The organism is Escherichia sp. KTE114, from assembly GCF_000407765.1.
Classification (GTDB): domain Bacteria; phylum Pseudomonadota; class Gammaproteobacteria; order Enterobacterales; family Enterobacteriaceae; genus Escherichia; species Escherichia ruysiae.
On sequence record NZ_KE136626.1, the window covers coordinates 168,812 to 284,154 of the forward strand.

93 protein-coding genes, 2 tRNA genes, 1 other RNA gene and 3 pseudogenes (1 of these 99 cut by a window edge) are annotated in these 115,343 nt (G+C 50.1%); 43 read left to right on the forward strand and 56 right to left on the reverse strand.

Translation table 11 applies throughout. The annotated features are described in order from the left end of the window. Positions 1 to 16: 16 nt before the first annotated feature. Positions 17 to 93, forward strand: a tRNA-Met gene (locus WC5_RS19545). A gap of 78 nt (positions 94 to 171) precedes the next feature. On the opposite strand, the gene WC5_RS19540 is transcribed toward WC5_RS19545, so the two are convergent. The 6 genes from WC5_RS19540 to amiC form a co-directional block, all read right to left on the reverse strand. After that, positions 172 to 1,119, reverse strand: coding sequence for a phosphoglycerate dehydrogenase (locus WC5_RS19540; protein ID WP_016159634.1), 948 nt, complete (start codon positions 1,117 to 1,119; stop codon positions 172 to 174). 71 nt (positions 1,120 to 1,190) lie between these two features. After that, positions 1,191 to 1,787 (reverse strand): KpsF/GutQ family sugar-phosphate isomerase, encoded by a 597-nt coding sequence (locus tag WC5_RS19535; protein ID WP_001066239.1) that lies wholly within the window; start codon positions 1,785 to 1,787, stop codon positions 1,191 to 1,193. Continuing rightward, the gene (locus WC5_RS19530) at positions 1,774 to 2,964 is read right to left on the reverse strand and encodes a MalY/PatB family protein (RefSeq protein ID WP_000350908.1); all 1,191 of its coding nucleotides are present in this window, start codon (positions 2,962 to 2,964) and stop codon (positions 1,774 to 1,776) included. The genes WC5_RS19535 and WC5_RS19530 overlap by 14 nt, the downstream gene beginning before the upstream one ends. Next, positions 2,964 to 4,544, reverse strand: coding sequence for a PTS transporter subunit EIIC (locus WC5_RS19525; RefSeq protein WP_000810564.1), 1,581 nt, complete (start codon positions 4,542 to 4,544; stop codon positions 2,964 to 2,966). The genes WC5_RS19530 and WC5_RS19525 overlap by 1 nt, the downstream gene beginning before the upstream one ends. 31 nt (positions 4,545 to 4,575) lie before the next feature. Continuing rightward, a complete protein-coding gene (locus WC5_RS19520) occupies positions 4,576 to 5,400 on the reverse strand; it encodes a PRD domain-containing protein (protein ID WP_016231407.1) in 825 nt (274 codons plus the stop codon). 261 nt (positions 5,401 to 5,661) lie between these two features. Further along, positions 5,662 to 6,915 (reverse strand): N-acetylmuramoyl-L-alanine amidase AmiC, encoded by a 1,254-nt coding sequence (amiC, locus tag WC5_RS19515; protein ID WP_000016908.1) that lies wholly within the window; start codon positions 6,913 to 6,915, stop codon positions 5,662 to 5,664. A 229-nt stretch (positions 6,916 to 7,144) separates the two neighbouring features. Here amiC and argA point away from each other — a divergent pair, with 229 nt between their 5' ends. After that, positions 7,145 to 8,476 carry an amino-acid N-acetyltransferase gene (gene argA, locus WC5_RS19510; protein WP_000237966.1) on the forward strand — a complete coding sequence of 444 codons (1,332 nt, stop codon included), beginning with the start codon at positions 7,145 to 7,147 and terminating at the stop codon, positions 8,474 to 8,476. Positions 8,477 to 8,557: 81 nt separating this feature from the next. Here the strand turns inward: argA and recD are convergent, their stop codons facing one another. The 13 genes from recD to WC5_RS25790 form a co-directional block, all read right to left on the reverse strand. After that, complete coding sequence (recD, locus tag WC5_RS19505; protein ID WP_000775922.1) at positions 8,558 to 10,384, reverse strand: exodeoxyribonuclease V subunit alpha; 1,827 nt, start codon at positions 10,382 to 10,384, stop codon at positions 8,558 to 8,560. After that, positions 10,384 to 13,926 carry an exodeoxyribonuclease V subunit beta gene (gene recB / locus WC5_RS19500; protein WP_016231408.1) on the reverse strand — a complete coding sequence of 1,181 codons (3,543 nt, stop codon included), beginning with the start codon at positions 13,924 to 13,926 and terminating at the stop codon, positions 10,384 to 10,386. The genes recD and recB overlap by 1 nt, the downstream gene beginning before the upstream one ends. Next, on the reverse strand, positions 13,919 to 16,807 hold the full coding sequence (gene ptrA / locus WC5_RS19495; protein WP_001138144.1) for a pitrilysin: 2,889 nt from the start codon (positions 16,805 to 16,807) through the stop codon (positions 13,919 to 13,921). The genes recB and ptrA overlap by 8 nt, the downstream gene beginning before the upstream one ends. A 175-nt stretch (positions 16,808 to 16,982) precedes the next feature. Beyond that, positions 16,983 to 20,351, reverse strand: a complete 3,369-nt coding sequence (gene recC, locus WC5_RS19490) for an exodeoxyribonuclease V subunit gamma (protein ID WP_000946863.1) — start codon at positions 20,349 to 20,351, stop codon at positions 16,983 to 16,985. A gap of 12 nt (positions 20,352 to 20,363) precedes the next feature. Further along, positions 20,364 to 20,687: a prepilin-type N-terminal cleavage/methylation domain-containing protein gene (locus WC5_RS19485; protein ID WP_001276468.1), complete on the reverse strand. Its 324-nt coding sequence runs from the start codon at positions 20,685 to 20,687 to the stop codon at positions 20,364 to 20,366. Continuing rightward, the gene (locus WC5_RS19480; RefSeq protein WP_001078546.1) at positions 20,672 to 21,079 is read right to left on the reverse strand and encodes a DUF2509 family protein; all 408 of its coding nucleotides are present in this window, start codon (positions 21,077 to 21,079) and stop codon (positions 20,672 to 20,674) included. Before WC5_RS19480 ends, WC5_RS19485 begins: the two co-directional genes overlap by 16 nt. Beyond that, positions 21,076 to 21,639: a prepilin peptidase-dependent protein gene (locus WC5_RS19475; protein ID WP_001144337.1), complete on the reverse strand. Its 564-nt coding sequence runs from the start codon at positions 21,637 to 21,639 to the stop codon at positions 21,076 to 21,078. Before WC5_RS19475 ends, WC5_RS19480 begins: the two co-directional genes overlap by 4 nt. Next, complete coding sequence (locus tag WC5_RS19470; RefSeq protein WP_000857048.1) at positions 21,630 to 22,100, reverse strand: prepilin peptidase-dependent protein; 471 nt, start codon at positions 22,098 to 22,100, stop codon at positions 21,630 to 21,632. The genes WC5_RS19475 and WC5_RS19470 overlap by 10 nt, the downstream gene beginning before the upstream one ends. Before the next feature lie 185 nt (positions 22,101 to 22,285). After that, a complete protein-coding gene (gene thyA / locus WC5_RS19465) occupies positions 22,286 to 23,080 on the reverse strand; it encodes a thymidylate synthase (protein ID WP_000816226.1) in 795 nt (264 codons plus the stop codon). A gap of 6 nt (positions 23,081 to 23,086) precedes the next feature. Beyond that, positions 23,087 to 23,962, reverse strand: coding sequence for a prolipoprotein diacylglyceryl transferase (gene lgt, locus WC5_RS19460; RefSeq protein WP_000204651.1), 876 nt, complete (start codon positions 23,960 to 23,962; stop codon positions 23,087 to 23,089). A gap of 150 nt (positions 23,963 to 24,112) precedes the next feature. After that, positions 24,113 to 26,359, reverse strand: coding sequence for a phosphoenolpyruvate--protein phosphotransferase (gene ptsP / locus WC5_RS19455; protein ID WP_000957933.1), 2,247 nt, complete (start codon positions 26,357 to 26,359; stop codon positions 24,113 to 24,115). A gap of 12 nt (positions 26,360 to 26,371) precedes the next feature. Further along, the gene (gene rppH, locus WC5_RS19450) at positions 26,372 to 26,902 is read right to left on the reverse strand and encodes an RNA pyrophosphohydrolase (RefSeq protein WP_000564488.1); all 531 of its coding nucleotides are present in this window, start codon (positions 26,900 to 26,902) and stop codon (positions 26,372 to 26,374) included. A 334-nt stretch (positions 26,903 to 27,236) separates the two neighbouring features. Next, positions 27,237 to 27,401 (reverse strand): hypothetical protein, encoded by a 165-nt coding sequence (locus WC5_RS25790; protein WP_016231410.1) that lies wholly within the window; start codon positions 27,399 to 27,401, stop codon positions 27,237 to 27,239. A gap of 185 nt (positions 27,402 to 27,586) precedes the next feature. Here WC5_RS25790 and mutH point away from each other — a divergent pair, with 185 nt between their 5' ends. From mutH to WC5_RS19430, 4 genes are all read left to right on the forward strand, one after another. Continuing rightward, on the forward strand, positions 27,587 to 28,276 hold the full coding sequence (mutH, locus tag WC5_RS19445; protein ID WP_000082202.1) for a DNA mismatch repair endonuclease MutH: 690 nt from the start codon (positions 27,587 to 27,589) through the stop codon (positions 28,274 to 28,276). Positions 28,277 to 28,344: 68 nt separating this feature from the next. Next, entirely contained in the window at positions 28,345 to 29,058 is a 714-nt protein-coding gene (locus WC5_RS19440; protein WP_000895630.1) for a TerC family protein, read from the forward strand. A 137-nt stretch (positions 29,059 to 29,195) separates the two neighbouring features. Continuing rightward, positions 29,196 to 29,414, forward strand: a complete 219-nt coding sequence (gene ygdR / locus WC5_RS19435; protein WP_000758660.1) for a lipoprotein YgdR — start codon at positions 29,196 to 29,198, stop codon at positions 29,412 to 29,414. A 107-nt stretch (positions 29,415 to 29,521) separates the two neighbouring features. After that, positions 29,522 to 30,562 carry an NADP(H)-dependent aldo-keto reductase gene (locus tag WC5_RS19430; RefSeq protein WP_001199282.1) on the forward strand — a complete coding sequence of 347 codons (1,041 nt, stop codon included), beginning with the start codon at positions 29,522 to 29,524 and terminating at the stop codon, positions 30,560 to 30,562. Between the two features lie 32 nt (positions 30,563 to 30,594). Here the strand turns inward: WC5_RS19430 and lplT are convergent, their stop codons facing one another. Then, a complete protein-coding gene (lplT, locus tag WC5_RS19425) occupies positions 30,595 to 31,788 on the reverse strand; it encodes a lysophospholipid transporter LplT (RefSeq protein WP_000004643.1) in 1,194 nt (397 codons plus the stop codon). Then, complete coding sequence (gene aas, locus WC5_RS19420; RefSeq protein WP_000899033.1) at positions 31,781 to 33,940, reverse strand: bifunctional acyl-ACP--phospholipid O-acyltransferase/long-chain-fatty-acid--ACP ligase; 2,160 nt, start codon at positions 33,938 to 33,940, stop codon at positions 31,781 to 31,783. Before aas ends, lplT begins: the two co-directional genes overlap by 8 nt. 586 nt (positions 33,941 to 34,526) lie before the next feature. Between aas and galR the strand changes: the two genes are divergently transcribed. Continuing rightward, positions 34,527 to 35,558, forward strand: coding sequence for an HTH-type transcriptional regulator GalR (galR, locus tag WC5_RS19415; RefSeq protein WP_000201036.1), 1,032 nt, complete (start codon positions 34,527 to 34,529; stop codon positions 35,556 to 35,558). A gap of 6 nt (positions 35,559 to 35,564) precedes the next feature. Here galR and lysA read toward each other — a convergent pair whose 3' ends face one another. Next, positions 35,565 to 36,827, reverse strand: coding sequence for a diaminopimelate decarboxylase (gene lysA, locus WC5_RS19410; protein WP_001120727.1), 1,263 nt, complete (start codon positions 36,825 to 36,827; stop codon positions 35,565 to 35,567). 254 nt (positions 36,828 to 37,081) lie between these two features. On the opposite strand from lysA, the gene lysR reads away from it, so the two are divergent. Beyond that, positions 37,082 to 37,999 carry a DNA-binding transcriptional regulator LysR gene (lysR, locus tag WC5_RS19405; protein ID WP_016231411.1) on the forward strand — a complete coding sequence of 306 codons (918 nt, stop codon included), beginning with the start codon at positions 37,082 to 37,084 and terminating at the stop codon, positions 37,997 to 37,999. A 4-nt stretch (positions 38,000 to 38,003) separates the two neighbouring features. Here the strand turns inward: lysR and ygeA are convergent, their stop codons facing one another. The 5 genes from ygeA to WC5_RS19380 all read right to left on the reverse strand — a co-directional run bounded on the left by ygeA (position 38,004) and on the right by WC5_RS19380 (position 43,652). Further along, entirely contained in the window at positions 38,004 to 38,696 is a 693-nt protein-coding gene (ygeA, locus tag WC5_RS19400; protein WP_000848676.1) for an amino acid racemase, read from the reverse strand. Positions 38,697 to 38,824: 128 nt separating this feature from the next. Continuing rightward, positions 38,825 to 40,243, reverse strand: coding sequence for an arabinose-proton symporter AraE (araE, locus tag WC5_RS19395; protein ID WP_000256428.1), 1,419 nt, complete (start codon positions 40,241 to 40,243; stop codon positions 38,825 to 38,827). Positions 40,244 to 40,558: 315 nt separating this feature from the next. After that, complete coding sequence (kduD, locus tag WC5_RS19390) at positions 40,559 to 41,320, reverse strand: 2-dehydro-3-deoxy-D-gluconate 5-dehydrogenase KduD (RefSeq protein ID WP_000602499.1); 762 nt, start codon at positions 41,318 to 41,320, stop codon at positions 40,559 to 40,561. 29 nt (positions 41,321 to 41,349) lie between these two features. Then, complete coding sequence (gene kduI / locus WC5_RS19385) at positions 41,350 to 42,186, reverse strand: 5-dehydro-4-deoxy-D-glucuronate isomerase (RefSeq protein ID WP_000383242.1); 837 nt, start codon at positions 42,184 to 42,186, stop codon at positions 41,350 to 41,352. A gap of 284 nt (positions 42,187 to 42,470) precedes the next feature. Continuing rightward, positions 42,471 to 43,652 (reverse strand): acetyl-CoA C-acetyltransferase, encoded by a 1,182-nt coding sequence (locus WC5_RS19380; RefSeq protein ID WP_000656049.1) that lies wholly within the window; start codon positions 43,650 to 43,652, stop codon positions 42,471 to 42,473. A 256-nt stretch (positions 43,653 to 43,908) separates the two neighbouring features. On the opposite strand from WC5_RS19380, the gene WC5_RS19375 reads away from it, so the two are divergent. The 5 genes and pseudogenes from WC5_RS19375 (at position 43,909) to WC5_RS0121750 (ending at position 49,896) form a co-directional block, all read left to right on the forward strand. Beyond that, on the forward strand, positions 43,909 to 45,138 hold the full coding sequence (locus tag WC5_RS19375; protein WP_000036850.1) for an amino acid permease: 1,230 nt from the start codon (positions 43,909 to 43,911) through the stop codon (positions 45,136 to 45,138). A 458-nt stretch (positions 45,139 to 45,596) separates the two neighbouring features. After that, complete coding sequence (locus WC5_RS19370) at positions 45,597 to 46,229, forward strand: helix-turn-helix transcriptional regulator (protein WP_010354900.1); 633 nt, start codon at positions 45,597 to 45,599, stop codon at positions 46,227 to 46,229. Positions 46,230 to 46,563: 334 nt separating this feature from the next. After that, positions 46,564 to 47,379: a winged helix-turn-helix domain-containing protein gene (locus tag WC5_RS19365; RefSeq protein ID WP_016231412.1), complete on the forward strand. Its 816-nt coding sequence runs from the start codon at positions 46,564 to 46,566 to the stop codon at positions 47,377 to 47,379. Further along, positions 47,366 to 47,848 carry a YqeJ family protein gene (locus WC5_RS19360; protein WP_000199214.1) on the forward strand — a complete coding sequence of 161 codons (483 nt, stop codon included), beginning with the start codon at positions 47,366 to 47,368 and terminating at the stop codon, positions 47,846 to 47,848. The genes WC5_RS19365 and WC5_RS19360 overlap by 14 nt, the downstream gene beginning before the upstream one ends. 642 nt (positions 47,849 to 48,490) lie before the next feature. Further along, positions 48,491 to 49,896, forward strand: a pseudogene (locus tag WC5_RS0121750) (winged helix-turn-helix domain-containing protein). 182 nt (positions 49,897 to 50,078) lie between these two features. Here WC5_RS0121750 and WC5_RS19355 read toward each other — a convergent pair. After that, positions 50,079 to 50,152 (reverse strand) — tRNA-Gly (locus WC5_RS19355). A 78-nt stretch (positions 50,153 to 50,230) separates the two neighbouring features. After that, complete coding sequence (gene actS, locus WC5_RS19350; RefSeq protein ID WP_010349361.1) at positions 50,231 to 50,986, reverse strand: amidase activator ActS; 756 nt, start codon at positions 50,984 to 50,986, stop codon at positions 50,231 to 50,233. 389 nt (positions 50,987 to 51,375) lie between these two features. Between actS and xdhA the strand changes: the two genes are divergently transcribed. The 3 genes from xdhA to xdhC are packed head-to-tail and all read left to right on the forward strand — an operon-like array spanning position 51,376 to position 55,038. Continuing rightward, positions 51,376 to 53,673: a xanthine dehydrogenase molybdenum-binding subunit XdhA gene (gene xdhA / locus WC5_RS19345; protein ID WP_000388091.1), complete on the forward strand. Its 2,298-nt coding sequence runs from the start codon at positions 51,376 to 51,378 to the stop codon at positions 53,671 to 53,673. A gap of 10 nt (positions 53,674 to 53,683) precedes the next feature. After that, positions 53,684 to 54,562 carry a xanthine dehydrogenase FAD-binding subunit XdhB gene (gene xdhB / locus WC5_RS19340; RefSeq protein WP_000459213.1) on the forward strand — a complete coding sequence of 293 codons (879 nt, stop codon included), beginning with the start codon at positions 53,684 to 53,686 and terminating at the stop codon, positions 54,560 to 54,562. Continuing rightward, positions 54,559 to 55,038 carry a xanthine dehydrogenase iron sulfur-binding subunit XdhC gene (gene xdhC, locus WC5_RS19335; protein WP_001016616.1) on the forward strand — a complete coding sequence of 160 codons (480 nt, stop codon included), beginning with the start codon at positions 54,559 to 54,561 and terminating at the stop codon, positions 55,036 to 55,038. Before xdhB ends, xdhC begins: the two co-directional genes overlap by 4 nt. Positions 55,039 to 55,077: 39 nt before the next feature. Here xdhC and WC5_RS19330 read toward each other — a convergent pair whose 3' ends face one another. Continuing rightward, positions 55,078 to 56,856 carry a sigma-54 interaction domain-containing protein gene (locus WC5_RS19330; protein WP_000424616.1) on the reverse strand — a complete coding sequence of 593 codons (1,779 nt, stop codon included), beginning with the start codon at positions 56,854 to 56,856 and terminating at the stop codon, positions 55,078 to 55,080. 479 nt (positions 56,857 to 57,335) lie between these two features. Between WC5_RS19330 and ygeW the strand changes: the two genes are divergently transcribed. Genes ygeW through arcC form a run of 5 tightly spaced genes read left to right on the forward strand, consistent with a single transcriptional unit; the run spans position 57,336 to position 63,464 of the window. Continuing rightward, a complete protein-coding gene (gene ygeW, locus WC5_RS19325) occupies positions 57,336 to 58,523 on the forward strand; it encodes a knotted carbamoyltransferase YgeW (protein WP_001360948.1) in 1,188 nt (395 codons plus the stop codon). Positions 58,524 to 58,580: 57 nt separating this feature from the next. Then, positions 58,581 to 59,777 carry a diaminopropionate ammonia-lyase gene (dpaL, locus tag WC5_RS19320; RefSeq protein ID WP_000110483.1) on the forward strand — a complete coding sequence of 399 codons (1,197 nt, stop codon included), beginning with the start codon at positions 58,581 to 58,583 and terminating at the stop codon, positions 59,775 to 59,777. Between the two features lie 57 nt (positions 59,778 to 59,834). Continuing rightward, entirely contained in the window at positions 59,835 to 61,046 is a 1,212-nt protein-coding gene (locus WC5_RS19315; protein WP_001107125.1) for a YgeY family selenium metabolism-linked hydrolase, read from the forward strand. A gap of 52 nt (positions 61,047 to 61,098) precedes the next feature. Beyond that, on the forward strand, positions 61,099 to 62,484 hold the full coding sequence (gene hyuA / locus WC5_RS19310) for a D-phenylhydantoinase (RefSeq protein ID WP_010349350.1): 1,386 nt from the start codon (positions 61,099 to 61,101) through the stop codon (positions 62,482 to 62,484). Positions 62,485 to 62,531: 47 nt separating this feature from the next. Next, on the forward strand, positions 62,532 to 63,464 hold the full coding sequence (arcC, locus tag WC5_RS19305) for a carbamate kinase (protein ID WP_000037980.1): 933 nt from the start codon (positions 62,532 to 62,534) through the stop codon (positions 63,462 to 63,464). Between the two features lie 40 nt (positions 63,465 to 63,504). On the opposite strand, the gene yqeB is transcribed toward arcC, so the two are convergent. Together yqeB and yqeC are read right to left on the reverse strand one after the other, a co-directional pair. After that, positions 63,505 to 65,130 (reverse strand): selenium-dependent molybdenum cofactor biosynthesis protein YqeB, encoded by a 1,626-nt coding sequence (yqeB, locus tag WC5_RS19300; protein WP_001020363.1) that lies wholly within the window; start codon positions 65,128 to 65,130, stop codon positions 63,505 to 63,507. Between the two features lie 47 nt (positions 65,131 to 65,177). Next, positions 65,178 to 65,948 carry a selenium cofactor biosynthesis protein YqeC gene (gene yqeC / locus WC5_RS19295; RefSeq protein ID WP_000835700.1) on the reverse strand — a complete coding sequence of 257 codons (771 nt, stop codon included), beginning with the start codon at positions 65,946 to 65,948 and terminating at the stop codon, positions 65,178 to 65,180. Between the two features lie 104 nt (positions 65,949 to 66,052). On the opposite strand from yqeC, the gene mocA reads away from it, so the two are divergent. The 8 genes from mocA to ghxQ all read left to right on the forward strand — a co-directional run bounded on the left by mocA (position 66,053) and on the right by ghxQ (position 79,540). Beyond that, positions 66,053 to 66,631: a molybdenum cofactor cytidylyltransferase gene (mocA, locus tag WC5_RS19290; RefSeq protein ID WP_001272832.1), complete on the forward strand. Its 579-nt coding sequence runs from the start codon at positions 66,053 to 66,055 to the stop codon at positions 66,629 to 66,631. A gap of 322 nt (positions 66,632 to 66,953) precedes the next feature. After that, positions 66,954 to 70,052, forward strand: a complete 3,099-nt coding sequence (gene ygfK / locus WC5_RS19285) for a putative selenate reductase subunit YgfK (RefSeq protein ID WP_000502355.1) — start codon at positions 66,954 to 66,956, stop codon at positions 70,050 to 70,052. Positions 70,053 to 70,054: 2 nt separating this feature from the next. Next, entirely contained in the window at positions 70,055 to 71,383 is a 1,329-nt protein-coding gene (gene ssnA / locus WC5_RS19280; protein ID WP_000906288.1) for a putative aminohydrolase SsnA, read from the forward strand. 50 nt (positions 71,384 to 71,433) lie between these two features. Continuing rightward, positions 71,434 to 72,213, forward strand: a complete 780-nt coding sequence (gene ygfM / locus WC5_RS19275) for a molybdopterin-dependent oxidoreductase FAD-binding subunit (protein ID WP_000572435.1) — start codon at positions 71,434 to 71,436, stop codon at positions 72,211 to 72,213. Continuing rightward, the gene (locus WC5_RS19270; protein WP_000583584.1) at positions 72,210 to 75,080 is read left to right on the forward strand and encodes a molybdopterin-dependent oxidoreductase Mo/Fe-S-binding subunit; all 2,871 of its coding nucleotides are present in this window, start codon (positions 72,210 to 72,212) and stop codon (positions 75,078 to 75,080) included. Before ygfM ends, WC5_RS19270 begins: the two co-directional genes overlap by 4 nt. 332 nt (positions 75,081 to 75,412) lie before the next feature. Then, positions 75,413 to 76,813, forward strand: coding sequence for a xanthine/proton symporter XanQ (gene xanQ / locus WC5_RS19265; protein WP_016231414.1), 1,401 nt, complete (start codon positions 75,413 to 75,415; stop codon positions 76,811 to 76,813). Between the two features lie 17 nt (positions 76,814 to 76,830). Beyond that, positions 76,831 to 78,147, forward strand: coding sequence for a guanine deaminase (guaD, locus tag WC5_RS19260; protein ID WP_010349348.1), 1,317 nt, complete (start codon positions 76,831 to 76,833; stop codon positions 78,145 to 78,147). Positions 78,148 to 78,172: 25 nt separating this feature from the next. Beyond that, positions 78,173 to 79,540, forward strand: a complete 1,368-nt coding sequence (gene ghxQ / locus WC5_RS19255; protein WP_000012142.1) for a guanine/hypoxanthine transporter GhxQ — start codon at positions 78,173 to 78,175, stop codon at positions 79,538 to 79,540. 35 nt (positions 79,541 to 79,575) lie between these two features. On the opposite strand, the gene WC5_RS19250 is transcribed toward ghxQ, so the two are convergent. Further along, the gene (locus WC5_RS19250; RefSeq protein ID WP_000838403.1) at positions 79,576 to 80,064 is read right to left on the reverse strand and encodes a 4Fe-4S dicluster domain-containing protein; all 489 of its coding nucleotides are present in this window, start codon (positions 80,062 to 80,064) and stop codon (positions 79,576 to 79,578) included. Beyond that, a pseudogene (gene ygfT, locus WC5_RS0121755) lies at positions 80,061 to 81,982 on the reverse strand (formate-dependent uric acid utilization protein YgfT). Before ygfT ends, WC5_RS19250 begins: the two are co-directional and overlap by 4 nt. A gap of 434 nt (positions 81,983 to 82,416) precedes the next feature. Here ygfT and uacT point away from each other — a divergent pair. Together uacT and yqfG are read left to right on the forward strand one after the other, a co-directional pair. Continuing rightward, positions 82,417 to 83,865 carry a urate/proton symporter UacT gene (uacT, locus tag WC5_RS19245; protein WP_010347966.1) on the forward strand — a complete coding sequence of 483 codons (1,449 nt, stop codon included), beginning with the start codon at positions 82,417 to 82,419 and terminating at the stop codon, positions 83,863 to 83,865. 1 nt (position 83,866) lies between these two features. Then, positions 83,867 to 83,992: a protein YqfG gene (gene yqfG / locus WC5_RS19240; protein WP_016159664.1), complete on the forward strand. Its 126-nt coding sequence runs from the start codon at positions 83,867 to 83,869 to the stop codon at positions 83,990 to 83,992. Here yqfG and WC5_RS25180 read toward each other — a convergent pair. Beyond that, positions 83,989 to 84,060, reverse strand: coding sequence for a hypothetical protein (locus WC5_RS25180; RefSeq protein ID WP_123056740.1), 72 nt, complete (start codon positions 84,058 to 84,060; stop codon positions 83,989 to 83,991). The genes yqfG and WC5_RS25180 overlap by 4 nt on opposite strands. Before the next feature lie 54 nt (positions 84,061 to 84,114). Here WC5_RS25180 and idi point away from each other — a divergent pair, with 54 nt between their 5' ends. Then, positions 84,115 to 84,663 carry an isopentenyl-diphosphate Delta-isomerase gene (idi, locus tag WC5_RS19235; RefSeq protein ID WP_001192778.1) on the forward strand — a complete coding sequence of 183 codons (549 nt, stop codon included), beginning with the start codon at positions 84,115 to 84,117 and terminating at the stop codon, positions 84,661 to 84,663. Between the two features lie 43 nt (positions 84,664 to 84,706). Here idi and lysS read toward each other — a convergent pair whose 3' ends face one another. From lysS to xerD, 5 genes are all read right to left on the reverse strand, one after another. Beyond that, positions 84,707 to 86,224: a lysine--tRNA ligase gene (gene lysS / locus WC5_RS19230; protein WP_000003093.1), complete on the reverse strand. Its 1,518-nt coding sequence runs from the start codon at positions 86,222 to 86,224 to the stop codon at positions 84,707 to 84,709. Positions 86,225 to 86,233: 9 nt separating this feature from the next. Continuing rightward, positions 86,234 to 87,332, reverse strand: a protein-coding gene (prfB, locus tag WC5_RS19225) for a peptide chain release factor 2 (RefSeq protein WP_001701073.1) whose coding sequence is annotated in 2 segments (ribosomal slippage) — positions 86,234 to 87,256 and positions 87,258 to 87,332 — 1,098 coding nt in all. Because the reading frame shifts where the segments join, the coding sequence is not laid out codon by codon here. A gap of 90 nt (positions 87,333 to 87,422) precedes the next feature. Further along, a complete protein-coding gene (gene recJ, locus WC5_RS19220; RefSeq protein ID WP_000813172.1) occupies positions 87,423 to 89,156 on the reverse strand; it encodes a single-stranded-DNA-specific exonuclease RecJ in 1,734 nt (577 codons plus the stop codon). Between the two features lie 5 nt (positions 89,157 to 89,161). Further along, positions 89,162 to 89,872, reverse strand: coding sequence for a bifunctional protein-disulfide isomerase/oxidoreductase DsbC (gene dsbC, locus WC5_RS19215; protein ID WP_000715234.1), 711 nt, complete (start codon positions 89,870 to 89,872; stop codon positions 89,162 to 89,164). A gap of 24 nt (positions 89,873 to 89,896) precedes the next feature. Beyond that, entirely contained in the window at positions 89,897 to 90,793 is an 897-nt protein-coding gene (gene xerD, locus WC5_RS19210; protein WP_000806649.1) for a site-specific tyrosine recombinase XerD, read from the reverse strand. A gap of 111 nt (positions 90,794 to 90,904) precedes the next feature. Between xerD and fldB the strand changes: the two genes are divergently transcribed. Then, the gene (fldB, locus tag WC5_RS19205) at positions 90,905 to 91,426 is read left to right on the forward strand and encodes a flavodoxin FldB (protein WP_001055874.1); all 522 of its coding nucleotides are present in this window, start codon (positions 90,905 to 90,907) and stop codon (positions 91,424 to 91,426) included. Positions 91,427 to 91,465: 39 nt separating this feature from the next. Here fldB and WC5_RS19200 read toward each other — a convergent pair whose 3' ends face one another. Genes WC5_RS19200 through WC5_RS25185 form a run of 3 tightly spaced genes read right to left on the reverse strand, consistent with a single transcriptional unit; the run spans position 91,466 to position 92,340 of the window. Next, positions 91,466 to 91,873: a protein YgfX gene (locus tag WC5_RS19200; protein WP_000244787.1), complete on the reverse strand. Its 408-nt coding sequence runs from the start codon at positions 91,871 to 91,873 to the stop codon at positions 91,466 to 91,468. After that, complete coding sequence (gene sdhE, locus WC5_RS19195; RefSeq protein WP_000354046.1) at positions 91,854 to 92,120, reverse strand: FAD assembly factor SdhE; 267 nt, start codon at positions 92,118 to 92,120, stop codon at positions 91,854 to 91,856. The genes WC5_RS19200 and sdhE overlap by 20 nt, the downstream gene beginning before the upstream one ends. Beyond that, positions 92,110 to 92,340, reverse strand: a complete 231-nt coding sequence (locus WC5_RS25185) for a hypothetical protein (RefSeq protein ID WP_000181266.1) — start codon at positions 92,338 to 92,340, stop codon at positions 92,110 to 92,112. Before WC5_RS25185 ends, sdhE begins: the two co-directional genes overlap by 11 nt. A gap of 32 nt (positions 92,341 to 92,372) precedes the next feature. On the opposite strand from WC5_RS25185, the gene ygfZ reads away from it, so the two are divergent. Next, positions 92,373 to 93,353 carry a tRNA-modifying protein YgfZ gene (ygfZ, locus tag WC5_RS19190; RefSeq protein ID WP_000886068.1) on the forward strand — a complete coding sequence of 327 codons (981 nt, stop codon included), beginning with the start codon at positions 92,373 to 92,375 and terminating at the stop codon, positions 93,351 to 93,353. Between the two features lie 195 nt (positions 93,354 to 93,548). Here ygfZ and trhA read toward each other — a convergent pair whose 3' ends face one another. Then, positions 93,549 to 94,208: a PAQR family membrane homeostasis protein TrhA gene (trhA, locus tag WC5_RS19185; protein ID WP_000250265.1), complete on the reverse strand. Its 660-nt coding sequence runs from the start codon at positions 94,206 to 94,208 to the stop codon at positions 93,549 to 93,551. A gap of 163 nt (positions 94,209 to 94,371) precedes the next feature. After that, positions 94,372 to 94,683, reverse strand: a complete 312-nt coding sequence (gene yqfB / locus WC5_RS19180; protein ID WP_016231417.1) for a N(4)-acetylcytidine aminohydrolase — start codon at positions 94,681 to 94,683, stop codon at positions 94,372 to 94,374. A 44-nt stretch (positions 94,684 to 94,727) separates the two neighbouring features. Here yqfB and bglA point away from each other — a divergent pair, with 44 nt between their 5' ends. Continuing rightward, entirely contained in the window at positions 94,728 to 96,161 is a 1,434-nt protein-coding gene (bglA, locus tag WC5_RS19175) for a 6-phospho-beta-glucosidase BglA (RefSeq protein WP_016231418.1), read from the forward strand. 61 nt (positions 96,162 to 96,222) lie between these two features. Here the strand turns inward: bglA and WC5_RS19170 are convergent, their stop codons facing one another. The 4 genes from WC5_RS19170 to gcvT all read right to left on the reverse strand — a co-directional run bounded on the left by WC5_RS19170 (position 96,223) and on the right by gcvT (position 101,632). Beyond that, entirely contained in the window at positions 96,223 to 96,966 is a 744-nt protein-coding gene (locus tag WC5_RS19170) for an SDR family oxidoreductase (RefSeq protein WP_000951952.1), read from the reverse strand. 167 nt (positions 96,967 to 97,133) lie between these two features. Further along, positions 97,134 to 100,007 carry an aminomethyl-transferring glycine dehydrogenase gene (gene gcvP / locus WC5_RS19165; RefSeq protein WP_000195000.1) on the reverse strand — a complete coding sequence of 958 codons (2,874 nt, stop codon included), beginning with the start codon at positions 100,005 to 100,007 and terminating at the stop codon, positions 97,134 to 97,136. A gap of 117 nt (positions 100,008 to 100,124) precedes the next feature. Beyond that, on the reverse strand, positions 100,125 to 100,514 hold the full coding sequence (gcvH, locus tag WC5_RS19160; protein WP_001295377.1) for a glycine cleavage system protein GcvH: 390 nt from the start codon (positions 100,512 to 100,514) through the stop codon (positions 100,125 to 100,127). A 23-nt stretch (positions 100,515 to 100,537) separates the two neighbouring features. Then, positions 100,538 to 101,632, reverse strand: coding sequence for a glycine cleavage system aminomethyltransferase GcvT (gene gcvT / locus WC5_RS19155; protein ID WP_000068706.1), 1,095 nt, complete (start codon positions 101,630 to 101,632; stop codon positions 100,538 to 100,540). Between the two features lie 313 nt (positions 101,633 to 101,945). Here gcvT and WC5_RS26100 point away from each other — a divergent pair. Next, positions 101,946 to 102,005: pseudogene (locus WC5_RS26100) on the forward strand (hypothetical protein); the annotation flags it as partial. Positions 102,006 to 102,078: 73 nt separating this feature from the next. On the opposite strand, the gene ubiI reads toward WC5_RS26100, so the two are convergent. Genes ubiI through ygfB form a run of 4 tightly spaced genes read right to left on the reverse strand, consistent with a single transcriptional unit; the run spans position 102,079 to position 106,408 of the window. After that, positions 102,079 to 103,281, reverse strand: coding sequence for an FAD-dependent 2-octaprenylphenol hydroxylase (gene ubiI / locus WC5_RS19150; protein ID WP_001192203.1), 1,203 nt, complete (start codon positions 103,279 to 103,281; stop codon positions 102,079 to 102,081). A gap of 22 nt (positions 103,282 to 103,303) precedes the next feature. After that, positions 103,304 to 104,482, reverse strand: coding sequence for a 2-octaprenyl-6-methoxyphenyl hydroxylase (ubiH, locus tag WC5_RS19145; RefSeq protein WP_000111178.1), 1,179 nt, complete (start codon positions 104,480 to 104,482; stop codon positions 103,304 to 103,306). Further along, positions 104,479 to 105,804, reverse strand: a complete 1,326-nt coding sequence (gene pepP / locus WC5_RS19140) for a Xaa-Pro aminopeptidase (RefSeq protein WP_001280372.1) — start codon at positions 105,802 to 105,804, stop codon at positions 104,479 to 104,481. Before pepP ends, ubiH begins: the two co-directional genes overlap by 4 nt. Positions 105,805 to 105,829: 25 nt before the next feature. Further along, a complete protein-coding gene (gene ygfB / locus WC5_RS19135; protein ID WP_001295378.1) occupies positions 105,830 to 106,408 on the reverse strand; it encodes a UPF0149 family protein YgfB in 579 nt (192 codons plus the stop codon). 166 nt (positions 106,409 to 106,574) lie between these two features. Between ygfB and zapA the strand changes: the two genes are divergently transcribed. The 3 genes from zapA (at position 106,575) to WC5_RS19125 (ending at position 107,752) form a co-directional block, all read left to right on the forward strand. Further along, positions 106,575 to 106,904, forward strand: coding sequence for a cell division protein ZapA (gene zapA, locus WC5_RS19130; protein WP_001276008.1), 330 nt, complete (start codon positions 106,575 to 106,577; stop codon positions 106,902 to 106,904). A gap of 41 nt (positions 106,905 to 106,945) precedes the next feature. Beyond that, positions 106,946 to 107,129: non-coding RNA, 6S RNA (gene ssrS / locus WC5_RS23410), on the forward strand. Between the two features lie 20 nt (positions 107,130 to 107,149). Next, positions 107,150 to 107,752, forward strand: coding sequence for a 5-formyltetrahydrofolate cyclo-ligase (locus WC5_RS19125; RefSeq protein ID WP_016231419.1), 603 nt, complete (start codon positions 107,150 to 107,152; stop codon positions 107,750 to 107,752). Between the two features lie 100 nt (positions 107,753 to 107,852). On the opposite strand, the gene ibsC is transcribed toward WC5_RS19125, so the two are convergent. From ibsC to rpiA, 3 genes are all read right to left on the reverse strand, one after another. Beyond that, positions 107,853 to 107,912: a type I toxin-antitoxin system toxin IbsC gene (gene ibsC, locus WC5_RS23415; protein ID WP_071525914.1), complete on the reverse strand. Its 60-nt coding sequence runs from the start codon at positions 107,910 to 107,912 to the stop codon at positions 107,853 to 107,855. Between the two features lie 238 nt (positions 107,913 to 108,150). Then, positions 108,151 to 109,383: a phosphoglycerate dehydrogenase gene (serA, locus tag WC5_RS19120; RefSeq protein WP_001151617.1), complete on the reverse strand. Its 1,233-nt coding sequence runs from the start codon at positions 109,381 to 109,383 to the stop codon at positions 108,151 to 108,153. A gap of 258 nt (positions 109,384 to 109,641) precedes the next feature. Further along, positions 109,642 to 110,301, reverse strand: coding sequence for a ribose-5-phosphate isomerase RpiA (gene rpiA, locus WC5_RS19115; RefSeq protein WP_024192175.1), 660 nt, complete (start codon positions 110,299 to 110,301; stop codon positions 109,642 to 109,644). A gap of 439 nt (positions 110,302 to 110,740) precedes the next feature. On the opposite strand from rpiA, the gene argP reads away from it, so the two are divergent. The 4 genes from argP to scpB all read left to right on the forward strand — a co-directional run. Further along, positions 110,741 to 111,634 carry a DNA-binding transcriptional regulator ArgP gene (gene argP / locus WC5_RS19110; protein ID WP_000828352.1) on the forward strand — a complete coding sequence of 298 codons (894 nt, stop codon included), beginning with the start codon at positions 110,741 to 110,743 and terminating at the stop codon, positions 111,632 to 111,634. A 201-nt stretch (positions 111,635 to 111,835) separates the two neighbouring features. Next, the gene (gene scpA, locus WC5_RS19105; protein ID WP_000073284.1) at positions 111,836 to 113,980 is read left to right on the forward strand and encodes a methylmalonyl-CoA mutase; all 2,145 of its coding nucleotides are present in this window, start codon (positions 111,836 to 111,838) and stop codon (positions 113,978 to 113,980) included. After that, entirely contained in the window at positions 113,973 to 114,968 is a 996-nt protein-coding gene (gene meaB, locus WC5_RS19100; RefSeq protein WP_000606538.1) for a methylmalonyl Co-A mutase-associated GTPase MeaB, read from the forward strand. Before scpA ends, meaB begins: the two co-directional genes overlap by 8 nt. Before the next feature lie 10 nt (positions 114,969 to 114,978). Next, a protein-coding gene (gene scpB, locus WC5_RS19095) for a methylmalonyl-CoA decarboxylase (RefSeq protein ID WP_000122067.1) crosses the window boundary here: on the forward strand, positions 114,979 to 115,343 show its 5' end (the start). The gene runs 421 nt beyond the window's last position; the window shows 365 of its 786 coding nt (coding positions 1-365); its start codon is at positions 114,979 to 114,981; the stop codon falls past the right edge of the window.

Sequence of the window (115,343 nt, forward strand, 5' to 3'; positions counted from 1 at the left end):
AAAAGCAGTACGGTGACGCGGGGTGGAGCAGCCTGGTAGCTCGTCGGGCTCATAACCCGAAGGTCGTCGGTTCAAATCCGGCCCCCGCAACCAATACTTAGAATGCTGATAAACCGCAACGTGTTTCACGGATTGCGGTTTTTTTGTATCTAAAATCTTCGATCGCTAAACTCACTGCACGTTTTTTATCTCCCTCCCCGCAAAGAAATCAATTATCGACTGGGCAACGTGTATCCCGGTTTGCTGGTATGACTCAACGGTGGCGGCTGCAATATGCGGCGTTGTAATGATATTTTTGGTATGCAGCAATGGGCTAAATTGCGCCAGCGGTTCAGAGCTAAAAACATCCAGCGCCGCAAAAACATTTCGTTCTTCAATCACCTGAAGTAAAGCCCCCTCATCCAGCAACTTTCCTCTTGCGGCATTGATGATCAGAGCGCCATTGCGCATCATCGACAAATATTTATGGCTGATGAAGTTCTCCAGGTCAGGAGAAAAAGGCAAAAGAACAATGATGACATGCGACAGCATGAAGATATCTTCAATTGATACGAACTGAACTCCGGTTTTACCTGCAACCTGATAATCGGGTTGTTTGTCAAAAGCTAAAAGCTCAACATCAAAACCAGACAACCTTTTCGCCAGGGTTTTACCTATATTGCCGTAGCCAAGCAGGCCAATCCGTTTACCTTGTAACTCGCAGCCATGCGACTCTCCCCAGTAACCATTTTGCATCGCATGATAGCTGCCTGGGATATTTCTCATGCTCGCGAAGATAAGACCAATGATAAATTCCGCAACCGCATTTGAATTAATTCCAACCGTATTATTGACCACAATCCCTGATTGTCGTGCCGCGTGAAGATCAACATTATCAATCCCTGTCCCAAATCTCGATATTATTTTCACACCAGGCAGTAGTGATAGCGTGTCCGCCTGATAACAATCTTTTCCGGCAATGGCCGCACAAATAGATTCTCGTAATGCAGTGGATTCTGATTTAAGCAGATGCTCCACATTATTCTTAATAATAAGGTTAAAATTATTCTCTCTTAGCAACTTGCTGGCGGAAACACAGCGCGCTGAAAAGCTGGGAACGGTGACCAGAACGTTTTTCATAGCTGACACTCACTTCAATGAACGCCACCCCAAAAGATGGCGTGACCGGTTACTGTTTTTATATTCTGAAACTATGAGTTTGCTTTAATACCGAGCGCACCTCCTGGATGATATAAGCCGAAATCAGCACGAGTAAATTTTTTCAATTCGGAGAGAGCAAGCGCCACCGCATTACCCACAACCAGAACGACTGTAGATGAACATGACGGCGCTAAACCTAAATTATCCGCCTCGCTTTTGACGGGAATTTCAACGGATAAATCACAACTTATCGCAAGCGATGAACGATGACTGCGAGTAAAGGAGACCAAATAATTACCCATTTTTTTTAGGCTGGGCAACGTTGCCAGAATTTCTGCCGTCTCACCGCTGTTTGAAATAAGAATAACAATATCGTTTTTCGCCACCATACCAAGATCGCCGTGTACCGCTTCCGTACCGTGAACAAAAAACGAGGGAGTTCCGGTGCTGGCAAATGTTGCTGCGAGTTTTCTGGCAATAATGCCGGACTTCCCTACGCCAATAAAAACAACTTTACCCTGACAAGATTGTAATATTTTAATTAAAGCAGCAACTTCCGAAAGGGGAGAATCGATAACCTCTTCAACTGCTTTATGTTCGTTGCGCATAAAATGTTTAATAAGATAGATAAGATCAGTGTTGTTCATTTTCTTTTTCCTGATTAATATTTCTGATTACACCTGCAATGCGCGTAAGCCCCATATATAACTTTTCTCGACTGCAAGCCAAATTCAGACGAAGATAGCCCTCCCCTTCGGTTCCATAGACATGCCCCGCCATAATACCTACTTTACCTTCATAAATTAATCGGCTGTAAAATTTATCAAAGGGATAACCAATGGCAGAGCAATTAATCCACGAAAAATAGCAACCATCAGCCGGCTTCACGATTAACCCCGGAATATTTTCATTTATATACCACTGGGTAAATTGAATATTTGAAGCAAGATGCTCCTTTAATGACGTTAACCATTCCTCACATTCGTTATAGGCAACAATAGTCGCAATTACATTCAGTACTGATGGGGAGTTTACAAAATCGCGATACCTCGATATCGTTCTGAATTGGTGATTGAAATTTTCATCAGGTGAAATCATATACGAACCCGTTAGCGCAGGAACGTTAAATGTTTTCGATATTGAATTAAACGCCACCACCTTTTCATTTATTATTTTAAGCGCAGACGTGAAGCAACGATTAAATACAAAATCACTATGGATTTCATCTGAACACAACCAAACATCGTGTCTTGCACAGCTTGCAGCGATTTTATGCAGACAATCTTCAGGCCAGACGGTTCCTGTCGGGTTATGAGGATTGCATAATAACACCATCTTCGCTTTTTTAATTTTTAGATCAAAATCTTGCCAGTCGATAACGTAATCTCCCTCGTTATCTTTACTCAAAGAAGTTTCCAGCGTATTTCGCCCACTATTTTTAATAACATCAAAAAATGCGTTATAGACAGGTGTAAAAATGAGAATGTTATCGCCACTCGATGTCAGTAACTCTATTGCTTTAGCAATGGAATACATCACACTTGGGCTATAGGTTATCCATTCTGGTTTAATATCTGTTTTATACTGTTTATAATACCAATTAACTATCGCATTCAGATATTCATCATGTTGCCAACGGCTGTACCCTAAAATCGGGTGTTCCAGGCGTTTTTTTAATGCTCTGGTGATAGCTTCTGGTATCGGAAGATCCATATCTGAAATAGAGAATGGCAATACATCTTTTACACCAAATCTGTCCTCACAAAAGTCCCACTGGGTACAATATGTTCCTTTACGGGAAATTGTGGTATTAAAAATATCCATTAGCGTATCCCCATGTAATTATCCATATCCCGACGCAGGGCGATGACTTTAGTGCCGATAATGACTTGTAGGGTATTTTGATCAAGTTTAACAACCGCAATCCCTCCGGCTCTTTTTATCGCAACCTCATCAATTAATCCCATATCTGCGATAGTTAAACGTAAACGAGTTACACAATTATCCAGAGATTTAATATTCTCTCTACCGCCAAGTGCCTGAACCATCTGCGCCGCTGCCTGCAACTCTGATTTATCATGAGTTGGGATATCCGCTATAGCAGTATCTTCGTGGGCGTTTATCGCGATGGGGCTGGACTCTTCACGTCCTACGGTCATCAGGTTAAATTTAAGAATGGTCCAACGGAACACAAAGTAATAAATAAAGAAATAGGCCACTTCTACGCAAACCGCTATCGGCCAGCCCGTTCTTGTGCCACGTAAGACACCAAAGCTAATAAACTGAATCAGATCGCCAGTAAACCCCATCTTCACGCCCATATATGGCAGAACCATGTTAGCGAATCCATTCATAAAAGCATGGAAGACAAACAGCAACGGACTGACAAACAAGAAGAGAAATTCAATCGGTTCGCTAACGCCACCAATAATGACCGTCAGCACACCGGAAATAAGCAATGCTTTGATAGCCTTTCTGTTCTGAGCATGAGCGGTGCGATACATCGCCAGCGCGGCACCAGCCAGACCATACTGGATCATCAGTTTGCCCTGTTCCATTTTCCCCGCCAAATCCAGCGGAATAACAGTATTCTCTTTGACGTACGCCATAAACATATTCAGAGTGCCGTAATATTCTTCACCACCAATTACTGCCGAACCGCCGATTGGGGTAAATCGGAAAACTGATGTCACCAGATGGTTTAGGCCAAAAGGTATCGTCACGCGTTCAGCAACTGCATAGAAGAAATAACCGACAGGACCGGAAGTTGAAATCCAGTGACCAATGAGCATGAAAAGATTGAAAAATGGCGGCCAGATAAAAGGAATAATCAGGCCAAACCCACTCATCACAATTAGTGTAATGATAGGCACCAGGCGCGGACCACTATAAAAACCTAATGACTCAGGAATGCGTAAGTTAACGATCTTTTTATACATGCTGGCGACTAATAAACCTGAAACAATCCCTCCCAGCACACTGGTATTATAGGACTGGATCCCCAAAATGATAGTTTGTCCATGTGTCGACATTTGGTCAGCTGCGACCAATAAATCGTGTTGTTTAAGGTAAAAATTTGTTCCCAAATGCATCGCCATAAAACCAATTAAGCCAGAAAATGCACCATAGGCTTTATCATCTTTCTCTTTTAATAATCCTAATGGAATCGCTATCGCAAATAGTACAGGTAAATTAACAAAAGCAAACAAACCAAGGCTAACAATGAAATCAAGTATGGTTTTAATTATTGGAATAGCCAGAAATGGAATTAACTTTGCCATATCATCACTGGCTAAACCACTTCCTAGTCCTAGCATCATGCCACATACACTTAGCAGAGCGATGGGATACATAAATGCTTTTCCCAGGCTCTGAAAAAAACTCCAGGCTTTCTTTTGTTTCATGCTGGTTATCTCATAAAAATATTATATGTAGTTAGTCCATTAATACTTTGGTGCGAATAGAGAGATATAGCTTTTCTTCTAAAATCAATTCATATTTAAACGTGCTGTACAGATACCTTTCTATTTCATGAATAGCGCGTTGCAATTGAATGTCTTTTTCAAGAAACTGTTCATAGATATCGCCAATATCTTTCTGTTTTATTTTTTCATTGCATAATACTCGACAAGAAAAATACTTAAGATGCATCATAAATCTTGAATAGTTAAATGAACTCCTGTCCACCCTTCTGTTATAAATTCCCTCAATAATCTCCGTAATTTTTTGAGACAACTCAATAATTCGTACAGATTCATAATCAATTGAGTTTTCATAGTTATTTAAAATATGTAATGCAATAAAACCAATCTCGTCATCCGGAAGCTGAAAGCTAAATTGATCATTGATGATTGTTAATGCATCCCGACTTATCGCATATTCTGCTTTATACAACGCTTTGATTTCCTCAAGGAAAACATTATTAATTTGTATTCCGGAGGCGACTCGGGATATTGCATTCGAAATGTGATCGGCAAGAATGAGCAGTAGCGATGGATTTAGCTTTTTTTCAAGATTGCTCTCCGCATATTGCACTATCTTTTCAGCCACAAATACATACTCAATATCCACATGCTCAATCAGTTTGTAGAGTTTATTTTTTTGCTCATTCCTGACATAAAAAATTCGGTTAGCCGGATGTTCGGGTACAGGCATACCATATTTTTTGTTGTAACCGACACCAGGTCCAGAAATGATAACCTCCTGTCCATTCATCGATGCCTGCACACAATTATTGTTCATGACTTTTTCGATGATCATTTCATGGCTCCAAAAAAAAAGGCAAGGCACGTCAGAAGTAATAATTACTTCAAACATTGCCTTGCCTGATTTAACAGTTACAAGATGATTAACTAATGCCTATACCTTACACGGGATTGCCTTTAATAAAAGAGACGCCAGGCTTATTTTTCAAGCTAACTTTCAAATATTCGACAGCAGTCACAAAATCATCGTTTAACATTCATATAAATAATATCCATTCAATTAAATATAAATTAATTGAATGGATAAATTAAAACATCATCCCCTTCTCGCCAGCGTCGCTCCATCGGCAAAATACGCTTTAATTCCCGCAAGAATGGACTCTGCAACTTCCTGCTGGAAAGTCGCCGTTTTCAGTTTGCGCTCTTCCTCAACGTTACTGATAAACGCCGTTTCGACCAGAATAGAGGGAATATCAGGCGCTTTCAGCACGGCAAACCCGGCCTGCTCGACCTGATTTTTATGCAGCTTGTTGATTTTACCAAGTTTATTTAGTACTGCCCTACCAAACTTCAGGCTGTCGGCAATGGTCAGCGACTGCACCATATCAAACATGGTGTGGTCGACATAGCGGTCGCCGCTTTTGCTCACACCACCAATTAAGTCCGAGGCGTTCTGGGTTTGCGCCAGATATTTTGCCGCAGTACTGGTTGCGCCTTTGGTCGAAAGCGCAAACACCGAGGAACCGCTCGGCTGGCGGCTGGTAAAGGCATCTGCATGGATAGAGACAAACAGGTCAGCACGTTGTTTCTGTGCTTTTGCTACGCGCACTTGCAATGGAATGAAGATGTCTTCATTACGCGTCATGTACACCTTCATATTGCCCTCTTTCTCGATCAGAGAGCGCAGACGGCGGGCAATTTGTAATACCACGTCTTTTTCACGCGTTTTGTATTTCCCCACTGCGCCGGAGTCTTCGCCACCGTGGCCAGGGTCAAGCATGATGACAATCGGGCGATCGCGCCCTGCCTTACCCGGTTGTGGACCACTTTGCGCAGGCGGCACCTGTTTTTCGAGATCGCCTTTGTTGTAATCCTCCAGCAGAGCCAGCAGCGGGTCTTGCATATCCTGCGCATTGACCGGATAGAGATCCATCACCAGACGCTCTTTAAATCCGGCAACCGGCGCGAGGGCAAACATCTGTGGTTTTACGTTTTGCTTTAATTCAAAAACCATCCGCACGGTTTGCGGATCAAATTGCCCGACGCGAGCTGACTTGATGAACGGGTCGTCAGCACGAATTTGTGCCGCCATCCCCTTGAGCACCGAGTTCAGGTTTACATCTTCAATATCCACCACCACGCGCTCAGGATTACTCAACGCGAACTGCTTATATTTCAGCTGACGATTTGATTCAACCGTCACACGGGTATAGCTGGACGCAGGCCAGACGCGCACCGCCACGACCTGGCTGACCGCAGCCAGGCTGACCTGACTTACGCTCAATAGCCACATGGCACCCGCGCCTTGCAGTAAACGACGACGGCTGATTGCAGTATTGGATCCTGACATGCCTCTCCCGAGCAAAAAATCTAAGCTGTGTAACAAGTAAACGACCAATTTGACCGGAAACTTTAGCGAAAGACGCATAATCTGTCATCTATAAAACGGTAAACATTCTTTTTATATTCACGGCATTACTGATAAAAAAGTTGCTCATGCGTAAAATTTGCACTTGCACACGACAAAAAAACAGAATAAAAATACATTAATTTCGAATAATCATGCAAAGAGGTGTGCCGTGGTGAAGGAACGTAAAACCGAGCTGGTCGAGGGATTCCGCCATTCGGTTCCCTATATCAACACTCACCGGGGAAAAACGTTTGTCATCATGCTCGGCGGCGAAGCCATTGAGCATGAAAATTTCTCCAGTATCGTTAATGATATTGGGCTATTGCACAGCCTCGGCATACGTCTGGTCGTCGTCTATGGCGCGCGTCCACAGATCGACGCGAATCTGGCGGCGCATCATCACGAACCGCTGTACCACAAGAATATACGCGTGACTGACGGCAAAACGCTGGAGCTGGTGAAGCAGGCTGCGGGGACATTGCAACTAGACATCACAGCACGCCTGTCGATGAGCCTTAATAACACGCCATTGCAGGGCGCGCATATCAATGTCGTCAGTGGCAATTTTATTATTGCCCAGCCGCTGGGCGTCGATGACGGCGTGGATTACTGCCATAGCGGGCGTATCCGGCGGATTGACGAAGAAGCGATTCATCGCCAACTGGACAGCGGTGCGATTGTGCTGATGGGCCCGGTGGCGGTTTCGGTCACTGGCGAGAGCTTTAACCTGACCTCGGAAGAGATTGCCACACAACTGGCCATCAAACTGAAAGCTGAGAAGATGATTGGTTTTTGCTCTTCACAGGGCGTCACCAATGACGATGGCGATATTGTCTCCGAACTTTTCCCTAACGAGGCGCAAGCGCGAGTAGAAGCCCAGGAAGAGAAAGGCGATTACAACTCTGGTACGGTGCGCTTTTTGCGTGGCGCGGTGAAAGCCTGTCGCAGCGGTGTTCGTCGCTGTCATTTAATCAGTTATCAGGAAGATGGCGCGCTGTTGCAAGAGCTGTTCTCACGTGACGGTATCGGTACGCAAATTGTGATGGAAAGCGCGGAGCAGATTCGTCGCGCAACAATCAACGATATTGGCGGTATTCTGGAGTTGATTCGCCCGCTGGAGCAGCAAGGCATTCTGGTACGTCGTTCTCGCGAACAACTGGAGATGGAAATCGACAAATTCACTATTATTCAGCGCGATAACACAACTATTGCCTGCGCCGCGCTCTATCCGTTCCCGGAAGAGAAGATTGGCGAAATGGCCTGTGTGGCGGTACACCCGGATTACCGTAGTTCATCACGGGGCGAGGTTTTACTGGAACGCATTGCCGCTCAGGCGAAGCAGAGCGGGTTAAGCAAATTGTTTGTGCTGACCACGCGCAGTATTCACTGGTTCCAGGAGCGCGGATTTACCCCGGTGGATATTGACTCACTGCCGGAGAGCAAAAAGCAGATGTACAACTACCAGCGTAAATCAAAGGTGTTGATGGCGGATTTAGGGTAAGCGATGGATATAGCCGGATGCGGCATACGCAATACCTCCAGGCATGATAAGACGCCCATGCGTCGCATCAGGCAATCACGTTTATTCCCGCGAACTAAACAACGCTGCCAGCCCGCTACGCCGCTCGGTGCGCGTGGCGATTGCCGCACTCAATATGCGCTCATCGGCATATAGCGACAAACGGCGACGCGCACGGGTTACCGCAGTGTAAACCAGCTCTCGTGTTACCACCGGTGTACGCTGGCTCGGTAAAATCAACGCCGCATGGTCGAACTCCGATCCCTGCGATTTATGTACCGTCATCGCCCACGTAGTTTCGTGCTCCGGCAGGCGGCTCGGTTGCACTGACTTGATATTGCCATCTGGCATCGCAAACCAGACGCGCGTTCCCTGCCCGCGATCCAGCGCAATCCCGATATCACCATTGAACAACCCAAGCGCGCTGTCATTGCGGGCAATCATTACCGGCCTGCCTTCGTACCAGCGCGAGTGCGGATGACGATGAATTTTGCGCTTCTGTTGCATAAACTGTTCAATTCGCTCATTCAGTCCAGCGACGCCAAATGGCCCTTCCCGCAGGGCGCACAATAGCTGGTATTCATTGAACGCTTGAATGATTAAATCCGGCTCGGCACGTGCTTGTAGCAGATCCAGATAACGTCCGTAACCCGCAAGAGCTTCTTCAAGCATCGCAATATAGTCTTCGCCGTTCTGCAAAAGCCGTTTTTCGATGTCAGTAAAATCCTGCTGAAAAACCGTTTTCACTGCCGTTTTATCACCACGGTTGATCGCCGCAGCTAACTGACCAATGCCAGAATCGCTGCCGAAACGGTAGCTTTTTTGCAGCAGGCAGAGGCTATCGCGCAAAGATGCCGCTTCTGTGCCACTTCCCGCTGGAACGTGACTTCCTGTCAGACGACTTAATTGCCCGGCACGCTCTGCGGTAAACCCTGCGTTGGCATAAGCGCAGATATCGCCCAGCACAGCCCCAGCCTCAACGGAAGCCAGTTGATCGCGATCGCCAAGAAAGATCACTCTGGCATGATCGGGCAAGGCGTCGATCAGTCTCGACATCATAGGCAGATCGATCATTGATGCTTCATCTACCACCAGCACATCAAGATGCAGTGGGTTACCTGCATGATGACGTAAACGCTGACTGCCCGGCTGCGCGCCCAGCAAGCGGTGCAAAGTGCTGGCGTCTTCCGGAATGCGTTTCTTTTGTTCATCGGTCAGCGGTAACTGGCGCAAAGCCTTGCCAAGCGATTCGGTTAAGCGCGCAGCAGCTTTCCCCGTTGGCGCGGCCAGTCGGATACGGCAGCGTTCGCCGTCTGCCATCTGAATTAACGCAGCCAACAACTTCGCCACGGTGGTCGTTTTACCGGTGCCAGGGCCGCCGGAAATCACCGAGATCCGCCGCGTCAGCGCCACTGCCGCTGCAACTTTTTGCCAGTTAATTTCATCGCTTACTGGAAAAAGTTTGTCCAGGGTATGCGCCAGTAGAGCTTCATCAACCTCAATGGCATGATTCACTTCGTTGAAAAATCGCGCCACTGTGCGCTCATTACACCACATGCGATTCAGGTAAAGGCGATCGCCACAGAGGATCATTGGCGTTGGTTCATCTCCCCGGCTGACCGCTTGTGAAGCTAGCAAGCACTCTTCCCAATTTTGTAGCTCACCGATTTCACTGACACAGGTCGCCAACAGCGGATGTGACGCCTCGTTATTTTCCAGTCGTGAAAGCGGCAAACAGACGTGCCCTTCCCCGGCGTCGTGGCTTAACAGTGCCGCCGCAAGGGTGACGGCGGGATGTTCATCACCCGCCACGGTCAGGGCGAACTGCACATCCAGCGGGCGTAGCTGTTTGTGCTCCACAGCTTCCAGTAATTGCTTTTGCAATTTCATTACGCCTCCTCCAGGCTCATACCGGCAAACATCTCATCCATCAGCGCAATCAACCCGGCATCGGGGCGGGTTGCGTAAATCCCTTGTTGCGGATGTTCTTTATCAACACCGCGCAGGAACAGATAGATAACGCCGCCAAAGTGGCGCTCATAGTCGTAATCAGCAATTCGATGGCGCAGATAACGATGTAACGCCAGGGTATAAAGCTGATATTGCAGATCATAGCGGTGTGCCTGCATCGCCGCTGCCATAGCCTGTTGGGTGTAAGCCGAACTGTCTTCACCCAGCCAGTTGGATTTATAGTCGAGCAGGTAATAACGCCCTTCATGGCGAAATACCAGGTCGATAAAACCTTTTAACATGCCGCGCACCTGCATGAACTCCAGCGGCGGGCAGCCAGCGGATAGCGAGTCAAACTGGCGGATTAGCGCATCAAGTTGGCTGGCAATAAGCGGCTCGCTAATCGGCAGGTAAAACTCCATCTCCACCTGTTTATCGCGGGCGGAAAGCTGACTCAGAGTGACGCCAGTTTCATTGAGCGGCACCTGAAGAATAGCGGTGATCCACTCAGTCAACACCGGTTCCCACTGCGGTTCAAAGCCGCCAAGTTCCAGTTTTTCCCGCACCCAGTTCGGGTCAACCGGCTGGGTAAAATCCAGATCCTCAAACAAACTGTGCAAGAACGTCCCCGGTGAGGCACCACGCGGAAACTGATGCGGTGTTAACGTAGGTTCTTCAACAACACTAACCACGCCTGCGGCGTCAACATCCAGCCGTGGCATCAGATCCTGAGCGATACCGTGACTACGCTGCTGTAAACCGGAGTAGCTGGTGACGCGCCAGTTATCGCCGGGCAATCGTTGTAGTGTCTTCGCATTCAGTTCTGCTGTAGAAACATCATTAACCTGCCAGGGTTGGTTATCACCCGTTTGCGCCGTTTGCCAGGCAATATCCTCATCGCACAGAGCCTCAATACAGGCGCGAAGCCCTGCCGCATCTTGCGGTTCCCCTTTTTGCAGCAAGCGCCCAAGCGCACTTTGGTGGACGTCGGTGTCACCTTTTTTATCGCCACGACGGCGCACCAGCGGCGCAACGCCGAGACTGCAATGCCAGACCGAACGCGTTAGTGCCACGTAAAGCAAACGCAGATCTTCCGCCAGACGTTCGGCCTCGGCGAGATCGACGCTTTCTGGCGCAGCGTTAAGATCAAGTACAGGCTCAAATGAATGACGATCGTGATAGAACGCCTGATCCTGGACGCGGAAATTGGTAATAAACGGCAACCAGACCAGCGGATATTCCAGCCCTTTCGATTTATGGATCGTGACGATCTGCACCAGATGTTTGTCACTTTCGAGGCGCATTTGCTGGCTGTAGGCGTTACTGTCGGGTTCGAGGATATGTTGCGATAACCAGCGTACCAGTCCATGTTCACTTTCCAGCTGCGTTCCGGCTTCTTGTAGCAGTTCGCTGATATGCAAGATATCGGTAAGACGACGCTCGCCACCTGCCGTGGCCAGCAGGTTTTCTGCAATGTTGCGCGCCGACATCAGCGCCCGCAGCATCGGCATAACGCCGCGTTTGCGCCAGATTTGTCGATACCCATCAAACTCTTCGACGACTGCATCCCACGCATTTTCGTTATCATTCAACGTTTCGATATCCAGGGCGTTCAGCCCCATCATCGACGTTGCTAACGCACTGCGCAGAGTGTTCTCACGTTCAGGCGTCATTACAGCCTGCAACAGCCAAAGCATCTCCTGCGCTTCCAGTGTTTCAAAAACACTGTCGCGGTTTGAAAGGTAAACGGAAGGGATTTCCAGCAGCGTTAAAGCATCGCGCACCTGGGCGGCCTCCTGGCGGCTGCGTACCAGCACACTGATGTCCGAGGCGCGAACAGGACGCGCGGTGTCACCATTCATCAGCAATGCTTCGCCCCGCTGTCCGGCTTGTAGCCAGTCGCGGATTTGCGCGGCACATACCTGCGCCATGGTACTTTGATAATCGCCAACACCGCAGCTTTCGCCTTCCATCAACCACATTTTCATCGCCGGCTGCGTTTCACCTTTAAATACAAAACGCAGTGCCTGATTTTTCCCGGCTGATTTCACTGGAATAAACGGAATTTCGCGGAACATGAAAGCGTCATCTGCCTGGCTGAAAAGTTTGTTCACACTGTTCACCATTCCCGGCGCAGAACGCCAGTTGGTGTCTAAAGTGTAGTGGGCGTGAACTTCGCTACGCGCCTTCATGTAGGTGAAGATATCTGCACCACGGAATGCGTAAATGGCCTGTTTCGGGTCACCAATCAGCAATAACGCCGTTTCCGGCTGATGGTGCCAAATACGGCGGAAAATCCGGTACTGCTGAGGGTCGGTATCCTGAAATTCGTCGATCATTGCCACCGGAAAGCGCGTACGGATCGCCGTCGCCAGCGCCTCTCCGCTTTCGCTACGCAGCGCGGAATCCAGCCGACTTAGCATGTCGTCAAAGCCCAGTTCGCCACGGCGACGTTTTTCGCGCGCTACTGTTTCGCGGATCTCAGCTAACGCGCGGGTGATCACCAGATCGCGGATCGATAATGGTTCGGCAAGCAATTGATCGATCGCTTCAAATAACGGGTGGCGCGGCGTCTCGCCCCCTGCTTTTGTGCGATCTTCTAAGAAACGCTGAGAAAATTTTTCCAGCGACTCAGGCAACTGGTAGCTGTTGGTCTCTTCTTCTGCCCAGGCACTGATCTTGTCTATCCATTTAGCCTGATTGCTACGGTTAAACTTGCGGCGATCAATACCGGAAGATTCGATCAGCGCATCCAGTTCACCTACTGCGTCACGCCACTGCTGTTTTACCGCATCAATACGCGCCACAATTTGCGCGTGGCGGGAAGCCAGCGTTTCATCATCGGGCGGCGGTGCTTTGATAACCGGCGCTTCGCCTTGCAGATAACGATTAATATCGCTCAGCAACGCCTGCGGCCCTTTCCAGGTTTCAAAGACGACCTGGGCAATTTCACGCGGTAACGGATAGCAGTGGCGACGCCAGAAATCGGCGCAGGCCTGATAGCGCAGCAGAGACTCATCTTCAATCAGCTGCTGCTCAAACAACATGCCGGATTCAAAGGCATTCAGGTTGAGCATTCGCTGGCAAAAACCGTGGATGGTAAAGACTGCTGCTTCATCCATCTGTCGCTCAGCTAACAGCAACCACTGCGCGGCTTGCGCTTTATCGTCGATCTCTTCCAGCAGGCGTTCGTACAGTGGATTGTCGGTGGTTTCACGCAGACAGGCGATGCGCAACTCGTGGATATTGCTACGGATACGACCGCGCAATTCTGCCGTGGCAGCCTCGGTAAAGGTGACCACCAGCAGTTCTTCAACGGTCAGCGGGCGGGGAAAGGCGGAGGAACCGCCTAGTCCAAGTAACAGGCGCAAATAGAGCGCCGCAATTGTAAAGGTTTTGCCTGTGCCGGCAGAGGCTTCAATCAGGCGCTCGCCCTGTAAGGGCAAGCGCAAAGGATCTAGTGTCTCGGCGACATCACTCATTCTTTTCACTCATCAGGGGCATTGTTTGCTGCAACGCGCTGACGTTCTCCCACACTTTCCAGCCTTCAGGATGTACATATTCGGCTTTCCCGTTCTGGCTGCCGGAAATCTGCGACAGGATAGCCATGCCTTGCGGCTCGACCACCGCCTGATGGAAGAAATCGGCCAGTTTTTGCGGCGTCAGCAGTTTTATCTGTGCCACAATTTTATCACGCGAATCGAAGCGCATATTGCCACGATCGAAATCTTTACTTAACTTCGATGCTTCTTCGCCGAGCGTTTGCGGAGCCTGCAGCATCTGGGTAATGACCGCCTGCTGAATTTGCGCGAACTCTTCTGGCTTCATCACCCGCAATTTTGCCTCTGCGGTTGGGAAAAAGGCTTTGTATCGCTCCCACAGGTATGAAGGCTGTTTATCATTGCTTTGCAGCAAGAAGCCCATGCCCCACTGGCGGCCCACACTCATAGGAAACGCGAACACGGCATAACCCAACTGTTCTTCGGTACGCAACTGATTGTAGAACCACGGCTGTACAATCTGCGCCAGCAGAGAACTGTAGGCTGAACTGGTGTATTCATCGTAGCCAGTCGGTACGAAAACCGCTGCCAGGGCAGAGTCGGTACTGTTACCGGCTTTTTCAAAGATGACGGACTGTTTTTTCTCAACCAGCACATCTTTGTTACGACACCACTCTGTGCCATCAGCGCCCAACTGTTTTTGCACATCGCGCGCCAGCGTTGTTGCCTGTGATTCGGTCATGTTGCCGATAACCATAAACTCTGGTCGTGCCCCCGTTTTTAAGGCGTCGCGGTAGGCCAGCACCTCTTTCAGAGTGATGGAGGGCAAAATTTTACGTCGCTCATCTCGCGAGAAGTACGGCACCTGCGAGAGCATCTGCGCGGGCATAATCGCCTGCTCGAACGCTTTGCCCTTTTCTGCCGAATCCATCATCTGGTTATACCAGGACTTCGCCTGCTCAAGCTGATCTTCCGTGGCGGTATAGCTAAAGTAGCCCTCCAGCAGAGCCTGGAACAGCTGCGGCAGGCGCTGGGTGTAACCATTGGCATTAACCATAAGGCCGTTGTTAGCATTGGTGGAAAAACTTATGCCACCAACCGACGCCTGGTTGCTTAACTGATCAAGCGCCAGCCCTGCGAGATAATCATTGAGCGCAAACATCACCTGATTGCGGGCGCTGTCCATGGCTTTCGGATTACGCAAAATCAGGCTGACATCAGCTTTGGGCTCGCTGGCAAAATAACGGCTTGGCGCATACACCACGCGCAGATTCGACTCATCAACAATCAGCTCTGGATGGTCGTATTTCTTCTCTGACTTAATCAGCGAGAACTCGTCAGGAATATAGGGGTTAAGCTCCGGCAAGGAGAGCGCAATGTCGGCGGCTTTTTTCTGCCAGTCAGCGAAGGTTTGTTCACTGATTTTATCGACCTGATACGGCGCATCAACAAAGTAAGCCGTTTTATTGTGCGGCTCTTTCGGGCTGATATACCAGATACGCGCGTTCTGCGGCGTCATCATCGCCAGACGTTCTTTTACTGCTTTAGCATCATACCGATCGGCAATATTTACCGCGTCCAGCGTATGCTCAACAGGAACGCGAATCATGGTATCCGCCAGCCATTCGACGTAATCCATATCACGGGTGATTGACGGATAACGGAAGTCGATATCCAGCACATTCGCCAGCTCATCGAAATACTGTTTATCAATCCCTTTTTCGCGTAACAGATTGAGGTAGCTGAAAATGGCCGCCACAACCTGATCGCGATTCGCCAGACCTTTATCGGTTAAGGACGCAGAAATCGCTAATACGCCGCTGTTACCGTTGACGATAGGATCGGAGTTGGCGCTAATGCCCTCAACTAATCCCTGCTTTTGCAGCCAGTCAGAAAGTGTACCAGGGCTGCGATTACCAATCAGATAGGTAATCAACTCATCCGTTTTACTACGGAACTTCTCCGAGTTGTTATCGATGCGAAACTCGACGCGCAGAACTTTACGCGGCAGTGCCGGGACGTAATGAATGATAATTCCCTTTTGCGCGTCGGTGACTACCGGTACGGTAATTTCCGGTTTCTGGCTCTCTTTGTTAGGCACGCGACCGAAGGTGTCCGCCGCCATTTTTGCCAGTTCCGGCAATGGTTTATTGCTGTAGATAACCGCCTTCATCAGATTGGCAGAGTAATATTTCTCATGGAAATCTTTCAGCGCCTGCTGCACAGGATTACCGGGTTTGTCGCTTAAGGTTTCCAGGTTACCGCCAGAAAACTTTGAACCTGGGTGCGCCGGGTTAATGGTTTCTGCGCTGACCTGCGCCATGCGCATCCCGTCACGCGTGCGCGCCATGGTTAATTCTGCGTTCACTGCATTACGTTCACGTTCAGCATATTTCTTGTCGAGCAAGGGTTCAGCGATGGCATCGGCCAAGCGGTCTACTGCACCAGGCAAGGCATCATTTTCCACTTCCAGATAGAAAGCGGTGCGATATGGTGCCGTACTGGCATTGTGACTGCCGCCGTGCATTTTGAGATATTCAGCGAGGCTATCTGCTTGAGGGTACTTTTTCGACCCCATCAGACTCATATGTTCAAGGTAATGCGCCAGCCCCTGATACGCCTCAGGATCTTCCAGCGACCCAACGGGCACTACCAGCGCCGAAAGCGATTTTACCGCCTGCGGGTCAGAAACCAGCAACACCACCATACCGTTATCCAGACGTATAGCCTGATACTGGCGGTTATCTTTATCACTTTTACGGATGGCTTCCTGAATCGGCTGCCATCCCGTTTCTGCCTGACTTAAGGGAGCCCAAAGGGCAACAAACAACAGTAATGCTTTGAACCAGGTGCTGCGGGGCATTCACGAACCTCATTATCAACTTTATTTTTCAACCAGATTCAATAGCTTAAAGAAAATCATCCGGCAGAATATAATCTTGTGCTGAACGAGCCAGCCAGTGTCTATATAACCATCAGTCCGTGACTGGTGCGCATCATAAAGTAAGCAGATGGATTGCGCAATTTTTATACAAAACTCATGACTGATTAAAACGAAACAGCGGTAACAGGAAACGCTGCGACTGATCAACGATGGCTTTCATTGTCTCTGGCGTTAATTGCCGCCAGAGCCGTTGATACCAGATATCATCACCTTCACCACGCACCATCATGTTGCCTTCGTAAGCCTGAAGGAATTTCGTACGAGCTTTTTGCAACGTGGAATCGTCATCCAGCATGGCATCGTTTTCCGCGTCATAACAGGTTTTTAGCCATGCGCCGCCACTTTCAGGTAACACCAGCAACGGCGTGGACATCCCTTCACGATACCCTTCAATCAGTTGGGAGAGGTAATGTAAAGCCTGTTCGGCTGCAAGCGGCGGGAAACGCCACTCGCCGTCTTTGCGTAGAAAAAGGCGGCTTTCACCGTTACCACCACTGGCACAGTAGACAAGGTGTTCTAACCAAAGTTGCATTCCCTGTGCCACACTGAGCAAAGAGGGACGCCAGCGCAACAGGCCATCCGGCTGAACCTGCGGCAACCACCCAGTTATCTGCACACCGTTGCAGGCGAGATCGATTTCCATACTTTGCCCCGGCTGGCGACAGGCAATGACTCTGTCAGCAAGCTGCTGCATCTCCTGACACTGCGTTTCCCAGAAAATTTCACCAAAAGCGCCGTACGGTAAATCCCCTGCCGCCCGGAAGCGGCGGAACAAGCGTTCTGCATCATCCTGATCCACCAACGCATTTAATAACTGCTGATTAATTTGATAACGGCTAAGCCCTTCAAGAATAAATGGTTCGGTATCGGGAATTTCGCTGTCTTCGGTACGGAAGTGCACCTGTAAACGCATCTGGAAAAACGCTCGCACCGGATGCGCCCAGAATCGTTGTAGTGTTTCCAGCGGCACGGTTTCCGGCAAGGTAAACGGTAAAGGCTGGACAAATTCAGAATGCGCCTTGCCTGCCTGGCTGGCTGCCGGTAGCCATTCACGTGCATAGCTTTGTAACTCGCCAGGCTGGTAGTTTTGCGGATCAAACGGCATCCGGGTATGGAGGCAAGTAAGATGCTCTTTTACCCGTACCTCGCTTTCATCACAGTTAAGCTCTTCATCACCCGGCAGATAATGACTTTGTCCAATGTAGTCGATCAGTTCTTGCACCAGCACCGACGGGAAACGTTCACTGTTATCCTGAATGGAACGCCCGATATAGCTGATATAGAGTTTTTGCTGCGCGGAAATTAACGCTTCCAGGAACAGATAGCGGTCATCATCGCGACGGCTACGATCGCCACGTTTCGGTTTCTGACTCATTAAATCAAAGCCCAATGGCGCAAGCTGGCGCGGATAAACACCATCGTTCATTCCCAGCAGGCAAACCACTTTGAACGGGATTGAACGCATTGGCATCAACGTACAAATGTTAACCGGACCTGCAAGAAAACGCTGGCTGATACGTTCTTGATCGAGGCGTTGTGCCAGTTCATCACGTAACAGCGACAGCGGCACCGCGTCGCCATACTGCGCACCTAAACCTTCGGCGATAATCGCTTGCCATTGTTGTTCGATAAGCGTCATCGCCGCTTCAGTTTCCGCATCCGGCAGGAAGAAGGCGTTAAGCATATCGCGACAAACCGGCAGCCACTCCTCAAGCGGGCGCTCCTGCGCTAACCCGCGACGCCAGATATTCAGTTGCATTAGCAGTGACGCCAGATGCCCTACCAGTTCCGCAATTAAGCCGCTCGATTCATCATAAGGCAGAACCGATTGCCACTCGCCCTGGGCGCTCTCCATTGCATAGCCCAGCAACATGCGCGTCAGGCCAAATCGCCAGGTGTGTTGCCCGGTGGCGGGGAGTTCCAGCTCGCGAACGTTGTCGTCATCAATCCCCCAGCGAATGCCGGATTCATTAACCCACAAACGTAAATAACGTAGCCCTTCTTCGGTGATATCAAACCGCGCCGCCAGTACCGGCACGTCCAGCAGCGCCAGCACATCCTCCGACACAAAGCGGCTGTCAGGCAGTGATAACAGGCTAATAAATGCTTCCAGTACTGGATGTGACTGCCGCGCCCGACGGTCGGAAATGGCATAAGGCAGGTAACGATCCGCAGGCGCGCTACCAAATACAGCCTGAATAAACGGACTATAGCTGTCGATGTCGGCCACCATCACGATGATGTCGCGTGGAGTAAGTGTCGGATCTTCTTCCAGCATCGCCAGCAGGCGATCGTGCAAAACTTCCACTTCGCGCTGCGGGCTGTGGCATACGTGGAAGGTGACGCTGTTATCTTGTGGATCAAGCAGACGTTTGTTATCGCTGCGGGAAAACTCTGCCAGATTCACGCCCGCAACGGCACGATTTTCCAGTTCGAGAATGTCGGACTGGATGTTATGCAACAGGCTGTCTGGCGTGACATCAACGAATGCGTCCAGCTCCTGACTGCTCTGGAGATCGGCAAGCAGATAGATGTAGTCGCGCCCCAGCTTTCCCCATGAGGCCAGTAGCGGGTTGCCAACATCCTGTTCGCCGTCGCTGTTAAACAACTGTCCGGCGTTTTCGCTATCGCGGAATAGCGGCAATTCGCGATCTTCAAAACTGTGTCGGCGCTGGCGAGTCAGCAGTTTCGCCAGATAAGCCGGATCTTTAATATCGCCCCAGTAATAACGGCAGGGATTGGTAAACAGAAGATGGATTTCAATATGTTTACCCAGCGCCTGTAGCGCCTGTAGATAAACAGGCGGTAACGCGGAAATACCGCATATAAAGACGCGCGAAGGTAACCCCGGCGGGCAGGTCGTCGCGGACTCCAGCGTTTCGATAAAGCGTTGATAGAGATTGGCACGGTGCCAGCGCGGTTGCCCCAGTTCATGGGTATATTCCACCAGCGCCTTCCACAAGGGAGCTTGCCAGGCCTGCGCTTCTCCCAGCCCTTCAACCAGGTGTCCCGCTTCCCACTGTGTCAGCCAGTCCGGTCGATAGACCAGATACTGGTCAAACAGGTCCGCCGCTTTTGAGGAAAGCTGAAACAGCTTGCGCTTGTCGCTATCGTCAGTCAGGTAATGACGCAACAGGGTAAAATCTTCGCGATCCAGCAGTTGCGGCAGCAGAGTCATCAGTTTCCAGCTCATGCTTTGCTTGTTGAAGGCACTCTCTTTGGGGATCTCCGGCAATACGCGGACGAACATATCCCAGATAAAGCTCGCCGGCAGCGGAAAATCAATGTTTGCCGCAATGCCGAACTTCTGCGACAGCGTCATTTGCAGCCACTGCGCCATACCGGTACTTTGCACCAGAATCATTTCTGGCTCAAAAGGATCGTCCAGCCGTTCGCGTTCGACTATAAACTCCATCAACGCTTCCAGCACGTCCAGACGATTGGAATGGTAGACCCTTAGCATAGCGGCTCCTGACTACTGACGATTCGGGCAATGCAGGCGGGTCATCTCGCCTTCTCTGCCCCCGGGTGAAACTAACGTAACGCTGATGCTGACACATCCCGCCTGCGATGTCTGCATTCGGTTAACCTGCCAGTTGGCAGGTGGCGAAATCGCGCGCAGTTGCGTTTGCTGCCAGCCATGCCGCCAGAGTTGCAGATACTGGTTTCTGCTGGCAAGACTGTTCATTAATGTTCTCTGATACCCCGATAACGCAGTGACAATCATCACCATCAGCACCATCGCCAACATCACTTCCGGCAGGCTAAAGCCTTGTTGATTCTTCAGGGAAGCTGACATAACGCCCCCTCTTTCTGCGGACAAAAATCACTCCAGCCGCGTGGCGAAAAAAAAATGTTTCCATCGATGACTTCGCCTGTTCGCCATAATGAAACGCCTTCATAACCGGCAATCAGCAAGGTTTGATTATCTGCCAGTAAACGCAGACAAACCCGGGCACCGGTTGCAACGTACTGTGAGCACTGAACTGCGGGCTGTGTCTGCCAGGAGTGCATTTTGCCCCATTCCAGCGCCGACTGTACGATAGCCTGGCGGCGCAATGACTGGCTTTCCATAGTCACCCGAGAGGCAAAACTGCGATCCTGTTGGCTCATTCCCTGTAGCAGCAAGCTGCCCAAAACCAGCAACATTAGAACCAGTGCCAGCGATGAAACTCCCCGTTCACGATTCACAGGTTGAATCCTGTTACGCTATAGCTGGCATCCACCACGGTTTGTGGTTCAGCCTTACTGGCGCCCCGCATATTCACCGTCAACACCGGCGAGAAACCGCTGACATCCTGACGCACGACCTGAAAAGTGTCGATAATGATGGCATCCGGATTAGTGACTTTATCCCAGCCCTTACCTTCACAAGATGTCGCACCGCGTAGCGTTTCCAGCACATGCTCCTTCAGACGAAATCCAATCTGGTCGGACTCTTTTACCGGTTCGCTCTCCCAGATACCGTTACTGTTCGCATCCCACTGCACAATGATACAGTCACCCTGTCCGACAATGACCAGCCCCTCGCCAGTGCAGCTACCATGACAATAACCTGCTCTCTGGAGATGCTTCGCAACGGTAAATATCTGCAGCCAGATTTCATCTTCCAGCGCCAGCTTGCGGGTGCTCGTCAAACTTTCACGCTGTAATGCAGGCAGAAATCGAGCAGTCCCCAGCAACAGTACGCTACTGATCGCCATAGCAATCAAAACTTCCAGCAGAGAAAATCCTTGCTCTTTTACAGGCATCCTTCTGTTTCTCCTTTCTGGCAAAGCCGGAGCCTTCCCCACGGCGAAACCACCAGCCACCACTCTCCCGCTGAATTTTTGAAGCGAATATGCCCGGCCCATGCGGTATTGCGCAGGCCAAAGAAAGTGAGCGAAGGCGTCAGGTCGTTCATTTCTACGTCGGGCCAGCGTGGCACAAAGACCAACGGTGAACTGCCATGACAGGCATTCGCCCCTGCGGCAGAACTCACAAGACACCATAACTTCCCCTCCCTGATGACGCTGATACTGTGGTCGCGGTTATGCCAGTTGGCATCCTCACGTAAATAGAGCAAATAGTCCCGCGCCTGGCTGGCGGTTTGCCAGAGCCGTTGCGACTGCTGCCAGTATTGCCAGCCATAGAGTCCACTTGCGCTTAGCATGACCAAAATCAGCATCGCAACCAGCGTTTCAATCAGCGTATAACCACGTTGTGTTTTCATGCCGGCAGTATGGAGCGAGGAGAAAAAAAGACGAGGGCCAGTTTCTCATTCTTCGGCGCGTCTTCCGGACTATTTACGCTGTTGCAGGGCGTTGCAAAATTTCGGGAAGGCGTCTCGAAGAATTTAGCGAAGGATAAAAAAAACCGACGCACACTGGCGTCGGCTCTGGCAGGATGTTGCGTAATTTAGATAGCAACCGGCGCTTTAATTCCCGGATGCGGATCGTAGCCTTCAATCTCAAAGTCTTCGAAACGGTAGTCGAAGATGGATTCAGGTTTACGTTTGATAATCAGCTTCGGCAGCGGACGCGGTTCACGACTTAATTGCAGATGGGTTTGATCCATATGATTGCTGTACAGGTGCGTATCGCCACCGGTCCAGACAAAATCACCCACTTCCAGATCGCACTGCTGCGCCATCATATGCACCAGTAACGCGTAGCTGGCAATGTTAAACGGCAGGCCGAGGAAGACGTCGCAGGAACGCTGATAAAGCTGGCAAGAGAGTTTGCCGTCTGCCACATAGAACTGGAAGAACGCATGGCATGGAGCCAGCGCCATTTTATCCAGTTCGCCTACGTTCCATGCCGAAACAATAATGCGGCGGGAATCCGGGTCGTTTTTCAGCTGGTTCAGTACCGTAGTAATCTGGTCAATATGACGACCATCCGGCGTGGGCCAGGCGCGCCACTGTTTACCATAAACCGGACCAAGATCGCCGTTTTCATCGGCCCATTCGTCCCAGATGGTGACATTGTTTTCGTGCAGATAAGCAATGTTAGTGTCGCCCTTCAGGAACCACAGCAGCTCGTGGATAATGGAACGCAGGTGGCAACGTTTGGTTGTCACTAACGGGAATCCATCCTGGAGGTTAAAACGCATCTGATGACCAAAAATGGAAAGCGTTCCGGTTCCGGTACGGTCGTTTTTCTGTGTGCCTTCGTCGAGCACTTTTTGCATCAGTTCTAAATACTGTTTCATGGTTCCTCAGGAAACGTGTTGCTGTGGGCTGCGACGATATGCCCAGACCATCATGAAAACACCCGCGACAATCATCGGGATGGAAAGAATTTGCCCCATGCTGATGTACTGCACCCATGCGCCGGTGAACTGCGCATCGGGCTGGCGGAAAAACTCAACAATGATGCGAAACGCGCCATAGCCAATCAGGAACAAGCCCGAGACAGCCCCCATCGGGCGCGGTTTACGGATATACAGGTTGAGGATAATAAACAGCACCACACCTTCCAGCAGCATCTCGTAAAGTTGCGACGGGTGACGCGGTAGTACGCCGTAGGTGTCGAAAATAGATTGCCACTGAGGGTTGTTTTGCAGCAGCAGAATGTCTTCAGTACGGGAGCCTGGGAACAGCATGGCAAACGGGAAGTTCGGATCAACGCGCCCCCACAATTCACCGTTAATAAAGTTGCCCAGACGCCCGGCTCCAAGGCCAAATGGAATGAGCGGTGCTATAAAATCAGACACCTGGAAGAAGGAACGTTTGGTGCGGCGGGCGAAGATAATCATCACCACAATCACGCCAATCAGACCGCCGTGGAAAGACATGCCGCCGTCCCAGACACGGAACAGATACAGCGGATCGGCCATAAACTGCGGGAAGTTGTAGAACAGAACATAACCAATACGTCCGCCAAGGAAGACGCCGAGGAAGCCCGCATAGAGTAAGTTTTCAACTTCATTTTTGGTCCAGCCACTGCCCGGACGGCTAGCCCGACGCCCAGCCAGCCACATCGCAAAAATGAAACCCACCAGATACATCAGGCCGTACCAGTGAAGCGCAACGGGTCCTATTGAGAAAATGACCGGATCAAATTCCGGAAAATGCAGATAGCTACTGGTCATCTGTCACCACAAGTTCTTGTTATTTCGCTGAAAGAGAACAGCGATTGAAATGCGCGCCGCAGGTTTCAGGCGCTCCAAAGGTGCGAATAATAGCACAAGGGAACCTGGCTGGTTGCCGGATACCGTTAAAAGATATGTATATGATCCGCGCTATAACCCTCCGCGAATCAGCCCGCCCATACCGCGACGCTCCATAAATGCCGCGACCTGATGACGAACTTCGGTCGCTAGTTGCGCTTCCAGGCTGCGCTGCGCAAGATTTTCTGCTTCGGCAAAATCAATGCGCCGCAGCAGGTATTTGACGCGCGCGACAGAACGTCCGTTCATCGACAGATGGCGATACCCCAGCCCAATGAGGATTGCCACGCACATGGGATCGCCCGCCATTTCACCGCATAAACGCAGATCGATTCCCTGCGTTTCCGCCTCACGGGCGATCATCGCCAGAGCACGTAACATTGCAGGATGAAGACTGTCATAAATGTTCGCGACCCGGGTGTTATTGCGATCAACGGCCAGGATGTATTGAGTCAGATCGTTGGTGCCAACAGAGATAAAATCGACCCGATTTGCCAGATGCGGCAGCATAAATACCATTGAAGGTACTTCCAGCATGATACCGATGCGTGGTTTGGGAATTGCGTAACCGATCATCTCCTCGACTTCACGTCCGGCACGTTCAATCAGGCGACGCGCTTCGTCAACTTCATCCAGGCTTGTGACCATTGGCAACAGAATGTGCAGGTTGCCCGTTGCAGCATTGGCGCGCAACATCGCCCGCACCTGGATCAAAAAGATCTCCGGCTGATCGAGCGTAATGCGAATCCCACGCCACCCCAGGCATGGATTCTCTTCGCTGATCGGCATGTAAGGCAATTGTTTGTCAGCACCGACATCCAGCGTACGCAGGGTGACGGGTTTATCATTGAACATTTGCAGCATCCCCTGATACTGCGCCACCTGTTCTTCTTCCGACGGGAAACCACTTTGCAGCATGAAAGGGATTTCGGTGCGATAAAGACCGATACCATCAATGCGACTGCCCAGTTTTTCTTCATGTTCCGGGCTTAATCCCGCATTGAGCATGACTTTTATGCGCTCGCCGCTTTTTAACTGCGCAGGTAAATTGACGTCATCTTCCGCCAGACGACTAAGCTCAATCTCTTCGCTAATCAGCCGCTGATATTCTTGCAGCAGCACCGGCTCCGGGTCGACCAGCAATTCACCACGATAACCGTCAACGATCAGTGTGCGACGATGCAGCACCGAAGGCTGAATGTCCGCGCCCATCACGGTAGGGATCCCCAGCGCACGTACCATAATCGCAGCATGGGAGTTGGCTGCGCCATCGCGCACGACAACGCCGACTAAGCGATCCTGAGGCAGCTCTGCAAGGGTTGTCGCTGACAGTTCATCTGCCACCAGAATGAAACGTTCCGGCCAGGCGTTCGCCCCCTGGTTGGCATCATCAAGGTGAAACAACAATCGTTGGCCCAGCGCACGTAAATCACCGGCTCGCTCTTTGAGATAGCTATCACTTAGCGCAGCAAACTGTTCGGCGAATTTTTCAATGACCGTTTTCACCGCCCACTCTGCAACTGAGCCTTTATCCACCTCGTCAAATAATTCGCGACGCAGACGCGTGTCAGAAAGCAGGTGTGAGTAAAGATCGAAAATAGCCGCCGTTTCTTTTTGTGCACCGGCGGCAAAGCGTTTGCTGTAGCGACGAAACTCGTTAGCCGCTTCTTCCAGCGCCCCGGTCAGTCGCTCGCGTTCCAGAGCCGGATCCAGCGTTGATGCCTGATACACCTGTTCCATTAAGGGTAACGTGGCATCCTGCCAGCCTTCAGCAATCGCCACGCCGGGCGCTGCCGGTAATGCGCGGATTCGCGTCTGGCGATATTGCCCAAACAAGGCAGTCAACTGCGACTGAGAAAGAATAGCTGCCATCTGGGTGGCAAGCGTCACCAGGAAAGATTCTTCACTTTCGTTGTACTGCCGCAACTCTCGTTGCTGTACCACCAGTACACCAAGTAACTGGCGACGTTGAATAATTGGCACGCCTAAAAACGCGCGGAAACGTTCTTCTTTTACGGAGGGGATATATTTGAAGCTGGGGTGTTTTTGCGCATCCGCAAGGTTTATCGGTTCCGCCAGCCTGCCAACCAGGCCGACGATCCCTTCATCAAACGCGAGCGTTACGGTGCGACCACGTGGCTTTTTTAATCCCCGGGTCGCCATCAGGTAGTAACAACGTCGGTCGTGATCGGCCAGGTAGACCGAACAGACCTCGGTATCCATCGCAAGACAGATGTCGGTAACCAGAATATTTAACGCCTCATTCAGGCGTGGTGCGCTGGCTACCTTTTCGACTATTTCGCGCAGGCGAGTGAGCATAATGGGCGTGACTTAACCTCTTTTACGTCGATAAGCAGATACGTTTTGTGGTTTAGGCGTATTTTCTTGCAGCGCCATCACAACACTTGCGAACTCTTTCATTACCCTACGGTAGACATCACGTTTAAATGACACCACCTGCCTGACCGGATACCAGTAACTTACCCATCGCCAGCCGTCAAACTCTGGTGTACTGCTGGTTTGCATATTGATTTCCGCATCGCCGCTCACCAGCTGCAAGAGAAACCATTTTTGTTTTTGGCCGATACACACCGGCTTCGTGTCCCAACGCACCAAACGTTTCGGTAATTTGTAGCGCAACCAGTTACGCGTTGAAGCAAGGATTCGAACGTCTTTACGGCTTAATCCTACTTCTTCAAACAATTCACGGTACATCGCCTGTTCTGCGGATTCTCCGGGATTAATTCCGCCTTGCGGAAATTGCCAGGAGTGCTGACCAAATCGCCGGGCCCACATTACTTGCCCCTGACGATTACAAATCACGATACCTACGTTTGGGCGGTAGCCATCGTCATCAATCACCGGACTACCTCAAAATAAAGCTTTATATACGAATGATTGTTTCATACTCCAGGAAGACGGTAAACCACTCTCTGCAAGGCATTACACACTAATAACAATTGAATAACTCACAGTTAAGTGCAGAGTTATAAACAGAGGAAGGGGTGAATAGCCGTTTTTATTCACCTTTTCTGTGGATAGAGTTGTGAAGAACTACGGAATTACCACGGGAAAACCCAGAGCACTCTGAATCAGCCGCTAAAATACACTTTAAAATATTCGTTATTAATCAATATATTAAATACATAAATATTGATAAAACAGACAAATTCGTGACCCATGTCACACCACTCATTTACGCGTTGGCGAAAGAACAACCAACGTCGTATTTATCCACAGAATGTGCCACTAAGTTAAGCACCGAACCACTAAAAATTAGAGTTTCGTCGCACGTCAAGGCTGTAAATGGAAACAGTAGTGAGGGTTTTTCACAGTTATCCCAGCTTTCTGTGGATAACATGGTGTAAGATCCTGTTTATTTTCAGTGACCAGAATTGGAAAACCCACCAGGACGTTGCGCAACACCGTCACCTGTGAATTAAAAAACAAGATAAATCATAGAATTGAATAACGCTTGTGGAAAAAGTTACACTCTGAATATTCGGTACAAAATAGCTGCTTGTTTTTTAATCAAGGTGTAATGCCATGTCTCAACCTCGTCCATTGCCCTCTCCCCCCGAAACTGAAGCGCAGTTATTAGCGCAAGCACAGCAACTTTCTGGTTACACCCTTGGAGAACTGGCAGCACTTGCCGGATTGGTTACGCCGGAGAATTTAAAACGCGATAAAGGTTGGATCGGTGTGTTACTGGAGATCTGGCTTGGCGCCAGCGCAGGAAGTAAACCTGAACAAGATTTTGCCGCTTTAGGCGTGGAACTCAAAACTATACCTGTAGATACTCTTGGTCGCCCGCTGGAAACGACATTCGTTTGTGTTGCACCGTTAACTGGCAATAGCGGTGTGACCTGGGAAACCAGCCACGTGCGCCACAAACTCAAACGGGTGTTATGGATACCGGTTGAAGGCGAGCGCAGCATCCCACTGGCGCAGCGTCGCGTAGGAGCACCGTTGCTGTGGAGTCCGAACGAAGAGGAAGACCGCCAGCTACGCGAAGACTGGGAAGAATTAATGGATATGATTGTCCTCGGTCAGGTTGAGCGAATCACCGCTCGTCACGGGGAATATTTGCAAATACGACCGAAAGCGGCGAATGCGAAAGCTCTCACCGAAGCCATTGGCGCCGAGGGTGAACGAATTCTGACATTGCCGCGCGGATTTTATCTGAAAAAGAATTTCACCAGCGCACTGCTGGCGCGTCATTTTTTGATCCAGTAGCCATCGCTTTGACCTGCTGCATTCCGGGCATATAATTACCGCTTCATTTTTTTGGCAGGGCTTTTTAGATGTTATTTGCATGGATAACCGATCCTAACGCCTGGCTTGCGCTCGGTACGCTGACGCTGCTGGAGATCGTTCTTGGGATCGATAATATTATTTTCCTTTCTCTGGTGGTCGCAAAGTTGCCCACCGCACAGCGTGGTCACGCGCGGCGTCTGGGACTGGCAGGAGCCATGGTTATGCGTCTGGCGCTGCTGGCGTCGATTGCCTGGGTTACGCGCCTGACGAATCCGCTTTTTACAATTTTCAATCAGGAAATTTCCGCTCGTGATTTGATTCTGCTGCTGGGTGGTCTGTTCCTTATCTGGAAAGCCAGTAAGGAGATCCACGAGTCTATCGAAGGCGAAGAAGAAGGGCTGAAAACACGTGTTTCATCATTCCTCGGCGCTATCGTGCAGATTATGCTGCTGGATATTATTTTCAGCCTCGATTCGGTGATTACCGCCGTGGGTCTGTCGGATCACCTGTTTATTATGATGGCGGCCGTAGTCATTGCCGTAGGCGTGATGATGTTCGCCGCACGTTCGATTGGTGATTTTGTTGAACGCCATCCATCAGTGAAAATGTTGGCGCTCTCTTTCCTGATTCTGGTGGGCTTTACCCTGATCCTGGAAAGTTTCGATATCCACGTACCGAAAGGTTACATCTACTTCGCGATGTTCTTCTCCATTGCAGTAGAAAGCCTCAACCTGATTCGCAATAAAAAGAATCCGCTCTGATATTCCGTTCGCTCTCCTGTGGGAGAGCGAACGTCTTCCCTTTATTCTCACAGTTTAAGACTTTCCTGCTTTCAAGATGTATAACGTCAGATTATAAACAGACTATTATCATTGATGGGCTTAATGAGGATAACCGGATGAAAAAATGGGCAGTATTAATCTCCGCAGTCGGACTGGCATTTGCTGTTTCCGGTTGTAGCAGCGATTATGTGATGGCAACTAAAGATGGTCGAATGATCCTGACTGATGGAAAACCGGAAATTGACGATGATACCGGGCTTGTGAGTTATCACGATCAACAAGGTAACGCGATGCAAATTAACCGCGATGATGTCTCGCAAATTATTGAACGTTAAAAAATAAGGTCAGCATCCGGCTGGCCTTAAGATTTTTCGCTTTCCCTTTTCCCTTCCCTCTGCCATTTTTATATTCCTTATGTCGTGATTATAAAAAGGAAACGGCTATGCAATATCACCGTATACCCCACAGCTCGCTGGAAGTCAGCACGCTGGGGCTTGGCACGATGACGTTTGGTGAACAGAACAGCGAAGCCGACGCCCACGCACAACTCGACTATGCCGTCGCTCAGGGCATTAATCTTATCGACGTTGCCGAGATGTACCCTGTACCGCCGCGCCCCGAAACTCAGGGTCTGACCGAAACCTATGTCGGTAACTGGCTGGCAAAACATGGCAACCGCGAAAAATTAATTATCGCCTCCAAAGTGAGCGGACCGTCGCGCAACAATGACAAGGGTATTCGCCCGGATCAGGCGCTGGACAGGAAGAATATTCGCGAAGCTCTGCATGACAGCCTCAAGCGCCTACAGACTGATTACCTCGATCTTTATCAGGTGCACTGGCCGCAGCGCCCGACCAACTGCTTCGGCAAACTCGGTTATAGCTGGACGGATTCCGCGCCTGCGGTTTCGCTGCTGGATACGCTGGATGCACTGGCAGAATACCAACGCGCAGGGAAAATTCGTTATATCGGCGTGTCGAATGAAACCGCATTTGGCGTAATGCGTTATCTACATCTGGCGGACAAACACGATCTGCCGCGCATCGTCACTATTCAGAACCCCTATAGCCTGTTAAACCGCAGCTTTGAAGTGGGTCTGGCGGAAGTCAGCCAGTATGAAGGCGTCGAGTTGCTGGCCTATTCGTGTCTGGGTTTCGGCACGCTGACCGGTAAATATCTCAATGGTGCAAAACCGGCTGGTGCGCGTAATACGCTCTTTAGTCGGTTCACCCGTTATAGTGGTGAGCAAACGCAAAAAGCTGTCGCGGCGTATGTTGATATTGCCAGACGTCATGGTCTCGATCCTGCTCAGATGGCGCTCGCTTTTGTACGCCGCCAACCGTTTGTTGCCAGCACGCTGCTGGGCGCAACGACGATGGAACAGTTGAAAACTAACATCGAAAGTTTACATCTGGAGTTGAGCGAAGACGTATTAACTGAAATTGAAGCGGTGCATCAGGTTTATACTTATCCGGCACCTTAAGCATTAACGCCGGGGTTACCCGGCGTTAAATATTAATGACGGCGTTGCCAGACCCACAGCGCCGTTATTGCCAGCGCAAACAGCGCACCGAAGCCAATGCCAATGGGCACGACCGGAATCCCCACCATTACCGCCAGTGAATAAATCCCCAACATCAGCAACATGGCACTGTTTTCGCCCAGGTTCTGTACTGCAATCGCATTCCCCGCCCCGACGCTTTTTTTACCTCGTTCCTGGAGTAACGCATTCAATGGAACGACAAAAAAGCCGCCCAGCACGCCAATCAACATCAGCAAGGCATAGGCTGGCAGCAGCTCATGTTGCAGGGAGAAAATCAGCACCACCACGCCAATTAAAATCCCGGCGGGCATACAGCGTGAAACGGTTTCCAGCGTGACCAGCTTCGCTGCCGCGCCGGCACCAACCACGATGCCAATCGCCACCATGGCGTTGAGATAGGTCGGCGTAGCGTTATCGGTAATGCCCAGCGCCACTGGCACCCAAAGTACTAACAGGAAACGCAGCGTGACGCCTGCTCCCCAGAACAAACTGGTGCCTACCAGCGAAAAACGCGTTTCTCCATTGCGCCATAACGAGGTGCAGGCATTCAGGAAACTGCGGGTCATGTTGATGAGATTCCACGACTGCCCCGGACGCGCCGCCGCCAGTTTTGGAATGTAGATATTGGCGACGACCGCACCACCATAGGCCAGCGCACATGCTGCCAGAGCGACAAGAACATGCCAGTCTGCCAGTACACCACCGGCTACGGAACCGAGCAAAATCGCCGCTATGGTAGAAGCTTCCATTAAACCGTTAGCTTTTACTAACTTACTACCCGTGGTTAATTCGCCGAGAATGCCGTATTTCGCCGGTGAATACGCCGCAGCTCCCACGCCGACCAGCGTATAGCCGAGAAAGGGATTGATGCCAAAGCAGATACTGGCAGCACCCAGCAGCTTAAGACCGTTGGCAAACATCATCACCCGACCTTTGGCAAAGCTATCGGCCACCTGCCCGACAAACGGCGCAAAAAGAATGTAAGCACCTACAAACACCATTTGCAGGACGGGCTGACTCCACTCCGGATAGAACTGTGCTTTCAGTAACGCCAGAGTGGCAAACAGCAGCGCGTTATCGCCAAACGCAGAGAGAAACTGCGCGACGATAACCGCTTTCATCCCCTTTGACCACAGCGAAGTGTTAGTGTGCACTGACTCACTCATCGTGTTGTTCCGCTTCGTCTACCCAGCTTTTCAACGTGACAAAGTCAGGTTTACCACTGCCCAGTAATGGCATCTGTTTCAGATAGCGAATGTCGCGCGGTACGGCAAGTTCCGGCACGCCGTGCTCGCGGGCATACTGTTGCAGTTTATCGCGCGCCAGTTCACTGTCCGTGGTGAAAAGCACCAGCGCCTCACCTTTGCTGGCATCGCTCTTAATCGCAGTGGCATGCATTTTGTCTGGTGAAACGCCAATAGCCAGTTGTTCCACCATTTCCAGCGACACCATTTCGCCTGCAATTTTGGCAAAGCGTTTCGCGCGTCCCTGAATCTGCACAAAGCCCTGCTCGTCGAAACGCACGATATCGCCCGTGTCATACCAGCCGCGCTCCATCTCGCCGCGAACATTCTCGGCGGTGGGCACTTCCAGCACGCCCGGCTTCTCTACCCGCAGGTAGCCGTTCATAATGTTCGGCCCTTTCAGTTGCAGGCGACCACCGTCTTCGATACCCGGAACCGCCAGCAGTCGCGCATCCATACCAGGCAAAATACGCCCTACCGTACCTGGTTTCGCCGCCATCGGTACGTTGATGGACACCACGGGCGCGCATTCCGTCACACCGTAACCTTCAAGAATGCGCAGGCCAAATTTATCCTGCCAAAGCTGTTTGGTGCTTTCTTGCAGTTTCTCTGCGCCTGCCACCACATAGCGTAGACGATAGAAATCATACGGGTTGGCAAAGCGCGCGTAGTGACCGAGGAAGGTCGAGGTGCCAAAGAGCACGGTACAACTGCGGTCGTACACCAGTTCCGGCACAATGCGGTAATGCAGCGGGCTTGGATAAAGGAATACTTCCGCCCCCGTCAGCAGTGGCGTAAACAGACCAACAGTCAGACCAAAAGAGTGGAACAGTGGCAATGCCGACATAAAGCGATCGTTGGTGGTGAAGTCGGCAATGGTTTTAATCTGCTCGACGTTCGCCAGAATGCTTTTATGGCTATGGACAACACCTTTCGGATGACCTTCAGAACCGGAGGTAAAGAGGATCAGCGCCTCTTCTTCTGGCTGCTGTTTTACCTGTGCGAGGCGCGGCACCAGCAGATGCGCGAAGATCCACACTTTGTCGGCAGTGGTGACATCCGCTTTTAAATCTTCCAGATAGACCCAACGTACCTGAGTTAGCTGTTCCGGCAGATGCCAGAGTTTGCCTTTATCGAGAAACTGGCGGGAAGTGAAGATGGTTTTGATTTCAGCCGCCGTAATGGCGCTGGTCAGCCCTTTTACCCCGGCGGTGTAGTTCATCATTGCGGGAATGCGACGACGTGCGATGGCTCCGAAAATCACTGCCGCACTGATGCCCGCATTGGGCAGCATTAAGCCGATGCGTTCCCCTTCAACACTGTATTTTTCAAGAATGCGCCCGACAAACAGCGTTTTGGTAAGTAATTTACGATAGGTGTCAGGGGTAAAATTGATATCTTCGACACACTTTTTACCCGCACCGAAGCGGTACATCGCACTCAAAAAGGATTCGTACAACGTTTCACGCGGGCGCACTGCCATACGCGCTTCCATCATAATTTGATGCAGCATTTCGCCAGCGATTTTGCGACGGTCACGGGCACGCGGCGCATCCGGCATCTGTACCTGCGTTGGTGGCAAAATATGCAGATGAATTTGCGGGAACAAGCGACGTTTAACCAGACCTTTCAGGCGGCTGAAGTGCGTAAGTTCCGCCCCTTCAATACGCACTGGAATGACTGTCGCACCTGACTTCGCAGCGACAAAACCCGCGCCATCGTAGATTTTCATCAGCGAGCCGGTTGTCGTGATTCGTCCTTCAGGGAAAATCACCACCGGTCGCCCCTGTTCCACCAGACGTACCAGATGTTTAATTGCCATAGGTTGCGTCGGGTCGAGGGGAACGAAGTCGATAAATGATTTCAGCCAACGCATATACCACTGCTGGCTGATGGAGGTGTAAACGGCAAAAACAGGGCGAACGGGTAAAAACAGTGCCAGCAATATGCCATCAATAAATGAGACGTGATTGGGCGTGATAAGAACGCGCTCGCCCTTCAGTGCCTGGGTGTCGCCTGTCACGCGAACACGGTACAGGACACGGCACAAATTACGAAAAAAGCTAAAAAGCATTCCAACTCCCTTTGCTCATTCTTCAGTAAAAGCGAATGGTGCGAGATTACACCAGAAGGAGAACGCGAGCGACAGTAAAATGGGTGCGAAAAAAAACCTGCGCATCCGCGCAGGCTGGTGCAAGAGACAGGGTACGAAGAGCGTACCGAATAATCTCACCAATCAATACCTCTGGGATCTTGATTGTGGTCTGCACACAGACTGTTCGCCAGCGAGAAAACGCAAAGGAGTGAAGGGAAATGCAACCAGGTGTGTAAATTATCGGTTACTGTTACAGATTGATGACAGACAAAAAAAACCTGCGCATCTGCGCAGGTTGGTGTAATTCATGTGATCAACCCGAAGTTGACTTCACCTATCAATACCTCTGGGATCACCACTTTATCAATCTGAAGCCAAACGCCACCAGCGGTCAATCGCAACAGCGTTTCGCAAAGTGTAACCAAAGGTTTGCAATCTCTTTTTTTGTCTTACTTATTTGCGTTTCGCTCACATTCCCCGCGCTGAAAGTACCACACCCCTTGAACCAACGGACGTTTTCCGTAACACTGACAGAATGTAAGCGTTTACCCACAAAGGTATTTTCATGGCGACCATAAAGGATGTAGCCCGACTGGCAGGCGTTTCAGTCGCCACAGTTTCCCGCGTCATTAATAATTCTCCCAAAGCCAGCGAAGCTTCCCGGCTGGCTGTACATAGTGCAATGGAGTCTCTTAGCTATCACCCGAACGCCAACGCCCGGGCGCTGGCACAACAGGCCACCGAAACCGTTGGTTTGATTGTTGGCGATGTCTCTGATCCTTTTTTCGGCGCAATGGTGAAAGCGGTTGAACAGGTGGCTTATCACACGGGTAATTTTTTATTGATTGGTAATGGTTACCACAACGAGCAAAAAGAACGTCAGGCCATTGAGCAGTTGATCCGCCATCGCTGCGCCGCACTGGTCGTTCATGCCAAAATGATTCCCGATGCCGATTTGACAGCATTGATGAAACAAATGCCCGGTATGGTGCTGATCAACCGGATCCTTCCGGGGTTTGAGAATCGTTGCATCGCACTGGACGATCGTTATGGCGCCTGGCTGGCGACGCGTCATTTGATTCAACAAGGCCATACTCGCATTGGTTATCTCTGCTCTAACCACTCTATTTCTGACGCCGAAGATCGTCTGCAGGGTTATTACGATGCCCTTGCCGAAAGCGGTATTCCGGCCAATGATCGGCTGGTAACTTTTGGCGAACCGGATGAAAGCGGCGGCGAACAGGCAATGACTGAGCTGCTGGGAAGGGGGCGAAATTTCACTGCCGTGGCCTGTTATAACGATTCAATGGCGGCAGGCGCGATGGGTGTACTCAATGATAATGGTATTGATGTACCGGGTGAGATTTCATTGATTGGCTTTGATGATGTGCTGGTATCGCGCTATGTACGTCCGCGTTTGACGACAGTACGCTATCCAATTGTAACGATGGCGACTCAGGCTGCCGAACTGGCTTTGGCACTGGCGAACAATCACCCGCTTCCTGAAATTACCAACGTCTTTAGTCCAACGCTGGTACGTCGCCATTCAGTTTCAACACCGTCGCTGGAGGCAAGTCATAACGCCTCCAGCAACTAGCCGCAATTAAAGCAGCTCAAGCGCCAGTAATTCTTCAATGGTCTGGCGACGGCGAATCAACCGCGCCTGACCATTATCAAACAGAACTTCTGGCAGCAGTGGGCGACTATTGTAGTTTGATGACATTGACGCGCCATATGCGCCAGTATCATGCAGTACCAGATAATCCCCCGCCTTCACTTCCGGCAAAGCACGGGTTTCGACATTCCCCCCCTCCTGCTGGGTAAAAACATCCCCCGATTCACATAGCGGCCCGGCGACAACGGTTTCCACCGTTGGTGCGTGCTCAAGGGAATGACCATCAGCCGCCAGTGCGCTAATGTGATGGTAACTGCCGTACATTGCCGGGCGCATCAGATCGTTAAACCCGGCGTCAACCAGCACAAAGTGGCGGCTCCCCATCTGTTTGACACTTCGCACCTGGGTAATCAATACACCAGACTGCGCCACCAGGAAGCGACCCGGTTCAATTTCCAGTTTCACAGGGTGACCCAGATGATGAGCGATCTGCTCACGTGCCGCATTCCACAGGCCATAATAATGCTCGGTATCAACCGCTTCTTCTCCCTGCTGATAAGGAACTGAAAGCCCACCGCCAGCAGAAATCGCCTGTAAATCCTGATCAAAGTCGATAACCTGCCGCACCATCGCACCACACACCTGTTCCAGATGCGCATAGTCAACACCGGAACCAATGTGCATGTGAATGCCGACCAGCTGCAATTGATGCCGCTGTATTACTTCCAGTGCGGCGGGAAGATCGGTATACCAGATACCGTGCTTGCTGTTTTCGCCGCCGGTATTGGTTTTTTGGCTATGTCCGTGACCAAACCCCGGGTTAACGCGCAGCCATACCCGATGCCCTGGCGAAACCTGGCCTAGTTGGTCGAGCATATCGACAGAACCCGCATTCACCGGAATTTGCAATTCACTGACACGCTCGAGCGTAGCCTGGTCGATAACATCAGCGGTAAAAACAATATCATCGGGATGCGTTTGTGGATTGTATCCCGCCGCCAGCGCGCGCTCGATTTCGCCCAACGAGACGGAATCTACTTTCACGCCCTGCTCTCGCATTAAGCGCAAAATATGGATATTGGAGCAGGCTTTCTGCGCAAAGCGCACCACATCAAACTGCTTCAGAGCCGCAATCTGCCGACGAATGATTTGTGCATCGTAGACCCAAACCGGGCAACCGAATTCTGCAGGCAAGCGCAGCAGATTTTCAGCGGTGAGATCGGTATCGGTGCTGAACAGTGAATGTGGCATAACAAACTCCGAATAAGTGAGGCTGACGGCGAATAAAACATTGCCTGATGCACTTCGTTTATCAGGCCTACATGGCTCCTGCAATATATTGAATTTGCATGATCTTGTAGGCGCATCAACAAAGCGCACATTGTCAACAATCTGAATAAGTGCTTTTTTATGATTACGCCACATCATAAAAAGAATAAAAAATATCGATTTATGCCAGGTCTATGCAAAAATGATATGGATTACCGAAGAATGAGATTAAGCAGATGGCCGCCGTTAACTTACGTCATATTGAAATTTTTCATGCGGTGATGACCGCCGGAAGCCTGACTGAAGCGGCACAACTGCTACATACTTCACAACCCACTGTCAGCCGCGAACTGGCGCGCTTTGAAAAAGTGATTGGGCTGAAATTGTTTGAGCGCGTACGTGGACGATTACATCCTACCGTGCAAGGGCTGCGGCTGTTCGAAGAGGTGCAGCGATCCTGGTACGGCCTGGATCGCATTGTCAGTGCCGCAGAAAGTTTGCGCGAGTTTCGCCAGGGCGAACTGTCTATTGCCTGCCTGCCGGTCTTTTCGCAGTCTTTTTTGCCGTCACTGATGCAACCGTTTCTGGCTCGCTATCCTGAAGTCAGCTTAAACATAGTGCCGCAGGAATCGCCGCTACTTGAAGAGTGGCTCTCGGCCCAGCGCCATGATTTAGGCCTCACCGAGACGCTGCACACACCTGCGGGTACGGAACGTACTGAATTACTGTCTTTAGATGAAGTCTGTGTTTTACCGCAGGGGCATCCGCTGGCAGCAAAAGAGGTATTAACGCCGGAAGATTTTCAGGGTGAGAATTACATCAGCCTTTCCCGTACTGACAGCTATCGCCAGTTGTTGGATCAACTATTTAATGAACATCAGGTTAAACGCCGTATGATTGTGGAGACCCACAGCGCCGCGTCAGTCTGCGCGATGGTACGGGCGGGGGCGGGAGTTTCCGTGGTTAACCCGCTCACCGCACTGGATTATGCGGCAAGCGGTTTAGTGGTGCGGCGATTTAGCATTGCAGTTCCGTTTACCGTTAGCCTGATTAGCCCCCTTCACCGCCCGTCATCAGCACTGGTGCAGGCATTTAGTGAGCACTTACAGGCAGGTTTACCGAATCTGGTTGCCTCACTTAACGCTATTTTGTAGCGAGTTACGACAGCATAAAGGCGACGGCATCCTCGGCATGAAGAGCGGTGGTATCGAACACGGGCAGGACACTGCGCTCCTCTGGCACCAGTAAACCAATTTCAGTACAACCGAAAATCACGCCCTGCGCCCCCTGTTCTGCGAGACGAGTAATGACTTGTGCATAATAAGCGCGTGACGTTTCGGTAAATTGCCCCAGACACAGCTCTTCAAAAATAATCTGATTAATTTTCGCCCGCTCATCCGCTTCAGGCACCAGACAATCGATAGAAAATTGCTCTGCCAGCCGTCCACGATAAAAATCCTGTTCCATGGTGTAGCGCGTTCCCAGCAGCGCCACGCGCGTCATTCCAGCACGGGTGATGGCACGTCCGGTGGCATCCGCAATATGTAAGAAAGGCAGTGAGCAACGAGACTCGATGACATCTGCTACTTTGTGCATCGTATTGGTACATAACACAATGCCTTCTGCTCCTGCCCGCTGTAATCCAAGCGCCGCACTGGCAAGAATCTCTCCTGTTTTGTCCCACTCACCGCGACGTTGGCACTCTTCTATTTCATGAAAATCGACGCTATGTAGCAGCACTTGCGCAGAGTGAAGCCCGCCAAGTCGCTGTTTAATGCCTTCATTTATCAGGCGATAGTAAGGAATAGTGGATTCCCAGCTCATTCCTCCCAGCAAACCAATTGTTTTCATTCCTCTCTCCTGGTGTGAGTTACCGCAACAGGGCTGATTAAGGAACGAGACAAACGCCTCAACGGCCTGGTGCCAGATCTCTATTAGCGAAAAAAAGGCCGGATGTACAGCACATCCGGCCTGTGAAATCAGACACCGATATTTCTCAATTTCTCACCAGCCATCAGTCTACGTTCGATATGTTCCAGCGTGACATTCTTGGTTTCCGGAATAAGCCAGAAGGTGATGCCAACAAACGCAATGTTCAGCGCAGTGTAGAGCCAGAACGTACCTGCCGCACCAATGCTATCGAGCAGAGTCAGGAAGGTCGCGCCAATAATCATGTTCGACACCCAGTTTGTGGTGGTCGAGCAGGTAATACCAAAATCGCGGCATTTCAGCGGCTGAATTTCGGAGCACAGGATCCATACCACTGGCGCGGCGCTCATCGCATAACCGGCAATGCACATCATTGTCATGCCAACAGAGAGCCAGGACAAACCACTGGAAGCCGTACCATTATCAAACTGCATCAGGCAATAGCCCAACACCAGAGTTCCCAATGCCATCACGCTAAAACCAATTTTCAGTGCCGGTTTACGCCCCGCTTTATCTACTGTAAAGACAGCAATAAAGGTGGCGAACATAAATGTCAGCCCCACGACCAAAGTCGCAATCATCTGTTGTTCTGTGGTCGTAAAGCCCGCCATTTTGAAGATGCGAGGCGCGTAGTACATGATGATGTTCATACCGGTAAATTGCTGCATCGCCTGCAACAACATACCGAGAAACACTGCTCGACGGACATTACGGTTGATCTTAAACAGCGCCCAACCGCCCTGTTTTAATTTCAGGCTTTCACGAATTTCGTTGAGTTCGTCTCGCGCTTTTTCCGACGTATCGCGCAGCATACGCAGCACTTCTTCCGCCTCAATATGACGCCCCTTCTCCGCCAGCCAGCGCGGGCTATTCGGCAGGAAGACCACCAGAATAATCAACACAACTGCCGGTAAGGCAAGAACACCTAACATTGCGCGCCAGTTACCGCTATAGCTGAATGCTGTGTCGGATAAAAACGCCAGAACGATGCCAAGCGTGACCATTAACTGGTACATACTGATCATCTTGCCACGTACTTTTTCACTCGCCATTTCAGAGAGATACAGTGGCGCAGTGTAAGAGGCAATCCCCACCGCAATCCCCAGAACCACACGGGCCGCGATTAACATTTCGACACTGGTGGCAAACGCTGATCCTATTGAGCCCAATACGAACAGCACAGCACCAGCCATCAGGCTGTATTTACGTCCCAGACGGAATGACAGCCAGCCGTTAAATAGCGCACCGATTGCTGCGCCAAGCATCATGCTACTGACGACCCATTCCTGCAAACGACTGGTCAGCACAAAGTGATCGGTGATAAACGGTAATGCACCTGCGATAACCCCGATATCAAGACCGAATAACAATCCCGCGACCGCAGCAGCTACCGAAACAAACATATTCATACGCCGCGTATCACGCAGAGGGCGCGGCGTTAAAGCAGATTCCGTATTGATAGTAACCATTTTTTCCTGCCAGCACAGAGTAAGACATAGTGAAAAAATACGTGAACAATTAACTCAGGTGTCAGGTCGGAAATAGCATAAATATGGATTAAATTGCTGCCACATGCAGTTATGTGATGGACATTACACTTTTAAAATTAAGTGAAATTAATGACATTATAATTAACCAACTAATTTTAAAGTAGATAAAACCAATAAAACTCATCAATTGATAATTGATATGGATTATTTAATAGCCGTGATATGGATTATGTTGATTATCAGAAATAAAAAACCCTGCCAATGTGACAGGGTCATAAATGTAAGCTAAATGAATTAACGTGCTAACCAGCCCCCATCCACGGCAATGGTGTAGCCATTAACATAGTCAGAAGCACTGGATGCCAGAAACACCACCGGCCCCATCAAATCGCTCGGCAACCCCCAACGCCCCGCAGGAATACGATCCAGAATTTCCGCACTACGCTGTTCATCAGCCCGCAGTTGCTGAGTATTGTTGGTCGCCATGTAACCCGGAGCAATCGCGTTAACGTTGATGTTGTGTTTTGCCCATTCGTTCGCCATCAGGCGCGTCACACCCATTACGCCGCTTTTTGATGCGGTATATGAGGGCACGCGGATCCCGCCCTGGAATGAAAGCATTGACGCGATATTAATAATCTTGCCGCCATTGCCCTGCGCGATAAAGTGCTTCGCCGCCGCCTGGGACATGAAAAACACGCTCTTGATGTTCAGATTCATCACATCGTCCCAGTCTTTTTCGCTGAAATCGAGAGCATCTTCGCGGCGAATCAAACCGGCGTTATTCACCAGGATATCAATATGACCAAATTCTGCCACTGCACGATCCAGCAGTGCTGGAATACCATCAATCTTACGCAGATCGGCGGTCAGGCTTAAAAAACGACGCCCCAGCGCAGTGACCTGTTCAATGGTCTCTGTTGGCTCAACAATGTTGATGCCAACAATGTCACAGCCCGCTTGCGCCAGACCCAACGCCATTCCCTGCCCCAGCCCAGTGTCACAACCGGTGACAACTGCAACTTTACCTTCAAGAGAAAATGCATTTAAAATCATGAGAATACCTTATTCATATATATCCGCGACTAGCGCAGATCTTTAATGGCAACGTGGTCCATATCATCAAAGACCTGGTTTTCACCGACCATGCCCCAGATAAAGGTATAAGCCCTGGTTCCTACACCTGAATGGATAGACCAGCTTGGGGAAATCACCGCCTGTTCGTTATGCATCACAATGTGACGCGTTTCTTGCGGTTGCCCCATCATGTGGAAAACGCAGGCGTCATCGTCCATGTTGAAATAGAAGTAAACTTCCATCCGGCGCTCGTGGGTGTGGCACGGCATGGTATTCCACAGGTTTCCCGGTGCCAGTTCCGTTAGCCCCATACTCAACTGGCAGGTTTCCAGCACATCCGGCACAAAGTATTTGTTAATCGTGCGGCGGTTACTGGTGAGATTATCGCCCAGCGTAACCGGAGACACTTCAGACGGCGTGACTTTTTTGGTGGGATACGTCGTGTGAGCAGGTGCGCAGTTGTAATAAAACTTCGCCGGAGTGGCGCTATCAATGCTGGCAAAAACAACTTCTTTTGCACCTTTACCAACATAGAGGGCGTCGCGGTGACCGATTTCATAACATTGGCCATCGACGGTAATCGTACCGGTTCCGCCAATATTGATAACGCCCAGCTCACGACGCTCAAGAAAGTAGCTCACGCCCAGTTGTTTTCCTACTTCCCCGCCAACGGAAACCGTTTTTGCTACCGGCATAATGCCGCCAACAATAATACGGTCAATGTGGCTGTAAACCATGGTGTACTCATCCGCGACGAATACCTTTTCAACCAAAAATTCATTGCGCAGCCCTTGGGTATCCAGCGTTTTCGCGTGCGCACTGTGGATGCTCTGTCTTACGTCCACATCAACCTCCGATAATCATTGAAGTGTGAAATTAGAACGATTATGAAACATCGTTTCGTTTTTCTATTGAAGGATGATAAGCCCGTGATGTGCTCTTTTCAATTAAAAATAAAACATTGTTTCATTTTTAAGAAGGCGATTGTGAAAAGTGTAGTGTCGATCACGAATAAGCCGGGGAAAGGAAAAAGTCAGGTTCTATATGGGATATGCATAGACGTGCCAGCCATCATTATAAAGCAGCTTGATGGCGGTAGAGGTTTAACTGATAAGGAAGAAATACAGATCTAATCGTCACGCTCAATAGTTAACGCCACCCCCTGACCACCACCAATACAGAGTGTAGCCAATCCTTTACGAGCGTTGCGTTTCACCATTTCATGAACCAAAGAAACCAAAATGCGGCAACCAGAGGCGCCAATCGGATGACCCAATGCAATCGCGCCGCCATTGACATTGACCCGGCGTTCATCCCATTCAAGCATCTTGCCAACAGAAAGCGCCTGCGCGGCAAATGCTTCATTAGCCTCAATAAGATCAACATCAGCCAGCTGCCAGCCTACACGCTCCAGGCAACGGCGAGTCGCATACACAGGAGCAATACCCATCAGTGCAGGATCAACACCAACGCTGGCAAAGGCGCGAATACGTGCCAGCACGGGTAAATTCAACGCATGTGCTTTGGCTTCGCTCATCATCATTACCGCAGCTGCGCCATCATTGATGGATGAGGCATTTCCTGCGGTAACAGAACCGTGACTATCAAATGACGGATTTAAACTAGCCAGCCCTTCGGCACTGGCATCAGTACGCGGCTGCTCATCGGTATCAACAATCAGTAACTGCCCGTTACTTTGCGTTCTGACCGGGACGATCTCATCTTTGAATCGTCCGGCATCAATGGCCGCTCGCGCTTTCTGTTGTGAGCTAAGTGCGTAGGCATCTTGTAACTGACGACTGATACCATATTCGCGCGCCAGATTTTCGGCAGTGACACCAATATGGTAATCATTGAATGCATCCCACAAGCCATCATGCACCAGGCTATCAACCAATTGGCTATCGCCAAGCTGTGCTCCGGTGCGGCTATCAGTCAAAACATGTGGCGCACGACTCATATTTTCCTGACCACCGGCAATAACAATATCAGCCTCGCCACACTGGATCGCCTGAGTAGCAAGATGCAAAGCTTTTAGCCCGGAACCACAAACATCATTAATGGTTATTGCCGAAACGCTGTTGGGAAGACCACCTTTAATGGCAGATTGCCGTGCTGGATTCTGCCCTGCCCCGGCAGTCAGAACCTGTCCAAGAATCACTTCATCCACCGCATGTGCAGCAACGCCGGTGCGCTCTAATAATGCTTTCACGACCAGACTGCCTAATTCTACCGCAGAATGACCAGCCAACGCGCCACGAAAGCAGCCGATAGGTGTTCGTAACGCACCGACAATCACAACATCTTTCATCACAACCTCGCACCAATTAACAGCGCAATAGTAAATGATTGTTAATTTCAATTATCCAAAATGTTTAAAAAAAGTGATTTTTATCACAAAGGAAATTTACCGTAAGAAGGGGCGATGATATCTGACTGGCACGCAAGGTTTGCATCTACTAACACACCAATCCAGAGGTTGATATAGCGTTAATCTCCCATGTCCGGCCTGGTTTATGGTAAATTGCCCTCCATTTTGTTTAATTTGTAGATGATACGTTCAAATAATGTCTAAAATTTGGTCAAAAGAAGAAACTCTCTGGAGCTTCGCACTCTACGGCACAGCCGTTGGCGCAGGCACGCTCTTCCTTCCTATTCAATTAGGTTCAGCAGGAGCGGTGGTCCTGTTTATTACTGCACTGGTCGCCTGGCCTTTAACATATTGGCCACATAAGGCCTTGTGCCAGTTCATCCTTTCTTCAAAAACATCGGCAGGCGAAGGGATCACTGGCGCGGTAACTCACTACTATGGCAAGAAGATCGGTAATCTGATTACCACTCTGTACTTCATTGCCTTTTTTGTCGTTGTACTGATATACGCAGTGGCAATCACCAACTCACTCACTGAACAGCTGGCGAAGCATATGGTCATTGATCTACGCATCCGTATGCTGGTGAGTCTTGGCGTTGTGTTAATCCTGAATCTTATTTTTCTGATGGGGCGTCATGCCACAATTCGGGTAATGGGATTTTTGGTTTTCCCGCTGATTGCTTACTTCTTATTTCTTTCCATCTACCTGGTCGGTAGCTGGCAGCCTTCTTTATTAACAACCCAGGTAGAGTTCAATCAGAATACCCTTCACCAGATATGGATATCGATTCCCGTGATGGTTTTCGCCTTTAGCCATACTCCGATTATTTCTACGTTTGCCATCGACAGACGAGAAAAATACGGCGAACACGCTATGGATAAATGCAAAAAAATTATGAAGGTCGCTTATCTCATCATCTGTGTGAGCGTGCTGTTCTTCGTGTTTAGCTGCCTGTTATCAATTCCACCTTCATATATTGAGGCAGCCAAAGAGGAAGGCGTCACCATTTTATCGGCACTGTCTATGCTGCCAAATTCCCCTGCATGGTTGTCAATTTCCGGGATTATAGTCGCGGTAGTTGCAATGTCTAAATCATTTTTAGGCACCTACTTTGGCGTTATTGAAGGTGCGACGGAATTAGTCAAAACCACGTTACAGCAGGCGGGCGTTAAAAAAAGCCGTGCATTTAACCGCGCGCTGTCAATTATGTTGGTATCGTTGATTACTTTCATCGTTTGCTGCATCAACCCTAACGCAATTTCGATGATTTACGCGATCAGTGGTCCGCTCATTGCCATGATTCTTTTTATCATGCCAACACTGTCTACGTATCTCATTCCAGCCCTTAAACCCTGGCGCTCCATCGGAAATCTAATTACGTTGATCGTGGGTATCCTGTGCGTGTCGGTAATGTTCTTTAGTTAATCGCTGATGAGAATGGTTCAAAATAGTCATTATTTTGAACCATTCCAGTTCTTACAATGCCTCTCCACCATTAATCACCCTCCTGACTATCTATAGCATAAACAAACAATATCAAGCTGTTATCCTCAGTAAAAATCTGAACATCTTAAATAAGACTATTTAAGATGCGTCACTTAGATTTACACGATATCGTCTGGTTATTCGAAAACAATTTGCAGTATAGATATTCCTAATGCATTAAGCATTTATCTGATTTGCGATAAGCCAAACATGGTTAAATGAGTGAAATCAAGCCATATTTAAAACTTAATGATGCATTCTTAAATATCTTATTGAGAATAATATCAAATACAGATTAAACGCAAATTCCAATTAAAAGCTTATTAAATCAGGGTGTATTGACATCATCAATAACCAATGAAATTATGCGATTATCTATGAATAGGGAGGTTATTAACATGAGACTTTGTAGTAGATATAAAAGTCTTACATGCAATAGTTGCTCAATGCATTGCCAAATAATGCCAGAAAAGTCACCGCGCTTGCAGTATTGTGCAAACGCCTGTTTTTGTATGTGGCCCGAAGATAGTTCGTATTTTAATCGTGGCGTGGTTGAAGGCATATTAAGTAAAAATCACAATGCTCGATTAAGCGGATACATTTTTGTGGATTTTTCAGTAAGTTTTTTACGTCTTTTCCTGGATAAAGACTGGATTGAGTATCTTGCAAGTACGGAAATGGGAATTGTGTTGATAAGCGACAGGAATATGCAATCTCTTGCTAATTACTGGAGAAAACACAACCCCGCAATATCAGCCATTATATATAATGATGATGGACTGGATGTTGCTAACGAGAAGATCAGGCAGTTGTTTATTGGTCGTTACCTGTCATTTACCAGAGGCAATACGTTGACTCAAATGGAGTTCACCATAATGGGGCATATGGTATCTGGTTATAATCCATATCAAATTGCAGACACTCTCGACATGGATATCCGTAGCATCTACGCCTACAAGCAAAGAATTGAAAAAAGGATGGGTGGTAAAATAAACGAATTATTTATACGTTCAAACTCAGTTCAGCATTGAAACGTAACTATCCACAATAATAATTATTGTATATACGGGCATTTATAATAATGCCCGTGTTTTATACGATGAGCTTCAAGTCCGCTTGTTAATTTTTAGTTTAATCATGTGAATTTTGTGTGCTATTTCAAAAATTCATGAGAGAAAAAACCATAAAAGTAGACGTTATAACCGTTAAATTTGTTAACACACATGGTTATTTACGTTGCATTAATATATTGCAATTATAATTGTCATAATGAATATAAAATTAATATATATTTATTAGATGAATACTAATATACTTACCAAACTATCTCATTTGAATTTTCTTGATGCTGTGTTTTATTGACCTATGTACTGGATTATTAACAATAATATTGAGTTCTGGCCGGAACACAAGAAATTAATTTCGGTACATGACGCCGAGTTGAACGTTGTTCTGACAACGCCCGCAAGCAGGTGTTTATCGTTGCTACTCGAAGCTTTTCCAGATGTGGTCGCCCAGCAGGACTTTTTCTCCAGAGTCTGGGAAGAAGAAGGTATGCGTGTACCGGTCAACACGTTATACCAAAACATATCGATTATCAGGCGTGGGTTTCGCGCGGTTGGTGATACGACCCATTCGCTTATTGCAACCGTGACGAGAAAAGGGTTCAAACTCAATAACGATATCAACATAGAAAATCATACCCCCCTCTCTTCAATAGATGTTCAAAAGCACAACTCTCCCCTCAGTTTGAACGTTACAGATGAGGTTAAAGAGATAAATTCTGCTCCAGATAATCATGTCAGGAACATACTCCGGCACTCTAAATTTTATTTACTCATGTTAAGTGCATTTGGTGTGGGGTTGCTTACCGCATTTTTACTATGGAATAATAATCAACCCAAACCATTCTTTAGAGATTACAGGACTGTTGCAGAAATAAATGGTTGTCATTTTAATGTAACAGAAGATAGCATTAATGGCCTGAAAGATTTTGATAAATATAAAAAGCATATATTAGCGTCAGGAATTGACTGCAAGAAATATCCATGGCTATATTTCCCTCTGGCCAGATCGTTTCCGGGCTTGATTGTTATGGCCTGCAAAAAAAGCTATAGAAATAACGAAGTTGCAGGTTGTTTAACTTTGTCTTATCGTGGGATTAATCGTGACTCGTTATAAAAAAGCCCTGATACTTATTTTATGTTTTATTAGCGGATTTGTTCTTTTTATTACCTATCATTATTCTAAACAGCAAATCGCATACAATGAAAAATGTACAGCTAACTGGGTTATTTTTAATGACCAGGGACAAGCCAATCTTACTCTTGACTTTATGTATAATAAAAACAAAAAGACAGGTATAGTTGCACTCAGCGGTACATGGAAACAAAACACAAAGGCTTATAAAGCAATTCGACGTGATATTGAATATACATGGACTGAAAATTATAATACGTTGCATCTCACCTCCAACAAAATAAATAAGTTCGATATTATTGATCAAGTTGAAGATAATAAACTCGCACTACTCCTTCCTGACTTCTATGTCTTTTCAGGAAAAATGATAAGCTATAATATACAAACACAGGGTAATCGCGGTTTTCTTTTTAACATTAGTAACAGAGCGATTATGTACTGTGCAAGGTAACCCTGACACGGTCGAAATAAAAATATTAAAAATAACACATGCAATATTTCTATAATTTTTTATAACCATACATATCTATATAGCAACCTTCCACTCCCTAAAAACATCAGCAATATATTCCCCTTCTCTCAGTATGACACTCACTCTTCAAATTAACACCTTGCCGGTATTAATTTGAAGGAAATATTACCAGTGAGAATACTCCATTGTAAAATTGTGATATATATGATGGTGAAAAAAACAAACAAATATTTTTCATATCTGGCATATCAAAAGCAATAATAAACTGACAGGGAAAGATATCGTTACTATAACGTTCACAAACAAGGTTAGAACTCGATATATAGCTGTTACCTGACTATGTTTTCTTATCTTAAATCAAAATCAGCACTCAGTTAAGGAATGATAGCCGCGTCAGTTTATCATTGCCTTTCAATTAGTTACGTAGAAACATGATTAAAAAGCATTAATTAAGGACATTTCAGGTTACATTCGAAAAAATCCTCTATAAATTAATGCAAACAGTCATGGAATTTTATATATACAAAATCATATACAGTTTAATAAAACATATATGAATATCAGTTATATCTATTACTCATTCAGGACGTAAATAACCATAAACTTTACAGGGGTTAGCTAATGGATTTAGAAATTAAGTTTTCATATCATTTTCCTGATGGAATAATTCTTACAGAAGATGGTATTCTTACAAAAGGGAATGAGCAATCTTACATACCTCCGAAAGAGCTTGGCGTATTATTTGTATTGCTTGAATCATCTGGCAATGTTGTATCAAAAGATATGATCATCGAGTCCGTGTGGAAAAATGTCATTGTAAGTGACGAGTCCCTTACACGGTGTATATATTCATTAAGATGTATTTTTGAACGCATCGGTTATACCCGCTGTATAGAAACCATATACAGGAAAGGCTATCGATTCAGTGGGCAAGTTTTCAAAATAAAAGGGAACCAAAATAATGAAGAAGGAAGTACGGTTGCTTTATTTCCATTTACAACGTCTCACAGTCATCATGATCCATTAACACTAAATCAGAATCTTGTACAACTTATCTCAAACCAAAAAAATGATGACCTTTATATATACCCACTGGCATCAACCCAATATTGTATAGATAATAAATCTCAAACAGCTTTTCTGGCCAGATTCAAACCAGATTATTTTATAACCGGAAGAATCAGCCAACATGGAACATCAAATAGTTTATATGTTGAGGTGATCGATGCAAAAAGTTTTTATCTTGTTGCCAGCACACATCTGCAAGCGGATGATATACAAAAAGTATCACAATTTATAATAAGTAACTTGTATCTGGCTATGAAGAAGCCTAAAGCTGCACAGGGCTTGATTAATCAACGCGATTCTTTTAATGACCATATTTTATCAAAAGAAATGTCTAACGGAAAAAACGCGCTAAATGAGTTCACGCCTGAAAGTATTGTCAAAGCAATAACGATATTTGAACACCTGAAAAAAAACACAATATTCCGTCTCTAATAAATGAGTGTCATTTCCTGTTGGCTGAATGCTATATATCCCTGGCTCTTCATGGTATGAATGAGCACAAAGATGCAACTCAAAAAGCATTCGCATTTATAGATAAGGTGTCAGATAAAACTATTTGTGATGGAAAGATTTCAGGAATCATGGGATTGATAACTGGTCTTTCCGGACAAGCAACGACATCACGTATTTTTTTTGAACATGCGCAGACACAAATATTAGATATCGCCGCCTTATACTATTATCGTGCACTGGTAAATATATATAACGATAAAATTGAGGATGCAATTGCTTGTATAGACCAGGCACTGTTACTTGAACCTGATATGCATAAAGCTGTGGTAATAAAAAAATGCATTAATGCATATATTTCTGCAACACAGAATAAAAAATGCACACACGTTTATCAAGGAACAGAGAAAGAATGCTATTTAGTTATTATTAATAACATCCAAAAATTAAAGCAATTATCAAAAACTAATAATAATATCGATTTTAATAGTCAATGTGCAGTAGCGTGAGTCGTGATAATTCTCGACTGGTATAACGAATGCAAACTCGTTTATGACTGCTAATGTCGAGGAGCACACAAGCTCTACTTATTTTTGATTGTTGTTATTTGATTCAGCCATACTTGATGTAAGCACATTAAAAGAATGGAAAGTTTCGATAAAAAAAGAAAAATAAATGAGGATATAAAAACTGGAGCGGGCGAAGGGAATCGAACCCTCGTATAGAGCTTGGGAAGCTCTCGTTCTACCATTGAACTACGCCCGCTTTGAGATGCGTAAGGCATTATAAACCTTACGCTCTTCTTAGCAAGTGCCTTGCTACTGACTGCTGATTAATTCACCATCAGCACTTTGGTTTACTGCCCTGTGGCGGCAAGTAGCGCAAAGGATCAATCGCCGTAGCACGGTAACGAATCTGGAAATGTAACCGCACAGATTCAGCATCCGTACTGCCCATCGTCGCTATCTTTTGCCCAGCCTTAACATTTTGCCCATTGTTTACCAGCATCGTGTCGTTATGAGCGTAAGCAGTGATGTAATCTTCACTGTGTTTAATCATGATGAGATTACCGTAGCCACGTAATTGGTTACCGACATACACCACCTTACCGGCGCCGGCTGCATATATTGGCGTCCCGCGCGCTGCAGCAATATCAATCCCTTTATTACCACCATCAGCCATTGAGTAAGGCATGATAACTTTTCCACTCGTTGGCCATAACCAGCAACGTTGTCCGACGGGCGGCCATGAAGATTTCGGAACCACTGGCGGTGGAGTGACTGACGCTGTTTTCGTCGTTGATTTGGCTGTATATTTTCTCGAGCTGCGGTTACTTTTTGCCCCACCAAGCTTCAACTTTTGACCAACTTCGATGGTATAGGGTGGAGAAATGCCGTTGAGTCGGGCAAGTTCTTTTACGCTTGTTCCCGTGGTGCGTGAAATACGATAAAGCGTATCCCCCCGTTTCACGGTGTAAACGGAGCCGGAATACGTTCCTGTGTCTGATGATTTGCTACCAGAACAGCCCGCCAGAAGCAGCCCTGCCGATAACAGCATCACGATACCCAGCGTTTTTTTATTCGGGCGTCCTGCGCTCAAAATCTTTCCTCGCTCAAAAAACAAGACGCTATATCATAGCAGCCACCTGTCAGATACCCAATCCATTGCTCAGAAAATGGATGTACAAATCAAGAATTGTGAATGAATCCATTAGGATAGCGATCCCCTATTTGCACATCATCATAACGCAAAAGAAGGCATCCTGACTGTCGCCTAATATTCATTTATCACAATGATTTTTATCACACTCATATTGATACACAGCCCTCTCTTTCTTTGCTGATAAAAACGCATCATCCCTGGCGTTTTATTAACAACATCACACTTCCCTCCTCCCCCCATGCTTATAGTCGTTTCTGGCGTAATTCTTGCCTGCAAAGACTAAATCATTGCCATAAGAACCAAATGTTCAAATCAAGGGGATTTCTATGGAAGCGCGGGAAGCAACCGCTACAGGTGAATCATGTATGCGCGTAGATGCCATTGCTAAGGTTACCGGGCGGGCACGATATACTGATGATTATGTTATGGCGGGCATGTGTTACGCAAAATATGTACGTAGCCCTATCGCACATGGTTATGCCGTAAATATTGACGATGAAAAAGCCAGAAGCCTGCCGGGCGTACTGGCGATTTTTACCTGGGAAGATGTACCGGATATCCCATTCGCTACGGCAGGACATGCATGGACACTTGACGTAAATAAACGCGATACCGCCGATCGCGCACTGTTAACCCGCCATGTTCGTCATCATGGTGATGCCGTTGCCATCGTCGTGGCTCGCGATGAGCTCACGGCAGAAAAAGCGGCGCAACTAGTCAGCATTGAGTGGCAAGAATTACCCGTTATCACCACACCAGAAGCGGCACTGGCAGAAGACGCAGCACCAATCCATAACGGCGGCAATTTACTTAAACAAAGCATGATGTCGACGGGCAATGTCCAGCAAACAATCGATGCGGCAGATTACAAGATCGAGGGGCATTATCAAACACCGGTCATTCAGCATTGCCATATGGAAAGTGTGACCTCACTGGCATGGATGGAGGATGACTCGCGAATTACCATCGTCTCCAGTACGCAGATCCCACATATTGTTCGCCGCGTTGTCGGTCAGGCGCTGGATATTCCCTGGTCATGTGTTCGAGTCATCAAACCGTTTGTCGGCGGCGGTTTTGGTAATAAACAGGATGTGCTGGAAGAGCCTATGGCGGCCTTCCTGACCAGCAAGCTCGGGGGCATTCCGGTGAAAGTTTCCCTTAGCCGTGAAGAGTGTTTTCTCGCAACCCGAACCCGCCACGCCTTTACCATTGATGGGCAAATGGGCGTGAACCGTGATGGTACGTTGAAAGGTTATAGTCTGGATGTTCTGTCCAACACCGGCGCTTATGCCTCCCACGGTCACTCCATCGCTTCCGCAGGCGGTAACAAAGTCGCTTACCTTTATCCTCGTTGTGCTTATGCCTACAGTTCAAAGACCTGCTATACCAATCTGCCCTCGGCAGGCGCGATGCGTGGTTATGGCGCACCGCAAGTCGTTTTTGCTGTCGAATCAATGCTGGATGACGCCGCTACCGCGTTAGAACTAGACCCAGTAGAAATTCGTTTACGTAATGCTGCTCGAGAAGGCGATGCAAATCCGCTCACGGGCAAACGTATTTACAGCGCAGGATTACCAGAGTGTCTTGAAAAAGGGCGGAAAATCTTTGAATGGGAAAAACGCCGTGCAGAGTGCCGGAACCAGCAAGGCAATTTGCGGCGAGGCGTTGGCGTTGCCTGTTTTAGCTACACCTCTAACACCTGGCCTGTCGGGGTGGAAATCGCGGGCGCACGCCTGTTGATGAATCAGGATGGAACCATCAACGTGCAAAGCGGCGCTACAGAAATCGGTCAGGGTGCCGACACCGTGTTCTCACAAATGGTGGCAGAAACCGTGGGTGTCCCAGTCAGCGATGTCCGCGTAATTTCGACACAAGACACCGATATTACACCATTCGACCCCGGCGCGTTTGCATCACGTCAGAGCTACGTTGCCGCGCCAGCGTTGCGCAGTGCGGCGCTGCTGCTGAAAGAGAAAATCATCGCTCACGCCGCAGTCATGCTACATCAGTCAGCGATGAATCTGACCCTGATAAAAGGCCAAATCGTGCTGGTTGAAAGACCGGAAGAGTCGTTGTTGTCATTAAAAGATCTGGCAATGGATGCGTTTTATCATCCCGAGCGTGGCGGACAGCTTTCTGCAGAAAGTTCTATCAAAACTACCACTAACCCACCGGCGTTTGGCTGCACCTTTGTTGACCTTACAGTCGATATTGCGCTGTGCAAAGTCACTATCAACCGCATCCTCAACGTTCATGATTCGGGGCATATTCTTAATCCGCTACTGGCAGAAGGCCAGGTACACGGCGGGATGGGAATGGGCATTGGCTGGGCGCTATTTGAAGAGATGATCATCGACGCGAAAAGCGGCGTGGTACGTAACCCAAATCTGCTGGATTACAAAATGCCGACCATGCCGGATCTGCCACAACTGGAAAGTGCGTTTGTCGAAATCAATGAACCGCAATCCGCATACGGACATAAGTCACTGGGTGAGCCACCAATCATTCCTGTTGCCGCTGCTATTCGTAACGCGGTGAAGATGGCTACCGGTGTTGCAATCAATACACTGCCACTGACGCCAAAACGGTTATACGAAGAGTTCCATCTGGCAGGATTGATTTGAGGATAACATCATGTTTGATTTTGCTTCTTACCATCGCGCGACCACCATTGCCGATGCCATCAACCTGCTGACCCACAATCCGCAGGCAAAACTGCTCGCCGGTGGCACTGACGTACTGATTCAGCTCCATCATCACAATGACCGTTATCGCCATATTGTTGATATTCACAATCTGGCGGAGCTTCGGGGAATTACGCAGGAGGAAAATGGCGCGCTACGAATCGGCTCCGCGACGACATTTACTCAGCTCATTGAAGATCCGTTAACCCAGCATCATCTTCCGGCGTTATGTGCTGCGGCTTCGTCAATTGCCGGACCGCAGATCCGTAATGTCGCTACCTACGGTGGAAATATTTGCAACGGTGCCACCAGCGCAGACTCCGCCACACCAACGCTGATTTATGACGCGAAGCTGGAGATCCACTCACCGCGTGGAGTTCGTTTCGTCCCGATTAATGGCTTTCACACAGGGCCAGGCAAAGTCTCTCTTGAGCATGACGAAATTCTTGTCGCCTTTCATTTTCCGCCACAACCGAAAGAACATGCTGGTAGCGCGCATTTTAAATATGCCATGCGCGACGCAATGGATATTTCAACGATTGGCTGCGCCGCGTATTGTCGGCTGGATAATGGAAGTTTCAGTGAATTACGCCTGGCATTTGGTGTTGCCGCTCCAACGCCGATTCGCTGCCAACACGCCGAACAGGCTGCACAAAACGCGCCACTGAACCTGCAAACGCTGGAAGCCATCAGCGAGTCTGTCCTGCAAGACGTCGCCCCGCGTTCCTCATGGCGTGCGAGTAAAGAGTTTCGTCTGCATCTTATCCAGACGATGACCAAAAAAGTCATTAGCGAAGCCGTCGCTGCGGCAGGGGGAAAACTGCAATGAACCACAGCGAAACAATTACCATTGAATGCGTCATTAACGGAATGCCTTTTCAGCTCCGCGCCGCGCCAGGTATGCCGCTTTCAGAGCTACTCCGTGAACAAGGATTACTTAGCGTCAAACAAGGATGCTGCGTTGGAGAATGCGGCGCGTGTACTGTGCTGGTTGATGGCACCGCGATAGATAGCTGCTTATACCTTGCTTCCTGGGCTGAAGGAAAAGAGATACGCACGCTGGAAGGCGAAGCAAAAGGCGGCAAACTTTCTCATGTACAACAGGCTTATGCGAAATCAGGCGCGGTACAGTGTGGCTTTTGTACGCCCGGGTTGATTATGGCCACTACGGCAATGCTGGCAAAACCACGCGAGAAACCATTAACTATTACGGAAATTCGTCGCGGCCTGGCGGGAAATCTTTGTCGCTGCACCGGTTATCAGATGATTGTGAATACAGTGCTGGACTGCGAGGAAACGAAGTAAAACGAAATCCGGCCTGAATGCAGGCCGGATTTACTGCGGTTACGCACTTAACAATTCATATTTTTTAATCTTACGATAGAGCGTAGCAATGCCGATTCCCAGTTCATCAGCAACTTGCTTCTTGCTGTTATGACGTGAAAGCGCCTCGCGGATCATCTGTTTTTCCATCTCCTCCAGCGCCGTACCACCAGCATCATCAAGTGCCAAATGTGCTTCGCTGGCTTCTGGGCTCTCACTTTGCTCTGTCACGCCGTTATTTACCAGATTGGGCGGCAGGAGTGTGCTGTCAATGACTTCACCTGAAGGAACAACGTTGACCAGATATTCCATCAAATTGCTTAGCTCTCGCAGGTTTCCAGGCCAATAATGCTTACGCAGCAACTCAACAACATCAGGAGCAATGCCAGGATAAACCGACCCCAGACGACGGGTATGCAGATGTAAAAAGTAATGCACCAACAGTTCAATATCTTCCTGACGTTCACGCAAAGGCGGCAACGTTAACGGAATAACATTCAGGCGATAGAAGAGATCCTCACGAAACTTACCTTCAGCAATAAACTGAGCCAAATTCTGGTTAGTTGCAGAAATGATGCGGATGTCGACCTGTATTGGGCTGCTGGCACCAATCGGCAGAATTTCACGTGCCTCAATAGCTCGTAACAATTTTGCCTGCAACATTAATGGCATATCGCCAATTTCATCGAGAAACAGCGTGCCCGTATTCGCCGCCTGAATCAGCCCTGTTTTGCCGTTGGCAGAAGCACCCGTAAAAGCGCCTTTGACATAACCGAACAGCTCACTTTCCAGAAGCTGCTCCGGGATCGCGGCACAGTTGATAGCAATAAAGGGTTTATTCCGTCTTCCACTCAACTTATGAATTGCACGAGCGACAACTTCTTTACCGGTGCCACTTTCCCCGACCACCATTACGCTGGATGGGCTGGGCGCGATACGGCTAATGAGTCGTTTTAATTGCCGCATAACCCGGCATTCACCCACTAATTGTTCAATATGCGGTTCATCAGAAACGTTCGCCACAGAAAAACTGGTATGTGACTGGTGAAACGCCATCAAAAATAACTGTCGCCCCTGGATGTTATGCAACTGACCAATTATTAATTCACTTTTATCATCCCACGAAACGATATGTTGCATATGTCCATGAGTAAAATTACTCTCAAATGTTAATGGTCTGAAACGAATAGGTTTCCCAACCATATTATTTTGAGCAACACCAAGAGTTTTTAATGCAGTCTGGTTAACAAACTGAATACGATTGTCTTCATCGATAACTAACACTCCCTGATCCATATTATCGATCATGGTAGCGAATATTTTACTTATATTATCTCCTGGCCCCTGATCTTCCAGAAGTTTCGAGACAAAAATAGTAGATATATGGCGAACGTAATCTGAAAATTCGCGTAAATTATCACTGATATGTTCTTGTTGCTCATGAGTAACAGCAATCAAACTTATTACTCCGACACAACGATCCTGCAGAATAACGGGCGTGCCCAGGAATGCCTTTTCACGACAATTTTCTTTACTGTCACAACCTTCACAAAGGGGATCGAAGCGAGACTGTGTCACAACCTTTTCGGTTTTGGTTTCCAGGACATAGCGGAGCAAACGTGAATTGCCACTTAGCTGGCGCCCAAGAAACTTCCCATATGCGCCAGTTCCAGCGACGCGACACAAGTTTTCATCAACGATCTCAACCTCAAGCTGCAAAACGCTGGCTAGCATTCTGGCAAAACGCTGAATTGTTGGTTGAATTTGCATCAATACTGACTGCGTAGTAACAAGCTCCATAGCTTTACCTTCCAGAATCACTTAAAAGTCGATCATTGAAGACGTTGATGGTTCACAGGTCATGATGATATTAACTCAGACAAATATAGCTTTGCTAAAAACATAGGATTTTTATCACTTTCTAATGAAATTATGGAAGTGATATCACATTTCTATATCAATATGAGAATTACGGGACTGCATTTATCAAACTGACGACGATTCTCCTCTCCCTTATATCTTATTTACGATACTTAGCAGCAAATAAATAACGGCAGAAAAAAAGCCAATCGTTTCCGTATATTTTTATGCTCCATAGTGCAATGTTAATTTGTGATCAACCCCACACATTACCTGTCAAATTACTCTTTCGCAGCCGCGTAGATAATTCTGGCACACTTATTGTTAGTCCCTGGTATAGCTGTGAAAACACCAATCACTTTGGCAAGTCACAGTGAAATAAACCACTTTGCCTGTCATTCCACTATCGGGACTTTATGATGAAAACTGTTAATGAGCTGATTAAGGATATCAATTCGCTGACCTCTCACCTTCACGAGAAAGATTTTTTGTTAACGTGGGAACAGACGCCAGATGAACTGAAACAAGTACTGGACGTTGCCGCAGCGTTAAAAGCACTGCGTGCTGAAAACATCTCGACCAAAGTCTTTAATAGTGGATTAGGTATTTCCGTATTCCGCGACAACTCCACCCGTACCCGTTTTTCTTATGCTTCCGCGCTTAACCTGCTCGGTCTGGCACAGCAAGATCTTGATGAAGGTAAATCACAAATCGCTCACGGCGAAACCGTTCGTGAAACCGCTAATATGATCTCCTTCTGCGCCGACGCTATCGGTATTCGTGACGATATGTATCTGGGTGCGGGTAACGCCTATATGCGTGAAGTTGGCGCGGCACTCGACGACGGCTACAAACAGGGCGTGCTGCCGCAGCGCCCGGCTTTAGTTAACCTGCAATGTGATATCGACCACCCGACGCAGTCGATGGCTGACCTGGCATGGTTGCGTGAACACTTTGGTTCGCTGGAAAACCTGAAAGGTAAAAAAATCGCCATGACCTGGGCCTATTCACCAAGCTACGGCAAACCGCTTTCTGTTCCGCAAGGCATCATCGGTCTGATGACCCGCTTCGGTATGGATGTCACCCTGGCCCACCCGGAAGGTTACGACCTGATCCCGGATGTGGTTGAAGTGGCGAAAAACAATGCTAAAGCGTCCGGCGGCAGCTTCCGTCAGGTCACCAGCATGGAAGAAGCGTTCAAAGATGCAGACATTGTTTATCCGAAGTCATGGGCACCTTACAAAGTGATGGAAGAGCGTACTGAACTGCTGCGCGCTAACGATCACGAAGGCTTAAAAGCACTGGAAAAACAGTGTCTGGCGCAGAACGCACAGCACAAAGACTGGCATTGTACTGAAGAGATGATGGAGCTGACCCGTGATGGCGAAGCCCTGTATATGCACTGCCTGCCAGCCGATATCAGCGGCGTATCCTGCAAAGAAGGTGAAGTCACTGAGGGCGTATTCGAAAAATACCGTATCGCGACCTACAAAGAAGCCAGCTGGAAGCCTTATATCATCGCCGCGATGATCCTGTCCCGTAAATACTCCAAACCGGGTGCACTGCTCGAACAACTGCTGAAAGAAGCGCAAGAACGCGTGAAATAACCCCTCGGGCCGATCGACAGATCGGCTCTCTATTTACAGAGGCCAAAAGGATAGGATATGTCCGTTTTCTCATTGAAGATTGATATCGCCGATAACAAATTTTTCAACGGCGAAACATCACCGCTCTTTTCGCAAAGCCAGGCAAAACTGGCGCGCCAGTTCCATCAGAAGATTGCTGGCTATCGCCCAACACCGCTTTGTGCGCTGGACGACCTCGCGAACCTTTTTGGTGTGAAGAAAATTCTCGTTAAGGACGAATCAAAACGATTCGGTCTGAACGCCTTCAAGATGCTCGGCGGTGCGTATGCCATCGCTCAGTTACTGTGCGAAAAATATCATCTTGATATCGAAACACTGTCATTTGAACACCTGAAAAAGGCTATCGGCGAAAAAATGACCTTCGCCACCACCACCGACGGCAACCACGGGCGCGGTGTGGCATGGGCAGCGCAGCAACTCGGACAGAATGCGGTGATTTACATGCCGAAAGGCTCCGCTCAGGAACGCGTTGACGCCATTCTGAATCTCGGTGCCGAGTGCATCGTCACCGATATGAACTATGACGACACCGTTCGCCTGACCATGCAACACGCGCAGCAGCACGGCTGGGAAGTGGTACAAGACACAGCCTGGGAAGGCTACACCAAAATCCCAACCTGGATCATGCAGGGCTATGCCACGCTGGCAGATGAAGCTGTCGAGCAAATGCGTGAAATGGGCGTAACCCCGACGCACGTTCTGCTGCAAGCCGGTGTCGGTGCTATGGCCGGTGGTGTGTTGGGTTATCTGGTCGATGTCTATAGCCCGCAAAATCTGCACAGCATTATTGTTGAACCTGACAAAGCTGACTGTATTTATCGCTCTGGCGTCAAAGGCGATATCGTCAACGTTGGCGGCGATATGGCCACTATTATGGCGGGCCTGGCCTGCGGCGAACCTAACCCGCTGGGCTGGGAAATCCTACGTAACTGCGCCACCCAATTCATCTCCTGCCAGGACAGCGTTGCCGCATTAGGTATGCGCGTGCTGGGTAATCCGTATGGCAACGATCCACGCATCATCTCCGGTGAATCTGGCGCTGTCGGTTTGGGCGTTCTCGCGGCGGTTCATTATCACCCGCAACGTCAAAGCCTGATGGAAAAACTGGCGCTGAACAAAGATGCCGTGGTGCTGGTTATCAGCACTGAAGGCGACACCGACGTGAAGCACTACCGCGAAGTTGTCTGGGAAGGCAAACACTCTGTAGCACCTTAATCACCCTATTGGAACTGCTCCCTGCAAAACGGGGAGTAAAAAAACTGGAGAAAAATAATGGCTAAGAATATTCCATTCAAACTGATTCTTGAAAAAGCAAAGGATTACCAGGCAGACATGACTCGCTTCCTGCGCGACATGGTTGCGATTCCCAGCGAAAGCTGCGACGAAAAACGCGTAGTGCATCGTATTAAAGAAGAGATGGAAAAAGTCGGCTTCGATAAAGTTGAAATCGACCCGATGGGTAACGTTCTCGGTTATATCGGCCACGGCCCGCGTCTGGTGGCAATGGACGCTCATATCGATACCGTCGGCATTGGCAACATCAAAAACTGGGACTTCGATCCGTACGAAGGCATGGAAACTGATGAGCTGATTGGTGGTCGCGGCACTTCCGACCAGGAAGGCGGCATGGCATCTATGGTTTATGCCGGTAAAATCATTAAAGACCTTGGTCTGGAAGATGAATACACCCTGCTGGTCACCGGTACGGTGCAGGAAGAAGACTGCGACGGTCTGTGCTGGCAGTACATTATTGAACAATCCGGCATTCGCCCGGAATTTGTGGTCAGTACTGAACCGACTGATTGCCAGGTATACCGTGGTCAGCGCGGACGTATGGAAATTCGTATAGATGTTCAGGGAGTTAGCTGCCACGGTTCTGCGCCAGAACGCGGTGATAACGCCATTTTCAAAATGGGACCGATTCTTGGCGAATTACAAGAACTCTCCCAGCGTCTGGGCTATGACGAATTCCTCGGCAAAGGCACCCTCACCGTTTCTGAAATTTTCTTTACCTCCCCAAGCCGTTGCGCTGTAGCAGACAGCTGCGCAGTTTCTATTGACCGTCGTCTGACCTGGGGTGAAACCTGGGAAGGCGCGTTGGACGAAATCCGCGCCCTGCCTGCGGTACAGAAAGCCAACGCGGTTGTTTCTATGTACAACTACGACCGTCCTTCCTGGACTGGCCTGGTTTACCCAACCGAATGCTACTTCCCGACCTGGAAAGTGGAAGAAGATCACTTCACTGTTAAAGCCCTGGTGAATGCCTACGAAGGTCTGTTTGGCAAAGCGCCGGTCGTTGATAAGTGGACCTTCTCAACTAACGGCGTATCCATCATGGGTCGTCACGGCATTCCGGTGATCGGCTTTGGCCCAGGTAAAGAACCTGAAGCGCACGCGCCAAACGAAAAAACCTGGAAATCACACCTAGTGACCTGTGCCGCTATGTACGCTGCAATCCCGTTAAGCTGGCTGGCAACCGAATAATTATTCTTAACTTATTCCCCTCCGGTTCGCCGGAGGGTTTTTGGAGTTTGCTATGCGCGTATTGATCAAAAACGGCACTGTCGTTAACGCAGATGGACAAGCCAAACAGGATTTGTTGATTGAAAGCGGGATTGTTCGCCAGTTGGGCACCGATATTTCGCCGCAGCTCCCTTATGAAGAAATTGATGCCACTGGCTGTTACGTTTTCCCTGGCGGCGTCGATGTCCATACACATTTCAATATTGATGTCGGCATTGCGCGCAGTTGTGATGATTTTTTTACCGGTACTCGCGCAGCCGCGTGTGGCGGTACAACAACCATTATTGACCATATGGGATTTGGCCCAAACGGCTGCCGGTTACGCCATCAACTGGAAGTTTATCGTGGCTATGCCGCCCATAAAGCGGTCATCGACTACAGCTTTCACGGTGTAATTCAGCATATTAATCACGCCATCCTCGACGAAATTCCGATGATGGTCGAGGAAGGGCTGAGCAGTTTTAAACTCTATTTAACCTATCAATATAAACTCAACGATGACGAAGTGTTGCAAGCATTACGCCGCTTGCATGAGTCCGGCGCCCTGACCACTGTGCACCCGGAAAATGACGCAGCTATCGCCAGTAAGCGGGCGGAGTTCATCGCCGCCGGGCTAACCGCTCCGCGCTATCACGCATTGAGTCGACCTCTGGAATGCGAAGCAGAAGCTATCGCCCGCATGATTAACCTGGCGCAACTTGCCGGCAACGCCCCACTCTATATCGTCCATCTGTCTAACGGCTTAGGTCTGGATTATCTGCGTCTTGCCCGTGCGAATCACCAGCCAGTCTGGGTTGAAACCTGCCCACAATATCTTCTGCTGGACGAACGCAGTTACGATACAGAAGACGGAATGAAATTTATCCTTAGCCCGCCGCTGCGCAACGTTCGTGAGCAGGACAAGCTGTGGTGCGGCATCAGCGATGGTGCGATTGACGTGGTAGCGACCGATCATTGCACCTTCTCGATGGCTCAACGCCAGCAAATTTCTAAAGGCGATTTCAGTCGCTGCCCAAATGGCTTACCCGGTGTGGAAAATCGTATGCAATTGCTGTTTTCCAGCGGCGTAATGACCGGACGTATCACCCCGGAACGTTTTGTTGAGTTAACCAGTGCGATGCCCGCCAGGCTGTTTGGCCTGTGGCCACAAAAAGGATTGTTAGCGCCCGGTTCCGATGGCGACGTGGTGATTATCGATCCACGCCAGAGCCAACACATTCAACATCGCCATCTCCACGACAATGCCGACTATTCTCCCTGGGAGGGCTTTACCTGTCAGGGCGCGATTGTCAGAACCTTATCCCGTGGTGAAACGATTTTCTGCGACGGAGCCTTTACAGGCAAAGCCGGACGTGGTCGTTTCCTGCGACGCAAACCGTTTGTCCCTCCCGTGCTCTAACCACTGCCAGGGATCTATACACAATCAAGAATGATGAGTGAGGAAAAATGAGTAAGAAAATTGTTCTCGCCCTCGGCGGGAATGCGCTGGGCGACGATCTGGCCGGACAAATGAAAGCGGTAAAAATTACGTCTCAGGCAATTGTTGATTTAATTGCCCAGGGACATGAAGTTATCGTCACTCATGGTAATGGACCGCAGGTAGGCATGATTAACCAGGCATTCGAAGCTGCCGCAAAAACTGAAGCGCACTCGCCGATGCTGCCGATGTCTGTCTGTGTTGCGTTAAGTCAGGGATATATTGGTTACGATCTGCAAAATGCCTTAAGGGAAGAGCTGCTTTCTCGTGGTATTAATAAACCTGTAGCAACGCTGGTTACTCAGGTCGAAGTCGACGCTAACGATCCGGCATTCCTCCACCCGACCAAACCGATCGGATCGTTCTTTACCGAGCAGGAAGCCGAGCAACTGACAAAACAGGGTTACACCCTGAAAGAAGACGCGGGTCGTGGCTATCGTCGTGTAGTAGCCTCACCGAAGCCTGTTGATATTATTGAAAAAGAAACGGTTAAAGCTCTGGTAGATGCAGGCCAGGTGGTGATCACCGTTGGCGGTGGCGGTATTCCTGTGATTCGTGAAGGCAATCATCTGCGCGGTGCCAGCGCGGTTATCGATAAAGACTGGGCCAGCGCCCGTCTGGCAGAAATGATCGATGCCGATATGCTGATCATTCTGACTGCGGTAGAAAAAGTGGCCATTAACTTCGGTAAAGAGAATGAGCAGTGGCTCGACCGCCTGTCATTGGCCGATGCAGAACGCTTTATCGAAGAAGGTCATTTTGCGAAAGGTTCTATGCTGCCGAAAGTGGAAGCTGCCGCCTCGTTTGCTCGCTCTCGCGCAGGTCGCGAAGCACTGATTACCGTGTTGAGCAAAGCGAAAGAAGGGATTGAAGGCAAAACCGGAACGGTGATTTGTCAGTAAGTTAAAGGCCGGATGGGTAATACCATCCGGCCGTTTTCATTTAAGCCACTTCCAGCACTTCTTCTGTCGCTTTAACGCCCTGATGCATCAACATCATTAACGCCTCAAGTACGCCGCCGCCAATCGCCCTGGCTTTATCTGAAACACTGGTAAAATCAGCCGTTTCACCACGAGGGTCAATATCACCAATTTTAAAACCACCGACCACAGCCAGTCCGTCGTTCAACAAGCCACGTACCATCCCCGTCAACGGCGCTTTAATTTCATGCTCGCCAATCCAGGCAATCACATCACCTTCTTCCACCAGATCGCCTAATTTCACCTTGGATCGCATGATGCCCGCCGCCGGAGCACGAATAACTCGTCGGGTGGTGTGCCCCATGATATTACCGGGAACACCTGTATTTTCCTGTGCGCAGCCGGAGTAAATCACCTGACCGAGCCAGTGCCCACGATTCGTTTCAATCACCGCATGACAATCTTTACCTGCGGTAAAGCCCGGCCCAAGCGCGATCGTCACTGGCGCCATATCTGCACGCGTACCCAAATTCTGTTTCGCAAGAATAGCGTCCACAACGCAAAGCGGTTTCAGTTCATCAAGCAGTGAACAGGCAGGATCTACCATCACCGGGATGAATCCGCGTTCGGTAAGTTTCATCGCCTCCGCAGAGCTGGTTGCCAGGCAGGCAGTGACGCCTTCGACCGTCATTTCGCCGTCGAACACGGCTTGGGCAAACGCCACGGTACAACGAATCACCGTTGGCTTTTCCACTTCCAGCATGATCACTTTGAACCCCGCATGATACAGACGCAGCGCCACACCACTGGCGATATCCCCCGCACCGCGAATCACCACCAGTTGGTGTCCGGAAGGATGCGTAGGTTTCATCATCAGCCCACCCGGCGCGTTATTTTTCACCTGTAATATTTCTGCCAGCACGCTGATGGCTATCTCCTGCGGCGTTTCCGCACCAATGTTGTAACCAACCGGCGCATGTAAACGGGCAATATGTTCTTCAGCCACGCCTTTCTCGCGCAACTGACGCAGGAAAAGCTGCACCTTGCGGCGACTTGCCAGCAAACCCAGCCATGCAATAGGCTGCTCAATGAGTTTATCGAGGGCTTCACGATCCTGATTATTCGTGGCAATCAGGACAAAATTATCAGGGCGAATCTCCAGTGCTTCTACTGCCGCGCCAAACGAATCGGCATGGAGAAGCGTAGTTGACGGCGGAAAAAGTTCAGGATTGAGGCTTTCGCGATAAATATCGGCAACGGCGATATCAAACCCTAATAACGCGGCACTCTGGGCTATCGCCCGGTTGACATGCCCCGCGCCGATCAACACCAGACGTGGTCGCATACCATGTACGCTGATAAACACTGACATTGCGCCTCCGCAATCTGACCCGACGGCATCCGCGCCGTTACGAGCCATGCGCCCGTGGAATAATCGCGGCTTACGTTCCTGCAATGCCTGAAGCGACTCTTCAATCACCTTCCGCTCAACCATTCCGCCGCCAATTGTGCCGACGATAGAACCATCGGCACGCACTAACATTTGTGCAGAATGACGGGGTGTAGAACCTCGGCTATCAACAATTTGCGCCATCGCAAACGGACAATTTTGCTCTTCGAGTTTTGCAGCCTCTGTGAAAATATTCATACCAACCTCAATGGATATCCTTTCAGTAACCCGGAATGCCCGAGCTGCTAATTCACAAATCTGCGCGCGATTGCAGGATGTTCTTGTATATCGCCCAGCCAGATTGCCTCTACGTCATGTTGTTGCAGCGGTTTGAGTAGCTCGCTTTGCGCAATCGCATTCTCACATTGAGAAAAACGGTTAATGAACCAGACTCGCCGACAGCCTTGCGGTACGTTTTTAAACGCGCCCTGCGGATGGCGAACCAGCGCAACGAGATCGCTCAGTTGCAAGGTTGCATCTGGTGTTAACCCAGTAATATCAGCAAACTGCGACCAGCGATGGATATTTTCGGTGCCAACTTTAGCGCCCAAAATATGCCCTCCCATCACAGCAATCACGCAGCAACTGCTTTTTGGTATGCAAGGTTCGTGCTCATCCGGCGCTTTTAACGGCATTCCACGCGAGCCATCTGCCTCAATGAGAATTACGTCACATTCTGGTCGTTGCGCCAGTACATCAATGGTATCTGGCGTAAATCCCTGCGCTTTTCCCTGTTTCGCTTTGAAGCGGTGAAAACAAAATGCAATGGGGGATGTGAGAGACGCATGAGGAAGCATGGCGGGATCGCGACAGAAAACCACGGGCCAGTGAGACGTTGGTATAAACATATGTGTCGTCGTCGTGATTAACACGCGCCTGCCACTAGACTGAAGTAACTCTGCCAGCCAAAAAAGCAGACTGGTTTTCCCCCCTGCACCAACAACAGAAATGACTGCCGGAGCGTTCTGCACGCCTAAATCAATGAATAATGCTGATGGGTCAATTATACTTTTCACGAGTCTTCATAGACCTCTCTGGGATAAATTAACCCACAAATTCATTAACCAGGAAGTAACGCAATTTTCAGGCGTTATTAACCGATATAAATAATGGAATCACTATGTCAGCCATCGACTGTATAATTACCGCTGCTGGATTATCATCAAGAATGGGACAATGGAAAATGATGTTACCCTGGCAACAGGAAACAATTCTTGATGCAAGTATCAAAAACGCGTTGCAGTTTTGTAGTCGAATTATTTTAGTTACGGGTTTTCGCGCTAATGAACTGCATCATCGCTACGAGAACACTGACAATATTACTCTTATTTATAATCCAGATTATGAGCAGGGCTTACTGACCTCGGTGAAGGCTGCTGCTCCCGAAGTGCAAACCGAATATTGCTTTATTACTCATGGCGACATGCCGAGCATTAATGCAAATATTTTCAATAAAATCTGGCAGTTACGCAATGGCGGCGCAATACTTCCACTCCACAATGGCATTCCTGGTCATCCCATTTTAATCTCAAAGTCGAGTCTGATGCAGGCTATCCAACGCCCCAACGTGACCAATATGCGTCAGGCATTGCAAATGGGTGAGCATTATTCCGTCGAAATAGAAGATGAAGAAATAATTTTAGATATTGATACCCCCGAGGACTTTATTTATGCGCAAAAGCGGCATACTAAATTTTAGAAAATCAGGTTAAACGATTGCGTTCAAATATTCATTCCACTCAGCGCGTTTTTATCATAATGATAAGGAGTCACTGATTTTGAGAAATGAGAAAAAATGATAAAAGCCCTGACAATAATAACTCTCAGTAGTGATTTTAATTCTCATTTAGCACCTGTGAGATCATTCACAAAAAACCATTAAGTTTCGAGGCGCCTCACATTTTTTTATATTTCAGGACCAACCTGGCAATAGTGGTGCGATTGTTGCTCTGTCTCCTTAAACCACCGGATTTATCAATACCGGTTACTCAATGATATCTGTATAAGCTAAGGAGAGGGTTATGGGGGATATTATGCGTCCCATTCCGTTTGAGGAACTTTTGACGCGCATATTTGATGAATACCAACAACAACGCTCAATCTTTGGTATTCCTGAGCAACAGTTTTACTCACCCGTAAAAGGTAAATCTGTCGGCGTCTTCGGTGAAACCTGTGCCACCCCCGTCGGCCCTGCCGCTGGTCCGCACACGCAACTCGCGCAAAACATCGTCACCTCCTGGCTGACTGGCGGACGCTTCATCGAACTAAAAACCGTCCAGATTCTTGATCGTCTGGAGCTGGAAAAGCCTTGTATCGACGCCGAAGATGAGTGCTTTAACACCGAATGGTCCACCGAATTTACCCTGCTTAAAGCCTGGGATGAATACCTCAAAGCCTGGTTTGCCCTGCATCTTCTCGAAGCGATGTTCCAGCCTTCTGACTCCGGTAAATCGTTTATTTTTAATATGAGCGTCGGTTACAACCTCGAAGGCATTAAGCAGCCGCCGATGCAGCAGTTCATCGACAATATGATGGACGCATCTGACCATCCGAGATTCGCTCAATACCACGATACGCTGAATAAACTCCTCCACGATGACGCATTTTTAGCCCGCCACGGATTGCAGGAAAAACGTGAAAGCTTGCAGGCCTTGCCAGCCCGTATCCCCACCAGCATGGTACAAGGCGTTACCCTCTCCACCATGCACGGCTGCCCTCCGCATGAAATCGAAGCCATTTGCCGCTACATGCTGGAAGAAAAAGAGCTGAACACCTTTGTGAAACTCAACCCGACCTTACTTGGGTACGCGCGTGTTCGTGAGATTCTTGATGGATGTGGATTCGATTACATCGGCTTAAAAGAAGAGTCATTTGATCACGACCTCAAGCTGACGCAGGCGCTGGAAATGCTGGAACGCCTGATGGCGCTGGCAAAAGAAAAATCACTCGGCTTTGGCGTCAAACTGACTAACACTCTCGGCACCATCAATAACAAAGGCGCACTGCCCGGTGAAGAGATGTATATGTCCGGCCGTGCGCTGTTCCCGCTCTCTATCAATGTCGCAGCAGTTCTGTCCCGCGCCTTTGACGGCAAACTGCCAATTTCTTATTCCGGTGGTGCCAGCCAGCTGACTATCCGCGATATTTTCGATACTGGCATTCGCCCAATCACCATGGCAACCGATTTGCTGAAACCAGGCGGCTATCTGCGTTTAAGTGCCTGTATGCGCGAGCTGGAAGGCTCCGACGCCTGGGGACTTGACCACGTTGACGTGGAACGACTGAGCAAGCTGGCCGCAGATGCGCTGACCATGGAATACACCCAGAAACACTGGAAGCCAGAAGAGCGGATAGAAGTGGCAGAAGACCTGCCGCTGACCGACTGCTACGTTGCCCCCTGTGTCACTGCCTGCGCCATCAAACAGGATATTCCGGAATACATTCGACTGTTGGGCGAACATCGTTATGCCGACGCGCTGGAACTCATCTACCAACGTAATGCCCTGCCCGCCATTACTGGTCACATTTGCGATCACCAGTGCCAGTACAACTGTACCCGCCTGGATTACGACAGTGCGCTGAATATCCGCGAACTGAAAAAAGTCGCCCTGGAAAAAGGCTGGGATGAATACAAACAACGCTGGCACAAACCAGCGGGTTCCGGTTCTCGCCATCCGGTTGCCGTTATTGGCGCGGGTCCTGCGGGTCTGGCTGCAGGTTACTTCCTTGCCAGAGCGGGGCATCCGGTCACACTGTTTGAACGCGAAGCTAACGCCGGCGGCGTGGTGAAAAATATCATTCCCCAATTCCGTATTCCTGCTGAGTTGATTCAGCACGATATCAATTTTGTTGCCGATCACGGCGTGAAATTTGAGTATGACTGCTCACCGGATCTGACCGTCGAACAGTTAAAAAATCAGGGTTTCCACTATGTTCTGATTGCCACCGGCACCGATAAAAACAGCGGTGTGAAACTGGCTGGCGACAACCAGAATGTCTGGAAATCCCTCCCCTTCCTGCGTGAGTACAACAAAGGAACGGCGCTCAAGCTGGGCAAACATGTGGTGATTGTCGGTGCGGGTAACACCGCAATGGACTGCGCCCGCGCGGCATTACGCGTGCCGGGCGTAGAAAAAGCGACTGTCGTTTACCGTCGTTCACTGCAAGAGATGCCAGCATGGCGCGAAGAGTATGAAGAAGCACTACACGATGGCGTAGAGTTCCGTTTCCTCAATAACCCAGAACGTTTTGATGCGGATGGCACCTTAACGTTGCGCGTCATGTCGCTTGGCGAACCTGATGAGAAAGGTCGCCGCCGTCCGGTTGAAACCAGCGAAACGGTAACGCTGCACGTAGACAGCCTGATCACCGCCATTGGCGAACAGCAGGATACTGAAGCCCTGAATGCGATGGGCGTGCCGCTGGACAAAAACGGCTGGCCTGATGTCGACCATAACGGTGAGACCCGCCTGACTGACGTCTTTATGATCGGTGACGTACAGCGCGGACCGTCCTCTATCGTTGCCGCAGTTGGCACCGCTCGTCGGGCTACCGATGCCATCCTTAGTCGGGAAAATATTCGCTCCCACCAGAACGATAAACACTGGAACAACGTCAACCCGGCGGAAATCTACCAACGTAAAGGTGATATCTCTGTCACCCTGGTGAACAGCGACGATCGCGACGCGTTTGTCGCCCAGGAAGCCGCTCGCTGCCTTGAATGTAACTACGTTTGCAGCAAGTGTGTAGATGTCTGCCCGAACCGCGCCAACGTCTCAATTGCCGTCCCTGGCTTCCAGAACCGTTTCCAGACGCTGCACCTTGACGCTTACTGCAACGAATGCGGCAACTGCGCCCAGTTCTGCCCGTGGAACGGTAAACCGTACAAAGACAAAATCACCGTCTTTAGTCTGTCGCAAGACTTTGATAACAGCAGCAATCCAGGCTTCCTGGTGGAAGATGAGCGTGTACGTGTCCGTCTGAATAACCAGAGTTGGGTGTTGAACATCAATAGCGAAGGTCAGTTCGACAACGTACCGCCAGAGCTGAACGACATGTGCCGCATTATCAGCCATGTCCACCAGCATCATCATTATCTGCTGGGCCGCGTGGAGGTGTAATCATGTTGATTCTGAAGAATGTCACCGCAGTGCAGTTACACCCGGCAAAAGTGCAGGAAGGCGTCGATATCGCCATCGAAAATGATGTGATTGTCGCGATCGGCGATGCTCTGACGCAGCGTTATCCTGACGCCAGCTACAAAGAGATGCATGGCCGGATTGTGATGCCTGGGATTGTCTGCTCGCACAACCATTTTTACTCGGGACTTTCGCGCGGAATTATGGCGAACATCGCCCCCTGCCCGGATTTCATCTCAACGCTGAAAAACCTGTGGTGGCGGCTCGATCGTGCCCTTGATGAAGAGTCGCTCTATTACAGCGGGCTGATTTGTTCACTCGAAGCAATCAAGAGCGGATGCACGTCGGTTATCGATCACCATGCTTCCCCGGCTTATATCGGCGGGTCACTCTCGACGCTGCGCAACGCATTTTTAAAAGTTGGCCTGCGTGCGATGACCTGTTTTGAAACCACTGACCGTAACAACGGCATCAAAGAATTGCAGGAAGGGGTAGAAGAAAACATCCGCTTCGCCCGTCAGATTGACGACGCGAAGAAAGCGGCTACCGAGCCATATCTGGTCGAAGCGCATATTGGTGCTCACGCGCCGTTTACTGTGCCGGATGCCGGTCTGGAAATGCTGCGCGAAGCCGTAAAAGCCACCGGGCGTGGTTTACACATTCACGCTGCTGAAGATCTTTACGACGTTTCTCACAGTCACCACTGGTACGGCAAAGATCTGCTGGCACGGCTGGCGCAATTCGATCTTATCGATAGCAAAACGCTGGTCGCCCACGGCCTGTATCTGTCGAAAGAGGATATCGCCCTGCTTAATCAGCGTGACGCGTTCCTGGTACATAACGCCCGCTCCAACATGAATAACCATGTTGGTTACAACCATCATCTTAGCGATATCCGCAATCTGGCGCTGGGAACCGACGGCATCGGTTCAGACATGTTTGAAGAGATGAAATTCGCCTTCTTTAAACATCGTGACGCTGGTGGTCCGCTGTGGCCTGACAGTTTTGCCAAAGCCCTGACTAACGGCAACGAACTAATGAGTCGCAACTTTGGTGCGAAATTCGGCCTGCTGGAAGCCGGTTATAAAGCCGATTTAACCATTTGCGATTACAACTCGCCAACGCCGTTGCTGGCGGACAATATCGCCGGTCATATCGCTTTCGGCATGGGTTCAGGCAGCGTTCACAGCGTGATGGTCAACGGTGTGATGGTCTATGAAGACCGTCAGTTTAACTTCGATTGCGATTCCATTTATGCGCAAGCCAGAAAAGCCGCTGCCAGTATGTGGCGTCGGATGGATGCGCTGGCATAAATGACAAATACCCTCTTCCCGTAGGGAAGAGGGTTAAATAAGGAAAGAAGATGATTGAACAATTTTTCAGGCCCGACTCTGTCGAACAGGCGCTGGAACTGAAGCGCCGCTACCAGGATGAAGCCGTCTGGTTCGCCGAGGGCAGCAAACTCAACGCCACACCAACCCGTACCGATAAAAAGATTGCCATTTCCTTACAGGATCTGGAACTGGACTGGGTTGACTGGGATAACGGTGCACTGCGGATTGGCGCAATGTCTCGCTTGCAGCCACTGCGTGATGCGCGATTTATTCCTGCAGCACTGCGTGAAGCCCTCGGTTTTGTTTACTCACGCCATGTTCGTAATCAGTCGACCATTGGTGGTGAAATCGCCGCCCGGCAGGAAGAGTCGGTGCTGCTTCCCGTCCTGCTGGCACTGGATGCTGAACTGGTTTTTGGCAACGGCGAAACGCTGTCAATCGAGGACTACCTGGCCTGTCCATGCGATCGTCTGCTGACGGAAATCATCATTAAAGATCCGTATCGCACCTGCGCGACTCGCAAAATTAGCCGTTCCCAGGCTGGGTTAACGGTGGTGACTGCGGCCGTTGCGTTAACCGACCACGACGGTATGCGAATTGCGCTGGATGGCGTCGCCAGTAAAGCCCTGCGTCTGCACGATGTTGAAAAACAAAATCTGGAAGGCAATGCACTTGAACAGGCTGTCGCCAACGCCATTTTCCCGCAGGAAGATTTGCGGGGCAGCGTGGCCTATAAACGCTATATCACGGGAGTTCTGGTAGCCGACCTGTATGCCGACTGCCAACAGGCTGGGGAGGAAGCCGTATGATTATCCACTTTACTTTAAATGGCGCGCCCCAGGCGCTAACCGTTAATCCTGGCGAAAACGTGCAAAAGCTGTTGTTTCACATGGGAATGCACTCTGTACGCAACAGTGATGATGGTTTCGGTTTTGCCGGTTCTGACGCAATTATCTTTAACGGTAATATCGTCAACGCATCCCTGCTTATTGCCGCACAGTTAGAAAAAGCAGACATTCGTACCGCAGAATCACTGGGCAAATGGAACGAGTTAAGTCTGGTTCAGCAGGCAATGGTTGATGTCGGCGTGGTGCAGTCCGGTTATAACGATCCGGCTGCGGCTCTGATTATTACCGATCTTCTTGATCGCATCGCTGCACCTACCCGCGAAGAGATCGACGACGCGCTTTCTGGTCTGTTCAGCCGCGATGCTGGCTGGCAGCAATACTACCAGGTCGTTGAACTGGCGGTTGCGCGTAAAAATAACCCACAAGCCACGATTGATATCGCCCCGACTTTCCGCGACGACCTTGAAGTCATTGGTAAGCACTATCCTAAAACTGATGCCGCGAAAATGGTGCAGGCGAAACCCTGCTATGTTGAAGACCGCGTAACGGCTGACGCCTGCGTCATTAAAATGTTACGTAGCCCACACGCTCACGCACTGATTACCCATCTGGATGTCAGCAAAGCCGAAGCATTACCGGGCGTCGTTCACGTTATTACTCACCTGAATTGCCCGGACATCTATTACACCCCTGGTGGTCAGAGCGCGCCGGAACCGTCACCACTTGACCGCCGCATGTTCGGCAAGAAAATGCGTCACGTCGGCGATCGCGTTGCTGCGGTCGTTGCTGAAAGTGAAGAAATTGCGCTCGAAGCACTGAAGCTCATTGACGTTGAATATGAAGTGCTTAAACCGGTAATGTCGATCGACGAAGCAATGGCGGAGGATGCACCTGTCGTGCACGATGAACCGGTGGTGTATGTCGCTGGTGCGCCAGATACTCTGGAAGATGACAACAGTCATGCAGCCCAGCGCGGCGAGCATATGATCATTAACTTCCCTATCGGTTCTCGCCCACGCAAAAATATCGCCGCCAGTATTCATGGACATATTGGCGATATGGATAAAGGCTTCGCCGATGCCGATGTGATCATTGAGCGAACCTATAACTCAACTCAGGCGCAGCAATGCCCGACTGAAACACATATCTGCTTTACCCGGATGGATGGCGATCGGCTGGTTATTCACGCCTCCACTCAAGTACCGTGGCACTTACGCCGCCAGGTTGCGCGCCTTGTAGGTATGAAACAACATAAAGTTCATGTCATTAAAGAACGCGTAGGTGGCGGTTTCGGCTCTAAACAAGACATTCTGCTGGAAGAAGTGTGCGCCTGGGCAACCTGCGTGACCGGGCGCCCGGTGCTGTTTCGCTACACCCGTGAAGAAGAGTTTATTGCCAACACCTCTCGTCACGTCGCGAAAGTCACTGTCAAACTGGGGGCGAAAAAAGATGGTCGCCTGACGGCAGTGAAGATGGATTTCCGTGCTAACACGGGGCCTTACGGCAACCATTCACTCACCGTACCCTGTAACGGACCGGCGCTGTCGCTGCCGTTATATCCGTGCGATAACGTCGATTTCCAGGTCACCACCTACTACAGCAACATTTGTCCAAATGGTGCTTATCAGGGTTATGGCGCACCGAAAGGTAACTTCGCGATCACCATGGCATTAGCGGAACTGGCTGAACAGTTGCAGATCGACCAACTGGAAATTATCGAACGAAACCGGGTACACGAAGGACAAGAGCTGAAAATCCTCGGTGCAATCGGTGAAGGTAAAGCACCGACATCCGTTCCATCTGCCGCCAGCTGCGCGCTGGAAGAGATCCTGCGTCAGGGTCGCGAGATGATTCAATGGTCTTCACCGAAACCGCAAAATGGTGACTGGCGCATCGGTCGTGGCGTTGCCATTATCATGCAGAAATCGGGGATCCCGGATATCGATCAAGCTAACTGCATGATCAAACTGGAATCGGACGGTACCTTTATCGTTCATTCTGGCGGTGCGGATATTGGTACTGGTCTGGATACTGTGGTGACCAAACTGGCAGCAGAAGTGCTGCACTGCCCACCGCAGGACGTGCATGTTATCTCCGGTGATACCGATCATGCCTTGTTTGATAAAGGCGCATATGCCTCGTCCGGTACTTGCTTCTCGGGCAACGCGGCGCGTTTAGCAGCGGAAAATCTGCGGGAGAAAATTCTGTTCCACGGCGCGCAAATGTTGGGTGAGCCACTGGAAGATGTTCAACTGGCAACGCCGGGCGTCGTGCGCGGTAAGAAAGGCGAAGTGAGTTTCGGGGATATTGCCCATAAAGGCGAAACCGGTACTGGCTTTGGTTCACTGGTGGGAACAGCCAGTTATATCACGCCTGATTTCGCCTTCCCGTATGGTGCAAACTTTGCTGAAGTTGCCGTCAACACGCGTACCGGTGAAATCCGCCTGGACAAATTCTACGCCCTGCTGGATTGCGGTACGCCGGTCAATCCGGAGTTAGCGTTGGGACAAATCTACGGCGCTACCCTGCGTGCTATCGGACACAGTATGAGCGAAGAAATCATTTATGACACCGAAGGTCACCCGTTAACCCGCGATTTACGCAGTTACGGCGCACCGAAAATTGGTGACATCCCACGTGATTTCCGTGCCGTACTGGTGCCGAGCGACGATAAAGTCGGCCCGTTCGGGGCGAAGTCCATCTCGGAAATTGGCGTAAATGGCGCAGCACCAGCAATAGCTACCGCAATTCACGATGCCTGCGGCATCTGGTTACGCGAATGGCATTTCACTCCGGAGAAAATACTCACCGCGCTGGAAAAAATATAAGTAATAAATGGCCGCTTCGGCGGCCTGGATTGCTGACAAACGCGAAATGGCCTGATGCGCTGCGCTTATCAGACCTACATGTCGACTGCAATATATTGAGTTAGCATGATTTGGCAGGCGGATAAGGCGTTCACGCCGCTTCCGGCATGAACAAAGCGCGATTTATCAACAATCTGTTACCGCTTCTGCGGCCTGTTTCTCTGTTTGAACGATGACTAAATAGTAACTGCGAAAATGAGATAAGCCGTTCTCAAGGCGTCCTGCGCCCCAAATTCGTGGGTATTTATTTTACTGATTCAGATGATCAAATTTACTTTAAAAGGAGTGAAGGGATGTCTGATATAAACCATGCAGGTTCCGACCTTATATTTGAACTGGAGGATCGCCCTCCCTTTCATCAGGCTATTGTTGGCGCAATTACCCATCTGTTGGCAATTTTCGTTCCGATGGTGACTCCCGCATTAATTGTGGGTGCGGCCTTACAACTTTCCGCAGAAACGACCGCCTATCTGGTTTCAATGGCGATGATCGCCTCCGGCATTGGAACATGGTTACAGGTAAACCGTTATGGCATCGTGGGTTCCGGTTTACTCTCCATTCAGTCAGTCAATTTTTCATTTGTTACCATCATGATTGCGCTGGGCAGCAGCATGAAAAGCGATGGTTTCCACGAAGAATTAATCATGTCGTCGCTGCTTGGCGTTTCCTTCGTCGGCGCATTTCTGGTTGTCGGTTCTTCTTTTATCCTGCCTTATCTACGTCGGGTTATCACCCCCACCGTCAGCGGCATTGTGGTGCTGATGATCGGCTTAAGCCTGATTAAAGTCGGCATTATCGATTTTGGCGGTGGATTTGCAGCCAAAAGCAGCGGTACGTTCGGCAATTACGAACATCTCGGCGTTGGTTTATTGGTTTTGATTGTGGTGATCGGCTTTAACTGCTGCCGTAGTCCGTTGCTACGCATGGGCGGGATCGCCATCGGGCTTTGCGTCGGCTATATCGCGTCGTTATGTCTTGGCATGGTGGATTTCAGCAGTATGCGCAACCTGCCGTTAATCACTATCCCACATCCGTTCAAATACGGATTTAGTTTCAGCTTCCATCAGTTCCTGGTGGTCGGCACTATTTATCTGCTTAGCGTGCTGGAGGCAGTAGGCGATATCACCGCCACGGCAATGGTTTCCCGCCGTCCTATTCAGGGTGATGAATATCAGTCCCGACTGAAAGGTGGCGTGCTGGCAGATGGTCTGGTCTCTGTTATCGCCTCCGCTGTCGGTTCATTACCGCTAACCACGTTTGCGCAAAATAATGGGGTTATTCAGATGACTGGCGTCGCTTCACGTTATGTCGGGCGAACCATCGCGGTTATGTTGGTTATCCTCGGGTTATTTCCGATGATCGGCGGCTTCTTCACCACTATCCCCTCGGCAGTTCTGGGGGGCGCAATGACGTTAATGTTTTCCATGATTGCCATTGCCGGTATCCGCATCATTATCACCAATGGCTTAAAACGCCGTGAAACACTTATCGTCGCCACCTCATTAGGTTTAGGTCTTGGTGTTTCCTACGATCCCGAAATTTTTAAAATATTGCCTGCCTCTATTTATGTATTAGTTGAAAACCCTATTTGTGCAGGCGGGTTAACTGCGATTTTATTAAATATTATTCTCCCTGGTGGCTACCGACAGGAAAACGTTCTGCCTGGTATTACCTCAGCGGAAGAGATGGATTAAAAGTAAAGGAGTCAATGATGTCAGGAGAACACACGTTAAAAGCAGTACGAGGCAGTTTTATTGATGTCACCCGTACAGTCGATAACCCGGAAGAGATCGCCTCTGCGCTGCGGTTTATTGAGGATGGTTTACTACTCATTAAACAAGGGAAAGTGGAGTGGTTTGGCAAATGGGAGGACGGAAAGCATCAAATTCCTGACACCATTCGCGTTCGCGACTATCGCGGCAAACTGATAGTTCCGGGCTTTGTCGATACACATATCCATTATCCGCAAAGTGAAATGGTCGGTGCCTATGGCGAGCAGTTGCTGGAATGGCTGAATAAACACACCTTCCCCACAGAGCGTCGTTATGAAGATTTAGAATATGCCCGCGAAATGTCTGCATTTTTCATCAAACAGTTATTGCGCAACGGCACAACCACGGCGCTAGTGTTTGGGACTGTTCATCCGCAATCCGTTGATGCGCTGTTTGAAGCCGCCAGTCATATCAATATGCGCATGATTGCCGGCAAGGTGATGATGGATCGCAATGCGCCGGATTATCTGCTCGATACCGCAGAAAGCAGCTATCACCAAAGCAAAGAACTGATCAAACGCTGGCACAAAAATGGACGTCTGTTATACGCCATTACGCCGCGCTTCGCACCGACTTCATCTCCCGAACAGATGGCAATGGCGCAACGCCTGAAAGAAGAGTTTCCCGATACGTGGATACATACCCATCTGTGTGAAAACAAAGATGAAATTGCCTGGGTGAAAGAGCTTTATCCTGAACATGATGGTTATCTGGATGTTTATCACCAGTATGGCCTGACAGGTAAAAACTGCGTCTTTGCTCACTGCGTCCATCTGGAAGAAAAAGAGTGGGATCGTCTCAGCGAGACTAAATCCAGCATCGCGTTTTGTCCAACCTCCAACCTTTATCTCGGCAGCGGCTTATTCAACCTGAAAAAAGCATGGAATAAGAAAGTCAAAGTTGGCATGGGGACTGACATTGGCGCAGGAACCACCTTCAACATGCTGCAAACACTGAACGAAGCCTACAAAGTATTGCAGCTACAGGGCTATCGTCTCTCAGCATATGAAGCATTTTATCTTGCCACGCTCGGTGGCGCGAAATCTCTGGGGCTTGACGATCTGATCGGCAACTTTATACCAGGCAAAGAGGCTGATTTCGTGGTGATGGAACCTACCGCCACACCGCTGCAGCAACTGCGCTATGACAACTCTGTTTCTTTAGTCGACAAATTGTTCGTGATGATGACGTTGGGCGATGACCGTTCTATCTACCGCACCTACGTTGATGGTCGTCTGGTGTACGAACGTAACTAATAATAAACCTCGTGAGGACATCATTATGTCTGGAGACATCCTACAAACACCGGACGCACCAAAGCCACAGGGCGCGCTGGATAATTATTTTAAAATTACCGCTCGTGGCAGCAGCGTTCGCCAGGAGGTACTGGCGGGTCTGACCACATTCCTCGCTATGGTTTACTCCGTTATCGTAGTGCCGGGAATGCTGGGTAAAGCAGGTTTTCCTCCCGCAGCGGTCTTCGTTGCCACCTGTCTGGTCGCAGGCTTCGGCTCTCTGCTGATGGGGTTATGGGCTAACCTGCCAATGGCGATTGGTTGCGCCATTTCCTTGACAGCATTTACTGCATTCAGCCTGGTACTTGGGCAACAAATTAGCGTTCCGGTAGCACTAGGGGCGGTCTTTCTGATGGGGCTGATATTTACCGCTATCTCCGTAACTGGCGTGCGAACCTGGATCTTACGCAATTTACCAATGGGTATTGCGCACGGTACAGGTATCGGTATTGGTCTGTTCCTGCTACTGATTGCCGCTAACGGCGTAGGTATGGTCATCAAAAACCCGATTGAAGGCTTACCAGTTGCGCTTGGGGCGTTTACCTCTTTCCCGGTGCTGATGAGCTTGCTGGGATTAGCGGTGATTTTCGGCCTGGAGAAGTGCCGCGTACCTGGTGGGATCTTGTTGGTCATTATCGCCATCTCGATCATCGGCTTAATTTTTGATCCGGCGGTGAAATACCACGGTCTGGTGGCAATGCCGAGTCTGACTGGCGAAGATGGAAAATCTCTGATTTTCAGCCTGGATATTATGGGCGCGCTCCAGCCAACCGTACTTCCGAGTGTACTGGCATTAGTGATGACTGCTGTGTTTGACGCCACCGGCACCATCCGTGCAGTAGCCGGTCAGGCGAATCTGCTGGATAAAGACAACCAAATAATCAACGGTGGCAAAGCCCTGACCAGTGACTCGGTTAGCTCAATATTCTCCGGTTTAGTGGGTGCGGCACCTGCGGCAGTTTATATCGAATCAGCGGCAGGAACCGCCGCCGGAGGCAAAACCGGTTTGACCGCTACCGTGGTTGGTGCATTGTTCCTGTTGATTCTGTTTTTATCTCCGCTGTCGTTTCTGATCCCTGGGTATGCCACAGCCCCTGCACTGATGTACGTTGGTCTACTGATGTTAAGCAACGTTTCGAAGCTGGATTTCAACGACTTTATTGATGCAATGGCCGGACTGGTGTGTGCCGTGTTCATCGTCCTGACCTGCAATATCGTTACCGGTATTATGCTGGGCTTTGTGACGCTGGTTGTAGGTCGCGTCTTTGCTCGCGAATGGCAAAAACTGAATATTGGTACGGTTATCATTACCGTCGCCCTGGTCGCGTTTTACGCTGGTGGTTGGGCTATTTAAGAGATTCTCCGCGCCTTTCAGCGCGGAGATTTCTATCAGAGATGATTCTCGCCGCTGGCAGCAATACGCTGCTGGCGGATTTGCCTGAGTTCTCTCTCAGTCATCAACTGCAACGCCTGCGTTGGGCAAGATTCAACGCAGGCTGGCCCCTCTTCCCGCTGTTCACAGAGATCGCATTTCACGATGAGTTGGCGAGTATGTCCGGGCAAAGACTGAACAGTGATCATCCCAAACGGGCACGCACTGACACAACTCTGACAGCCAATACAGCGGGCAGAATTTGCCTGTACCACCTGTTCGCCCATCGTCAGCGCCTGCACGGGGCAAGCGCCAACACAAGGGGCGTTTTCGCACTGATGGCACATCACTGGCGCACTAATGTTGTTCAGACGCTGCACTTTTAAACGTGGGAGAAAGAAACTCGCATTCAACTCCTGTTCTAACGGATGGGCGACCACGCAAGCCACTTCGCAAGTACGGCAGCCAATACAGTCAGCTGGATTAACGATAATTAACGATTTCATCGCGATGCCTTCGTATTAAACATAGCTAACATATCGTGTGCCGCCTGTCTTCCTGCTGCCATTGCGGTGACGACCAGATCCGCACCATGAACGGCATCACCACCGGCAAAAACCTTTTTCAGATGCGTCTGGGTGGATAAATGCCCTGCATCGCCAGTTTTTATCAGCCCCCATTTATCAAGTTTAATGCCGCTGCCCTGCAACCACGGCATGGCATGTGCCTGGAAGCCAAAGGCCATAATCAGCACATCGGCGGGCAGTTCAAACTCAGATCCCGCCACCGGACGTGGACGACGGCGACCATCAGGCCCCGGCTCACCCATTGCGGTACGAATCAAGCCCACCGCCTTTAAGCGCCCGTTATCATCAAGAGCGATATATTGCGGCTGAACATTGAACAGAAACTCAACGCCTTCCTCACGCGCATTAACCACCTCTTTTCGCGAGCCGGGCATACTGACTTCATCACGCCGATAAGCACAGGTCACACTGGCGGCCTTCAGGCGAATGGATGTGCGCAGGCAATCCATTGTTGTATCGCCGCCCCCCAATACGACAACTCGCTTACCTTCTACATCCGTCAGCGGATACTCTGCAGACTCTGGCAGCCCCATCAACTGGCGAGTATGCGCGGTCAGAAACGGTAGCGCCTGAATCACACCGGGCGCATCTTCATGCGGCAGATCCGCTCGCATCATCCCGTAAGTCCCCACGCCAAGAAAAACAGCGTCATATTCTGTCGTTAAGTCGTTGAAAGAGATATCACGACCAATTTCACAGTTGAGATGAAAGTCGATCCCCATCGCGGTGAATATCTCCCGCCGCTGGCTTAACACCGCTTTATCGAGCTTGAAAGGAGGAATACCAAAGGTGAGCATACCGCCGATTTCCGGATGGCGATCAAAGACATCAACATGAACGCCGGCGCGCGCAGGATATCGGCACACCCCAGTCCTGCTGGCCCGGCACCAATCACAGCTACCCGTTCCATACGCGGAACGACCTGGCTGACATCGGGACGCCAGCCCATCGCCAGCGCAGTATCAGTAATATAGCGTTCCAGATTGCCGATAGAGACTGCGCCAGAGTGATCTTTCAAAGTACATGCGCCCTCACAAAGCCGATCCTGCGGACATACCCTGCCGCAGATTTCTGGTAAGGAGCTGGTCTGGTGGCAGAGTTCTGCCGCTTCAATAATCTTCCCTTCCTGTACCAGATGGATGTAATCCGGAATGGCGTTATGCAACGGACAATGCCAGTTACAGTTGGCTTTTTTGGCACAATAAACACAGCGGTCACTCTCATAAGTTGCTTGTTGCGGATCCAGTCCACAATAGATTTCGCCAAAGTGAGTCTTCCGCTCGCTCGCTGTAATTTTCTCTGCGCCTTTGCGCGGGTTAACGGGGAGCAACGCTGCACGGCGAGATGGCTGAGCATCTGATGACGCCTTTCCTTCTGCCGTTTTGCGCTGGCGGGTCATCTTTATCTGCTGTAACCCTTTATCGTCCATCAGCCTTAACGCCTGTGTTGGGCAGACCTCAATACAGGCTTGCGCGCCGGAACTGCGCTGGTTACAAAGGTCGCATTTCTGCGCAATAGAACCGACCATCTCGATTACGCCAAAGGGGCAAGCGATTGCGCATCTTTTACAGCCAATACACTTTTGCTCGTCCAGTTGTACGCTATCAGGCTGGAAAGTCAGAGCATTTACCGGGCAAACCGTAACGCAGGGGGCATTGTTGCAATGATGACAGGCCACCGGATTCGCGTGCAGGCCTTTCCCAACAATGTGAATACGGGGTCTAAAGTCACTGTAGCTCTGCGGCCAGTTTTCTTGATTGTGTGCCGCCGCACAGGCAATTTCACAGGCATGACAGCCTATACATTCCGCAGCTTCAGCAGCGATAAACTTATTCATTTGCATCCCTTTCATTTGATGAGTTATGTCTTCTCAAATGTCGCGATGCAATAAACGGGCATATATTATAAAACGTGTCCGCTTTAATGATATTTTGCGACTGAGGTCAAATTATTACCCCTCAATCTGTGCCGCTTTCATTAATTAAACTCCATCGCTGAAAACAGAGTAATCCAACTCAAAAGCATTAAATGCGAGAGTGCAACATGCCAGAATGATTAAAGACATATCAATATGAGAAAATTAAAGATAATTCCATTGTCTTATTCTTTTCTCATTTTCTTGGTTTAACCAGGATTATGTGATTGCCTCCGCATTTCCATTCTATAACTTCCCTTCCTCGTTAAAACTGGCATCCCACGAGCATGTCATTAAACAGTTTTATTAACGTAAACGGTTGCATTTCACTCTGGCGAGCGAAAGGAGAATGACTGATGAGCGCCATAGATTCCCAACTTCCCTCATCTTCAGGGCAAGACCGCCCCACCGATGAGGTTGACCGCATATTATCACCAGGAAAGTTGATCATACTCGGTCTGCAACACGTACTTGTGATGTATGCAGGCGCAGTCGCTGTACCACTGATGATTGGTGACAGACTCGGCCTTACCAAAGAGGCGATAGCGATGCTTATTAGCTCCGACCTCTTTTGCTGCGGTATCGTCACACTTTTGCAATGCATTGGCATCGGTCGTTTTATGGGGATTCGCCTGCCCGTTATTATGTCAGTGACCTTTGCAGCTGTAACGCCAATGATAGCTATCGGGATGAACCCGGATATCGGGCTGCTGGGGATTTTTGGCGCAACCATCGCAGCCGGATTTATCACCACATTATTAGCGCCGCTTATTGGTCGCTTAATGCCTTTGTTCCCACCGCTGGTTACCGGTGTGGTTATTACCTCTATCGGGCTGAGTATTATTCAGGTGGGCATTGATTGGGCTGCGGGAGGTAAAGGAAATCCGCAATATGGTAATCCCGTTTATTTAGGAATCTCCTTCGCAGTCTTAATTTTCATCTTGCTTATTACTCGCTATGCAAAAGGATTTATGTCCAATGTTGCCGTATTACTGGGGATTGTTTTTGGCTTTTTACTTTCATGGATGATGAATGAAGTCAATTTATCCGGGCTGCATGATGCTTCGTGGTTTGCGATTGTTACGCCGATGTCGTTTGGTATGCCGATTTTCGACCCCGTTTCTATTTTGACCATGACCGCAGTTCTCATCATCGTATTTATTGAGTCGATGGGGATGTTCCTGGCACTGGGTGAAATAGTCGGTCGTAAGCTCTCTTCGCACGACATTATTCGCGGGCTGCGCGTGGATGGCGTAGGAACCATGATCGGCGGAACGTTTAACAGTTTTCCGCATACATCTTTTTCACAAAACGTCGGTCTGGTCAGCGTGACGCGCGTTCATAGCCGCTGGGTGTGTATTTCTTCGGGGATTATTTTAATTCTGTTCGGCATGGTGCCTAAAATGGCGGTGCTGGTGGCTTCCATTCCGCAATTTGTGCTGGGCGGCGCGGGGCTGGTGATGTTCGGCATGGTGCTGGCAACAGGGATTCGGATTCTGTCGCGCTGTAACTACACCACCAACCGTTACAACCTTTATATTGTGGCAATCAGTCTCGGCGTTGGCATGACCCCGACGCTTTCTCACGATTTTTTTTCTAAATTACCAGCCGTACTGCAACCGTTGCTGCATAGCGGCATTATGCTCGCAACCCTTAGCGCCGTTGTGCTGAACGTCTTCTTTAATGGCTATCAGCATCATGCTGACCTGGTGAAGGAATCCGTCTCTGATAAAGATCTAAAAGTCAGGACAGTACGTATGTGGCTTCTGATGCGCAAGCTGAAGAAAAATGAGCATGGAGAATAATATGAATCTTTTAATGCGCGCTATATTCAGTCTGTTATTACTCTTAATGATCTCCATTCCTGTCATTTCTGACTGCGTTGCAATGGCTATTGAAAGCCGCTTCAAATATATGATGTTGCTTTTTTAAATGGTCTTTCTCTGTCGGCATCCGCTCAAAACGGGCGGTTGTCGATAAACGCTCACTTGGTTAATCATTTAACACTTCTGTTATCTATAATGACGAGTGATTAGAATTACATGTGAGAAATTATGCAAACGGAACACGTCATTTTACTGAATGCACAGGGAGTCCCTTCGGGTACACTGGAAAAATATGCTGCACACACGGCAAATACCCCCTTACATCTCGCGTTCTCCAGTTGGCTGTTTAATGCCAAAGGGCAATTATTAGTTACCCGCCGCGCACTGAGCAAAAAAGCATGGCCGGGTGTGTGGACAAACTCGGTTTGTGGGCATCCACAACTGGGAGAAAGCAACGAAGACGCAGTGATCCGCCGTTGCCGCTTTGAACTGGGTGTGGAAATAACATCACCAGAACTGGTCTATCCTGACTTTCACTATCGCGCCACCGATCCGAGTGGCATTGTCGAAAATGAAGTGTGCCCGGTATTTGCCGCTCGCGTAATCAGCGAGTTACAGCCCAACAATGATGAAGTGATGGATTATCAATGGTGTGATTTAGCAGATGTATTACACGGTATTGATGCTACGCCGTGGGCGTTCAGCCCGTGGATGGTGATGCAGGCAGCCAATAGCGAAGCCAGAAAACAATTGTCTGCATTTACACAGCTTAAATAAAAAACCCCGACGGTTGCCGGGGTTATGTGCTTACGCGTAATACTTATTTTACCGGACGCATCGCCGGGAACAGAATAACGTCGCGGATAGTATGGCTGTTGGTGAAAAGCATAACCATACGGTCGATACCAATTCCCAGACCTGCTGTCGGCGGCAGACCATGTTCCAGCGCAGTAACGTAATCTTCATCGTAGAACATTGCTTCATCGTCGCCTGCGTCTTTCGCCGCAACCTGATCCAGGAAACGCTGCGCCTGATCTTCTGCATCGTTCAGTTCGCTAAAGCCGTTACCAATCTCACGACCGCCAATAAAGAATTCAAAGCGATCGGTGATTTCCGGGTTGACGTCGTTACGACGCGCCAGCGGAGAAACTTCAGCCGGGTATTCAGTAATGAAGGTCGGCTGAATCAGATTCGCTTCTGCCACTTCGTCAAAGATCTCGGTCACAATACGACCCAGCCCCCAGCTCTTCTCAACGTGAATGCCGAGAGATTCAGCAATCGCTTTCGCAGAGTCGAAGTTATCCAGATCTGCCATGTCGGTTTCCGGGCGATATTTCTTAATCGCTTCACGCATGGTCAGTTTTTCGAACGGCTTACCGAAGTCCAGTACCACATCACCGTAGGTTACTTCGGTCTTACCGAGAATATCCTGCGCCAGAGTGCGGAACAGCGATTCGGTCAGTTCGATCAGATCTTTGTAATCCGCGTAAGCCATATAGAGTTCCATCATGGTGAACTCTGGGTTATGGCGTACGGAGATACCTTCGTTACGGAAGTTACGGTTGATTTCGAACACTCGTTCAAAGCCGCCAACCACCAGACGCTTAAGGTACAGTTCCGGCGCAATACGCAGGTACATGTCGAGATCCAGCGCGTTATGATGGGTGATAAACGGACGCGCAGCCGCACCGCCAGGGATCACCTGCATCATCGGGGTTTCAACTTCCATAAAGCCGCGATTCACCATGAACTGGCGAATGCCAGAGAGGATCTGTGAACGCACTTTAAAGGTGTTGCGGGAATCATCGTTAGAGATAAGATCCAGATAACGCTGACGATAACGCGCTTCCTGATCTTGCAAGCCGTGGAATTTGTCTGGCAGCGGGCGCAGTGCTTTGGTCAGCAGACGCAGCTCGGTGCAGTGGATCGACAGTTCGCCGGTTTTGGTTTTAAACAGCTTACCTTTTGCGCCGATAATATCGCCAAGATCCCATTTCTTAAATTGATCGTTATAAACGCCTTCCGGCAGATCATCACGAGCTACATACAGCTGAATGCGACCACCGACATCCTGCAGGGTAACGAAAGAAGCTTTACCCATGATTCGGCGAGTCATCATGCGACCAGCTACAGCGACTTCGATGTTCAACTCTTCCAGCTCTTCGTTCTCTTTACCGTCGAAGTCTGTATGCAGTTGGTCAGAAGTATGGTCGCGACGGAAATCATTCGGAAAGGCAATCCCCTGCTCGCGCAGGTTCGCCAGCTTTTCGCGACGTGTTTTCAGTTCATTGTTAAGATCGGTTACCGCGTCAGTGCCTTGTACGTGTTGTTCAGACATGTTGGTTCCTTATAACCCAGCTTTCAAACTTGCTTCGATAAATTGATCCAGGCTGCCATCCAGCACTGCCTGCGTGTTGCGGGTTTCAACCCCGGTACGCAGATCTTTAATGCGGGAGTCATCAAGGACATAAGAACGAATCTGGCTGCCCCAGCCGATGTCAGATTTATTGTCTTCCATCGCCTGTTTCTCAGCATTCTTCTTCTGCATCTCCAGCTCATAAAGCTTCGCTTTCATCTGCTTCATGGCCTGGTCTTTGTTCTTGTGCTGGGAACGGTCATTCTGGCACTGGGTCACAATCCCGGTCGGGATGTGAGTAATACGCACCGCAGATTCGGTACGGTTAACGTGCTGACCGCCTGCACCGGACGCGCGATATACATCAATGCGCAGATCCGCTGGGTTGATTTCGATATCAATATCGTCATCCACTTCTGGGTAAACAAACGCGGAACTAAACGACGTGTGACGACGACCGCCGGAGTCAAACGGGCTCTTACGCACCAGACGGTGAACGCCGGTTTCTGTGCGCAGCCAACCATAAGCGTAATCGCCGGAGATCTTGATAGTCACGGATTTGATACCCGCCACTTCACCTTCTGACTCTTCGATAATTTCAGTTTTGAAACCGCGCGATTCTGCCCAGCGCAGATACATACGCTCAAGCATACTTGCCCAGTCCTGTGCTTCCGTACCGCCGGAACCTGCCTGGATATCAAGGTAGCAGTCGGCGCTGTCATATTCGCCGGAGAACATGCGGCGGAACTCAAGCTGCGCCAGTTTTTCTTCCAGGGCGTCGAGTTCAGCAACGGCTTCGTTAAAGGTTTCTTCGTCGTCAGCTTCTACAGCCAGTTCCAGCAGACCGGAAACATCTTCCAGCCCTTGTTTCATTTGGTCGAGGGTATCGACAACAGCCTCGAGAGAGGAACGCTCTTTACCCAGCGCCTGCGCACGTTCGGGTTCGTTCCAGACATCCGGCTGTTCCAGCTCGGCGTTTACTTCTTCCAGACGCTCTTTCTTGGCGTCGTAGTCAAAGATACCCCCTAAGAACGTCGGAGCGTTCCGTGAGGTCCTGAATGCGATTATTTACCGGATTAATTTCAAACATGGTCTGATTTCTTTTATTGAGCTAGTCAAAATGCGGTGATAAGAGCGGGATTGTACCCAATCCACACTCTTTTTTATAGAGAAGACGACGCTAAAGTGGCCAGATATTATCGATGATAATCTGTAGACTGCGGTTGCCACGAAACTCGTTGATATCCAGCTTGTAGGCCAGTTGAACTTCACGCACGCCGTTATCCGGCCAGAGGGCGGTATCGACATTAAAAGCAATACCATCCAGCAGCGGGCCGCCGCCGACCGGTTCAACCATGACCTTCAGATGGCGCTCTCCCACCAGCCGCTGTTGCAGCAGGCGGAAATGACCGTCAAACAGCGGTTCCGGGAACATCTGCCCCCACGGACCGGCATCACGCAGCAGTTGCGCAACTTCCATGGTCATCTCCGCTGCACTTAACGGGCCGTCGGAAACCACTTCACCCTGTAATAATGCCGGATCCAGCCACTCGGTAACCAGTTCGCCAAAGCGTTGCTGAAAGAGTTCGAATTTGTCCTCTTCCAGTGACAATCCTGCCGCCATCGCATGACCGCCAAACTTGAGCATCATGCCAGGGTAGAGCGTGTCTAACCGCTCCAGCGCGTCGCGCATATGCAGTCCCTGAATGGAGCGCCCAGAACCTTTCAACGTACCGTCGCCCGCAGGCGCAAAGGCGATAACCGGACGATGAAAACGCTCTTTGATGCGCGAAGCCAGAATACCAACGACGCCCTGATGCCATTCAGGGTGATACATTGCCAGCCCGCCAGGCAGCGTATCGCGGCTACGCTCCAGTTGCTCGCACAAGGTCAGTGCTTCGACCTGCATTCCCTGTTCAATCTCTTTTCGCGTCTGGTTTAGTGCATCAAGCTCATTAGCCAGAACGCGCGCTTCGCCGATGTTGTCGCAAAGTAACAGTGCCACGCCAACGGACATATCATCCAGTCGTCCGGCGGCATTGAGACGCGGCCCCAGCGCAAAACCTAAATCGCTGGCAGCGAGTTTTTGTGCATCGCGGTTTGCCACTTCCAGCAGAGCTTTAATCCCCGGACGGCACTTCCCGGCACGGATGCGACTCATCCCCTGCCAGGTCAGAATACGATTATTGGCGTCCAGCGGCACTACATCCGCCACCGTACCCAGCGCCACCAGATCCAGCAATTCCGCCAGATTCGGTATTGCGATACCACGCTCATCGAACCAACCCCGATCGCGCAAAAAGGTGCGTAACGCCAGCATCAGATAAAACGCTACGCCAACGCCTGCCAGCGATTTCGACGGAAACTCGCAGTCACGCAGATTGGGATTAATAATGGCTTCCGCCGCAGGTAAAGTTTCGCCAGGCAAATGATGATCGGTAACAATAACCGGAATGCCCAACGATCGAGCATGTTCAACACCTGCGTGGGAAGAAATGCCGTTATCAACCGTTACAATCAGCTGCGCGCCACGCGCATGAGCCTGATCGACCACTTCCGGACTTAAGCCGTAACCGTCTTCGAAACGGTTCGGTACAAGGTAGTCGATGTTGTCACAGCCGAGAGAACGCATCGCCAGCACGCTCAGAGCTGTGCTGGTGGCACCGTCGGCGTCGAAATCACCGACCACAATAATCCGTGTTCCTTCGCGAAAAGCGTTGTAAAGGATCTCAACGGCCTTTTCGACACCGCTCAGTTGCTGCCAGGGCAGCATACCTTTAACGCTACGCTCCAGTTCCTGCGCGCTGCGCACGCCCCGGCTGGCGTATAAACGCCGCAGCAAGGGGGGCAGGTCAGCGGGCAGGTCTGCCGTTTCGTCGACTTCACGACGACGAAGTTGTATCTGTTGTTTCACGCGAATTATTTACCGCTGGTCATTTTTTGATGTTCGTCGAGGAATTCTTTCATCTCTTTCGGCGGCTGATAACCCGGAACCAGTGTGCCATTACTCAGCACAACTGCCGGAGTTCCGCTAACGCCAAGCTGTACGCCAAGTGCGTAATGGTCGGCAATATCGATATCGCAACTTGCCGGGGTAACGGCTTTGCCTGCCATTACGTCATCAAAGGCTTTATTTTTATCTTTTGCACACCAGATGGCTTTCATTTGTTGCTCCGCCTGGCTTTCCAGTCCCTGACGCGGGAACGCGAGATAACGCACGGTGATCCCCAGCGCATTATAATCAGCCATCTGCTCATGCATTTTGTGGCAGTAGCCGCAGGTAATGTCGGTAAACACGGTGATGACGTGCTTTTCTTGCGGCGCTTTGTAGATAATCATCTCTTTTTCCAGCGCATTCAGTTGCTTTAACAGCATCTGGTTGGTGACGTTGATTGGTGCCGCGCCGCTAACGTCATACATTGGCCCCTGAATGATGTGTTTACCGTCATCGGTGATGTACAACACACCGCTGTTAGTCAGAACTGTCTTCATGCCTGCCACGGGTGCTGGCTGAATATCGCTGCTTTTGATGCCCATTTTGGCTAACGTTTGTTGTATTGCCGCGTCATCCGCCTGAACAAAGCCAGAAAACGCCGTCAACAAAGTAAACAACATAAAACCTTTCTTCATAAATCATCCCGTTCTTTTCAGCTATCACGCCCGAGGGTGATGCTGTTGATGAAGTTGCCGCAGACGCTCAGTAGCGACATGCGTATAAATTTGAGTCGTCGAGAGATCGCTATGACCCAACAACATCTGCACAACGCGTAAGTCCGCACCATGATTTAACAAATGGGTGGCAAAGGCGTGACGCAACACATGCGGCGACAGCTTTTCGCTGTCGATCCCCGCCAGCACGGCATAATGTTTAATGCGATGCCAGAAAGTTTGTCTCGTCATCTGCTGCGCACGCTGGCTGGGAAACAGTACATCAATTGACACACCGTTTAGCAACCACGGTCGCCCGTGTTCCAGATAGGTTTCCAGCCAGTAAACTGCCTCTTCACCTAACGGCACCAGGCGTTCTTTGTTGCCTTTACCAATTACCCGCACCACCCCCTGACGCAAGCTGATATCGCTCATCGTCAGCCCTACAAGTTCAGAGACACGCAATCCGGTAGCATACAGCACTTCGAGCATCGCTTTGTCGCGTAGCTCCAGAGGCTGATCAACCAGCGGTGCCTGCAATAACCTTTCGACTTGCGCTTCACTTAAATCTTTCGGTAGACGCTGGGGTAATTTTGGCGAAGCAAGATGCGCACTGGGATCGTCTTCACGAAACTTTTCGCGATAAAGATACTGGAACAATCGGCGCACCGCACTCAGCAAACGAGCGGAACTGGTGGCTTTATACCCGCCTTCCAGCCGTTCTGCCAGTAATGCCTGTAAGTCGCCGCTTTGCGCCGTTGCCAGCGTCAGTCCACGATGATGCAACCACTCCACCATCATTGACAGATCGCGACGATATGCGTTCAACGTATTTTCTGCCAGATTTTTTTCCAACCACAGGGCATCAAGAAACTGCTCGATGCGTGCCAGATCCTGTTTCACTTGCGCCCCTTATCGTTACTCGTTTGATCCATTATGCCTTATTGTGCCGTGACTAAAGCGATTCTGATACACTAGCCGCAAAAGCCACAGCAGAATCGAGAAGCTTACGTTATGAATATGGGTCTTTTTTACGGTTCCAGCACCTGTTATACCGAGATGGCAGCGGAAAAAATCCGCGATATTATCGGCCCAGAACTGGTGACCTTACATAACCTCAAGGACGACTCCCCTAAATTAATGGAGCAGTACGATGTGCTCATCCTGGGAATCCCGACCTGGGATTTTGGTGAAATCCAGGAGGATTGGGAAGCCGTCTGGGATCAGCTCGACGACCTGAACCTTGAAGGTAAAATTGTTGCGCTGTATGGGCTAGGCGATCAACTGGGATATGGTGAGTGGTTCCTCGATGCACTCGGTATGCTGCATGACAAACTCTCGACCAAAGGCGTGAAGTTCGTCGGCTACTGGCCAACGGAAGGGTATGAGTTCACCAGTCCGAAACCGGTGATTGCTGACGGGCAACTGTTCGTAGGTCTGGCGCTGGATGAAACTAACCAGTATGACCTCAGCGACGAGCGTATTCAGAGCTGGTGCGAGCAAATCCTCAACGAAATGGCTGAGCATTACGCCTGAGATTACTGACGGCATAGCGCACTCGCTTTGCCGTCGCCATTATTTTTGCGTCTCCTGCTGTAACAAAATCCGCCGCAAATCTCGCCATTCGGCTTCATCCATGCTGTCTGCTGCCAGCCACAGATGCTGACGTTTGCCGCTATCAGAACGTAAACGCAACATCATGCCGCTTTTAATCATCCACGGCGCTTTAACGATGCTCCACTCCTGCCCCTGCCAGCGCAAACGCCCATCCATCAGCAGACGAATCTCGCCCTGACGAGCATTAATACGCCGCTGGCTGCGAACGCAATCAAACACCACTAGCGAAAGCAACACCAACCATAACGGGGTGTAACTAAGCGGCCAGGGCATGAGTAAAATAACAGCGGCAACCAGCCCATGAATCAGCAAGGAAAGCCACTGCGCGCGCCAGGAGACGCGCAGTTCAGATTGCCACAGGACCACGTTCCCGGTTCCGTGTCTGGATGAGTCGGACCATCATTTCCAGTTCTGCATCGGCCGGTTTACCGTGATTCATCAGCCAGTTGAACAGATCAGGATCGTCACATTCCAGCAGACGAATAAAGATGCGTTTTTCGTCATCGCTTAAGCTGTCGTACTCATGTTCGAAAAACGGCATGATCGAAATATCAAGTTCGCGCATACCACGGCGGCATGCCCAATGAATGCGGGCTTTGTTATTAATGTCCATCTTCTTCCTGTCTCACGAAAATCCAGTACCTGGCTATTGTAACGTGTTTTTCGACTTCTTTTGCGGGAATATCGGTAAACACAATCACGATCGCGAAATTAATCCACAACAATTCAATGGCTTCATTTTTTTGGAAGTCACCTCGCAAAGCCTGGCTGAAGGCACAGATCGCGTAGTGAAAGCACTTGCAATGCCCCATAGCTCTTTTACCATTAGTCATTAATTACGCCGTTTGTAAAACAGGACTCCATTATGGCTTTTACACCTTTTCCTCCCCGTCAGCCTACGGCTTCTGCCCGTTTACCGTTGACGCTGATGACGCTTGATGACTGGGCGCTGGCCACCATTACTGGCGCGGACAGCGAAAAATATATGCAGGGTCAGGTGACAGCAGATGTCAGCCAGATGACAGAAGATCAGCACCTGCTCGCCGCACATTGCGATGCTAAAGGTAAAATGTGGAGCAATTTGCGTCTGTTCCACGATGGCGACGGTTTCGCATGGATTGAACGGCGCAGCGTGCGCGAGTCGCAGCTTACTGAACTGAAAAAATATGCGGTATTTTCTAAAGTGACCATCGCGCCAGACGACGAGCGTGTGCTGCTTGGTGTTGCCGGTTTTCAGGCGCGCGCCGCGCTGGCCAATCTCTTTAGTGAACTGCCTTCGAAAGAAAAACAGGTAGTCAAAGAAGGCGCGACTACTCTGCTTTGGTTTGAACATCCGGCAGAACGTTTCCTGATCGTAACCGATGAAGCTACTGCCAATATGCTGACCGATAAACTGCGCGGTGAAGCGGAACTGAACAATAGCCAACAGTGGCTGGCATTAAACATTGAAGCGGGTTTCCCGGTGATTGATGCCGCCAACAGCGGGCAGTTTATCCCCCAGGCGACCAACCTCCAGGCGCTGGGCGGCATTAGCTTTAAAAAAGGCTGCTATACCGGACAAGAGATGGTGGCGCGAGCTAAATTCCGTGGTGCCAACAAACGCGCGCTCTGGTTGCTGGCAGGTAGCGCCAGCCGACTGCCGGAAGCAGGTGAAGACATCGAGCTGAAAATGGGCGAAAACTGGCGTCGTACCGGAACCGTGCTGGCGGCGGTCAAACTGGAAGATGGGCAGGTCGTGGTTCAGGTAGTCATGAATAACGACATGGAACCGGACAGCGTTTTCCGCGTTCGTGACGATGCGAATACATTGCATATCGAGCCGCTGCCGTATTCGCTGGAAGAGTAAATTTCTGTATCGCTTCGGGCATCTATTGCCTGATGCGACGCTGACGCGTCTTATCAGGCCTGGGATTTGGTGCCTTTATCACAACAGGGACGCAGCCCGTAGGCCGGATAAGGCGCTCGCGCCGCATCCGGCAGTTGCGCTCTGATGCCTGATGCGACGCTGGTGTATCTTTTCATTCCTACAAAGGCATACCAATTACGCCTGCCCAATATACAAATAAATCGCCAGGAAATGGCACACGCTGCCGCCGAGCACAAAGCCGTGCCAGATGGCGTGGTTGTAGGGAATGCGTTTGCAGACGTAGAAAATTACCCCGAGCGAGTAAACTACACCGCCTACGGCCAGTAAGGTAACGCTGCCCGCCGCGAGCTTAACTGCCATTTCATAAATCACCACCAACGACAGCCAGCCCATAGCCAGATAAGTCACCAGAGATAAGATTTTAAATCGGTGCGCGATGGTCAGTTTGAACAGAATCCCCAGCAATGCCAGGCTCCAGATAACAACCATCAACCCGCGCGCTAACGGAGAATCCAGCCCCACCAGCAAAAACGGCGTGTAGGTTCCGGCAATCAACAGATAAATGGCGCAGTGGTCAAATTTCTTCAGCCACATTTTTGCCCGTTGATGAGGAATGGCGTGATAAAGCGTCGAAGCGAGGAACAGCAGGATCATACTGCCACCATAGAGGCTATAACTGGTTATCGCCGTGGCGCTGGCATTGAGAGCCACCGCCTGAACCAGTAGCAATACCAACCCGACGATACCAAACACCAGTCCAATACCGTGACTGACGCTGTTGGCAATTTCCTCTGCCAGCGAATATCCCTGCTTAATGAGAGGCTTCTGAACCATAACTTACTCCGGAGAAACGTACACGCACGTGTATACCTCTCCAGCGTAACTGAGAATAGTTCCAGTGAACACCTGTTAGCTAAAATAAATTCTGATTTGAGACTAATCTCCGAAAAATCATGAAATTAAATGCGAAATTTCAACTAACAGGCGTGAGTTCAATTTAAAGACATTTAAATTCAATTAAATAAAACTGTGTCTGACCGGGATAGATATCGGCAATGACCTTTTTCAATTCAGCCTGGGTCATATTTTCCTGTTGCGCGTGTTTTTCTGTGAGAGTATCCAGCGTCACCGTTGAGGTTGCAGTGACTTCAATGGTGCAAAAATAGCCGTCATCCTCAAAGCGCCCGACACGAAGCACATCGCCAGCTTTAAAGTGCGATTCAGACTCGTCACGGATAGTGATGGTTTTACGCCCAGCCAGAATGTCATCCTGGAATCGTTGAAAAAAAGTGATGTTGTTTGGCTGCATGGTACTATTTCCTGTAAGAATTGACTCATCTGGAGCCTATGATAGTGAAAAAACTCACCTTACCGAAAGATTTCTTATGGGGCGGCGCAGTTGCCGCTCATCAGGTCGAAGGCGGCTGGAACAAAGGCGGCAAAGGGCCGAGTATTTGTGACGTACTGACCGGCGGCGCACACGGCGTGCCGCGCGAAATCACCAAAGAAGTCTTGCCGGGCAAATACTATCCGAACCATGAAGCGGTAGATTTTTACGGTCACTACAAGGAAGACATCAAGCTATTTGCTGAAATGGGCTTCAAATGTTTTCGTACTTCCATCGCCTGGACGCGCATATTTCCGAAAGGCGATGAAGCTCAGCCAAACGAAGAAGGGCTGAAGTTTTACGACGATATGTTCGATGAACTGCTGAAATACAACATCGAACCGGTGATCACCCTCTCCCACTTTGAAATGCCGCTGCATCTGGTGCAGCAATACGGTAGCTGGACCAACCGTAAAGTGGTTGATTTCTTTGTCCGTTTCGCGGAAGTGGTATTTGAACGCTATAAGCACAAAGTCAAATACTGGATGACCTTCAACGAAATTAACAACCAGCGTAACTGGCGCGCGCCGCTGTTCGGTTACTGCTGCTCCGGCGTGGTTTATACCGAGCATGAAAATCCTGAAGAGACCATGTACCAGGTGCTGCATCACCAGTTTGTCGCCAGCGCCCTGGCGGTGAAAGCCGCGCGTCGCATTAACCCGGAGATGAAAGTCGGCTGTATGCTGGCGATGGTGCCGCTCTATCCCTACTCCTGTAACCCGGACGATGTGATGTTTGCCCAGGAGTCGATGCGCGAACGTTACGTCTTTACCGATGTCCAGCTACGCGGCTATTACCCTTCTTATGTGCTGAACGAGTGGGAACGTCGCAGATTTAACATCAAAATGGAAGACGGCGATCTGGATGTGCTGCGCGAAGGCACCTGCGCTTATCTTGGCTTCAGCTATTACATGACCAACGCGGTGAAGGCCGAAGGCGGCACCGGCGATGCGATTTCTGGTTTCGAAGGCAGCGTACCGAACCCGTATGTTAAAGCGTCTGACTGGGGCTGGCAGATTGATCCGGTGGGTCTGCGTTATGCGCTTTGCGAACTGTATGAGCGTTACCAGAAGCCGCTGTTTATTGTCGAAAACGGTTTTGGCGCTTACGACAAAGTGGAAGAAGATGGCAGCATCAACGACGACTACCGCATTGACTATCTGCGCGCCCATATTGAAGAGATGAAAAAAGCGGTAACTTACGATGGTGTGGATCTGATGGGCTACACGCCGTGGGGCTGCATCGACTGTGTATCGTTTACCACCGGGCAGTACAGCAAACGCTACGGCTTTATCTATGTGAATAAGCACGACGACGGTACTGGTGATATGTCGCGTTCACGTAAGAAGAGTTTCAACTGGTACAAAGAGGTGATTGCCAGCAACGGCGAGAAGCTTTGATTAGATGACATGACGGATGCGACGCCGATTGCGTTGCATCCGCCCAGACCACTTTCTCATCTTATTTTCCACCCGCCAAATCGATAAAACTTCCCGTGACATAAGAGGCTTTATCGCTTAACAGCCAGACAATGGCCTGCGCGACCTCTTCCGCCTGTCCGCCGCGCTGCATGGGGATGTTCGACTTAACGCGATCGACGCGTCCAGGTTCGCCACCACTGGCGTGCATTTCGGTATAAATAAACCCTGGTCGCACGCCGTTAACGCGGATCCCCTGCGCGGCGACTTCCAGCGATAGTCCGGTGGTTAACGTATCAATCGCCCCTTTCGATGCCGCATAATCAACATATTCCCCCGGAGATCCCAGCCGTGAGGCTACCGAAGAAACATTGACGATAGCGCCGCCGCTACCGCCGTTTTTAAGCGCCATGCGTTTTACCGCCTCGCGGCAGCAGAGAAAATATCCCGTCACATTGGTGGAAAGCACCCGGTTGATTCGCTCTGCGGTAAGGTTTTCTACAGTGCACTGGGTAAACAAGATCCCGGCGTTATTGACCAGCGCAGCTAGCGGTTCATCGTGCTGGTCGATTGCTGTAAACATCGCGACAACCTGGTTTTCGTCGCTAATATCCGCAAGGAGCACAAATGCCTTGCCACCCGCTTTAGTTATTAAGTTCACCACTTCCTGCGCCGCGTGAAGGTTTTGCTGATAATTAACCGCCACCGTATACCCTTCTTTTGCCAACAGCAGCGCAGTTGCCCGCCCGATGCCGCGACTGCCACCAGTCACAAGTGCTATAGCCATTTTTTCCTCATAAATTAAGGCTGATGACAAAGTCAAAAGAGCGCACGATCAATCCCCTCGCCCCTTCAGGGAGAGGGAGGAAAACCGTGCCAATATTTACGTTTGAGCAAATTATCAGCAAGTAAAAAGGCGCCGAAGCGCCTTTAGAAGATAGTCGAATCAATAAATTACTGGTATTCGCTAATCGGTACGCAGGAGCAGAACAGGTTACGGTCGCCGTACACATCATCCAGACGTTTCACCGTCGGCCAGTATTTGTCTGCCACGCCTGCCGGGAATACCGCAACTTCGCGGCTGTACGAATGCACCCACTCGGCGACCAGTTCGTTCTGAATGTGCGGCGCGTTCACCAGCGGGTTATCTTCCAGCGGCCAGACACCGGCTTTCACCTGGTCGATTTCTGCGCGGATAGCCAGCATCGCGTCGATAAAGCGATCCAGCTCTACTTTGCTTTCAGATTCAGTCGGTTCAACCATCAGCGTACCCGCCACCGGGAACGACATGGTCGGCGCGTGGAAACCGTAGTCGATCAGACGCTTGGCAATATCCAGCTCGCTGATGCCGGTTTCTTCTTTCAACGGACGAATATCGAGAATACATTCGTGCGCCACGCGACCGTCGCGACCGGTATACAGCACCGGGAAGGCATCCTGCAGGCGGCTGGCAATATAGTTGGCGTTAAGAATTGCCACCTGACTTGCTTTTTTCAGCCCTTCTGCGCCCATCATGCGGATGTACATCCAGCTGATTGGCAGGATGGATGCGCTACCGAACGGTGCCGCAGAAACCGCGCCCTGACGGGTTAACATGCCTTCGATTTGCACCACGCTATGACCCGGCACAAACGGCGCCAGATGCGCTTTCACGCCGATCGGTCCCATACCTGGACCGCCACCGCCGTGCGGAATGCAGAAAGTTTTATGCAGGTTAAGGTGCGAAACGTCCGCGCCAATAAAGCCCGGCGAGGTGATGCCAACCTGGGCGTTCATGTTCGCACCATCAAGATAAACCTGACCGCCGAACTGATGCACGATTTCACACACTTCACGGATCGTTTCTTCATACACGCCGTGGGTGGAAGGATAGGTCACCATGATGCAGGAGAGGTTATCGCCCGCCTGTTCCGCTTTCGCGCGCAGATCAGTCAAATCGATATTGCCGTTTTTATCACACGCCACAACCACCACTTGCATCCCCGCCATATGCGCGGAAGCGGGGTTAGTGCCGTGAGCAGAAGCCGGGATCAGGCAGATATCGCGATGCCCTTCGTTGCGGCTTTCGTGATAATGACGAATCGCCAGCAGCCCCGCATATTCGCCCTGAGCGCCAGAGTTCGGCTGCATACAAACGGCGTCGTAACCGGTCAGTTTCACCAGCCAGTCAGCCAGTTGCGCGATCATCTGCTGATAACCTTCGGCCTGTTCCGGCGGGCAGAACGGGTGCAGTTCAGCAAATTCCGGCCAGGTGATTGGGATCATCTCAGCGGCGGCGTTCAGTTTCATGGTGCAGGAACCCAGCGGGATCATCGCCTGATTCAGCGCCAGATCTTTACGCTCCAGCGAGTGCATATAGCGCATCATTTCGGTTTCGCTGTGGTAGCGATTAAACACCGGATGGGTGAGGATTTCGTCGTCGCGCAGCATCGCAGGCTGAATAGAACGGCTGTCGTGAGCCACGTCTTTGTCCAGCGTGTCGATGTCCAGCCCGTGATTATCGCCCAGCAGTACGCTGAAAAGCTGCATCACGTTTTCGCGCGTGGTGGTTTCATCAAGGGTTATCCCCACGGCGTTCAGAATATCGCTACGCAGGTTTATTTCAGCCGCTTCGGCACGTGCCAGTACGCCCGCTTTGTCAGCCACTTCCACACACAAGGTGTCGAAATAGTGCGCATGGCGCAGTTTCAGACCTTTTTGTTGCAGCCCCGTTGCCAGAATATCTGTCAGACGGTGGATGCGGTTAGCGATACGTTTCAGGCCAACCGGACCGTGATAAACGGCATACAGGCTAGCGATGTTTGCCAGCAGAACCTGGGAAGTACAAATGTTCGAGTTCGCTTTCTCGCGGCGAATATGTTGCTCGCGAGTCTGCATTGCCATGCGTAACGCAGTATTACCTGCCGCATCTTTCGATACGCCGATAATGCGCCCCGGCATGGAGCGTTTGTATTCATCTTTCGCCGCAAAGAATGCCGCGTGCGGGCCACCGTAACCCATCGGCACGCCGAAGCGTTGCGCCGAACCAAAGACAATATCCGCGCCCTGTTTACCCGGCGCAGTTAACAGCACCAGCGCCATAATATCGGCGGCAACGCTGACCACAATTTTGCGTGATTTCAGTTCGCTAATAAGCGCAGTGTAGTCGTGAATTTCACCGGTAGTGCCGACCTGCTGTAACAGCACACCGAAGACGTCCTGATGGTCGAGCACTTTTTGCGCGTCATCGACAATCACGTCAAAACCAAAGGTAGCTGCGCGGGTACGTACTACATCTAAGGTTTGCGGATGCACGTCAGAAGCAACAAAGAAGCGGTTGGCATTTTTCAGTTTGCTGACGCGTTTCGCCATCGCCATTGCTTCGGCGGCAGCGGTGGCTTCGTCAAGAAGAGAAGCAGAGGCCATATCCAGCCCGGTCAAATCCAGCGTTACCTGCTGGAAGTTGAGCAGTGCTTCAAGGCGGCCCTGGGAGACTTCAGGTTGATACGGAGTATACGCGGTATACCAGCCCGGATTTTCCAGCATGTTACGCAGGATAACCGGCGGTAGCTGCACGGCGGTGTAACCCATGCCGATGTAAGACGTGAAGCGTTTATTGCGACTGGCAATAGCCTTGAGTTCTGCCAGTGCGGCGTATTCGGTCGCCGGTGCGCCAACCTGCGGCGGGGTCGCAAGCTGAATATCTTTCGGCACAATCTGGCCGGTCAGCGCGTTTAACGATTGTGCACCAACGGCATTCAGCATTTCTTGCTGTTGCGCGGCGTCCGGTCCGATATGGCGTTCAATAAAAGCGCCGCTGTTTTCAAGCTGGCTTAACGTCTGTGTCATGAGCGATGGTTCCTGAAACGTGCAGTGAATTGTGAACCTCTCTCCTTGCGAAGAGAGTGAGGGTGAGGCGTAAATTTCCTCACCCTGATCCTCTCCCGCAGAAGAGGAATAAAGCCGTTACTCGTCTTCTAACAATGCTTCGTATGCGGTCGCATCCAGCAGTGATTCCAGTTCGCTTTCATCGCTGGCTTTGATTTTAAAGATCCAACCGCCTGCATACGGTTCGCTGTTTACCAGTTCCGGGGAATCGCTCAGTGCGTCGTTCACCGCCACGATTTCACCGCTTACTGGCGCATAAATGTCTGACGCCGCTTTTACCGATTCGGCAACCGCGCAGTCATCGCCCGCGCTAACCGTCGCGCCCACTTCCGGCAGGTCAACAAACACCATATCGCCTAACAGCTCCTGGGCATGTTCGGTAATACCAACGGTGTAAGTGCCGTCGGCTTCTTTACGCAGCCATTCGTGTTCTTTGCTGTATTTCAGTTCTGCTGGTACGTTGCTCATCAATCAATCTCCAAAAAAGTAAATCACGCGACGGCTTTGCCGTTACGCACAAAAACAGGTTTCGTCACTTTAACCGGCATTTCACGGTTGCGAATTTGCACAATCGCTGTTTCACCAATACCTTCCGGCACGCGCGCCAGCGCAATGCTGTAACCCAGCGTCGGGGAGAAAGTCCCGCTGGTGATAATGCCTTCATGCTGGTTGCCCTGCGCATCGGTAAAACGTACCGGCAGTTCATTACGCAGCACGCCTTTTTCGGTCATCACCAGACCAACCAGTTTTTCTGTGCCATGTTCACGCTGCGCTTCCAGAGCTTCACGACCAATAAAGTCACGATCTGCCGGTTCCCAGGCGATAGTCCAGCCCATATTGGCGGCTAAAGGAGAGATGGTTTCGTCCATCTCCTGACTATAAAGATTCATACCCGCTTCCAGACGCAGCGTGTCACGCGCGCCCAGGCCGCATGGCTTAACGCCCGCTTCCACCAGCGCGCGCCAGAAATCTGCCGCTTTTTCATTGGGCAGCGCAATTTCGTAGCCCGCTTCACCGGTATAACCAGTGGTGGCAATAAACAGATCGCCCGCCTGCACGCCAAAGAACGGTTTCATCCCTTCCACCGCCTGACGCTGGGCGTCATTAAACAGTGTGGCAGCTTTTGCCTGCGCATTCGGCCCTTGCACGGCAATCATGGAAAGGTCATCACGAACGGTAATTTCGATGCCGAAAGGTTCAGCATGTTGGGTAATCCAGGAGAGGTCTTTTTCGCGGGTGGCGGAGTTAACAACGAGGCGGAAGAAATCTTCAGTAAAGTAGTAGACGATGAGATCATCTATCACACCGCCAGAGGCATTCAACATCCCCGAGTAAAGGGCTTTGCCGCTTTTGGTGAGCTTCGCCACATCGTTCGCCAGCAGATAACGCAGAAACTCCCGGGTGCGGCTGCCGCGAAGATCGACGATGGTCATATGCGACACATCAAACATTCCGGCATCGGTACGTACCGCATGATGTTCGTCGATTTGCGAACCGTAATGCAGCGGCATCATCCAGCCGTGGAAGTCCACCATGCGAGCGCCGCAAAGCGTGTGTTGTTCGTACAAAGGAGTCTGTTGTGCCATCTTGTCCTCATTGAATAAGCGGGGCTGACAACTTTTCATGGCAAAATTATCACCACGAAACCCAGCATCGGAGCCACTCCCGGTCCCCAACGCAATCGTTCTCTTTTCCCTGAACTTACCACCGAAACAGACTGTTAACCATAAGGTAAAATTGATCATCACATTAGCTTATGGTTAAAAAATACAAAAATCTCAACAGAATAAAAAACCAAAAATTTATTTTATTTTTATATAAATATGATGCTTTCAAGAAACAGATTTGGATAAACCAATATTAAGAACTGAAAATATGTCAAAAATCACTCAATGAAAAAATCGTAACATTAGAAAATATAATGCGAAATTGATGGTGAAATTAGTTTATTTCAAATGAGGAAAATCTCCCGGCGAAAAAACCGGGAGAAGAAAGTGTGATGGGTATCAAATAAAGAGTTGAGGAGAAATTTTTAACGCAGCCATTCAGGCAAATCATTCAATCCCATTGCCTGACGGATAAGTTGTGGCTTAACGCCAGGAAGCGTGTCGGCCAGTTTCAGGCCAATATCGCGCAGCAGTTTTTTCGCCGGATTGGCTCCGGAAAACAGATCGCGAAAGCCCTGCATACCAGCCAGCATCAGCGCAGCACTGTGCTTGCGGCTACGCTCATAGCGACGCAGGTAAATATACTGCCCGATGTCTTTACCCTGACGATGCAACCGTTTCAGTTCAGCAATCAACTCTGCGGCGTCCATAAAGCCGAGATTAACGCCCTGTCCCGCCAGCGGATGAATGGTATGCGCGGCGTCGCCCACCAGCGCCAGACGGTGCGCGGCAAACTGGCGCGCATAACGCCCCGTCAGCGGGAATACCTGACGCTCGCTCTCAACCTTGCATAAGCCCAGGCGATTATCAAAAGCGATATTTAACGCGCGATTAAATTCGTCTTCACCTGCCTGCTGCATCCGCTGCGCTTCCTCTGGCGACAGTGACCAGACAATCGAGCAAAGATGCGGATCGCTAAGCGGTAAAAAGGCCAAAATACCTTCGCCATGGAAAACCTGGCGCGCCACAGCTATATGCGGTTCTTCAGTACGAATAGTCGCCACCAGCGCGTGATGCTGATAATCCCAGAAAGTCAGCGGGATATCAGCTTTGTTGCGCAACCAGGAATTAGCGCCGTCCGCGCCAATCACCAGACGCGCCGTTAACATACTGCCGTCTTTCAGCGTCAGGAAGGTTTCGTTCTCTCCCCAGGCGACCTGCTGTAATTCTGCGGGAGCCAGCAGGGTGATATCTGACGACTGCTGCGCTTTGTTCCACAGCGTGTAGTGAACTACTGAATTTTCAACAATATGCCCAAGATGGCTATAGCCCATGCTTTGATCGTCAAAAGAGATATGACCAAAACTGTCTTTGTCCCACACTTCCATGCCGTGATAGCAACTGGCTCTGCGGGAGAGGATGTCCTGCCAGACGCCAAGACGGGTAAGTAATTTTTCGCTGGCGGCATTGATAGCCGAAACGCGCAGTTGTGGTGGTGCATCCGCCGCCAGAGGTTCCGGTACGCGCTGCTCCAGTACGGCGACGCGTAAGCCACTACCCTGTAAGCCGCAGGCAACCGCCAGCCCCACCATGCCGCCGCCAACAATGGCTACATCAACACTTTGCATTGTTTATTCCTTAAAACCGCCTTCAACGCGCCACCCAACCGAGGGTGCGCTGCGCCAGCACATCGCGTGCCGGGGTGAATAATTCCATCGTCATCAGCCCGATGTTACGCCCAACAACCAGCGGCGCCCAACGGTTGGCAAAAAGATGTACAAGGCTGTCCGTGACACCGATAGTTGCTTCGCGATCGCTCTGCCGACGCTGCTGATAACGGCACAAAATGCCATAATCACCGATATCCTCTCCGCGTTCCTGCGCCTGAGTCAGGGTTTCGGCAAGGCTCATAACATCACGCATACCGAGGTTAAATCCTTGCCCGGCAATCGGGTGCAGGGTTTGCGCCGCATTGCCCACCAGCACGGTGCGATGGGTAATAGGTTTGGCGGCGCGGGTTAACGCCAGCGGATAAGCACTGCGTTTTCCGGCGTGGGTAATTTGCCCCAGCCGCCAGCCAAACGCAGCCTGGAGTTCACAGCAAAACTTCTCGTCGCTCCACGCCAGTACCTCTTCGCGCCGTTCCAGTGGATGACACCAGACCAGCGAACAACGTCCGTCAGACATCGGCAACATCGCCAACGGACCGTATTGCGTGAAACGTTCAAAAGCACGGCCTTCGTGCGCAACGGAGGTCGCAACGTTGGCAATTACCGCCAGTTGTTCGTAAGGCTCCTGCTGCCAGTCAACGCCGCAGGCGCTGGCTAATGCTGAATGGGTGCCGTCAGCGGCTACCAGCACGCGCCCCGTCAGCGTCCCGCCGCTCTCCAGCGTCACTTCAACGGTATCCTGTGTACGGGCAACGTTAGCAACGCGATCCGGGCAATGCAGCGTTACGCCTGGCGCTTTGCGCAACAGCGCAAACAGCCGTTGCCCGACATTATGCAACTCGACAACCTGCCCCAGCGCCGCCAGTTGGTAATCTTCTGCGGCGAGGGTGACGAATCCGGCATGACCGCGATCGCTGACATGCACGGTAGTGATGGCGGTTGCGCAATCAGCCAGAGATTGCCAGACGCCGATACGTGCCAGCTGCTGGCAGGTGCCCGCCGCCAGCGCAATAGCTCGTCCATCAAAGCCCGGATGTGCATGAGACTCTGGCGCGGTCGCTTCAATCAGATGTACCGGCAGCGCCCCGTGACTTAACCGGGAAATAGCCAGCGCCAGCGTCGCGCCCGCCATGCCGCCACCGACGATGATTACGCTCATTGCTTTCTCGCAGCTGCCATCAACGCTTCGATTTCTTCCGGCTTTTTCACCACGCTGGCGGTGAGGTTTTCGTTGCCAGTTTCGGTAATCACAATATCGTCTTCAATACGAATGCCGATACCGCGATATTGTTCTGGCACATCTGCATCCGGCGCAATATACAGCCCTGGCTCTACGGTTAACACCATACCAGGTTCAAGAATGCGCGAGCGATCCTGGCCATAAACGCCAACGTCATGAACATCCAGACCTAACCAGTGGCTAAGGCCATGCATAAAGAAAGGACGGTGGGCGTTTTGGGCGATCAGTTCATCGACATCACCTTTCAGGATACCGAGTTTTACCAGGCCGTTAATCATAATGCGCACCACTTCACCGGTGACTTCCTGAATGGAAGTTCCCGGACGATACAGGCGTAAGCTGGTTTCGAGAGACTCCAGCACAATGTCGTAGATTTCACGCTGAGCCTGAGTGAATTTGCCGTTGACCGGGAAGGTACGGGTAATATCGCCAGCGTAACCTTTGTATTCACAGCCCGCGTCAATCAACACCAGGTCGCCGTCGCGCAGTTCACACTCATTTTCGGTGTAGTGCAAAATGCAGCCGTTTTCACCGCTGCCAACAATGGTATTGTAGGAAGGATAACGCGCGCCGTGGCGGTTAAATTCGTGATGAATTTCGCCTTCCAGATGGTACTCGAACATCCCCGGACGGCATTTTTCCATCGCTCGGGTGTGCGCCAGGGCGGTGATTTCCCCCGCGCGGCGAAGTACGGCAATCTCTTCTGCCGATTTGAACAGGCGCATTTCATGAACAATGGGACGCCAGTCGATCATCGTTGCCGGAGCGGTGAGATTTTGCCGTGAGCCTTTACGCAGTTTTTCCAGCGCGCTGTTCACGATTTCATCAGCATAGGTATATTCGCCCTGAGCGTGGTAAACCACATCCAGACCGTTGAGCAGTTGATAAAGTTGCTGATTGATTTCGCTGAACGCCAGGGCGCGGTCAACGCCCAGTTTCTCTGGCGCGGCATCCTGACCTAAGCGACGGCCAAACCAGATCTCCGCCGTCAGGTCGCGAACGCGGTTAAACAGAACGCTATGGTTATGAGTGTCATCGCTTTTAATCAGCACCAGCACCGCTTCCGGTTCGTTAAAGCCGGTGAAGTACCAGAAGTCACTGTTTTGACGATACGGATATTCGCTGTCGGCGCTACGGGTCACTTCCGGGGCGGCAAAAATCAGCGCGGCGCTGCCGGGTTGCATTTGCTCCACCAAAGCCTGACGGCGACGCTGAAATTCTTGCGGGGATATATCACTCATAACACTCTCCTTACGTTTTTTGTTTTTAGTGTAGAGTCGGTTTTTGTACTTCTGGCGCGGTCGGTTGCGGATGAGTAAAGGTGTCGTGGCATAACAGCGCGGCAACACGGACGTACTCGATGATCTCTTCAAGCGACATTTCCAGCTCTTCCTGATCTTCGTCTTCGTCATATCCCAGTTGCGCAATGTTACGCAGATCGTCGATGGCTTCACCGGTTTCGCCAGTCACTTTATCCAGCTTCGGCTGAGTCACGCCAAGACCAAGCAGGAAGTGATTTACCCAGCCTGCCAGCGCATCAGCACGATCGAAAACGCTGACATCATCGCCATCAGGCAGATAAAGCTGAAAAAGGAAGCCGTCATCCTGCAGGGCATCGCTGGTGGCTGAGTGCATTTTGCGCAATGCCTGTGCCAGCTCATGACCGAAAGCCATGCCTTCGTTCGTCAGGTCGTGAAGCAGCGGCAGCCATGAACTGTCATCATTGCCACCGCAAATCATCCCGCTGATTAAACCGTGCATCTCAGCAGGGGTCAGACCCGTCCCTTGTTGGTTCAGATACTGGTTCATTTCGTTGTAACCAGGCATTTCGTTCTGTATAGACATAAGCATTCGTCATCAAAGGGAGGAAGATTCATGATATGCTACCACTTTGGACCCTGGTGAACCAGAAAAGGGCTTGTCTCTTCTCATCAGGGTAGCTATAGTTCGCCCCTTCGCAGACCATGGGTCTGAAGACGAAGGAAGCGCAGTCAATCAGCAGGAAGGTGGCATGTCTGCACAACCCGTCGATATCCAAATTTTTGGCCGTTCACTGCGTGTGAACTGCCCGCCTGACCAAAGGGATGCGTTGAATCAGGCCGCAGACGATCTGAATCAGCGGTTGCAAGATCTGAAAGAACGCACTAGAGTCACAAATACTGAACAGTTGGTCTTCATTGCTGCATTGAATATCAGCTATGAGTTAGCGCAAGAAAAAGCGAAGACTCGTGACTACGCGGCAAGTATGGAACAACGTATTCGGATGCTGCAACAGACCATAGAACAAGCGTTACTTGAACAAGGTCGCATCACCGAAAAAACGAACCAAAACTTTGAATGACACTTTTCGGTTTACTGTGGTAGAGTAACCGTGAAGACAAAATTTCTCTGAGATGTTCGCAAGCGGGCCAGTCCCCTGAGCCGATATTTCATACCACAAGAATGTGGCGCTCCGTGGTTGGTGAGCATGCTCGGTTCGTCCGAGAAGCCTTAAAACTGCGACGACACATTCACCTTGAACCAAGGGTTCAAGGGTTACAGCCTGCGGCGGCATCTCGGAGATTCCCTTCTTATCTGGCACCAGCCATGACGCAACTACCAGAACTCCCACAGACATTATCCCGACAAGAAATCCGTAAAATGATTCGGCAACGTCGTCGTGCGTTAACGCCGGAACAACAGAAAGAAATGGGTCAACAAGCCGCTACCCGGATGATGACTTATCCCCCGGTGGTGATGGCGCATACGGTCGCTGTATTCCTCTCTTTTGATGGCGAGCTCGACACCCAACCGCTCATAGAACAACTCTGGCGTGCCGGTAAGCGCGTGTATCTTCCAGTTTTGCATCCCTTTAGTGTCGGTAACTTACTATTCCTGAATTACCATCCGCAAAGTGAACTGATAGTGAACAGGTTAAAGATCCACGAGCCGAAACTGGACGTGCGCGATGTGCTTCCTCTTTCCCGGTTAGATGTGCTGGTCACGCCGCTGGTCGCCTTTGATGAGTACGGTCAACGCCTGGGAATGGGCGGCGGTTTTTATGATCGGACATTGCAAAACTGGCAGCACTACAAAATGCAGCCAGTAGGTTATGCGCATGATTGTCAGTTAGTAGAAAAACTGCCGGTTGAAGAGTGGGATATCCCACTGCCTGCGGTGGTTACACCGTCGAAAGTCTGGAAGTGGTGAGGGCGATACACCTGCATCGCCCTGATTGACATCGTTGATTCTTTGACCTAATTTAGTGAGTAAGGGTAAGGGAGGATTGCTCCTCCCCTGAGACTGACTGTTAATAAGCTGGGAAACTTATGAGTAACAGTACAATCAGTATGATGACAAGTCGCATCATAACCCTTCTCCTTCAAGCCCTCGCTTCGGTGAGGGCTTTACCGTTACAGCCCTGTGCTGTCCCGCCATCGTAAATCCTCTTCGAATAAAGGCAACGCATTGATCTGGCTTTGATTTATTTCTTCGAGCAGACTCGCAAAGCCGATTGCAGCACACTGCAAATGCAGTGATAAGCGCGGGAAAAGGGATAAAAAAACGGGCAAGTCAGCGACCTGCCCGTTGTTTGTCAGAGAAGGGAATCAGTACAGCAGACGGGCGCGAATGGTGCCCGGAATCGCTTTCATTGCCTGTAATGCTTTTTCAGCAACGTCTTCATCTGCTTCAATGTCAATAACTACGTAGCCCATCTGAGCAGACGTTTGCAGATACTGCGCGGCGATGTTAACGCCCTGCTCTGCAAAGATTTTGTTCAGCGCAGTCAGCACGCCCGGACGGTTTTCGTGGATGTGCATCAGACGGCGGCCACCGTGCAGCGGTAGCGAGACTTCCGGGAAGTTCACCGCAGAGAGCGTGGAGCCATTGTCAGAGTACTTGATCAATTTACCCGCAACTTCCAGGCCGATATTCTCCTGCGCTTCCTGAGTCGAACCGCCAATGTGCGGCGTCAGCAGGACGTTGTCGAATTCGCACAGCGGAGAAGTAAACGGATCGCTGTTGGTCGCCGGTTCTGTTGGGAATACGTCGATTGCCGCACCAGCCAGATGTTTGCTCGCCAGTGCGTCACACAGCGCCGGAATATCAACCACAGTACCGCGCGAGGCGTTAATCAGCAGCGAGCCGGGCTTCATCAGCGAGATCTCTTTCGCACCCATCATGTTTTTGGTGGACGGGTTTTCAGGCACATGCAGGCTCACCACGTCACTCATATTCAGCAGGTCGGAAAGATGTTGCACCTGCGTCGCGTTGCCCAGCGGCAGTTTGTTTTCAATATCATAGAAGTAAACATACATCCCCAGCGACTCCGCCAGAATGCCAAGCTGCGTACCGATATGACCATAACCAATGATACCCAGCTTTTTGCCGCGCGCTTCAAAAGACCCCGCTGCCAGTTTGTTCCATACGCCACGGTGCGCTTTGGCGTTGGCTTCCGGCACTCCGCGCAATAGCAGCAGAAGTTCGCCAATCACCAGCTCGGCGACAGAACGCGTATTCGAAAACGGTGCGTTAAATACCGGAATCCCGCGTTTTGCCGCAGCATTTAAATCAACCTGGTTTGTGCCTATGCAGAAACAGCCAATAGCGACCAGCTTTTCTGCGGCATTAATCACTTCTTCGGTCAGATGGGTACGGGATCGCAGGCCGATGAAGTGGGCATCGCGGATGGATTCTTTTAATTGTTCATCATCCAGCGCGCCTTTATGAAATTCGATGTTGGTGTAACCTGCCGCGCGAAGACTTTCCAGCGCCTTTTGGTGCACGCCTTCTACCAGCAGAAACTTAATCTTGTCTTTCTCCAGCGATACCTTTGCCATTTACCCAATCCTGTCTTTGAAATGTTGTGTGTGGATTTACATCCGCCTTTCAACATATCAAAAAATAATAATGCGGCAATATGAACGTTTGCGTCGCGATGTTGAGGAAATATCACGAGAGGTTGATTAACAGAAGAAAATGCTGAAGATGAGACTTTCTTTAGCGTGTTAGGCAAAAGTGAGTTAAAAACGTGATAGATGTCACCAAATTTAACAATGCAAAAAATTTTTAACGGGGGAACGAACTCCCCCGTCAGATCATTTCACAATGGTTTTAACGCCGTCAGGCGTGCCAATCAGCGCGACGTCCGCGCCACGGTTGGCAAACAGACCAACAGTAACCACACCTGGAATCGCGTTAATCGCATTTTCCATCGCCACCGGATCAAGGATTTCCATACCGTGGACGTCGAGGATTACGTTGCCGTTATCAGTCACCACGCCCTGACGATATTCCGGACGACCGCCAAGTTTCACCAGTTGACGAGCCACTGCACTACGCGCCATCGGAATCACTTCCACCGGCAACGGGAATTTGCCCAGAATATCGACCTGCTTGGAGGCGTCCGCGATGCAGATAAATTTCTCTGCAACCGAGGCGATGATTTTTTCACGCGTCAGCGCCGCACCGCCGCCTTTGATCATCTGCATATGACCGTTGATTTCATCTGCACCGTCAATGTAGATGCCGAGGCTGTCAACTTCATTGAGGTCAAATACATGAATGCCAAGACTTTTTAGTTTTTCAGTGGATGCATCCGAGCTGGAAACTGCCCCTTCAATCTGACCTTTCATCGTGCCGAGTGCATCAATAAAGTGTGCGGCGGTGGAACCTGTACCAACACCAACAATGGTTCCGGGCTGAACATACTGAAGTGCCGCCCATCCTACTGCTTTTTTCAATTCATCCTGCGTCATGATCGTTTCGCCTGTGGTATGAAATTTCAGACGCATTATATACAAAAAAAGCGATTCAAACCCCGTTAGCAAGTCGTACGGATAACTCATCCATGAAATAACAGACAATGGCGGACATCCCCTTTCACCCCGGCAAAGCTGGGTATCAGGAGGCATCAGAATTACCCTTCTATCCCCCAGTCTGCATATCTGAAACTACGCCGATAAAGGTGAAGCTCTGTAATACAATTAATTGATAATATTACCAATAAAAATCACATCCAGTGCCAGTAACTCGCCCACAGAACCTTGCCTGTACGCTCCACAAAGCCTAAAAAAACACGGTGTTGTCAGTCAAAATTTCCATTATGGCTGCTTTTGTATACGTTAAATGCTCTGTACCCAAAGCAAAATTATGTCATAGTTCGGCATAAGAAAATTTGAGGAGCAGGTTAAAGCAATGAAACGCCCGGACTACAGAACATTACAGGCACTGGATGCGGTAATACGTGAACGAGGATTTGAGCGCGCGGCACAGAAATTGTGCATTACGCAATCAGCCGTCTCACAGCGCATTAAGCAGCTGGAAAATATGTTCGGGCAGCCGTTATTAGTGCGTACTGTCCCGCCGCGACCTACAGAACAAGGGCAAAAACTGCTGGCACTGCTTCGCCAGGTCGAATTGCTGGAAGAAGAGTGGCTGGGGGATGAACAAACCGGTTCAACCCCGCTACTGCTTTCACTGGCGGTCAACGCTGACAGTCTGGCAACCTGGCTGCTACCGGCGCTGGCTCCGGTGCTGGCTGATTCCCCTATTCGTCTGAACTTGCAGGTGGAAGATGAAACCCGCACCCAGGAACGTCTGCGTCGCGGTGAAGTGGTTGGCGCGGTGAGTATTCAACATCAGGCGCTGCCCAGTTGTCTTGTCGATAAACTTGGCGCGCTCGACTATCTGTTCGTCAGCTCCAGACCATTTGCTGAAAAATACTTTCCCAATGGAGTAAGCCGCTCCGCGCTGCTCAAGGCTCCGGTGGTGGCGTTTGACCATCTTGACGATATGCACCAGGCATTTTTACAGCAAAACTTCGATCTGCCGCCAGGTAGCGTGCCGTGCCATATCGTTAACTCGTCTGAAGCCTTCGTTCAACTCGCTCGCCAGGGAACAACCTGCTGTATGATCCCACACCTGCAAATTGAGAAAGAACTGGCGAGCGGCGAGCTGATCGACCTTACGCCAGGGCTGTTTCAACGGCGAATGCTCTACTGGCACCGCTTTGCCCCAGAAAGCCGCATGATGCGTAAAGTCACCGATGCTTTGCTCGACTATGGTCACAAAGTGCTTCGTCAGGATTAATCAATCACTTAATGCCTGGTAGCACATATCAGGCATTTTCCTTTTTTCTTTTTACCTTCTTTGAACAACGTCACGAAACAGACAAATCTCACGCGGCAAAAAACGACGTCCCAATGCATTTTTTTTGCTGGCGACAACCCCGTGTAAAAAGCTCACCGTAAGCGCATCCCACCATTTTGATTGCGTTTTATGGAGCAAATAATGTCTAACGTGCAGGAATGGCAACAACTTGCCAACAAGGAATTGAGCCGTCGGGGGAAAAACGTCGACTCACTGGTACGGCAAACGGCGGAAGGGATAACCATCAAGCCGCTGTATACCGAAACCGATCTCGACAATCTGGAAGTAACCGGCACCCTTCCAGGCTTGCCCCCCTACGTTCGTGGTCCACGTGCCACCATGTATACCGCTCAACCGTGGACCATTCGTCAGTATGCTGGTTTCTCCACGGCAAAAGAATCTAACGCCTTTTATCGCCGTAACCTCGCTGCCGGGCAAAAGGGCCTTTCCGTTGCCTTTGACCTCGCCACCCACCGTGGTTACGACTCTGACAATCCGCGCGTTTCAGGCGACGTCGGTAAAGCAGGCGTCGCTATCGACACCGTTGAAGATATGAAGGTGCTATTCGACCAGATCCCGCTGGATCAAATGTCGGTATCGATGACTATGAACGGGGCTGTCCTGCCAGTACTGGCGTTTTATATCGTGGCCGCTGAAGAGCAAGGCATTACACCCGATAAACTCACAGGCACCATCCAGAACGACATTCTGAAAGAGTACCTCTGCCGCAATACCTATATTTATCCGCCAAAACCGTCTATGCGTATTATCGCTGACATCATCGCCTGGTGTTCCGGCAATATGCCGCGCTTTAATACCATCAGTATTAGCGGTTACCACATGGGCGAAGCGGGAGCCAACTGCGTGCAGCAGGTGGCATTTACTCTCGCTGATGGAATTGAGTACATCAAAGCTGCACTTTCTGCTGGCCTGAAAATTGACGACTTTGCCCCGCGCCTGTCGTTTTTCTTTGGCATCGGTATGGATCTTTTCATGAACGTCGCCATGCTGCGCGCCGCACGTTATCTCTGGAGTGAGGCGGTAAGCGGATTTGGAGCCAAAGATCCAAAATCACTGGCACTGCGCACCCACTGTCAGACCTCAGGCTGGAGTCTCACCGAGCAAGATCCCTATAACAACGTTATCCGCACCACCATTGAAGCGTTGGGCGCCACACTTGGCGGTACACAATCACTGCATACCAACGCTTTTGATGAGGCACTTGGACTGCCAACCGACTTCTCGGCACGTATAGCCCGTAATACTCAGATAATCATTCAGGAAGAGTCAGAAATCTGCCGCACCGTCGATCCACTGGCCGGATCTTATTACGTTGAGTCGTTGACCGATCAGATCGTTAAACAAGCCAGAGCTATTATCCAACAGATCGATGAGGCTGGTGGCATGGCGAAAGCGATCGAAGCGGGTTTGCCAAAACGAATGATCGAAGAGGCGTCTGCGCGTGAGCAGTCACTGATCGATCAGGGCAAACGCGTGATTGTTGGTGTTAACAAGTACAAGCTGGATCACGAAGACGAAACCGATGTCCTTGAGATAGACAACGTGATGGTACGTAACGAGCAGATTGCTTCACTGGAGCATATTCGCGCCACCCGCGATGATGCTGCCGTAACCACCGCACTGAATGCTCTGACTAATGCGGCACTGCAAAACGAAAACCTGCTGGCTGCTGCTATTAATGCGGCACGCGTTCGCGCGACATTGGGTGAAATCTCCGATGCGCTGGAAGCCGCTTTTGACCGTTATCTGGTGCCGAGCCAGTGTGTTACTGGCGTGATTGCGCAAAGCTATCATCAGTCGGAAAAATCAGCTTGCGAATTTGATGCGATTGTTGCGCAAACGGAACAGTTCCTCGCGGATAACGGCCGTCGCCCGCGCATTCTGATCGCAAAAATGGGGCAGGATGGACACGATCGCGGGGCCAAAGTCATTGCCAGCGCCTATTCCGATCTTGGATTTGACGTTGATTTAAGTCCGATGTTCTCGACACCAGAAGAGATCTCCCGCCTGGCGGTGGAAAACGACGTTCATGTGGTGGGCGCGTCCTCACTCGCTGCCGGGCATAAAACACTGATCCCGGAACTGGTAGAAGCCCTCAAAAAATGGGGACGCGAAGATATCTACGTAGTCGCTGGCGGCGTTATTCCACCGCAGGATTATGCCTTCCTGCAAGAACGTGGCGTGGCAGCGATTTATGGTCCGGGTACTCCCATGCTCGACAGCGTACGTGATGTACTGAATCGGATTAGCCAGCGTCATGATTAACGAAGCCACGCTGACAGACAACATTCGGCGCTTACGTCAGGGTGAGCGTGCCACGCTCGCCCAGGCGATGACGCTGGTAGAAAGCCGTCATCCACGTCATCAGGAACTAAGTACTCAGTTGCTCGACGCCATCATGCCGTTTTGTGGAAATGCACTGCGCCTGGGCGTTACCGGCACACCTGGCGCGGGGAAAAGCACCTTTCTTGAAGCTTTCGGTATGTTGCTGATTCGCCAGGGGCTGAAAGTCGCGGTAATTGCCGTCGATCCCAGCAGCCCAGTGACCGGTGGCAGCATTCTTGGCGATAAGACCCGGATGACCGAACTGGCGCGTGCCGATACGGCATTTATTCGCCCGGTTCCATCATCCGGTCATCTGGGCGGCGCCAGCCAGCGGGCGCGGGAGTTAATGCTGTTATGCGAAGCGGCGGGTTATGACGTGGTGATCGTTGAAACCGTCGGCGTCGGGCAGTCGGAAACCGAAGTAGCCCGCATGGTGGACTGTTTTATCTCACTGCAAATCGCCGGTGGTGGTGATGATCTCCAGGGCATTAAAAAGGGGCTGATGGAGATGGCAGATCTGATTGTCATAAACAAAGACGATGGCGATAACCACGCGAATGTCGCCATTGCCCGCCATATGTACGAGGGCGCTCTGCATATTCTGCGTCGCAAATATGACGAATGGCAGCCGCAGGTTCTTACCTGTAGCGCGCTGGAAAAATGCGGTATTGATGAGATTTGGCACGCAATTATCGATTTCAAAACCGCACTTACCGCCAGCGGTCGTTTGCAACAAATGCGGCAACAACAATCGGTGGAATGGCTGCGTAAACAAACCGAAGAAGAGGTGCTGCACCACCTGTTCGCGAATGAAGATTTCGATCGCTATTACCGCCAGACGCTATTAGCAATCAAAAACAATACGCTCTCGCCGCGCACCGGCTTGCGGCAGCTCAGTGAATTTATCCAGACTCAATATTTTGATTAAAGGAATTTTTATGTCTTATCAGTATGTTAATGTCATTATCATCAACAAAGTGGCGGTCATTGAGTTTAACTATGGCCGCAAACTCAATGCATTGAGTAAAGTCTTTATTGACGACCTGATCCAGGCGCTAAGCGATCTCAACCGACCCGAAATTCGCTGTATCATCCTGCGTGCCCCGAGTGGTTCCAAAGTTTTCTCCGCAGGCCACGACATCCATGAACTGCCATCAGGCGGTCGCGATCCTCTCTCTTACGATGATCCGCTACGGCAAATTACCCGTATGATCCAAAAATGCCCGAAACCGATTATCTCAATGGTCGAAGGTAGCGTCTGGGGAGGTGCTTTTGAAATGATCATGAGTTCCGATCTGATCAT

Coding starts and splice junctions, on each gene's coding strand:
- WC5_RS19540 (WP_016159634.1), bottom strand. CDS start 1,119: ATGAAAAACGTTCTGGTCACCGTTCCCAGCTTTTCAGCGCGCTGTGTT.
- WC5_RS19535 (WP_001066239.1), bottom strand. CDS start 1,787: ATGAACAACACTGATCTTATCTATCTTATTAAACATTTTATGCGCAAC.
- WC5_RS19530 (WP_000350908.1), bottom strand. CDS start 2,964: ATGGATATTTTTAATACCACAATTTCCCGTAAAGGAACATATTGTACC.
- WC5_RS19525 (WP_000810564.1), bottom strand. CDS start 4,544: ATGAAACAAAAGAAAGCCTGGAGTTTTTTTCAGAGCCTGGGAAAAGCA.
- WC5_RS19520 (WP_016231407.1), bottom strand. CDS start 5,400: ATGATCATCGAAAAAGTCATGAACAATAATTGTGTGCAGGCATCGATG.
- amiC (WP_000016908.1), bottom strand. CDS start 6,915: ATGTCAGGATCCAATACTGCAATCAGCCGTCGTCGTTTACTGCAAGGC.
- recD (WP_000775922.1), bottom strand. CDS start 10,384: ATGAAATTGCAAAAGCAATTACTGGAAGCTGTGGAGCACAAACAGCTA.
- recB (WP_016231408.1), bottom strand. CDS start 13,926: ATGAGTGATGTCGCCGAGACACTAGATCCTTTGCGCTTGCCCTTACAG.
- ptrA (WP_001138144.1), bottom strand. CDS start 16,807: ATGCCCCGCAGCACCTGGTTCAAAGCATTACTGTTGTTTGTTGCCCTT.
- recC (WP_000946863.1), bottom strand. CDS start 20,351: ATGCTAAGGGTCTACCATTCCAATCGTCTGGACGTGCTGGAAGCGTTG.
- WC5_RS19485 (WP_001276468.1), bottom strand. CDS start 20,687: ATGTCAGCTTCCCTGAAGAATCAACAAGGCTTTAGCCTGCCGGAAGTG.
- WC5_RS19475 (WP_001144337.1), bottom strand. CDS start 21,639: ATGCCTGTAAAAGAGCAAGGATTTTCTCTGCTGGAAGTTTTGATTGCT.
- WC5_RS19470 (WP_000857048.1), bottom strand. CDS start 22,100: ATGAAAACACAACGTGGTTATACGCTGATTGAAACGCTGGTTGCGATG.
- thyA (WP_000816226.1), bottom strand. CDS start 23,080: ATGAAACAGTATTTAGAACTGATGCAAAAAGTGCTCGACGAAGGCACA.
- lgt (WP_000204651.1), bottom strand. CDS start 23,962: ATGACCAGTAGCTATCTGCATTTTCCGGAATTTGATCCGGTCATTTTC.
- ptsP (WP_000957933.1), bottom strand. CDS start 26,359: ATGCTCACTCGCCTGCGCGAAATAGTCGAAAAGGTAGCCAGCGCACCA.
- WC5_RS25790 (WP_016231410.1), bottom strand. CDS start 27,401: ATGTTATCCACAGAAAGCTGGGATAACTGTGAAAAACCCTCACTACTG.
- mutH (WP_000082202.1), top strand. CDS start 27,587: ATGTCTCAACCTCGTCCATTGCCCTCTCCCCCCGAAACTGAAGCGCAG.
- WC5_RS19440 (WP_000895630.1), top strand. CDS start 28,345: ATGTTATTTGCATGGATAACCGATCCTAACGCCTGGCTTGCGCTCGGT.
- ygdR (WP_000758660.1), top strand. CDS start 29,196: ATGAAAAAATGGGCAGTATTAATCTCCGCAGTCGGACTGGCATTTGCT.
- WC5_RS19430 (WP_001199282.1), top strand. CDS start 29,522: ATGCAATATCACCGTATACCCCACAGCTCGCTGGAAGTCAGCACGCTG.
- lplT (WP_000004643.1), bottom strand. CDS start 31,788: ATGAGTGAGTCAGTGCACACTAACACTTCGCTGTGGTCAAAGGGGATG.
- aas (WP_000899033.1), bottom strand. CDS start 33,940: ATGCTTTTTAGCTTTTTTCGTAATTTGTGCCGTGTCCTGTACCGTGTT.
- galR (WP_000201036.1), top strand. CDS start 34,527: ATGGCGACCATAAAGGATGTAGCCCGACTGGCAGGCGTTTCAGTCGCC.
- lysA (WP_001120727.1), bottom strand. CDS start 36,827: ATGCCACATTCACTGTTCAGCACCGATACCGATCTCACCGCTGAAAAT.
- lysR (WP_016231411.1), top strand. CDS start 37,082: ATGGCCGCCGTTAACTTACGTCATATTGAAATTTTTCATGCGGTGATG.
- ygeA (WP_000848676.1), bottom strand. CDS start 38,696: ATGAAAACAATTGGTTTGCTGGGAGGAATGAGCTGGGAATCCACTATT.
- araE (WP_000256428.1), bottom strand. CDS start 40,243: ATGGTTACTATCAATACGGAATCTGCTTTAACGCCGCGCCCTCTGCGT.
- kduD (WP_000602499.1), bottom strand. CDS start 41,320: ATGATTTTAAATGCATTTTCTCTTGAAGGTAAAGTTGCAGTTGTCACC.
- WC5_RS19380 (WP_000656049.1), bottom strand. CDS start 43,652: ATGAAAGATGTTGTGATTGTCGGTGCGTTACGAACACCTATCGGCTGC.
- WC5_RS19375 (WP_000036850.1), top strand. CDS start 43,909: ATGTCTAAAATTTGGTCAAAAGAAGAAACTCTCTGGAGCTTCGCACTC.
- WC5_RS19370 (WP_010354900.1), top strand. CDS start 45,597: ATGAGACTTTGTAGTAGATATAAAAGTCTTACATGCAATAGTTGCTCA.
- WC5_RS19365 (WP_016231412.1), top strand. CDS start 46,564: ATGTACTGGATTATTAACAATAATATTGAGTTCTGGCCGGAACACAAG.
- xdhA (WP_000388091.1), top strand. CDS start 51,376: ATGGAAGCGCGGGAAGCAACCGCTACAGGTGAATCATGTATGCGCGTA.
- xdhB (WP_000459213.1), top strand. CDS start 53,684: ATGTTTGATTTTGCTTCTTACCATCGCGCGACCACCATTGCCGATGCC.
- xdhC (WP_001016616.1), top strand. CDS start 54,559: ATGAACCACAGCGAAACAATTACCATTGAATGCGTCATTAACGGAATG.
- WC5_RS19330 (WP_000424616.1), bottom strand. CDS start 56,856: ATGGAGCTTGTTACTACGCAGTCAGTATTGATGCAAATTCAACCAACA.
- ygeW (WP_001360948.1), top strand. CDS start 57,336: ATGAAAACTGTTAATGAGCTGATTAAGGATATCAATTCGCTGACCTCT.
- dpaL (WP_000110483.1), top strand. CDS start 58,581: ATGTCCGTTTTCTCATTGAAGATTGATATCGCCGATAACAAATTTTTC.
- WC5_RS19315 (WP_001107125.1), top strand. CDS start 59,835: ATGGCTAAGAATATTCCATTCAAACTGATTCTTGAAAAAGCAAAGGAT.
- hyuA (WP_010349350.1), top strand. CDS start 61,099: ATGCGCGTATTGATCAAAAACGGCACTGTCGTTAACGCAGATGGACAA.
- arcC (WP_000037980.1), top strand. CDS start 62,532: ATGAGTAAGAAAATTGTTCTCGCCCTCGGCGGGAATGCGCTGGGCGAC.
- yqeB (WP_001020363.1), bottom strand. CDS start 65,130: ATGAATATTTTCACAGAGGCTGCAAAACTCGAAGAGCAAAATTGTCCG.
- mocA (WP_001272832.1), top strand. CDS start 66,053: ATGTCAGCCATCGACTGTATAATTACCGCTGCTGGATTATCATCAAGA.
- ygfK (WP_000502355.1), top strand. CDS start 66,954: ATGGGGGATATTATGCGTCCCATTCCGTTTGAGGAACTTTTGACGCGC.
- ssnA (WP_000906288.1), top strand. CDS start 70,055: ATGTTGATTCTGAAGAATGTCACCGCAGTGCAGTTACACCCGGCAAAA.
- ygfM (WP_000572435.1), top strand. CDS start 71,434: ATGATTGAACAATTTTTCAGGCCCGACTCTGTCGAACAGGCGCTGGAA.
- WC5_RS19270 (WP_000583584.1), top strand. CDS start 72,210: ATGATTATCCACTTTACTTTAAATGGCGCGCCCCAGGCGCTAACCGTT.
- xanQ (WP_016231414.1), top strand. CDS start 75,413: ATGTCTGATATAAACCATGCAGGTTCCGACCTTATATTTGAACTGGAG.
- guaD (WP_010349348.1), top strand. CDS start 76,831: ATGTCAGGAGAACACACGTTAAAAGCAGTACGAGGCAGTTTTATTGAT.
- ghxQ (WP_000012142.1), top strand. CDS start 78,173: ATGTCTGGAGACATCCTACAAACACCGGACGCACCAAAGCCACAGGGC.
- WC5_RS19250 (WP_000838403.1), bottom strand. CDS start 80,064: ATGAAATCGTTAATTATCGTTAATCCAGCTGACTGTATTGGCTGCCGT.
- uacT (WP_010347966.1), top strand. CDS start 82,417: ATGAGCGCCATAGATTCCCAACTTCCCTCATCTTCAGGGCAAGACCGC.
- yqfG (WP_016159664.1), top strand. CDS start 83,867: ATGAATCTTTTAATGCGCGCTATATTCAGTCTGTTATTACTCTTAATG.
- idi (WP_001192778.1), top strand. CDS start 84,115: ATGCAAACGGAACACGTCATTTTACTGAATGCACAGGGAGTCCCTTCG.
- lysS (WP_000003093.1), bottom strand. CDS start 86,224: ATGTCTGAACAACACGTACAAGGCACTGACGCGGTAACCGATCTTAAC.
- dsbC (WP_000715234.1), bottom strand. CDS start 89,872: ATGAAGAAAGGTTTTATGTTGTTTACTTTGTTGACGGCGTTTTCTGGC.
- fldB (WP_001055874.1), top strand. CDS start 90,905: ATGAATATGGGTCTTTTTTACGGTTCCAGCACCTGTTATACCGAGATG.
- sdhE (WP_000354046.1), bottom strand. CDS start 92,120: ATGGACATTAATAACAAAGCCCGCATTCATTGGGCATGCCGCCGTGGT.
- WC5_RS25185 (WP_000181266.1), bottom strand. CDS start 92,340: ATGACTAATGGTAAAAGAGCTATGGGGCATTGCAAGTGCTTTCACTAC.
- ygfZ (WP_000886068.1), top strand. CDS start 92,373: ATGGCTTTTACACCTTTTCCTCCCCGTCAGCCTACGGCTTCTGCCCGT.
- trhA (WP_000250265.1), bottom strand. CDS start 94,208: ATGGTTCAGAAGCCTCTCATTAAGCAGGGATATTCGCTGGCAGAGGAA.
- yqfB (WP_016231417.1), bottom strand. CDS start 94,683: ATGCAGCCAAACAACATCACTTTTTTTCAACGATTCCAGGATGACATT.
- WC5_RS19170 (WP_000951952.1), bottom strand. CDS start 96,966: ATGGCTATAGCACTTGTGACTGGTGGCAGTCGCGGCATCGGGCGGGCA.
- gcvP (WP_000195000.1), bottom strand. CDS start 100,007: ATGACACAGACGTTAAGCCAGCTTGAAAACAGCGGCGCTTTTATTGAA.
- gcvH (WP_001295377.1), bottom strand. CDS start 100,514: ATGAGCAACGTACCAGCAGAACTGAAATACAGCAAAGAACACGAATGG.
- gcvT (WP_000068706.1), bottom strand. CDS start 101,632: ATGGCACAACAGACTCCTTTGTACGAACAACACACGCTTTGCGGCGCT.
- ubiI (WP_001192203.1), bottom strand. CDS start 103,281: ATGCAAAGTGTTGATGTAGCCATTGTTGGCGGCGGCATGGTGGGGCTG.
- ubiH (WP_000111178.1), bottom strand. CDS start 104,482: ATGAGCGTAATCATCGTCGGTGGCGGCATGGCGGGCGCGACGCTGGCG.
- pepP (WP_001280372.1), bottom strand. CDS start 105,804: ATGAGTGATATATCCCCGCAAGAATTTCAGCGTCGCCGTCAGGCTTTG.
- ygfB (WP_001295378.1), bottom strand. CDS start 106,408: ATGTCTATACAGAACGAAATGCCTGGTTACAACGAAATGAACCAGTAT.
- zapA (WP_001276008.1), top strand. CDS start 106,575: ATGTCTGCACAACCCGTCGATATCCAAATTTTTGGCCGTTCACTGCGT.
- WC5_RS19125 (WP_016231419.1), top strand. CDS start 107,150: ATGACGCAACTACCAGAACTCCCACAGACATTATCCCGACAAGAAATC.
- serA (WP_001151617.1), bottom strand. CDS start 109,383: ATGGCAAAGGTATCGCTGGAGAAAGACAAGATTAAGTTTCTGCTGGTA.
- rpiA (WP_024192175.1), bottom strand. CDS start 110,301: ATGACGCAGGATGAATTGAAAAAAGCAGTAGGATGGGCGGCACTTCAG.
- argP (WP_000828352.1), top strand. CDS start 110,741: ATGAAACGCCCGGACTACAGAACATTACAGGCACTGGATGCGGTAATA.
- scpA (WP_000073284.1), top strand. CDS start 111,836: ATGTCTAACGTGCAGGAATGGCAACAACTTGCCAACAAGGAATTGAGC.
- meaB (WP_000606538.1), top strand. CDS start 113,973: ATGATTAACGAAGCCACGCTGACAGACAACATTCGGCGCTTACGTCAG.